Source organism: Aliirhizobium wenxiniae, from assembly GCF_019511445.1.
GTDB lineage: Bacteria > Pseudomonadota > Alphaproteobacteria > Rhizobiales > Rhizobiaceae > Neorhizobium > Neorhizobium wenxiniae_A.
This window is the reverse complement of sequence record NZ_JAEUAN010000001.1, coordinates 167,831-278,742: the sequence shown is the minus strand read 5'-3', so window position 1 is coordinate 278,742 and position 110,912 is coordinate 167,831. Positions and strand designations below refer to the sequence as shown.

Annotated in this window: 117 protein-coding genes, 1 tRNA gene and 1 pseudogene (2 of these 119 running past the window's edge); 67 read left to right on the top strand and 52 right to left on the bottom strand. The window is 59.9% G+C overall.

All coding sequences use genetic code 11. From position 1 onward, the window contains the following. Together JNB91_RS01455 and JNB91_RS01450 are read right to left on the bottom strand one after the other, a co-directional pair. Window positions 1-78: the start of an inorganic phosphate transporter gene (locus JNB91_RS01455; RefSeq protein WP_220323733.1), read on the bottom strand. 927 nt of this gene lie to the left of the window's left edge; only the first 78 of its 1,005 coding nucleotides appear in the window; it begins with the start codon at window positions 76-78; the stop codon falls past the left edge of the window. Then, window positions 78-722, bottom strand: a complete 645-nt coding sequence (locus tag JNB91_RS01450) for a DUF47 domain-containing protein (protein ID WP_220323732.1) — start codon at window positions 720-722, stop codon at window positions 78-80. The genes JNB91_RS01455 and JNB91_RS01450 overlap by 1 nt, the downstream gene beginning before the upstream one ends. 104 nt (window positions 723-826) lie before the next feature. Here JNB91_RS01450 and JNB91_RS01445 point away from each other — a divergent pair, with 104 nt between their 5' ends. Beyond that, window positions 827-1,354 carry an NUDIX hydrolase gene (locus JNB91_RS01445; protein ID WP_220323731.1) on the top strand — a complete coding sequence of 176 codons (528 nt, stop codon included), beginning with the start codon at window positions 827-829 and terminating at the stop codon, window positions 1,352-1,354. Here the strand turns inward: JNB91_RS01445 and JNB91_RS01440 are convergent. After that, a complete protein-coding gene (locus JNB91_RS01440; RefSeq protein ID WP_220323730.1) occupies window positions 1,335-1,889 on the bottom strand; it encodes an AAA family ATPase in 555 nt (184 codons plus the stop codon). The two genes, JNB91_RS01445 and JNB91_RS01440, sit on opposite strands and share 20 nt — an antisense overlap. Before the next feature lie 125 nt (window positions 1,890-2,014). Here JNB91_RS01440 and JNB91_RS01435 point away from each other — a divergent pair, with 125 nt between their 5' ends. Then, complete coding sequence (locus JNB91_RS01435; protein ID WP_220323729.1) at window positions 2,015-3,046, top strand: trans-3-hydroxy-L-proline dehydratase; 1,032 nt, start codon at window positions 2,015-2,017, stop codon at window positions 3,044-3,046. Here JNB91_RS01435 and JNB91_RS01430 read toward each other — a convergent pair. Both JNB91_RS01430 and JNB91_RS01425 read right to left on the bottom strand, forming a co-directional pair. Then, complete coding sequence (locus tag JNB91_RS01430) at window positions 3,039-3,401, bottom strand: YciI family protein (protein ID WP_220323728.1); 363 nt, start codon at window positions 3,399-3,401, stop codon at window positions 3,039-3,041. The genes JNB91_RS01435 and JNB91_RS01430 overlap by 8 nt on opposite strands. 101 nt (window positions 3,402-3,502) lie before the next feature. Beyond that, the gene (locus JNB91_RS01425) at window positions 3,503-4,216 is read right to left on the bottom strand and encodes a L,D-transpeptidase (RefSeq protein ID WP_220323727.1); all 714 of its coding nucleotides are present in this window, start codon (window positions 4,214-4,216) and stop codon (window positions 3,503-3,505) included. Window positions 4,217-4,483: 267 nt separating this feature from the next. On the opposite strand from JNB91_RS01425, the gene JNB91_RS01420 reads away from it, so the two are divergent. The 6 genes from JNB91_RS01420 to JNB91_RS01395 all read left to right on the top strand — a co-directional run bounded on the left by JNB91_RS01420 (window position 4,484) and on the right by JNB91_RS01395 (window position 10,404). Then, window positions 4,484-5,437 (top strand): choline ABC transporter substrate-binding protein, encoded by a 954-nt coding sequence (locus JNB91_RS01420; protein ID WP_220323726.1) that lies wholly within the window; start codon window positions 4,484-4,486, stop codon window positions 5,435-5,437. An 87-nt stretch (window positions 5,438-5,524) separates the two neighbouring features. Beyond that, the gene (gene choW, locus JNB91_RS01415) at window positions 5,525-6,385 is read left to right on the top strand and encodes a choline ABC transporter permease subunit (protein ID WP_220323725.1); all 861 of its coding nucleotides are present in this window, start codon (window positions 5,525-5,527) and stop codon (window positions 6,383-6,385) included. Beyond that, a complete protein-coding gene (gene choV, locus JNB91_RS01410; protein WP_220323724.1) occupies window positions 6,382-7,467 on the top strand; it encodes a choline ABC transporter ATP-binding protein in 1,086 nt (361 codons plus the stop codon). Before choW ends, choV begins: the two co-directional genes overlap by 4 nt. A 122-nt stretch (window positions 7,468-7,589) precedes the next feature. After that, complete coding sequence (locus JNB91_RS01405; RefSeq protein WP_220323723.1) at window positions 7,590-8,306, top strand: HugZ family pyridoxamine 5'-phosphate oxidase; 717 nt, start codon at window positions 7,590-7,592, stop codon at window positions 8,304-8,306. A 128-nt stretch (window positions 8,307-8,434) separates the two neighbouring features. Beyond that, window positions 8,435-8,755 (top strand): ArsR/SmtB family transcription factor, encoded by a 321-nt coding sequence (locus JNB91_RS01400; RefSeq protein WP_112456745.1) that lies wholly within the window; start codon window positions 8,435-8,437, stop codon window positions 8,753-8,755. A gap of 533 nt (window positions 8,756-9,288) precedes the next feature. After that, complete coding sequence (locus JNB91_RS01395) at window positions 9,289-10,404, top strand: branched-chain amino acid ABC transporter substrate-binding protein (protein ID WP_220323722.1); 1,116 nt, start codon at window positions 9,289-9,291, stop codon at window positions 10,402-10,404. A 61-nt stretch (window positions 10,405-10,465) separates the two neighbouring features. Here the strand turns inward: JNB91_RS01395 and JNB91_RS01390 are convergent, their stop codons facing one another. The 3 genes from JNB91_RS01390 to JNB91_RS01380 all read right to left on the bottom strand — a co-directional run bounded on the left by JNB91_RS01390 (window position 10,466) and on the right by JNB91_RS01380 (window position 13,029). Next, window positions 10,466-12,088: a saccharopine dehydrogenase family protein gene (locus tag JNB91_RS01390; RefSeq protein WP_220323721.1), complete on the bottom strand. Its 1,623-nt coding sequence runs from the start codon at window positions 12,086-12,088 to the stop codon at window positions 10,466-10,468. Beyond that, window positions 12,085-12,495 carry a thiol-disulfide oxidoreductase DCC family protein gene (locus tag JNB91_RS01385; RefSeq protein WP_220323720.1) on the bottom strand — a complete coding sequence of 137 codons (411 nt, stop codon included), beginning with the start codon at window positions 12,493-12,495 and terminating at the stop codon, window positions 12,085-12,087. Before JNB91_RS01385 ends, JNB91_RS01390 begins: the two co-directional genes overlap by 4 nt. Before the next feature lie 72 nt (window positions 12,496-12,567). Continuing rightward, window positions 12,568-13,029, bottom strand: coding sequence for an Lrp/AsnC family transcriptional regulator (locus JNB91_RS01380; protein WP_220323719.1), 462 nt, complete (start codon window positions 13,027-13,029; stop codon window positions 12,568-12,570). A 98-nt stretch (window positions 13,030-13,127) separates the two neighbouring features. On the opposite strand from JNB91_RS01380, the gene JNB91_RS01375 reads away from it, so the two are divergent. The 8 genes from JNB91_RS01375 (at window position 13,128) to JNB91_RS01340 (ending at window position 20,100) form a co-directional block, all read left to right on the top strand. After that, window positions 13,128-14,087, top strand: coding sequence for a threonine ammonia-lyase (locus tag JNB91_RS01375; RefSeq protein ID WP_220323718.1), 960 nt, complete (start codon window positions 13,128-13,130; stop codon window positions 14,085-14,087). Window positions 14,088-14,170: 83 nt separating this feature from the next. Then, on the top strand, window positions 14,171-15,868 hold the full coding sequence (gene ade / locus JNB91_RS01370) for an adenine deaminase (RefSeq protein WP_220323717.1): 1,698 nt from the start codon (window positions 14,171-14,173) through the stop codon (window positions 15,866-15,868). 82 nt (window positions 15,869-15,950) lie between these two features. Then, window positions 15,951-16,196: a DUF4160 domain-containing protein gene (locus JNB91_RS01365; RefSeq protein ID WP_220323716.1), complete on the top strand. Its 246-nt coding sequence runs from the start codon at window positions 15,951-15,953 to the stop codon at window positions 16,194-16,196. Then, window positions 16,177-16,422, top strand: a complete 246-nt coding sequence (locus JNB91_RS01360; RefSeq protein WP_220323715.1) for a DUF2442 domain-containing protein — start codon at window positions 16,177-16,179, stop codon at window positions 16,420-16,422. The genes JNB91_RS01365 and JNB91_RS01360 overlap by 20 nt, the downstream gene beginning before the upstream one ends. A gap of 173 nt (window positions 16,423-16,595) precedes the next feature. After that, a complete protein-coding gene (locus JNB91_RS01355; RefSeq protein ID WP_220323714.1) occupies window positions 16,596-16,988 on the top strand; it encodes an ArsR/SmtB family transcription factor in 393 nt (130 codons plus the stop codon). 21 nt (window positions 16,989-17,009) lie between these two features. Continuing rightward, window positions 17,010-17,543, top strand: coding sequence for an SRPBCC family protein (locus JNB91_RS01350; protein ID WP_220323713.1), 534 nt, complete (start codon window positions 17,010-17,012; stop codon window positions 17,541-17,543). A 151-nt stretch (window positions 17,544-17,694) separates the two neighbouring features. Beyond that, window positions 17,695-18,792 (top strand): carboxynorspermidine decarboxylase, encoded by a 1,098-nt coding sequence (locus JNB91_RS01345; protein WP_220323712.1) that lies wholly within the window; start codon window positions 17,695-17,697, stop codon window positions 18,790-18,792. A gap of 66 nt (window positions 18,793-18,858) precedes the next feature. Further along, entirely contained in the window at window positions 18,859-20,100 is a 1,242-nt protein-coding gene (locus tag JNB91_RS01340; protein WP_220323711.1) for a saccharopine dehydrogenase family protein, read from the top strand. A 165-nt stretch (window positions 20,101-20,265) separates the two neighbouring features. Here the strand turns inward: JNB91_RS01340 and bglA are convergent, their stop codons facing one another. Further along, complete coding sequence (bglA, locus tag JNB91_RS01335; RefSeq protein ID WP_220323710.1) at window positions 20,266-21,924, bottom strand: beta-galactosidase BglA; 1,659 nt, start codon at window positions 21,922-21,924, stop codon at window positions 20,266-20,268. 159 nt (window positions 21,925-22,083) lie between these two features. On the opposite strand from bglA, the gene JNB91_RS01330 reads away from it, so the two are divergent. After that, window positions 22,084-22,998 carry a sugar kinase gene (locus JNB91_RS01330; protein ID WP_220323709.1) on the top strand — a complete coding sequence of 305 codons (915 nt, stop codon included), beginning with the start codon at window positions 22,084-22,086 and terminating at the stop codon, window positions 22,996-22,998. A gap of 14 nt (window positions 22,999-23,012) precedes the next feature. Here the strand turns inward: JNB91_RS01330 and JNB91_RS01325 are convergent, their stop codons facing one another. The 3 genes from JNB91_RS01325 to JNB91_RS01315 all read right to left on the bottom strand — a co-directional run bounded on the left by JNB91_RS01325 (window position 23,013) and on the right by JNB91_RS01315 (window position 24,503). Beyond that, entirely contained in the window at window positions 23,013-23,399 is a 387-nt protein-coding gene (locus JNB91_RS01325; protein ID WP_220323708.1) for a hypothetical protein, read from the bottom strand. After that, the gene (locus tag JNB91_RS01320; protein ID WP_220323707.1) at window positions 23,396-23,857 is read right to left on the bottom strand and encodes a hypothetical protein; all 462 of its coding nucleotides are present in this window, start codon (window positions 23,855-23,857) and stop codon (window positions 23,396-23,398) included. Before JNB91_RS01320 ends, JNB91_RS01325 begins: the two co-directional genes overlap by 4 nt. Before the next feature lie 91 nt (window positions 23,858-23,948). Continuing rightward, window positions 23,949-24,503 (bottom strand): dual specificity protein phosphatase family protein, encoded by a 555-nt coding sequence (locus JNB91_RS01315; protein WP_346269239.1) that lies wholly within the window; start codon window positions 24,501-24,503, stop codon window positions 23,949-23,951. Between the two features lie 237 nt (window positions 24,504-24,740). On the opposite strand from JNB91_RS01315, the gene JNB91_RS01310 reads away from it, so the two are divergent. Continuing rightward, window positions 24,741-25,793: a glycosyltransferase family 4 protein gene (locus JNB91_RS01310; RefSeq protein WP_220323706.1), complete on the top strand. Its 1,053-nt coding sequence runs from the start codon at window positions 24,741-24,743 to the stop codon at window positions 25,791-25,793. Window positions 25,794-26,119: 326 nt separating this feature from the next. On the opposite strand, the gene der is transcribed toward JNB91_RS01310, so the two are convergent. Next, window positions 26,120-27,547: a ribosome biogenesis GTPase Der gene (gene der, locus JNB91_RS01305; protein WP_220323705.1), complete on the bottom strand. Its 1,428-nt coding sequence runs from the start codon at window positions 27,545-27,547 to the stop codon at window positions 26,120-26,122. 35 nt (window positions 27,548-27,582) lie between these two features. After that, the gene (locus JNB91_RS01300) at window positions 27,583-28,254 is read right to left on the bottom strand and encodes a tetratricopeptide repeat protein (RefSeq protein WP_220323704.1); all 672 of its coding nucleotides are present in this window, start codon (window positions 28,252-28,254) and stop codon (window positions 27,583-27,585) included. Between the two features lie 373 nt (window positions 28,255-28,627). Here JNB91_RS01300 and JNB91_RS01295 point away from each other — a divergent pair, with 373 nt between their 5' ends. The 3 genes from JNB91_RS01295 to JNB91_RS01285 all read left to right on the top strand — a co-directional run bounded on the left by JNB91_RS01295 (window position 28,628) and on the right by JNB91_RS01285 (window position 30,893). Beyond that, window positions 28,628-29,278, top strand: a complete 651-nt coding sequence (locus JNB91_RS01295; RefSeq protein ID WP_220323703.1) for a hypothetical protein — start codon at window positions 28,628-28,630, stop codon at window positions 29,276-29,278. 123 nt (window positions 29,279-29,401) lie between these two features. Next, window positions 29,402-30,406 (top strand): polysaccharide deacetylase family protein, encoded by a 1,005-nt coding sequence (locus JNB91_RS01290; RefSeq protein WP_220323702.1) that lies wholly within the window; start codon window positions 29,402-29,404, stop codon window positions 30,404-30,406. 115 nt (window positions 30,407-30,521) lie between these two features. Further along, window positions 30,522-30,893, top strand: a complete 372-nt coding sequence (locus JNB91_RS01285; RefSeq protein ID WP_223218002.1) for a VanZ family protein — start codon at window positions 30,522-30,524, stop codon at window positions 30,891-30,893. 391 nt (window positions 30,894-31,284) lie between these two features. On the opposite strand, the gene sbmA is transcribed toward JNB91_RS01285, so the two are convergent. Beyond that, a complete protein-coding gene (sbmA, locus tag JNB91_RS01280; protein WP_220323701.1) occupies window positions 31,285-32,562 on the bottom strand; it encodes a peptide antibiotic transporter SbmA in 1,278 nt (425 codons plus the stop codon). A gap of 123 nt (window positions 32,563-32,685) precedes the next feature. Then, entirely contained in the window at window positions 32,686-33,858 is a 1,173-nt protein-coding gene (locus JNB91_RS01275) for a YbfB/YjiJ family MFS transporter (RefSeq protein ID WP_223218001.1), read from the bottom strand. A gap of 201 nt (window positions 33,859-34,059) precedes the next feature. Here JNB91_RS01275 and JNB91_RS01270 point away from each other — a divergent pair, with 201 nt between their 5' ends. Next, window positions 34,060-34,284: a hypothetical protein gene (locus JNB91_RS01270; RefSeq protein ID WP_220323699.1), complete on the top strand. Its 225-nt coding sequence runs from the start codon at window positions 34,060-34,062 to the stop codon at window positions 34,282-34,284. Window positions 34,285-34,329: 45 nt separating this feature from the next. Here the strand turns inward: JNB91_RS01270 and map are convergent, their stop codons facing one another. The 6 genes from map to JNB91_RS01240 all read right to left on the bottom strand — a co-directional run bounded on the left by map (window position 34,330) and on the right by JNB91_RS01240 (window position 39,772). Further along, complete coding sequence (gene map, locus JNB91_RS01265; RefSeq protein ID WP_220323698.1) at window positions 34,330-35,085, bottom strand: type I methionyl aminopeptidase; 756 nt, start codon at window positions 35,083-35,085, stop codon at window positions 34,330-34,332. A 26-nt stretch (window positions 35,086-35,111) separates the two neighbouring features. After that, on the bottom strand, window positions 35,112-36,185 hold the full coding sequence (locus JNB91_RS01260) for an LLM class flavin-dependent oxidoreductase (protein ID WP_220323697.1): 1,074 nt from the start codon (window positions 36,183-36,185) through the stop codon (window positions 35,112-35,114). Between the two features lie 183 nt (window positions 36,186-36,368). After that, window positions 36,369-36,833 (bottom strand): SRPBCC family protein, encoded by a 465-nt coding sequence (locus JNB91_RS01255; RefSeq protein ID WP_220323696.1) that lies wholly within the window; start codon window positions 36,831-36,833, stop codon window positions 36,369-36,371. A gap of 106 nt (window positions 36,834-36,939) precedes the next feature. Then, complete coding sequence (locus JNB91_RS01250) at window positions 36,940-37,701, bottom strand: ABC transporter ATP-binding protein (RefSeq protein ID WP_220323695.1); 762 nt, start codon at window positions 37,699-37,701, stop codon at window positions 36,940-36,942. Next, the gene (locus JNB91_RS01245) at window positions 37,698-38,741 is read right to left on the bottom strand and encodes a FecCD family ABC transporter permease (protein ID WP_220323694.1); all 1,044 of its coding nucleotides are present in this window, start codon (window positions 38,739-38,741) and stop codon (window positions 37,698-37,700) included. Before JNB91_RS01245 ends, JNB91_RS01250 begins: the two co-directional genes overlap by 4 nt. Window positions 38,742-38,746: 5 nt before the next feature. Next, window positions 38,747-39,772, bottom strand: coding sequence for an ABC transporter substrate-binding protein (locus JNB91_RS01240; RefSeq protein ID WP_220323693.1), 1,026 nt, complete (start codon window positions 39,770-39,772; stop codon window positions 38,747-38,749). A 215-nt stretch (window positions 39,773-39,987) separates the two neighbouring features. Between JNB91_RS01240 and mqo the strand changes: the two genes are divergently transcribed. From mqo to JNB91_RS01225, 3 genes are all read left to right on the top strand, one after another. Further along, window positions 39,988-41,697, top strand: a complete 1,710-nt coding sequence (gene mqo, locus JNB91_RS01235; protein ID WP_220323692.1) for a malate dehydrogenase (quinone) — start codon at window positions 39,988-39,990, stop codon at window positions 41,695-41,697. Between the two features lie 111 nt (window positions 41,698-41,808). Further along, window positions 41,809-42,108, top strand: coding sequence for a DUF1905 domain-containing protein (locus JNB91_RS01230; protein ID WP_220323691.1), 300 nt, complete (start codon window positions 41,809-41,811; stop codon window positions 42,106-42,108). Between the two features lie 103 nt (window positions 42,109-42,211). Continuing rightward, a complete protein-coding gene (locus tag JNB91_RS01225) occupies window positions 42,212-44,059 on the top strand; it encodes an ABC transporter ATP-binding protein (RefSeq protein ID WP_220323690.1) in 1,848 nt (615 codons plus the stop codon). On the opposite strand, the gene JNB91_RS01220 is transcribed toward JNB91_RS01225, so the two are convergent. Continuing rightward, window positions 44,056-45,309, bottom strand: coding sequence for an RNA polymerase sigma factor (locus JNB91_RS01220; RefSeq protein ID WP_220323689.1), 1,254 nt, complete (start codon window positions 45,307-45,309; stop codon window positions 44,056-44,058). The two genes, JNB91_RS01225 and JNB91_RS01220, sit on opposite strands and share 4 nt — an antisense overlap. Beyond that, a complete protein-coding gene (locus JNB91_RS01215; protein ID WP_220323688.1) occupies window positions 45,306-45,698 on the bottom strand; it encodes a YciI family protein in 393 nt (130 codons plus the stop codon). Before JNB91_RS01215 ends, JNB91_RS01220 begins: the two co-directional genes overlap by 4 nt. A gap of 126 nt (window positions 45,699-45,824) precedes the next feature. On the opposite strand from JNB91_RS01215, the gene JNB91_RS01210 reads away from it, so the two are divergent. From JNB91_RS01210 to JNB91_RS01175, 8 genes are all read left to right on the top strand, one after another. Beyond that, on the top strand, window positions 45,825-45,995 hold the full coding sequence (locus JNB91_RS01210; protein ID WP_220323687.1) for a hypothetical protein: 171 nt from the start codon (window positions 45,825-45,827) through the stop codon (window positions 45,993-45,995). A 117-nt stretch (window positions 45,996-46,112) separates the two neighbouring features. Continuing rightward, the gene (locus JNB91_RS01205) at window positions 46,113-46,820 is read left to right on the top strand and encodes a glutathione S-transferase N-terminal domain-containing protein (RefSeq protein ID WP_220323686.1); all 708 of its coding nucleotides are present in this window, start codon (window positions 46,113-46,115) and stop codon (window positions 46,818-46,820) included. A 71-nt stretch (window positions 46,821-46,891) separates the two neighbouring features. Continuing rightward, on the top strand, window positions 46,892-47,374 hold the full coding sequence (locus JNB91_RS01200; RefSeq protein WP_220323685.1) for a GFA family protein: 483 nt from the start codon (window positions 46,892-46,894) through the stop codon (window positions 47,372-47,374). A 199-nt stretch (window positions 47,375-47,573) separates the two neighbouring features. Further along, on the top strand, window positions 47,574-48,827 hold the full coding sequence (locus JNB91_RS01195; protein WP_220323684.1) for a TadE/TadG family type IV pilus assembly protein: 1,254 nt from the start codon (window positions 47,574-47,576) through the stop codon (window positions 48,825-48,827). Window positions 48,828-48,850: 23 nt separating this feature from the next. Beyond that, window positions 48,851-49,342, top strand: coding sequence for a TadE/TadG family type IV pilus assembly protein (locus JNB91_RS01190; RefSeq protein WP_220323683.1), 492 nt, complete (start codon window positions 48,851-48,853; stop codon window positions 49,340-49,342). Continuing rightward, window positions 49,339-49,869 (top strand): hypothetical protein, encoded by a 531-nt coding sequence (locus JNB91_RS01185; protein WP_220323682.1) that lies wholly within the window; start codon window positions 49,339-49,341, stop codon window positions 49,867-49,869. The genes JNB91_RS01190 and JNB91_RS01185 overlap by 4 nt, the downstream gene beginning before the upstream one ends. A 247-nt stretch (window positions 49,870-50,116) precedes the next feature. Further along, a complete protein-coding gene (locus JNB91_RS01180; RefSeq protein ID WP_220323681.1) occupies window positions 50,117-50,611 on the top strand; it encodes an invasion associated locus B family protein in 495 nt (164 codons plus the stop codon). A gap of 43 nt (window positions 50,612-50,654) precedes the next feature. Then, on the top strand, window positions 50,655-51,248 hold the full coding sequence (locus JNB91_RS01175; protein WP_220323680.1) for an SH3 domain-containing protein: 594 nt from the start codon (window positions 50,655-50,657) through the stop codon (window positions 51,246-51,248). A 3-nt stretch (window positions 51,249-51,251) separates the two neighbouring features. Here JNB91_RS01175 and JNB91_RS01170 read toward each other — a convergent pair whose 3' ends face one another. Then, complete coding sequence (locus JNB91_RS01170; protein ID WP_220323679.1) at window positions 51,252-52,493, bottom strand: D-alanyl-D-alanine carboxypeptidase; 1,242 nt, start codon at window positions 52,491-52,493, stop codon at window positions 51,252-51,254. Window positions 52,494-52,762: 269 nt separating this feature from the next. On the opposite strand from JNB91_RS01170, the gene JNB91_RS01165 reads away from it, so the two are divergent. The 5 genes from JNB91_RS01165 (at window position 52,763) to JNB91_RS01145 (ending at window position 59,237) form a co-directional block, all read left to right on the top strand. After that, on the top strand, window positions 52,763-53,704 hold the full coding sequence (locus JNB91_RS01165; protein ID WP_223217999.1) for a GGDEF domain-containing protein: 942 nt from the start codon (window positions 52,763-52,765) through the stop codon (window positions 53,702-53,704). 110 nt (window positions 53,705-53,814) lie between these two features. After that, window positions 53,815-54,591 carry a 3-hydroxybutyrate dehydrogenase gene (locus JNB91_RS01160; protein ID WP_220323677.1) on the top strand — a complete coding sequence of 259 codons (777 nt, stop codon included), beginning with the start codon at window positions 53,815-53,817 and terminating at the stop codon, window positions 54,589-54,591. Window positions 54,592-54,672: 81 nt separating this feature from the next. After that, a complete protein-coding gene (xdhA, locus tag JNB91_RS01155) occupies window positions 54,673-56,145 on the top strand; it encodes a xanthine dehydrogenase small subunit (protein ID WP_220323676.1) in 1,473 nt (490 codons plus the stop codon). A gap of 178 nt (window positions 56,146-56,323) precedes the next feature. Beyond that, window positions 56,324-58,660: a xanthine dehydrogenase molybdopterin binding subunit gene (gene xdhB / locus JNB91_RS01150; protein ID WP_220323675.1), complete on the top strand. Its 2,337-nt coding sequence runs from the start codon at window positions 56,324-56,326 to the stop codon at window positions 58,658-58,660. A 70-nt stretch (window positions 58,661-58,730) separates the two neighbouring features. Continuing rightward, window positions 58,731-59,237 carry a GNAT family N-acetyltransferase gene (locus tag JNB91_RS01145; protein ID WP_220323674.1) on the top strand — a complete coding sequence of 169 codons (507 nt, stop codon included), beginning with the start codon at window positions 58,731-58,733 and terminating at the stop codon, window positions 59,235-59,237. A gap of 8 nt (window positions 59,238-59,245) precedes the next feature. Here JNB91_RS01145 and JNB91_RS01140 read toward each other — a convergent pair whose 3' ends face one another. After that, window positions 59,246-60,193, bottom strand: a complete 948-nt coding sequence (locus JNB91_RS01140; protein ID WP_220323673.1) for a sensor domain-containing diguanylate cyclase — start codon at window positions 60,191-60,193, stop codon at window positions 59,246-59,248. Between the two features lie 191 nt (window positions 60,194-60,384). Between JNB91_RS01140 and xdhC the strand changes: the two genes are divergently transcribed. Beyond that, on the top strand, window positions 60,385-61,242 hold the full coding sequence (gene xdhC / locus JNB91_RS01135) for a xanthine dehydrogenase accessory protein XdhC (protein WP_220323672.1): 858 nt from the start codon (window positions 60,385-60,387) through the stop codon (window positions 61,240-61,242). On the opposite strand, the gene JNB91_RS01130 is transcribed toward xdhC, so the two are convergent. Continuing rightward, window positions 61,216-61,470 (bottom strand): hypothetical protein, encoded by a 255-nt coding sequence (locus JNB91_RS01130; protein ID WP_220323671.1) that lies wholly within the window; start codon window positions 61,468-61,470, stop codon window positions 61,216-61,218. The genes xdhC and JNB91_RS01130 overlap by 27 nt on opposite strands. Window positions 61,471-61,595: 125 nt before the next feature. Here JNB91_RS01130 and JNB91_RS01125 point away from each other — a divergent pair, with 125 nt between their 5' ends. Then, complete coding sequence (locus JNB91_RS01125; protein WP_220323670.1) at window positions 61,596-62,540, top strand: LysR substrate-binding domain-containing protein; 945 nt, start codon at window positions 61,596-61,598, stop codon at window positions 62,538-62,540. A 10-nt stretch (window positions 62,541-62,550) separates the two neighbouring features. On the opposite strand, the gene JNB91_RS01120 is transcribed toward JNB91_RS01125, so the two are convergent. Continuing rightward, window positions 62,551-62,859: a hypothetical protein gene (locus tag JNB91_RS01120; RefSeq protein WP_220323669.1), complete on the bottom strand. Its 309-nt coding sequence runs from the start codon at window positions 62,857-62,859 to the stop codon at window positions 62,551-62,553. A gap of 19 nt (window positions 62,860-62,878) precedes the next feature. Between JNB91_RS01120 and JNB91_RS01115 the strand changes: the two genes are divergently transcribed. Next, window positions 62,879-63,775, top strand: a complete 897-nt coding sequence (locus JNB91_RS01115; RefSeq protein WP_220323668.1) for a LysR substrate-binding domain-containing protein — start codon at window positions 62,879-62,881, stop codon at window positions 63,773-63,775. A gap of 17 nt (window positions 63,776-63,792) precedes the next feature. Here the strand turns inward: JNB91_RS01115 and JNB91_RS01110 are convergent, their stop codons facing one another. Then, window positions 63,793-64,128: a hypothetical protein gene (locus tag JNB91_RS01110; protein WP_220323667.1), complete on the bottom strand. Its 336-nt coding sequence runs from the start codon at window positions 64,126-64,128 to the stop codon at window positions 63,793-63,795. Window positions 64,129-64,533: 405 nt separating this feature from the next. Between JNB91_RS01110 and JNB91_RS01105 the strand changes: the two are divergent. From JNB91_RS01105 to JNB91_RS01080, 6 genes and pseudogenes are all read left to right on the top strand, one after another. Beyond that, window positions 64,534-66,050: pseudogene (locus JNB91_RS01105) on the top strand (S10 family peptidase). 117 nt (window positions 66,051-66,167) lie between these two features. Beyond that, entirely contained in the window at window positions 66,168-67,397 is a 1,230-nt protein-coding gene (gene puuD, locus JNB91_RS01100; protein ID WP_220323665.1) for a urate hydroxylase PuuD, read from the top strand. A gap of 38 nt (window positions 67,398-67,435) precedes the next feature. Continuing rightward, a complete protein-coding gene (guaD, locus tag JNB91_RS01095) occupies window positions 67,436-68,746 on the top strand; it encodes a guanine deaminase (RefSeq protein WP_220323664.1) in 1,311 nt (436 codons plus the stop codon). Between the two features lie 347 nt (window positions 68,747-69,093). Beyond that, a complete protein-coding gene (locus JNB91_RS01090) occupies window positions 69,094-71,088 on the top strand; it encodes a methyl-accepting chemotaxis protein (protein WP_220323663.1) in 1,995 nt (664 codons plus the stop codon). 208 nt (window positions 71,089-71,296) lie between these two features. After that, a complete protein-coding gene (locus JNB91_RS01085; protein WP_220323662.1) occupies window positions 71,297-72,442 on the top strand; it encodes an alpha-hydroxy acid oxidase in 1,146 nt (381 codons plus the stop codon). 55 nt (window positions 72,443-72,497) lie between these two features. Further along, on the top strand, window positions 72,498-73,430 hold the full coding sequence (locus tag JNB91_RS01080; RefSeq protein ID WP_220323661.1) for a lytic transglycosylase domain-containing protein: 933 nt from the start codon (window positions 72,498-72,500) through the stop codon (window positions 73,428-73,430). Window positions 73,431-73,436: 6 nt separating this feature from the next. Here the strand turns inward: JNB91_RS01080 and JNB91_RS01075 are convergent, their stop codons facing one another. After that, window positions 73,437-74,114: a hypothetical protein gene (locus JNB91_RS01075; RefSeq protein ID WP_220323660.1), complete on the bottom strand. Its 678-nt coding sequence runs from the start codon at window positions 74,112-74,114 to the stop codon at window positions 73,437-73,439. Between the two features lie 200 nt (window positions 74,115-74,314). On the opposite strand from JNB91_RS01075, the gene JNB91_RS01070 reads away from it, so the two are divergent. Both JNB91_RS01070 and JNB91_RS01065 read left to right on the top strand, forming a co-directional pair. Next, entirely contained in the window at window positions 74,315-74,503 is a 189-nt protein-coding gene (locus JNB91_RS01070) for a type II toxin-antitoxin system HicA family toxin (RefSeq protein WP_220323659.1), read from the top strand. Window positions 74,504-74,509: 6 nt separating this feature from the next. Further along, the gene (locus JNB91_RS01065) at window positions 74,510-74,914 is read left to right on the top strand and encodes a type II toxin-antitoxin system HicB family antitoxin (protein ID WP_220323658.1); all 405 of its coding nucleotides are present in this window, start codon (window positions 74,510-74,512) and stop codon (window positions 74,912-74,914) included. A gap of 13 nt (window positions 74,915-74,927) precedes the next feature. Here the strand turns inward: JNB91_RS01065 and JNB91_RS01060 are convergent, their stop codons facing one another. The 9 genes from JNB91_RS01060 to JNB91_RS01020 all read right to left on the bottom strand — a co-directional run bounded on the left by JNB91_RS01060 (window position 74,928) and on the right by JNB91_RS01020 (window position 79,951). Then, a complete protein-coding gene (locus JNB91_RS01060; protein ID WP_220323657.1) occupies window positions 74,928-75,677 on the bottom strand; it encodes a metallophosphoesterase family protein in 750 nt (249 codons plus the stop codon). Beyond that, complete coding sequence (uraH, locus tag JNB91_RS01055; protein ID WP_220323656.1) at window positions 75,677-76,033, bottom strand: hydroxyisourate hydrolase; 357 nt, start codon at window positions 76,031-76,033, stop codon at window positions 75,677-75,679. The genes JNB91_RS01060 and uraH overlap by 1 nt, the downstream gene beginning before the upstream one ends. Beyond that, window positions 76,030-76,548 carry an ureidoglycolate lyase gene (locus JNB91_RS01050; RefSeq protein ID WP_430736228.1) on the bottom strand — a complete coding sequence of 173 codons (519 nt, stop codon included), beginning with the start codon at window positions 76,546-76,548 and terminating at the stop codon, window positions 76,030-76,032. Before JNB91_RS01050 ends, uraH begins: the two co-directional genes overlap by 4 nt. Further along, window positions 76,532-76,894 carry a HepT-like ribonuclease domain-containing protein gene (locus JNB91_RS01045; RefSeq protein WP_220323655.1) on the bottom strand — a complete coding sequence of 121 codons (363 nt, stop codon included), beginning with the start codon at window positions 76,892-76,894 and terminating at the stop codon, window positions 76,532-76,534. The genes JNB91_RS01050 and JNB91_RS01045 overlap by 17 nt, the downstream gene beginning before the upstream one ends. Beyond that, on the bottom strand, window positions 76,891-77,184 hold the full coding sequence (locus JNB91_RS01040) for a nucleotidyltransferase family protein (protein WP_220323654.1): 294 nt from the start codon (window positions 77,182-77,184) through the stop codon (window positions 76,891-76,893). The genes JNB91_RS01045 and JNB91_RS01040 overlap by 4 nt, the downstream gene beginning before the upstream one ends. Window positions 77,185-77,269: 85 nt before the next feature. Further along, window positions 77,270-77,767: a 2-oxo-4-hydroxy-4-carboxy-5-ureidoimidazoline decarboxylase gene (uraD, locus tag JNB91_RS01035; protein ID WP_220323653.1), complete on the bottom strand. Its 498-nt coding sequence runs from the start codon at window positions 77,765-77,767 to the stop codon at window positions 77,270-77,272. Then, window positions 77,764-78,696: an allantoinase PuuE gene (puuE, locus tag JNB91_RS01030; RefSeq protein WP_222857415.1), complete on the bottom strand. Its 933-nt coding sequence runs from the start codon at window positions 78,694-78,696 to the stop codon at window positions 77,764-77,766. Before puuE ends, uraD begins: the two co-directional genes overlap by 4 nt. A 75-nt stretch (window positions 78,697-78,771) precedes the next feature. After that, window positions 78,772-78,984, bottom strand: a complete 213-nt coding sequence (locus JNB91_RS01025; protein WP_220323652.1) for a hypothetical protein — start codon at window positions 78,982-78,984, stop codon at window positions 78,772-78,774. 13 nt (window positions 78,985-78,997) lie between these two features. After that, window positions 78,998-79,951, bottom strand: a complete 954-nt coding sequence (locus JNB91_RS01020) for a homocysteine S-methyltransferase family protein (RefSeq protein ID WP_220323651.1) — start codon at window positions 79,949-79,951, stop codon at window positions 78,998-79,000. Window positions 79,952-80,143: 192 nt separating this feature from the next. Between JNB91_RS01020 and JNB91_RS01015 the strand changes: the two genes are divergently transcribed. Next, window positions 80,144-80,824 (top strand): TetR/AcrR family transcriptional regulator, encoded by a 681-nt coding sequence (locus JNB91_RS01015; RefSeq protein WP_220323894.1) that lies wholly within the window; start codon window positions 80,144-80,146, stop codon window positions 80,822-80,824. Window positions 80,825-80,832: 8 nt separating this feature from the next. On the opposite strand, the gene JNB91_RS01010 is transcribed toward JNB91_RS01015, so the two are convergent. Continuing rightward, window positions 80,833-81,540, bottom strand: coding sequence for a DUF1045 domain-containing protein (locus JNB91_RS01010; RefSeq protein ID WP_220323650.1), 708 nt, complete (start codon window positions 81,538-81,540; stop codon window positions 80,833-80,835). Window positions 81,541-81,665: 125 nt separating this feature from the next. Then, a complete protein-coding gene (locus JNB91_RS01005; protein WP_220323649.1) occupies window positions 81,666-82,889 on the bottom strand; it encodes an NAD(P)/FAD-dependent oxidoreductase in 1,224 nt (407 codons plus the stop codon). Between JNB91_RS01005 and mnmC2 the strand changes: the two genes are divergently transcribed. Both mnmC2 and JNB91_RS00995 read left to right on the top strand, forming a co-directional pair. Beyond that, a complete protein-coding gene (gene mnmC2 / locus JNB91_RS01000; RefSeq protein WP_220323648.1) occupies window positions 82,888-83,646 on the top strand; it encodes a tRNA (5-methylaminomethyl-2-thiouridine)(34)-methyltransferase MnmC2 in 759 nt (252 codons plus the stop codon). The genes JNB91_RS01005 and mnmC2 overlap by 2 nt on opposite strands. Window positions 83,647-83,672: 26 nt before the next feature. Then, window positions 83,673-84,071 carry a hypothetical protein gene (locus tag JNB91_RS00995; RefSeq protein WP_220323647.1) on the top strand — a complete coding sequence of 133 codons (399 nt, stop codon included), beginning with the start codon at window positions 83,673-83,675 and terminating at the stop codon, window positions 84,069-84,071. A 520-nt stretch (window positions 84,072-84,591) separates the two neighbouring features. On the opposite strand, the gene JNB91_RS00990 is transcribed toward JNB91_RS00995, so the two are convergent. Together JNB91_RS00990 and JNB91_RS00985 are read right to left on the bottom strand one after the other, a co-directional pair. Further along, window positions 84,592-85,338: an SDR family oxidoreductase gene (locus tag JNB91_RS00990; RefSeq protein ID WP_220323646.1), complete on the bottom strand. Its 747-nt coding sequence runs from the start codon at window positions 85,336-85,338 to the stop codon at window positions 84,592-84,594. 52 nt (window positions 85,339-85,390) lie between these two features. Next, on the bottom strand, window positions 85,391-85,825 hold the full coding sequence (locus JNB91_RS00985; RefSeq protein WP_220323645.1) for a MarR family winged helix-turn-helix transcriptional regulator: 435 nt from the start codon (window positions 85,823-85,825) through the stop codon (window positions 85,391-85,393). A 272-nt stretch (window positions 85,826-86,097) separates the two neighbouring features. On the opposite strand from JNB91_RS00985, the gene JNB91_RS00980 reads away from it, so the two are divergent. Both JNB91_RS00980 and JNB91_RS00975 read left to right on the top strand, forming a co-directional pair. Then, window positions 86,098-86,667 (top strand): NADPH-dependent FMN reductase, encoded by a 570-nt coding sequence (locus JNB91_RS00980; protein WP_220323644.1) that lies wholly within the window; start codon window positions 86,098-86,100, stop codon window positions 86,665-86,667. A 195-nt stretch (window positions 86,668-86,862) separates the two neighbouring features. Then, window positions 86,863-87,999 (top strand): acyltransferase family protein, encoded by a 1,137-nt coding sequence (locus JNB91_RS00975; protein WP_220323643.1) that lies wholly within the window; start codon window positions 86,863-86,865, stop codon window positions 87,997-87,999. A gap of 7 nt (window positions 88,000-88,006) precedes the next feature. On the opposite strand, the gene JNB91_RS00970 is transcribed toward JNB91_RS00975, so the two are convergent. Beyond that, window positions 88,007-91,633 (bottom strand): response regulator, encoded by a 3,627-nt coding sequence (locus tag JNB91_RS00970; RefSeq protein ID WP_220323893.1) that lies wholly within the window; start codon window positions 91,631-91,633, stop codon window positions 88,007-88,009. 264 nt (window positions 91,634-91,897) lie between these two features. On the opposite strand from JNB91_RS00970, the gene JNB91_RS00965 reads away from it, so the two are divergent. Both JNB91_RS00965 and JNB91_RS00960 read left to right on the top strand, forming a co-directional pair. Then, the gene (locus JNB91_RS00965) at window positions 91,898-93,487 is read left to right on the top strand and encodes a trimethylamine methyltransferase family protein (protein WP_220323642.1); all 1,590 of its coding nucleotides are present in this window, start codon (window positions 91,898-91,900) and stop codon (window positions 93,485-93,487) included. 205 nt (window positions 93,488-93,692) lie between these two features. Further along, on the top strand, window positions 93,693-94,046 hold the full coding sequence (locus tag JNB91_RS00960) for a hypothetical protein (protein ID WP_223217998.1): 354 nt from the start codon (window positions 93,693-93,695) through the stop codon (window positions 94,044-94,046). A gap of 72 nt (window positions 94,047-94,118) precedes the next feature. On the opposite strand, the gene JNB91_RS00955 is transcribed toward JNB91_RS00960, so the two are convergent. After that, window positions 94,119-94,409, bottom strand: a complete 291-nt coding sequence (locus JNB91_RS00955) for a PepSY domain-containing protein (RefSeq protein WP_220323641.1) — start codon at window positions 94,407-94,409, stop codon at window positions 94,119-94,121. Window positions 94,410-94,553: 144 nt separating this feature from the next. Here JNB91_RS00955 and JNB91_RS00950 point away from each other — a divergent pair, with 144 nt between their 5' ends. The 6 genes from JNB91_RS00950 (at window position 94,554) to JNB91_RS00925 (ending at window position 101,135) form a co-directional block, all read left to right on the top strand. Then, window positions 94,554-94,871 carry a PepSY domain-containing protein gene (locus JNB91_RS00950; protein WP_220323640.1) on the top strand — a complete coding sequence of 106 codons (318 nt, stop codon included), beginning with the start codon at window positions 94,554-94,556 and terminating at the stop codon, window positions 94,869-94,871. Beyond that, the gene (locus JNB91_RS00945; protein WP_220323639.1) at window positions 94,871-95,530 is read left to right on the top strand and encodes a response regulator transcription factor; all 660 of its coding nucleotides are present in this window, start codon (window positions 94,871-94,873) and stop codon (window positions 95,528-95,530) included. The genes JNB91_RS00950 and JNB91_RS00945 overlap by 1 nt, the downstream gene beginning before the upstream one ends. Beyond that, a complete protein-coding gene (locus JNB91_RS00940) occupies window positions 95,527-96,897 on the top strand; it encodes a sensor histidine kinase (protein ID WP_220323638.1) in 1,371 nt (456 codons plus the stop codon). The genes JNB91_RS00945 and JNB91_RS00940 overlap by 4 nt, the downstream gene beginning before the upstream one ends. 72 nt (window positions 96,898-96,969) lie before the next feature. Continuing rightward, window positions 96,970-97,443 carry an L-alanine exporter AlaE gene (alaE, locus tag JNB91_RS00935; protein ID WP_220323637.1) on the top strand — a complete coding sequence of 158 codons (474 nt, stop codon included), beginning with the start codon at window positions 96,970-96,972 and terminating at the stop codon, window positions 97,441-97,443. Between the two features lie 259 nt (window positions 97,444-97,702). Next, entirely contained in the window at window positions 97,703-99,037 is a 1,335-nt protein-coding gene (locus JNB91_RS00930; RefSeq protein ID WP_220323636.1) for a solute carrier family 23 protein, read from the top strand. Window positions 99,038-99,368: 331 nt separating this feature from the next. After that, window positions 99,369-101,135, top strand: coding sequence for a DEAD/DEAH box helicase (locus JNB91_RS00925; protein ID WP_220323635.1), 1,767 nt, complete (start codon window positions 99,369-99,371; stop codon window positions 101,133-101,135). Between the two features lie 74 nt (window positions 101,136-101,209). Here JNB91_RS00925 and JNB91_RS00920 read toward each other — a convergent pair whose 3' ends face one another. The 3 genes from JNB91_RS00920 to JNB91_RS00910 are packed head-to-tail and all read right to left on the bottom strand — an operon-like array spanning window position 101,210 to window position 103,044. Then, a complete protein-coding gene (locus JNB91_RS00920) occupies window positions 101,210-101,830 on the bottom strand; it encodes a nucleotidyltransferase domain-containing protein (protein ID WP_220323634.1) in 621 nt (206 codons plus the stop codon). Window positions 101,831-101,844: 14 nt separating this feature from the next. Next, window positions 101,845-102,732 (bottom strand): DMT family transporter, encoded by an 888-nt coding sequence (locus JNB91_RS00915; protein ID WP_220323891.1) that lies wholly within the window; start codon window positions 102,730-102,732, stop codon window positions 101,845-101,847. Between the two features lie 27 nt (window positions 102,733-102,759). Beyond that, window positions 102,760-103,044 carry a hypothetical protein gene (locus tag JNB91_RS00910; protein ID WP_220323633.1) on the bottom strand — a complete coding sequence of 95 codons (285 nt, stop codon included), beginning with the start codon at window positions 103,042-103,044 and terminating at the stop codon, window positions 102,760-102,762. Here JNB91_RS00910 and JNB91_RS00905 point away from each other — a divergent pair. From JNB91_RS00905 to JNB91_RS00890, 4 genes are all read left to right on the top strand, one after another. Further along, window positions 103,038-104,447: a circularly permuted type 2 ATP-grasp protein gene (locus JNB91_RS00905; protein ID WP_220323632.1), complete on the top strand. Its 1,410-nt coding sequence runs from the start codon at window positions 103,038-103,040 to the stop codon at window positions 104,445-104,447. The genes JNB91_RS00910 and JNB91_RS00905 overlap by 7 nt on opposite strands. 12 nt (window positions 104,448-104,459) lie before the next feature. Continuing rightward, window positions 104,460-105,404 carry an alpha-E domain-containing protein gene (locus tag JNB91_RS00900; RefSeq protein ID WP_220323631.1) on the top strand — a complete coding sequence of 315 codons (945 nt, stop codon included), beginning with the start codon at window positions 104,460-104,462 and terminating at the stop codon, window positions 105,402-105,404. 34 nt (window positions 105,405-105,438) lie between these two features. Next, window positions 105,439-106,266 (top strand): transglutaminase family protein, encoded by an 828-nt coding sequence (locus JNB91_RS00895; RefSeq protein ID WP_220323630.1) that lies wholly within the window; start codon window positions 105,439-105,441, stop codon window positions 106,264-106,266. A gap of 66 nt (window positions 106,267-106,332) precedes the next feature. Next, window positions 106,333-106,839 (top strand): hypothetical protein, encoded by a 507-nt coding sequence (locus JNB91_RS00890; RefSeq protein ID WP_220323629.1) that lies wholly within the window; start codon window positions 106,333-106,335, stop codon window positions 106,837-106,839. 16 nt (window positions 106,840-106,855) lie between these two features. On the opposite strand, the gene JNB91_RS00885 is transcribed toward JNB91_RS00890, so the two are convergent. Then, a complete protein-coding gene (locus JNB91_RS00885) occupies window positions 106,856-107,068 on the bottom strand; it encodes a DUF3329 domain-containing protein (protein ID WP_220323628.1) in 213 nt (70 codons plus the stop codon). 265 nt (window positions 107,069-107,333) lie between these two features. On the opposite strand from JNB91_RS00885, the gene JNB91_RS00880 reads away from it, so the two are divergent. Beyond that, window positions 107,334-107,410: transfer RNA gene (locus tag JNB91_RS00880), tRNA-Arg, on the top strand. A gap of 176 nt (window positions 107,411-107,586) precedes the next feature. On the opposite strand, the gene JNB91_RS00875 is transcribed toward JNB91_RS00880, so the two are convergent. From JNB91_RS00875 to JNB91_RS00865, 3 genes are all read right to left on the bottom strand, one after another. After that, window positions 107,587-108,669, bottom strand: a complete 1,083-nt coding sequence (locus tag JNB91_RS00875) for a porin (RefSeq protein ID WP_220323627.1) — start codon at window positions 108,667-108,669, stop codon at window positions 107,587-107,589. A gap of 549 nt (window positions 108,670-109,218) precedes the next feature. Beyond that, window positions 109,219-110,586: an ATP-binding protein gene (locus JNB91_RS00870; protein WP_220323626.1), complete on the bottom strand. Its 1,368-nt coding sequence runs from the start codon at window positions 110,584-110,586 to the stop codon at window positions 109,219-109,221. A 3-nt stretch (window positions 110,587-110,589) separates the two neighbouring features. Then, a protein-coding gene (locus tag JNB91_RS00865; RefSeq protein WP_220323625.1) for a response regulator crosses the window boundary here: on the bottom strand, window positions 110,590-110,912 show its final stretch. 400 nt of this gene lie beyond the right edge of the window; 323 of the gene's 723 nt are visible here — the last part of the coding sequence; the start codon falls outside the window, past its right edge; it ends in the stop codon at window positions 110,590-110,592.

The following is a 110,912-nucleotide window of genomic DNA, read 5'->3' as shown; positions in this document are numbered from 1 at the left end:
CAGGCCGTTGAGAAAATCGAAAAACAGCGCAATGCCGATCAGTCCGACCAGCAGCGGAAAGGCGAGAGTCAGGTCCATCAGACGTTCTCGATCACGATACCACTGATTTCATTGGCAACGTCCTCGAAGCGGTCGACGACCTTTTCCAGTTCGCCATAGATCTTGGCTCCGATCATGTAGGCCATTGCATCGCCGGAAGTGCCGTGCCGCAGAAAAAGATCCTTGAGACCCTGATCATGCAGATCGTCGGACCGGCCCTCGACACGCATCACCTCTTCAGCAATGGCGCTGAGACGCTGCGCATTGGCGCCGAGCTTGTCGAGCAGCGGAATGGCTTCCGCAACGAGATGCGCCGCCTTGACGACCTCCTCGCCCATCTGCCGCATCAGCGGATCGAAATTCGACTGTTCGAAAAGGCGGATGGTTTTCACCGTCTTGTGCATCATGTCGATCGCATCATCCATCGACTGGATCAGATCCTTGATGTCACCGCGATCAAAAGGCGTGATGAAACTGCGGCGCACAGCAAGCAGGACATCGCGGGTAATATCGTCCGCGCGATCCTCGAGTGTGACGATGCGCTCGCAATTGGCATCGACATCCTTGCCATTCAGAAGCTCGCCCAGCGCTTCGGCCGCCTCGACGACGGTCCGCGAATGTTCGGAGAACATGTCGAAGAACTTGTCTTCGCGCGGCATCAACTTCCTGAAAATACTCATCATAACAATAATCCCTGCTGCGGCGCCAACTTCAGGCCCGTCACAAAACTGTCATAAAAGCCATCAGACCGCTGGAATCAACCGCAAAAATCGGCATGTAAACGGGTATGAAACCTTCCACGAAAGACAAAAAGCCTCAGGCAGGCACACTGCGCACGAAGCCGCGCACGCTGTTGCAGCAGCTTGCGCAGATGCCGGAGAAGCTTTTCAACGACGAATTTCGCCAGCAATACGGCGCTCTCTGTTTTCGCCGAAATCCCGATGACGATGCCTTGCAGATCCTGCTGGTGACCTCCCGCGACAGCGGTCGCTGGATCATTCCCAAGGGCTGGCCGATGAAGAAAAAACAGCCGCACGAAGCAGCCGAAATCGAAGCGTGGCAGGAGGCAGGCGTCCGCGGACGTGCCAAAAAGAAGCCGGTCGGCCGCTACACCTATCTCAAATGGCTGGACAATGGCGATGTCGCCCCCTGTATCGTCGACGTCTTTCAGGTCGAGGTGACGGAGATCGAAAAGAACTACAAGGAACGCGGCCAGCGCGAACTCGCCTGGCTCTCACCGGAAGAAGCCGCATACCGCGTCCGCGAAGTCGAACTCAAATCGCTGATCATCGATTTCAGGCCGAAGAAGAAATAGCCCTTGCTGCGCCAAGAGTGCTGAGAACGAAATCCGCACGCTCGGCAACGGAAACCTTCGGCAGGACGACCACTTGATAGCCGAGCGCCGGATAGGCGGCGGCAAGCCGTTCATATTCCGCGACGGCATCGCTTAGCGAGTGGCGGCGCTCGGCATCCCCCTCATAGATTTCCGGCCATGGCGGTGTCATGAACACCAACCGATGATAGGGCTGATCCGCGTTCAACCGCTGTGCCACCGTCTCTCCGGTGGCAAGCTCCAAAGCCACGGCTGCGTCGATCAGGCCGCGATCGAAAAACGTCCATGCGTCATTCATTACAGCAGCCTGCCTGTCCGCAATCGCCACCTCGATTGCCAGCCGCGCGAAGGCCGCCAGATCCACCCAGGGCAGTGCCTTCCCCTCACCCGCCAACTCTTGGGCGACAATACGCCTTCCGGGCTCTTCCACCGTGGCAAAACCACGAGCGCCAAGTTCAGCCAAAAGCGTCGACTTGCCCCCGCCGGAACATCCCGAAATTACGACAAACCGGTTCATCTCGTCCCCCTTTCACATGTTGCCGCACCAGCAAATGCTGGTTAGCATATTTTCAAATGCAGAAAGCCCTGAGCTTTCAGCTTCGGCTCCTGCGAACGACACCCCAATCTCTCCGGGAAAAAGCAATGCGCTCATCCAAGATCATCCACGTCGTCACCTGCCATGCGGAAGGCGAGGTCGGGGATGTCATTGTCGGTGGCGTCGCACCGCCTCCGGGCGAGACGATCTGGGAACAGTCCCGCTTTATCGCTAAGGACCAGACCTTGCGGAATTTCGTTCTCAACGAACCGCGCGGCGGCGTCTTTCGCCACGTCAACCTTCTCGTGCCGCCGAAGAACCCGAAAGCCCAGATGGGCTGGATCATCATGGAGCCGGAGGACACGCCGCCCATGTCAGGTTCCAACTCGATCTGCGTCTCCACCGTCCTGCTCGACAGCGGCATCATCCCGATGACCGAACCCGTGACTAAAATGGTGCTGGAAGCGCCGGCCGGACTGGTCGAGGTCGAGGCGGAATGCAGGGAAGGCAAGGCCGAGCGGATCACCGTCACCAATGTCAAAAGCTTCGCCCAGAAGCTCGGCGCATCGCTAGATGTCCCCGGCCTCGGAACCATTACCGTCGATACCGCCTATGGCGGCGACAGTTTCGTCGTGGTCGATCCGGATGAGATCGGCATCGACCTCATCCCCGAAAATGCCCGCCTGATCGCCGAAACCGGCATCAGGATCACCAATGAGGCGAACCGGCAGCTGGGCTTTTCGCATCCGGAAGAGACCGGCTGGAACCATATCTCCTTCTGCCTTTTCGCCGGCAAGCCCTATCACGAAGACGGCGAGCTGATGGCAAAATCCGTTGTCGCCATCCAGCCCGGCAAGATCGACCGTTCGCCGACAGGAACCGCCGTTTCGGCGCGCATGGCGCTGCTGCATGCCCGCGGTCAGTTCAAGCAAGGCGACAGCCTGACCGGTATCTCCATCATCGGTACACGCTTCGTCGGCAGGATCGTTGAGGAAACGCAGATAGCCGGACAAAAGGCCATCATTCCGTCGATCACCGGCCGGGCCTGGATCAGCGGCACCTCGCAACTGATGCTCGACCCCTCTGACCCGTTCCCCGGCGGCTACAAGCTTTCCGACACCTGGCCAATGCTCAAGTAGACGGCCTCCGATATTCCAGGAACGGCCGCACCTCGACCGGCGTCCGGCAGGCGATTGCGGCTTTGCGGCCCCATTCGAGCGCTTCATTCATGTCTGCGGCCTCTAGCACCCAGAAGCCACCGACATGCTCGCTTGTCTTCAGATATGGGCCGTCGGTAACCTCCACCTCCCCGCCAGGCCCGGCCTTCAGCGATTTCGCGGCCGCAACCGGAGCAAGACCACCAACGAAAAGCCGGATACCGGCGGCGATCATCTCTTCATTGAGTGCGCTGATATCGCGATGCATCGCCTCGTCTTCCTGGACGGCCGGATCGTAATCGTCGGGATGATGAATGGCGACCAGATAAAGGGTCATGATCTTCTCCTCCTGCGGCAGGGAAGGCATTCTGCCTTCCTTTCACGCGAAGGACGAGCGGTCGGACGGAAATCCGACAAGCTGCCCTGAAGTTCCGAACGTCAGGCCGTCCGGAGCGCGCCCTGATGCACGACGATGCGCGCATGGTAGGGAACACGGGTATAAAGGTCGAGAATATCCTGGTTGACGAAGCGCACGCAACCGGAGGACGTCGCCTTGCCGATAGACTGCCAATCCGGCGAGCCATGCAGGCGATAAAGCGTGTCCTGACCATTCTGGAAAATGTAAAGCGCGCGCGCACCGAGCGGGTTCTTGATCCCCGGATCCATGCCGCCGGCCTTGACCGAATAACGTGCAAGCGAGGGCTGGCGGGCGATCATCTCATCCGGCACCTTCCAGCGCGGCCACGGCTGCCGCCATTGAACCACGCCCTCGCCTTCCCAGGCAAAGCCGTCACGTCCGAGACCGACGCCATAACGCATCGCCGTGCCACCGGGTTCGGTGACATAGAGGAACCGGTTCGGTGTATCGACAACCACCGTGCCGGGCTTTTCGCCCGTCGGATCGATAACCCGCTGCCGGTAATATTTCGGATCGATCTGCTGGTATGGGATTGCTGGCAGCTTGTGCCCACCATCTTCCATCGCAGCATATCGTGTCTGCAATTCAGCCTCGCTCGGCGGCCCGATCGGACGCTGTGCAACGGCAGGAACGACGGAAGGCTGGGAGGTCGTGGTGCAGCCGGCCAGCGCCGCCGTCATGGAGACGGAGCCGAGCACGAAGGTGCGCCGCGACAGGGAAAATGATGTGGGCATGAAGGTATTTCCGGAATTGAGCAGATGACGATGCGCCTCTATCTGCCCTGATATGAGTTAGATCAAGTCACAACCAGGGCATCAGGCCTAGCAAGCGCCCCATGGTGACAATTTTGCCGATCCCGAAATTGCCCCAGGGGGCTGCTCTGACTCTGCCCCAGCGCAGAATGTCGCAAACGCCCCGTATCCCGCGACGTAAATGCGCACGCTTGCTTGGCGTAGGAAGTTATTGATAATGACCGGGAACAGATAAGAAAGGGAGCAATCATGCGCATCCATAAATCGCTGGCCTTCACCCTGGCCATTTCCGCCTCCCTTGCCGGCTTTGCCGCCAATGCATCTGCCGCCGAGCCGGCAGCCTGCGGCACCGTCCGGTTCTCTGATGTTGGCTGGACCGACATTACCGCGACCACAGCAACCGCCTCGGTCCTCCTGAAGGCGCTCGGCTATCAGACCGATATCAAGGTCCTTTCCGTCCCCGTCACCTATTCGTCACTGAAGAACAAGGATATCGACGTCTTCCTCGGCAACTGGATGCCCACGCAGGAAGCCGACGTCCGCCCCTTCCTGACCGAAAAGTCGATCGAATCCTTTGGCCCCAATCTGACGGGCGCGAAATACACGCTCGCCACCAATGCCAAGGGTGCTGAACTCGGCATCAAGGATTTCAAGGATATCGCGACGCACGCCGATGCGCTCGGCGGCAAGATCTACGGTATCGAACCGGGCAATGACGGCAACCGCCTGATCCTCGGCATGATCGAGAAAGACACGTTCGGCCTGAAAAAGCTGGAAGTGGTCGAATCCTCCGAACAGGGCATGCTCGCCCAGGTCGCCCGTGCCGACAAGGCCGGCGAGCCGGTCGTCTTCCTCGGCTGGGAACCGCATCCGATGAACGCCAATTTCCAGCTGACCTATCTGACGGGAGGCGATGATGTCTTCGGTCCGAATTTCGGCGGTGCCGAAGTCTATACCAATGTCCGCGCAGGCTTCACCGAGGAGTGCCCGAATGTCGGCGCCTTCATCAAGAACCTGAAATTCTCGCTGCCGATGGAAAACGAGATCATGGGCGGCATTTTGAATGACGGCGAAGAGCCGGAAGTCGCCGCAACCGACTGGCTGAAGGCCAATGCCACCGCAATCGAGCCATGGCTTTCAGGCGTGACGACCAAGGATGGCAAACCCGGTCTCGAAGCCGTCAAATCCGAACTCGGCCTCTAATCCCGACAGTCAAAGGGCCGGTCTTCCGGCTCTTTCTCTCGATCTTTTTGATCCTGACCTTTTTGATATAGTGAGGTGGTACCGGACGTGAACTGGCTACCCGACTGGCTCGTCGATTCGAGTGGAAAACTTCGCCTCGGCAACTGGGCGAAAAACGCCGTCGACTGGCTGACGACCAATGCAAGCTGGTTTTTCGACTGGCTGTCGCATGTCCTGTCCAAGGTCATAGATGCGCTTCTGGCGGTTCTGCAATATCCGAACCCCTTCCTGCTCATTGCGCTCTTCACGGCTCTCGCCTACGGCCTTCGCCGCTCCATCGGCGTCACCGCCTTCACCTGTCTCGGGCTGCTGCTGATCTACAATCTGGGCTACTGGAAAGAGACGACAGAAACGCTGGCGCTCGTGCTGGCGGCTACCGTGGTCAGCATGGCAATCGGCATACCGCTTGGCATCGCGGCGGCAAGGCGCGAATGGATCTATCAGGGCATGCGCCCCGTCCTCGATCTGATGCAGACCATCCCCACCTTCGTCTATCTGATCCCGGCGCTCATCCTGTTCGGCCTCGGCATGGTCCCGGGCCTGATTGCAACCGTGATCTTCGCCATCCCGGCCCCGATCCGCCTCACACGCCTCGGCATCATCTCCACCCCGAGCGCACTCACCGAAGCAGCCGTCGCCTTCGGCGCCACCTCAGCCCAGGTCCTGCGCAAGGTCGAGCTTCCCTATGCAATGCCGCAGATCATGGCCGGTCTGACCCAGACCATCATGTTGTCGCTATCCATGGTCGTCATCTCTGCACTTGTCGGTGCAAACGGCCTTGGCGTGCCGGTGGTCCGGGCACTCAACACCGTCAACATCGCCCGCGGCTTCGAAGCGGGGCTGTGCATCGTCATCCTTGCCATCATCCTCGATCGCCTGTTCAAGAGCCGAAACGGAGATGCGCCATGACCGGCCCCTTCCCCACCGAGCACGAGACCAGGGACTGCGTGACATTCCGCAATGTCGATATCGTTTTCGGCAAGGAGCCGAATGCCGCCCTGCCCTTGCTCGATAACGGCAGAAGCCGCGACGAAATCAGCGCTCAGACCGGCATTGTCGTCGGCGTCTCGAATGCCTCGCTATCGGTCCGCGAAGGCGAGATCCTCGTCCTGATGGGACTGTCCGGCTCGGGAAAATCCACGCTTCTGCGCGCCGTAAACGGTCTTGCGCCGGTGGTCCGCGGCAGCGTCAGCGTCGCCACCCCCGCAGGCCCGGTCGACCCTTACGGAACCAGCGCCAGGACACTGCGCGAATTGCGCATGCACACCGTTTCCATGGTCTTCCAGCAATTCGCCCTCCTCCCCTGGCGGTCGGTGGCAGAAAATGTCGGCTTTGGTCTCGAACTTGCAGGCGTCACTGAAAAGGAACGCCAGAGCCGCATCCGCGAACAACTCGAACTTGTCGGCCTCAGCCAATGGGCGGGCAGGCGCGTCGGCGAGCTTTCGGGCGGCATGCAGCAACGCGTAGGCCTCGCGCGGGCCTTCGCCACCGGCGCGCCCATCCTGTTGATGGACGAACCCTTTTCCGCCCTCGATCCATTGATCCGCACCAAGCTGCAGGATGAACTGCTGGAATTCCAGCACCGGCTGAAAAAGACGATCCTCTTCGTCAGCCACGATCTCGATGAAGCCTTCCGCATCGGCAACCGTATCGCCATCATGGAAGGCGGACAGATTATCCAATGCGGCACGCCGCAGGAAATCGTCCGTGATCCGGCAGATGACTATGTCGCCGATTTCGTCCGCCACATGAACCCGATCAGCATGCTGACAGCGGGCGACATCATGACGAAGGGCATCTCCGCCGCCACGAGCGCAACACCGGTCTCCGCTTCGGCATCACCGGATACACCTCTGGTTGACATCATGGATGGACTTGCCCGCCAGCGCGGCGCCATTGCCATTGTCGACAATGGCAGCATCGTCGGCTCCGTTACGGCGGACGATGTCGTCAAGGGGCTTACGCGCCATCGGCTGCGCGACAGCCGTTGAGCCATTATTTCTTAACCGTTGGTAGATGGTGCGCAAACTTGACGCGGCAAGGTCCCTTTTGCGGCGCGGAATTAAATGATATAAAAATAAAGCAAAATCGAAAAACAACCAGAGAGTGACGGATGGCCGAACAGGCCCAGTTATTGCGACCCACGGACGATGAGGCACGCGAGCTTGCTCGTTCGCTGATCCGTGGCGCACGCTACATGTCACTCGCAGTGCTCGATCCGGCGACAGGCTTTCCTTCCGTCAGCCGAGCTTTGACCGCGATCGACCTCGATGGCGTCCCCGTTGTGCTAGTTTCAGCGCTCTCAGGTCACACAAAGGGTCTCAAAGACGATTCCCGCTGCTCGCTGCTTGCTGGCGAACCGGGAAAAGGCGATCCGCTGGCGCATGCCCGCATCACCGTTTTCTGCGAGGCCGAACTCGTTTCCCGTGATAGCGCGGCGCATCAAAGACTTCGCGCTCGTTTTTTAAGACGCCACTCGAAGGCGCAACTTTACGTAGATTTTCCTGATTTCAGATTTTATCGGCTTGCTCCCGTTCAGGCATCCCTCAACGGAGGCTTCGGGCGTGCCTATGCGTTAGGCGCCGAGGACCTGGTTTTTCCGCTCGCTGCAGACGAATCAGCATGGCTGAAAATACAGAACGAATTGGTCGAAAAGACCTCCGAGGCGGCGCGTTTTGCGCAACGTCTGGGTCTAGGAGACAAGAATTGGAGATTCGGATTGGTCGATCCCGCCGGGATTGACTTGATTTCGGGTGATGTACTCGTCCGGCACGAGTTTCAGCACAGACTAGACTTGCCGGAAGACGTCATACATTATATCTGCAAATAAACTAAAATGTAGCTCGAACTACCCGAAATTTAGGGGATGTACAAATTCCGCCTGCGCCGCCTAACATCACCGGATAACAATATTTGGTGAATTGCGCGGCCACTTTGGAGACGAGGTGAAGAGAACTAATGGATAAGGTTGCACTATCTGAACATTCAAACGCAGCAGCAGGCCTGCTGTCTGCCATGGCCAACCCCAAGCGGCTGATGATTCTCTGCTGCCTGGTAAAGGGAGAGGTCGCAGTGGGGGCACTGGCGACGCGCGTAGGCTTGAGCCAGTCGGCCCTGTCCCAGCATCTTTCCAAGCTTCGCGCACAGAAGCTGGTCAAGACCCGTCGTGACGCTCAGACGATCTATTATTCCAGCTCTTCGGAGTCGGTACTGAAGATCCTCGACAGCCTCGAAGACATCTATATCGCTGCAGAACGGAAAACATCCGCTGCCGCCTGATCTAATTGGATCGGTCTAAAAGATGCCCGGGCAGCCCCCGGGCTCTCTTGTTTCTAAAGCATATCGCACAACGGCTTTGCGCAACTGAGATGCGATAAAAAAACCTGAAGCGCACAAGCGTTCCCGCAGGATCGCGATGCGCCTTGAAGCGCCGATATCTGATGCTTTTCAAGCGAGATTGGCGCCGCCTATTCTCTGACCAAGAGATACCGTTTGCACCGATGTCCTGCCCAACGTGATCGGGCTTTGATCAGCAGAAATGCAGATTCCGCTTCGCATCGTCTTAGGATCAAGCGTTGAAATATCCCCACCGAAATGTCGCAGTTTCGGTTATCTTCTTGCGCGCAACTCACAAGATTTCTACAAAAATTGCCATCCGCTTCACGAACCAAACATGGACGTGTGCAGATCGATGTTTTGCGCTGCCATAGCTGCTCGACAACTTTGTCTTCACAGCGAGGCGCGCCAGGCATCATGACCGGCAGTCCGGGAGGCCTGCCAATGAATTCTGCCGATGCCCCAAGGAGACAGACATGACATTGAAGACAATCACGGCAGCGCTGGCTGCCTCGCTGGCCTTTGCGCCGCTCGCAGCAACGGTTGCCCATGCCGACATCACCATCGGCCTCATCGCACCGCTGACCGGCCCGGTCGCAGCCTATGGTGATCAGGTCAAGAATGGCGCCCAGACGGCCGTTGACGACATCAACAAGGCAGGCGGCATTCTCGGCGAAAAGGTCGTCCTGAAACTGGCCGACGACGCCGGTGAACCGAAGCAGGGCGTTTCCGCCGCCAACCAGATCGTCGGCGAAGGCATTCACTTCGTTGTCGGCCCGGTCACCTCGGGCGTTTCCATTCCCGTTTCCGACGTTCTCGCCGAAAACGGCATCCTCATGGTCACCCCGACCGCGACCGCACCGGACCTCACCAAGCGTGATCTCGCAACCGTCCTGCGCACCTGCGGCCGCGACGACCAGCAGGCAGAAGTCGCCGCCAAATACGTTCTTGAAAAGCTCAAGGACAAGCGCATCGCCATCATCAACGACAAGGGCGCCTACGGTAAGGGCCTCGCAGACGCCTTCAAGGCGACCCTGAATGCCGGCGGCATCACCGAAGTCGTCAACGACGCCATCACCCCCGGCGACAAGGATTTTGGCGCACTCACCGCCCGTCTGAAGTCGGAAAAGGTCGATGTGATCTATTTCGGTGGCTATCACCCGGAAGGCGGCCTGATGGCCCGCCAGCTGCGTGACCTCGCGCTCAACGCCCAGATCATCGGCGGCGACGGCCTGTCGAACTCCGAATACTGGACGATCGGCAGCGAAGCGGCAGCCGGCACGCTGTTCACCAACGCATCCGACGCCCTGAAGAGCCCGGATTCGAAGGCAGCAGCAGATTCGCTCGCCGCCAAGAACATCCCGGCCGAAGCCTTCACGCTGAATGCCTATGCCGCAGTCCAGGTCATCGCGGCCGGCATCGAGAAGGCCAAGACCGCCGAAGACGCAGAAGCCGTGACCGCAGCCCTGAAGGACGGCTCGGCCATCCCGACCGCCATCGGTCAGCTCACCTACGGCGAAACCGGCGACCTCACCTCGCAGAGCTTCTCGCTCTACAAGTGGGAAAACGGCAAGATCGTCGCCGCCGAATAATCGGCTTCGAAACAAACACGTGGCGGGCGCTCGAAAGGCGCCCGTTTTGCTTTCCGGCCGATCAGATACGGCGAAGCCGCCCTCTGTAGTGGATCACGTCACCGATCAATGGCAGGGTGATCGGTACATCGAAACAGAAGTCATCGCCCTCTCCCCATTCCCGTGCCTCGCTGCGTGGCGCCAGAATGAGCGGCATGGGCACGCCGAAGATCGACCATTTACGCATCACCATCGTCAGCCCGGCTTCGTCCGCAGGCAAGTCGAAGAAGAACCGCATTGGCCCGAAGCGTTCGACGAGATTGCGCCCCGTTTGGCGCAAATCGCTCTTAAACACATGCCCGCCAAAATCCCGCGTCCAGCGCTCGATACCGCCCTCCTCCTCGAAGGAAACATGCACATCATGCTCCCCTTCCGGCGGGAACCCCATGATCGCAGCAACCAGCCGCGCCGGCGGCGAATGCCCACGCGTCACCGTTGCCGTTCCTTTGGCCCCCGCATCACCGAACACCGCATGCATCTCACGCACCGGCCGCGGAAGTCTATCAAAAGCCGCCCCCATGACCCGCCAGTATAGCGGCTCGTAGATTTCCGACGTGACCTCTCGATGGATCGAAAGCGCATCAAACTGTGACGCGAAATCATCCAGCAGAAGTTCACCCGCAGCCGGTCTGGATCCGGCCGCTATTTTCCCTTCCGCCAACGCATTCGCCAGCAAGTGTGCAGCCATGGTGGGAATTTCCGGCCCATGCCCGTCCTCCGCGATCAGCGTCCATCGCCGAGCCACAAAAGTTCCGCCTGCCCTGCCCTTGACCTCGATCTTCATCGCGGAACGATCCGTCCCGAACCGCGCGCCAAGCCCCTGCAGGGGCAGAAGCCATTGAGCAAGAGAAGAGAGTGAGCAAAGCCATCCCCACTTCACCGGCCAGCTGAAAAGCCAGAGCGCCAGAAGCTGAAAGGAAAACTCCGGTCCCGCCCGAAAGATGGCAGCCGGGCGCCCTCCTATCCCCTCAGGCACGAGATCGTGGTCCGGCACATCAGCCAATGCCACAAGTCGTGTAATGCTCGGCCTTCCCACGACGTGATACCGCACGCGTTTCAATCTCTGCCACCCGGTCTCATCGACCCAGCGGCGGCCGCGCCACAACCGCACCGGCCTTCCGACATAGCTCAGAATAGCGGCTGCAACCGAAGCTCCCGCCGTCGCACGGCTTGAGGCGCTGATCGACATGGAGACACCGAAAACCTCTTCCATGTCGCGACCGAGTTCGGCAATTACCGCACCGGACATGGCCGGCACGCTGGAAGCCCCGGACAGGACGACAATCCCGTTTGCGCGCGCCCGATCGTCAAGCGCCGCAATACCCGTGACGAAATCCCGCGCATCGGCAAGATCGATGTAATGGATACCGCAAGCGATACAGGCCTCCGCGACATGATAGGAACTACCCTGAAACGGCCCAGCAGCATCGATCAGCAGCAGGGGACGGTTCGCCTCGAGTATCGCGTGAAGGTCGCAGTTGCGATCGGCAACCAGAGGCCTGGCATTCGGCACGCCGGCCGCGAACTGCCTTGCGGCCTCGGCGTTGCGGCCCGCAACCAGCACGCACCAGCCATCCTTGGCCAGACGCCGTGATAGCCTGGCGCCGAACCCGCCATAACCGCCGAGGATGAGAACCGTCTTCACAGCACACGATCTGCATGGTCGGGAGCAGGCACCCAGCACGCCTCCCGTCGCCCGAAGATGCGGTAACGGTTGCGGGCAATAAAGCGATAGAGTGGATCGCGCAGGAAACGCGGCACAAACCGAAACAGGAGAGCGGCCTTCCACGGCCAACCGAGCCCGCCATATATCGCCAGAACCGCATCGCTGTCCTTAAGGACCGCATCACCCTCAACCACGATCATCGTCTCGGGATTGGCCGGATCGATGCCGAGACGCCTGTAAAGTGCGGCACCAACCTCGCCCTGCATCGATGCAAGGTGAAACCGACGTGCATGGTCGTGGGCGAGCACGAACTGCGCATTGGCCGAGCATAAAATACATTCCGCATCGAAGATGATGATCGGACCCGATAACTGTTTCGCGTTCATGCGAAGAAGCATATTCCGCAGTCCCCGAATGAGGCAACGACCATTCGGCCATAGGATTAACGCCGCCGCCCCTCACTCCACCGGCACGACTAGTCCACGTTTCAACGTCTTCAGCACCACGCTTGTCGTGAATTTGCGGATATTCGGATTGAGCTCCATCATCCGGTCGGCCAAGGCATCGAAATGATCGACCGATTGCGCCAGGATCACCAACGTATAATCCCCTCGCCCGGATGTGCCCCAAGCTTCCTGAACCTCCGGTGTTTCCGCCACCCAGCGCTGAAATGGCGGTAAAAGCTCGGGCCGGTCGCGCTCCAGTTCCACCTCGACCAGCATCGAGACCGCGCCGCCGACTTTCTTCGGATGGACAATAGAAACATCGCGCAGGATCACCCTGTCGTCACGCAGCTTCTGCAGCCGCCTTTGTGCCGAGGATGGCGACAGCCCCACCCTCTCGGCAAGCTCGCTCAGCGTAATGGTCGCATCCTGCTGCATCAGCTTGAGTATATTGCGGTCCGCCTTGGTCAGGGTCACGGGTAAATTTCCCATTTGAAATCACTAATCGGGAGATTTTTCCGCATAGTCCGATATATTCAGGAATAACACCAGCTTTTCATTGCCATGCTGTTGAAATGACTCACGAACAGCCCGCCCCATCCGCCGACGGCATTCTGGCCGCCTCCCGCGCCATTGATCCGGTTTTCACCAACAGTCCGCTGATCGAACAGCAGACCACCAATGCCGAACTCGGCCTGCGGCTTTTCGCCAAGGTGGAAACGCTGAACCCGATCCGCTCCTTCAAGGGCCGCGGCACCGATTGGTGGATGCAGAACGAAGAGCCGGGCGATCACCCGGTCGTTTCCGCATCCGCCGGAAATTTCGGCCAGGGCCTCGCCTATGCCGGCCGCGCCCGAGGACGAAAGGTCATGATCTTCTCGGCAACCTCGGCCAATCCCGGCAAGGTGGAGGCGATGCGAAGGCTCGGTGCAGAGGTGCGGCTCGAAGGAGATGATTTCGACGACGCCAAGGCAGCCGCCCGGGCTTATGCCGAGATCAACCACTGCCCCTTTGTCGAAGACGGCGCCCTGCGCGCCATCGCCGAAGGCGCCGGCACGATCGCGCTCGAAATCACCGAGCGCCTGGACAGAGACGGCATCTCCCTTGATGCCATCATCGTTCCTCTCGGCAATGGCGCGCTGCTCACCGGCATCGGCACATGGGTCAGGGCCAAAGCTCCCGACTGCAAAGTGATAGGGGTCGTCGCAGCCAACGCGCCGGCCATGAAACACTCATGGGAAACCGGCCAATTGATCTCCACCGACACCGCAGGCACCGCTGCCGATGGCATCGCCGTACGCGAATGCGTGCCCTATGCACTCGACTGCATGAAGACCACTGTCGATGACGTCTGGGCGGTGAGCGAGGAAGCCATCCGCAAGGCACGCGAGTTCTGCCTCGCCCATTACGGCCTCGTCGTCGAAGAGGCGGGAGTAGCCGGCCTTGCGGGCCTGATCGAGCACGGCAGCGGCCTCAAGGGCAAAACCGTCGCCACGATCCTTTGCGGCGGCAATGTGCGATCGGCTTCAGCATAAAAGTGGGCATTTTCGTTCACCCCTCCCCGTTTTCCCGTTGACGGGCTAAGTAGAGGGGAATCGAAAAATGCCAGGAGCACCCCATGACCACTCGCCTCGAACGCCTCATCGATCAGGGCACCGGCCGCGAGCCAGCGGATATCGTGCTGAAAGGCGGCAAATTCTTCGATCTCGTCACCGGTGAGCTTGTTCAATCCGACATCGCCATCTGCGGCGATCGCATCGTCGGCACCTGTGGCGATTACACCGGCAAGACCGAGATCGACATTTCCGGAAAGATCGTCGTCCCCGGCTTCATCGATACGCATCTGCATATCGAAAGCTCGCTCGTCACCCCCCACGAATTCGACCGCTGTGTCCTGCCTTATGGCGTGACGACCGCGATCTGCGACCCCCACGAGATCGCCAATGTCATCGGCGAGGAAGGCATCCGCTATTTCCTCGACAGTTCGCTCGAAACGATCATGGATATCCGCGTCCAGCTGTCCTCCTGCGTGCCCGCCACGCATCTGGAGACGGCAGGCGCTGATCTGCCGATCGAAAAGCTCCTGCCCTTCCGCGACCACCCCAAGGTCATCGGCCTTGCCGAATTCATGAATTTTCCGGGCGTCATTCACAAGGATCCCGTCTGCCTCGCAAAACTCGACGCCTTCTACGGCCAGCATATCGACGGCCACGCCCCGCTTCTGCGCGGGCTTGACCTCAACGGCTATCTCGCCGCCGGCATCCGCACCGAGCATGAGAGCACCACCGCCGAGGAGGCGCTGGAAAAGATCCGCAAGGGCATGCATGTCCTCGTTCGCGAAGGCTCCGTCTCCAAGGACCTCGAAGCCCTGATGCCGATCATCACCGAGCGCCTGTCGCCCTATCTGGCGCTCTGCACCGATGACCGCAATCCGCTCGATATCGCCGAACAGGGCCATCTCGATTATATGATCCGCACCGCGATTGCGGCCGGCGTCGAACCGCTCGCCATCTATCGCGCAGCCTCGATTTCGGCAGCAAAGGCCTTCGGCCTCACCGACCGCGGCCTCGTCGCCCCCGGCTGGCGCGCCGATCTCGTCATTGTCGACACACTCGAAAACTGCAAGGCCGAGATCGTTTTCTCCGCCGGCCGCCGCGTGACCGATGAACTCTTTACCACCCGCAAGCCGGTCGCCCCGGTCGGCCTCGACAGCGTCAAGGCCCGCCCCGTCCAGGCCATGCAGTTCGGCGTCCCCTATTCGGAAGCCGAAACCCCGGTCATCGGCGTCATGCCCGGAAAGATCATCACCGAACACCGCCGCTACCGCCTGCCCGCCGCCGGCAACCAGGCGGGCGTCGATCTTGACCGCGACATCATCAAGGTCGCCGTCATCGAGCGCCACGGCAAAAACGGCAACCATGCCAACGGCTTCGTCCAGGGTTTTGGCCTGAAGAAGGGCGCAATCGCCTCCACCGTCGGCCATGACAGCCACAATATCTGCGTCGTCGGCGTCAGTGAGGACGACATGGCGCTCGCCGCCAACCGCCTCGGAGAAATCAACGGCGGTTTCGTCGTGGTTGAGGACGGCAAGGTCACCGGCGAGATAGCCCTCCCCATCGCCGGCCTCATGAGCCTTGAACCCTATGAGTGGGTGCGCGACACGCTGCACGACTTGAGAAAACACGCCTATGCCCTTGGAACGGAACTCGAAGAACCCTTCCTGCAGGTGGCATTCCTGCCGCTGCCGGTGATCCCGCATCTGAAGATTTCCGACAAGGGCATGGTGGATGTGGACAAGTTCCAGCTGATTTCCTGATGAGATAAACCGGATAGTCCTTGAGAAATAGGTCGAAACAAACCTACTCTGCCCGCAAGGTCGTTTTGCGGGAGATAAGACCATGCCCGTGGTCTTTCGTTCAGGCAGTCTGAAATTCTACTTCTACTCCAACGAAGGCGATCCCCGCGAGCCGATCCATATTCATGTTCGCGGCCCCGATGCGAATGCCAAGATCTGGCTTGACCCAGCCATTGGTGTGGCAGAAAGCACAGGCTTCAATCGAGGCCAGCTAACTGTTATCATTCGCCTTGTGATCGAGAACCGTTCCCGCATCAGGAAAGCCTGGCATGAGCATTTCGGCAACTGAGATCAAATTCGACGACGACACGATGTGGGTCTCGCTGGATGACGGGCGCACCCTGGGTGTACCGCTTGCCTGGTTTCCCCGACTGCTGCTGGCCAAGCCTGTCGAGCGCGAAAAATTCGAATTGAGCCCCGGGGGCATTCATTGGAATGATCTCGATGAGGATATTTCCATCAAAGGCCTGTTGGAAGGCCGTGGGGACCGGGCCCTTAAACGTCCCGCAGCATGAGCTCAATAGTCCCGACGTCGCGATATTCAGGCTCGAATGCAGATCTTATTCGGCTCTCACACATCACCCCGTGATAACCTAAACTGTTTACGAGCAAGCAAGGGCGATCCTTAGTCGCTCAAATATTAACCAATCGGTTGACAATTAAGCCCAGCAAGCGCACATTCAACCACATGGTTGAATTATCCGCATATCAAGTCGACACCGTCTTCCATGCGCTGAGCGACACCACCCGTCGCCACATGCTGCGGGAATTGGCGCTGGGCGAACGCACCGTCGGGCAGCTAGCCGAGCCCCACGCCATGTCGCTCGCCGCCGCGTCCAAGCATATCAAGGTGCTGGAAGGCGCCGGTCTGGTGCGGCGGGAAATCCAGGGCCGCACCCATCTCTGCCGGCTCGATCCCGGCCCGCTCGCCACCGCCCATCAATGGCTGTCCTTCTACGAACGCTTCTGGACCGGTCGCCTGGATGCGCTGGAGCGCCTGTTGAAGGAAGACGACACCCGCAAGGCCGCCGCCGAACAGAATACCCGATTGCCACCATCGAAACCTGGAAATGACGCTTGAATCAAAACTGGGAGAAGACCGATGAACAGCATGAATTTGTTGGAAAAATACGGGACGGTGACAGCTCCGTCCGAGATCACCATCCAGCGTAAACTGCCCGGCCCGATCGAACGGATCTGGGATTACCTGACTGACAGCGACCTGCGCCGCCAATGGCTTGCCTCCGGCATCATGCCGCAAACACCCGGCGGCTCGTTCGAACTCGTCTGGCGTAATGACGAACTGACCGAGGGCGCGGCGGCGCGCCCGGAAGGTTTTCCTGAAGAACAGCGGATGACCAGCGAGATCCTCCTTTTCGAAGCCCCGCACCGGCTGGCCTTCACCTGGCCGCCGCGCGGTGAAGTGGCGATCGAGCTGAAGGCTATCGGTTCGGACGTCCTTCTCACCCTCGTGCACAAGCGCATTTCCGACCGCAAGAACATGACCATGGTCGGCGCCGGATGGCACATGCATCTCGATATCCTTGCTGCCAAGGCCGCAGGCCGCACACCGGATCCCTTCTGGCAAGGCTGGCTGCGCCTGCGCGAGGAGTACGAACGGCTTATCCCCGAATGATACGCAGAAATTCGAAAACATCGCGCCCCGCAGCCGCGCTGCGGGGCTTTTCTTTACCCCGAAAAGCCATGGGGTCTTGAAGATGTCATCTCTGTCAGGCAATAGGCCCCCTTAAGTTTTAGAACAAACGTAAGAAGGCCACCCGACAAAAATGCTGCAAACACCCTACTACCTCATCGACAAGTCAAAACTGCTCCAGAACATGGAACGGATTGCCACTGTGCGTGAGAAGTCGGGCGCCAAGGCATTGCTGGCGCTGAAATGTTTCGCCACCTGGTCGGTCTTCGATTTCATGCGCGACTATATGGACGGCACGACCTCCTCGTCGCTCAATGAAGTCCGCCTCGGCCACGAACGGTTCGGCAAGGAAACCCACGCCTATTCCGTCGCCTATGCCGATTACGAGATCGACGAGGTCGTGTCGCACGCCGACAAGATCATCTTCAACTCGATCGGCCAGCTGCAGCGTTTCGAGAGCCAGTCGTCGGGCATCACCCGCGGCCTGCGCCTCAACCCCGGCGTTTCGTCCTCGTCCTTCGATCTCGCCGATCCGGCCCGCCCCTTCTCGCGCCTCGGCGAATGGGATCTGGCCAAGGTCGAGCCGGTCATGGACATGATCACCGGCTTCATGATCCACAACAACTGCGAGAACAAGGATTTTGCCCTGTTCGACCGCATGCTCGGCGATATCGAGGAGAAATTTGCACCGCTTCTGAAAAAGGCCGAATGGGTCTCGCTCGGTGGCGGCATTCATTTCACCGGCGACGATTACCCGGTCGACCAGTTTGCCGAGCGCCTCAAGCGCTTCTCCGGCGAATACGGCGTGCAGGTCTATCTCGAGCCGGGCGAAGCCTCGATCACCAAGTCGACGACGCTGGAAACCACCGTCCTCGACACACTTTACAACGGCAAGAACCTTGTCGTGGTGGATTCGTCCATCGAAGCGCACATGCTGGATCTCCTGATCTATCGTGAGAATGCCAAGGTTCACCCCAACCAGGGACCCCATCGTGCGATGGTCTGCGGCAAGTCATGCCTTGCCGGGGACATCTTCGGAGAATTCGATTTTCCGCAGGAAGTAAAGGTCGGCGACCGCATCTCGTTCCAGGATGCTGCCGGCTACACGATGGTCAAGAAAAACTGGTTTAACGGCGTGAAAATGCCGGCAATCGCCATCCGGGAACTGGATGGCAGCCTCAGGACGGTCCGTGAGTTTGACTACACGGACTACGAACAGAGCCTGTCCTGATCAGAGAGGGCCAAAGGCCCACAGGACAGACTTTCTGACGATTGGACGCAAGGAGTGGTCCCCAGAATGAAAAAGAACGTGCTCATCATCGGCGCCGGCGGCGTCGCACAGGTCGTTGCCCACAAGTGTGCGCAGAACAACGATGTCCTCGGTGACATCCATATCGCATCGCGCACCAAGTCGAAATGCGACGCCATCATCGCTTCGGTTCACGAAAAGAAGGCGATGAAGCAGGAAGGCGTGCTCGAAGGTCACGCGCTCGACGCACTCGACATCGAAGCCACCAAGGCTCTCATCACCAAAACCGGCAGCCAGATCGTCATCAATGTCGGCACAGCCTTCTTGAACATGTCGGTGCTGCGCGCCTGCATGGATACCGGCGTCGCCTATATCGACACCGCCATCCACGAAGAGCCGAACAAGATCTGCGAGACCCCGCCGTGGTACGGTAACTACGAGTGGAAGCGTGCCGCCGAATGCGAGGAAAAGGGCATCACCGCCATCCTCGGCGCCGGTTTCGATCCGGGCGTCGTCAACGCCTATGCGCGTCTGGCCAAGGACGAATATCTCGACAAGGTCACCGACGTCGATATCGTCGACATCAATGCCGGCAGCCACGGCAAGTATTTCGCCACCAACTTCGACCCGGAAATCAATTTCCGCGAATTCACGGGCGTCGTTTATTCGTGGCAGGGCGGCGAATGGAACGTCAACAAGATGTTCGAAATCGGCAAGGACTACGACCTGCCGGTCGTCGGCACCCGCCGCGCCTATCTCTGCGGCCATGACGAAGTCCATTCGCTGGCCAAGAACATGGAAGGCGCCGACGTGCGCTTCTGGATGGGCTTTGGCGATCACTACATCAACGTCTTCACCGTCCTGAAAAACATCGGCCTTCTCTCCGAGCAGCCGGTGAAACTCGCCAATGGCGACGAAGTCGTACCGCTCAAGGTCGTAAAGGCCTGCCTTCCCGACCCGTCTTCGCTGGCGCCGGAATACGAAGGCAAGACCTGCATTGGTGACTTCGTGAAGGGCATCAAGGACGGCAAGGAACGCACGGTGTTCATCTACAACGTCGCCGACCACAAGGAAGCCTTCAACGAAGTCGGCTCCCAGGGCATCTCCTACACCGCCGGCGTCCCGCCGGTCGCCGCCGCCATGCTGGTGGCAACGGGCGAATGGGACGTGAAGAAGATGGCCAATGTCGAAGAACTGGCCCCGCGCCCGTTCCTGAACATCCTCAACAAGATCGGCCTGCAGACCTGCATCCGCGACGAACAGGGCGAACGCGAACTGCATTTCGATTGAGATGCAGGCGTTGCCCAATTGCTGAAATGACGAAAGGCCCGCGAGTGATCGCGGGCCTTTCCATTTTCTCCGTCATCCTCGGGCTTGTCCCGAGGATCTAATCACGTCGCGCGCGTGGAAGCGTTGCAGATGCTCGGGACAAGCCCGAGCATGACGGCTAGTTAATCACACCCGTGCGCAGAACACGTCCACCGCATCCAGCACCGCCACGCCGCTTTCCAGCCGCGACACGAACCCCGGCATATCCACCGGCATCACCGAGCCGAACCGCGCCGGAATGGTGAACTTCTGCGCCTCCCGCGTCAGGTTGAATACGAACAGCAACCGCTCGCCGCCCTTCTCGCGCACGAAGGCCAGCACATCCTGGTTGGTCTCGATAAACGTCATATCGCCATCGATCAGCGCCGGATGGCTTTTGCGGAAGGCGAGTGTTGCGCGGTAATGCGCCAGCACGGAATCGGAAAGCGTTTCCTGCGCATCGACAGAGCGGGCCGCATGTTCCTTCGGCACCGGCAGCCATGTCGTCGAACCCTCGGTGAAGCCCGCATGCGGCGCTTTCGCCTCCCACACCATCGGCGTGCGGCATCCGTCGCGGCCCTTGAAGGCCGGCCAGAAGCGAATGCCGTAGGGGTCGCGCAGATCCTCGAAGGAAAGCTCGGCTTCCGTAAGCCCAAGCTCTTCGCCCTGATAGAGGCAGATCGAGCCCCGCAGCGTTGCGATGATCGAGGCCGAAAGCTTCGCCACCCGGTCCTGCTCGCTCGGATCCTCGATGAAGCGGGTCACATGGCGGATCACGTCATGGTTGGAAAACGCCCAGCAGACCCAGCCGTTCACCACCGTATCCAGCACGGTCTGCATCACCTTGCGGATATAGGAGGCGGAAAACGCCGGGCCTAAAAGGTCGAACGTGTAGCACATATGCAGCTTGTCATTGCCGGTCGTATAAAGCGCCAGCGTGTTGAGCGAACGCGGCCCGTCGCCCACCTCGCCCACCGATGCCCGGTCGTCATAACTGTCGAGCAGCGCCCGGAACCGCTTCAGGAAGCCGATGTTTTCCGGCTGGGTCTTGTCGTAGAGATGGTTCTGCATCGAATACGGATTGGTATCCGTCTCCATGCCCGCGCCATCGGTATCATAGACCATCGGCGGGTTATTCCTCAGTTCCTTGTCGTGGAAATAGTAGTTCACCGTATCGAGCCGGAACCCGTCCACTCCGCGATCGAGCCAGAATTTCACCGTGTCCAGCATCGCATCCTGAACTTCCGGATTGTGGAAATTTAGGTCCGGCTGCGAGATCAAGAAATTGTGCATGTAATATTGTTTCCGCACGCCGTCCCATTCCCAGCCCGGCCCACCGAAGATCGAGAGCCAGTTGGTCGGCGCAGTCCCATCCGGCTTCGGGTCGGCCCAGACGAACCAGTCGGCTTTCGGGTTGGTGCGGCTGGTGCGGCTTTCGATAAACCAGGGGTGCCGGTCGGATGTATGGGAAATCACCTGGTCGATGATCACCTTCAGGCCCAGCCGGTGCGCCTCTTCCATCATCTCGTCGAAATCGGCAAGCGTGCCGAACATCGGGTCGACATTGCAGTAGTCGGAAACGTCATAGCCCATATCGGCCATGGGAGAGGTGAAGAAGGGCGACAGCCAGATCGCGTCTACGCCGAGCGAGGCGACATGCGCAAGGCGCTGGGTAATTCCCTTGATGTCGCCCAGTCCGTCGCCGGTCGTATCCTGGAAGGATCGCGGATAGATCTGATAGATCACCGCCCCGCGCCACCAGTCTGCACCCGCGCCAATGGCCTTCTTCTGCACTTCCGTCGCCATGCGATCATGCTCCTTTATGCAAATGTTCCAACACCAATATACCGGCCAACCTAGAGCCCCTGCGACAAAAGACAACGCGCAAACCACCCCCTGCACGGACTTGTCAGGCACGGCTTGAAAGCTTATGCGACGACAGGACTTTACCGGAGGGACGGAATTTTGGCAGGCAGACTTCTTTCGATTGGTGAATGCATGGTGGAACTGTCGCAGGCGGGCGAAGGCCTGCTGCGAAAGGGCTTTGCCGGCGATACGTTGAACACGGCCTGGTACGCCCGCGCCTGCTTCCCCTCAGACTGGTCGATCGACTATTTCACCGCCGTCGGCGACGATCCGATGTCGAATGAAATGCTGGCGATGATGGAAGGTGCAGGCATCGGCACCAGCCAGATTCTGCGCATTCCCGGCAAGACGCCCGGCCTCTACCTCATCACACTGAAGGACGGCGAACGCACCTTCAGCTACTGGCGTGATACGGCTGCGGCAAAAAAGCTCGCCGATGACGCCGATCATCTGCGTGCCGCAATCGATAGCGCCGAGATCATCTATTTCTCCGGCATCACGCTCGGCATCCTTGCCCCGGAAGCGGTCGATACGCTGCTGGCGGAAGCCCGCCGCGCAAAAGCATCCGGCAAGACGGTCGTCTTCGACCCCAACATCCGCCCGCGCCTGTGGCCGAACAAGAACTACATGCTGAAGACGATCGAGGACGGCGCCCGCGCGTCCACTCTCGTGCTGCCGAGCTTCGATGACGAAGCGGTCCATTTCGGCGACAAGGATGTGGCTGGAACGGTTGCGCGCTACAAAGCGCTCGGCGTTGAAAACGTCGTGGTCAAGGACGGCCCCGGTGGCGTTACGCTCGCCTTTGGGGATGAGCCGGTCGTTCACGTGCCCTCGGTCAAGGTCGACAAGGTCGTCGATACGACCAGCGCCGGCGACAGTTTCAATGGCGGCTTCCTTGCCAAACTCGCCAAAGGCGGCACACCATCAGAAGCAGCCGCCCATGGCGCAGCAGTGGCCTCCACCGTCATCTGCCATCACGGCGCACTCATCAGCCCCGATCTGCTGCCGAAGTGAGCCTTCTTAAGTCATTATGCAGAGAGTACCGCCTCGATGAGGCGGTCAACATTCGCAGCTGATCTTGATGCACTTTCGAAGAGATCGTGTGTACCCGTTACATCCCGAAAACTGTACAAAACTCTGTGGCGTGCATCCATGATATCGATGACGTCCCCATAGATAGTTATGGTTCGTGAGTTTTCATTGTCTAACGAAAAGCTGCTGAAAATCGAACTCGGTGAGGCGGGCACCTGTCTTGCAAACGTATAGACCCGGATCGGTTGTCCGCCTACTTCGGTGATAAAAGATGTCGAAGAAAACTCATCCGGCGCATCGGACGGTTTCCATTCGAGCTCTCCCTTTTGGCTTAACTCGACGAGCTTGGAAACGAACTTAACATTCTTTTCGAATTCGTTCATTGCGCGGCTCCAATCCTGTCACGTTCGGATTCGTGCTTGAGCTTTTCCAAAAGTCCGTTGAGTGATCCGTAAAACACCCAAACCTGATCAGATTTTTCTTTCGGTGTCATCGCGGCATATCGATATGTGCCAATCGAGCGTTTTGTCTCAACGATAATATCATTGATATCGGTTCTCAATTGGCCCGTGACAAGTGTTTTAAGAATATCGAGCTGAGCTTTTGCGACGGCTATCTGAGTGTTGATTGCCTGTTCGTTCGCCAGGAAATCACCGCCCAAAAGCCGGGGAAACGACCCTGAACTGGACCTCAGATCGGCGATAAGCTGCGGCAATCGGACTTTGGAAAAAATGCGGCGTTTAATTCTTCTCAGTTCGAATGCCACGTAGCCCGAAATGAAAAATGAAAAGATGGAAAGCCAGTCGGCTATCGAAGAAATATCACTAAACCACTCACTCATCATCGCGTGAACACTAAACTACCAAATCTACCCAGAGTGGCAGATACTGCCAGGGAAACACTCCATGTCAAGTATTTGGAAAGACAGTTGGTCAGAAACCGATCGTCTCTTCGAACTCGTCCCACGACTCGTACATCGCATAACGGCCAATGCCGCGGATCGGGATATGCCCATAATAGGGCGAAAGCTGCAGTTCGGAGAAAAGCTCGCTGCGCTTGGCCACCGCACCGACATAGATCGCCGAGGCGAGCCCCGTGCGGTTGGCGCCATGTTCGCAATGGATCAGGATCGGCTTTTCAGCCGTCCGCATGATTTCGGCCAACCGCGCGCTTTCTTCGACCGGCACGAATCGTCCGGAGCTCAAAGGAAAATCGATCAGCGTCACGCCATTCTCTTCGGCCGACGCCTTCTCTTCCGCATACCAGTCGCCGCGACGCTCGTTGCGCAGGTTGATGATCGTCTTGACCCCGTATCGCGCCGCCGCCTTGTCGATCTGCGCATCACCCGGTTGGCCCGAGCGATAAAGCTCGCCGGGAATGACCTCATGGAAATTGCCGATCATCTGGTTCACCCCCATATGGACGCCGATGGCGGCAATCGGGGCGATAAGAACGGCAGCGGCAATTTTGATAAAACGCGGGGTCACTGACGGTACTCACAACATCATCTTCGCTCAGATAGGACTTATCGGGACACACTGCAAATACGAAATGGCAAGCCGGATCGTTTCGTTTCGATGCCGCAGCGACCGTGAACGGCCCCATGAAACCGCTGCTTCATCCGCCTGTCATGAACTTTGTCGATAGAGGGCAGGAAGACGCATCCTTCGGCGCCGAGTCGCTGATGGCGCGAAACCGGATCGGCAACGAGGCTTTGGCCACGCATGACCAGAATTACCATCGTCACGGATGCCTGGTACCCTCAGGTGAACGGCGTCGTCCGCTCGATCGAGAACACCAACCGCGAACTGACCCGCATGGGTGTCGAGGTGGTCATGGTCACGCCGCAGGATTTTCACAACATCCCCTGCCCCACCTATCCCGAGATCCGGCTTTCGGTGACGACCTTTGCGCAGGTGGCCGGCGCAATCGAAAAGACGCTGCCGACCGCCGTCCATATCGCCACCGAGGGCCCGCTCGGCCTGATGGCAAGGCGCTGGTGCCTGAAGAACGCAATGCCCTTCTCCACCAGTTATCACACCCGGTTCCCGGAATATGTAGCAGCCCGCTTTCCCGTACCTATCCGCTGGATGCAGGCCTTCGTCCGATGGTTCCACAATGCCGGCAACGGCTGCATGGTCGCCACAGCCAGCCTTGAGCGCGAACTGTCGAAGATCGGCATCCATCACCTCCTGCGTTGGAGCCGCGGCATAGACCAGACCACCTTCCATCCGATGCATCTTGAGGAACGCCCATTCGACCTGCCGCGCCCGATCTTCATGACGGTCGGCCGTGTCGCGGTGGAAAAGAACCTGCCCGCCTTCCTCGATCTGGACCTGCCCGGCTCGAAAGTCGTGGTCGGTGACGGCCCGGCGCTCGCGGACCTGAAGAGACGCTATCCAAGTGTCCTTTTCACCGGCATGAAGACCGGCGAGGATCTGGCCCGCGCCTATGCCCAGGCCGATGTCTTCGTCTTTCCGTCGAAGACCGACACATTCGGCAACACCATTCTCGAAGCGCTTGCCAGCGGCGTGCCCGTCGCCGCCTATCCGGTCATGGGACCGGTGGACATCATCGAGGAAGGTTCAGGTGCCGGCGCTCTGGACGACGATCTGAAGGCAGCCTGCCTGAGAGCACTCGGCTGTCGGCGCGAAGACGCAAGTCGCCTTGCCCGCAGCTACACCTGGGAAGCCGCCTCGCAACAGTTTCTCGGAAATGTCCTGAAAGCCCAGGCCGGGCGTCAACCGAACGGCCACGCCTTGCCCGCCGCAGAGTGATCTGCGCCTGCCACCAATCAGGGATTATGGAAACTGGAGTGGATCAGCCACTGCTGCCGTCACGTTGACGAAAATATAAAACGCTGCCGACACCAAGACAGATAGCCGCGACGAAACCCACTGCAATCATGATGATCCTCCCGATCATGAACTGGCGCTGCCAAGGCAGTTCCGCCGAAAACCGGCTTGCGGGTCCTCCAACCACACAAGCCGACGCCTTAGTGCATCATGTTTTGCTAATGAGTGCAAGTTGGCACGAAGTCAGGCTGCCGACGAGACGCGCCGGCAGGGCCTGGATCTGTTCAATGATGCAGGGATGAAAAGGCTCAGCGCCTCTTCTTGCGGTTCTCGAACGGGTTGTCGCTTGCCTTGAAATGGATGCGGACCGGCACGCCGGGCATCTGGAAATCGTTGCGCAAGCCGTTGATCATGTAACGGATATAGCTTTCCGGAACAGCCTCGGGCCGCGTGCAGGACACCATGAAGGCCGGCGGGCGCGCCTTCACCTGGGTCATGTATTTCAGCTTCAGGCGACGGCCGGATACGGCCGGTGGCGGATGCTGGACCTGCGTTCCTTCCAGCCACTTGTTAAGCTTGGCCGTCGAGATGCGCTTGTTCCACACACGGTCGGTGGCGATGATTTCCTGCATCAGCTTGTCGAGCCCGTAGCCCGTCTGGCCGGAAATCGGCACGGCGCGAATGCCACGCGCCTGTGGCAGCAACCGCTCGGTCTTTTCGCGTAAGTCCGCCAGAAACGCCTGCGTATCCTCGATCAGGTCCCACTTGTTGAAGGCGAGAACAGCAGCGCGGCCTTCGCGCAAAACCAGGTCTGCCAACTGCAGGTCCTGCTTTTCGAACGGGATCGTCGCATCGAAAACGATGACGACCGTCTCGGCAAACCGGATGGAGCGCAGCGAATCGGCAACCGAGAGCTTTTCGAGCTTCTCGGTTACGCGCGCCTTGCGGCGCATGCCGGCCGTGTCGAACATCTTGATCGTGCGGCCGCGCCAGTCCCATTCGACCGAAATCGAGTCCCGCGTGATGCCCGCTTCCGGCCCGGTCAAAAGCCGGTCTTCGCCGAGAAAACGATTGATCAGCGTCGACTTGCCGGCATTAGGTCGGCCGATGATGGCGACGCGCAGCGGCTTGGTTTCATCATATTCCGCGTCGTCGTCCGCATCGTCACCGAGAACAGAATCGCGGACGTCGACATCCGTGATCGCCTCGTAATCGTCGCTGTCTTCCGGGAACGCCCGTTCCTTGCCGATCGCCTCGACGATTGCGTCGCGCAGATCGATCATCCCCTGGCCGTGTTCGGCCGAGATCGGAACCGGCTCGCCCAGGCCCAGCGTGAAGGCGTCGTAGAAGCCGCCGTCGGACCCCTTGGCTTCCGACTTGTTGGCAACCAGCACAACAGGCTTGCCGCTGCGGCGCAGAAGCTCGCCAAAAGTCTTGTCGAGCGGCGTCAGGCCGGATTTGGCATCGACGACGAACAGCGTCAGATCCGCCTCGTCGATTGCCGCTTCCGTCTGGGCGCGCATGCGGCCTTCCAGCGTATCGGCGCCGGCCTCTTCCAGACCGGCCGTGTCGATGATGGTGAAACGCAGGTCCACAAGCTTCGCATCGCCCGGACGACGGTCGCGGGTGACCCCCGGCGTGTCATCGACAAGCGCCAGTTTCTTGCCAACCAGACGGTTGAAAAGCGTGGACTTGCCGACATTCGGACGTCCGACGATGGCAACGGTGAAGCTCATAATGTGTTCCTCAAGCCCTTGGTCCCCGCAGGGAGTTAGGGCGCCTTGCCGGTAGCGGCGATATTGTCGAGCAGGATTTGCGCGCGGTTTACGATGTTGCGCGGTGCGGAAGCATCGTTGACGATCTGCTGGAACCATTGCTTGGCCTGCGGCATGTTTCCGGCCTTGTAGGCGGAAAGGCCGAGCGCCTCGCGAGCGGAATTGGCCAGAACATGGCCCTGCGCCGAAAGGATTTCCGCTTCCGCAGCAACCTGCTCGTAAGAACCGGTATCGACCAGGATGAACGCAGCGCGCATCTTGGCCAGATCGCGCACGGCCTGCGGTGCCTTACTGTCGTTTCCGACCTGCCTGTAGGCTTCGACAGCGGCTGCTGCATCGCCCTTGGCCTGCTGCACGGAAGCGGCACGCATCTTCGCCAGAACCGGATAGGCGCCCGTGGCGTCCTTCTCGATTGCGCCAAGAGCGGCAAGCGCTTCGTCGTTCTTGCCTTCAGAGGCAAGCGTCAGCGCCGCGATAAAACGATCGCCGGATTGCGACGAGTTGTGGTTGTCCCAGTATTCATAACCGCGCCAGCCGGCCGTGCCGACAACGATCGCCACGGCCAGGCCGATCGCGATCTTGCCATAACGCGCCCAGGCGTTCTTGAGCTGGTCTGAGCGAAGCTCTTCGTTCACTTCACGGAAAAAACTGTCGTCGTTATGCGCCATCGAAGTCTCCGGCCCGCTTTGGGCCAATCCTGGGTCGGTCGTCCGTTCACAATCGGGCAATGCCTTACCATCACGGCAATGCACACGGCCTGAAAAGCGCCTTCTAGCCTATTTTCCAAAGGATGTAAGGCCCCCCACGCAAAACTGACCGGCAACACCCGAATTCGGCTCGAAGCCCACATGCCGGAGCCGACACCGCCCACGCCTTGAAGCTGCAAATATTTGGCGTATGCTTCTCAAGGTGGAATTTCCCGTGACGATTTGCGTCTCTTCGCATGGGGGGCTCCAGCATCAGGCCCTCATTGCCCCCTTTGTCGGGAGACGGCATCTCGCCCTTGTGATCACGCCGCGAGTGGATTGGGAGGTCGGCTCGATGCGAAGACTTCACGCAGCTCTGGCTTTTGCCGCACTGATTTTAATGTTTTGTCCCCTGCCGGCCGCGGCCGAAGATTGGCTGGACTGGCGGTGGTATGGCCTCACCGGCCCTTGTGATGACAAATGCGCAGTGATGATTTTCGGCGGAAAATTCGTCGAAACGCCGATGGAGGATATTTTCCTTCACGGTGACCTTTCCCCTTTCGGCTGGGACTATGGCGACAGCGGCTTTATCGGTTTTTCCGCCTCCCGCGAGGTCGCAAGCTTCTGGAGGGAGCGTTTTGCCATCGAAACCGAACTGGGTGTCGGCAAGCGCTTTGGCAGCATGCACGAAGCCGAAGCCTGGGCCGCCCTCTTCCTCCGCTACCGTGATTTCCCCTGGAACGATCATCTTTATACGACGGTCGCCGTTTCCACCGGCCTCAATTATGCCAGCGGCATTTCGGACGAGGAAAGGGCCCGCGCGGGCAATGATCGCGGTGACCGGGTCCTGCACTATCTCGCACCGGAAATCACCTTTGCCTTGCCGGAAAACAAGTCGCGGGAACTGGTTATCCGGTTTCACCACCGGTCCGGCGCCTATGGCCTGATCAGCGATGCGGACGGCGGCATCCAATATCTGACTGTAGGGCTTCGTTTGCGTTTTTAGCTGGAAAGACGCCGGTTACAGACATGCAGCAGCCTCATTGTTCCAGAAATCAAAGCTTTGCCTTATTCCGGGGCCAAGAGCACCGGCTATTGCATAATTTGTTACGAGAATCAGGAATCGATAATGCGCTTTGCTCCATTGGCCACCCTCCTTGCTGCCCTGAGCGTTTCGACAGGCGCAATGGCTGAGGATGTGGCGCAAAGGCCGAAGCAACTGCTGATGATCTCCTTCGACGGCGCGGGCTCGAACGCGCTGTGGCAGCGCAGCCGCACCTTCGCCCGCAACAACAATGCGCATTTCACTTACTTCCTGTCCTGCACGCTGGTCATTCCGCGCGCCGACAAGGCCCGCTATCAGGGACCGGAGAAGAAGGCGGGCCGCTCCAATATCGGCTTCGCGCAGGATATTCCCGAAGCAAAGGAACGCCTCGGCCATATCTGGCAGGCGCATCAGGAAGGCCATGACATATCGAGCCATACCTGCGGCCATTTCGACGGCAAGGACTGGTCGGAAGCTGAATGGCGACGGGAGATGACGAGCTTTCACGACGTGATGACCGATGCCTGGAAGGCGATCGGCGCCTCCGCCGACGAGCCTCAGGGCTGGCGCGACTTCATCGACAACGACATTCGCGGTTTTCGCGCGCCCTATTTCTCCACCAGCGCCGGCATGACCGAAGCGGAAAAGAAGGCCGGATTCCAGTATGACGCCAGCCTCGTCACCAAGGGACCGTTGATGCCGGATACGAAAGATGGCCTCATTCGCTTCGGCCTTCCGCTTATTCCGGAAGGACCACAGCAGCGGCCGATCATCGCCATGGACTACAATCTCTTCATCCGCCATTCCGGCGGCATCGACAATCCCAGCCGCTCGGCCGAGTTCGAGGAACGCGCCTATTCCGCCTTCCGCGCCGCCTTCGACAAGCAGTATGACGGTGACCGGATCCCCATGCAGATCGGCCTGCATTTCGTCGAGATGAATGCAGGCGCCTATTGGCGGGCGATGGAGCGCCTCGCCTCGGAAGTCTGCAACAAGGCCGACGTCGCCTGCGTCAGCTATACGCAAGCCATCCGCATGCTCGACGAACGCCGCACCTCGGCCGCAAGCAATACCAGTTCCGCCGGATAAGCCTCACGCGCCGCCCATCGCTCACGGGATGTTTATCTCTTTGCATTAGACCCGTTGGCTTATGCAGCTTCCGGCCTTTTCCAGCTCACGATATGAAAGCTCCATGACAGGATTGATGACCAAATTGATGACGTCACGCCTTTTCAAACTTCTTCCCTGGCTGGCGCTTGCCACCATCATCTTCGTGACGGTCTCGCCGATCCGCCTGCGGCCGCAGGATTTTGCCCCCGTGGATATCGATCGCGCCGGCGCTTTTGCCGTCATGGCGCTGCTGTTCGTGCTCGCCTATCCACGGCAATGGCTGCTTTGCGCCATCCTGCTGATCGTCGGAGCAGGCAGTATCGAACTCCTGCAGTTCCTCTCTCCCACCCGCCACGCCCATCTCGACGATGCCGCGGTAAAGGCTGCGGGAGCAATTGTGGGCTGTCTTGTCGGACTGATTGCCAACCGCATGATCGCCCGCTTCCGCCAGCCGGTCGCAGCCTGAGCGAATACGCACCAAACATTTCAACCACTTCCATCTTTTTCGTCCCCACCTCGTCCCCGCCCCCAAAATACGCGCCATAATCGGCGCGTCATCGGATGGGAAACCGGGTTCGCGAACCGGCATCCTCAGCGGGTTCGAAGAGCTTGGTTCCGGTGATGATCGTAGACGAGGCGAATGGAGGGCCTGACAAAACCTCCTTCATGCATCGAAAGCGGTCGGGGCAGGCAAAACCTGACCACCCAATACACTCGAATATCCGCCTGCCCTGTTCCCTCCGGGTAGATCGAACGGCCATCACCCTCATGCGGCCGAAGAGATCCCCCAAACGCAGAACCGCGCCGGATCGACAAATCCGGCGCGGCCAAAACTGCATGCAAATTTCAGATGACGATCAGGTCGGCTTGTTCGCCGCCATCTCGCCGCCTTCGGCCTCGCGGATCAGGTAGTTCTGGTCGATCTGCGGCAGCGGCCCACCGTCGATCGTCGCTTCGAAAGCCTTAAGACGCTTGTAGATCGACATCAGCTCAACGATCGTCGTCCAGGAATTGATGAGATACTGGAACGATCCCCTCACCTGATCGAACACGTTACCGACCTGCGTGAACACCCCAAGCGTGATCTTGCCGGCAGCGATAGAGGGGATGAGGACGATCAGGCTGTAGAGGTTGTCGGCCTGTAGATAGAAAATCCGGGCGATGTTGAAATACAGGTAGTGGAAATAGAGGCGGAAATAGTTCTTCCGGACATTTCCGAACAGCTCCTGCACGGTCACAGGCTGAGCGCGATCTTCGTGATCTTCGCCGTAGACCAGTTCCTTGCGGTAAGCCGCTTCTACGCGCTGATTGCGAAATTCCAGGCCCGGCAGTTTTATGCCGACAAGGGCAAGGAAACCGGTGCCGAATACCGACCAGACGATCGCGGCCCAGACGAGCGCATGCGGAATCTCACCGACGATCGGCAACTCGCTGATCGTCTCGGAAAAGGTGAAGAGAACAGGCATGAAGGCAATCAGCGTCATGACGGCGCGTACAAGCCCGACACCGAGGCTTTCAACCGTGCTGGAAAACCGCATCGTGTCTTCCTGCACACGCTGCGAGGCGCCTTCAATATGCCGAAGCCTGTCCCAGTTGGCCATGTAGAACTCGTTCATCGCCGTGCGCCACCGGAAGATATAATGGCTGACGAAGAAGAGGTTCAGAACGCTCACGGTGATGGAAACGAAGGCAATGCCGGTAATGCCGAGCAGGCCCGAATAAAGCTGCTCCACCGTAACCGGCGCGGTCTTGGCCAGCGCCTGCTGGATCAGGTCATAATAGGGACCGTACCATGCATTGAACGCGACACTCACCTGAACGGAAAAATAGGTCGCAAAGATGATGAGAGAAGTGCCGAGGATCGACCACAACTGCCACCGATGCGGAGCAAACCAGAACCAGAAGGCGGCAAATATCAGTGTCGCCGCGAGATAGTAGGCATAAAACCAGAGATATGCGGAGTTCCAGAACAGCGAGACCCCAATCGATGCGGCGTCGCTCGCAGGAGCGGGAGCCAGCCCGATCAGTGATCCCATCTGACTGCCGCCTGAATACCAGGAGCCTATGACCAGAATGCACCAGAGTAACGCGGATGGAAAAAACAGTTTCGGGCGAGGAAAGAAGGAATGGAACACGGAGCGGGTGCTTTCCTGAGTTCGATGCTGCGGGGTGCGGTGTTAGGCCGCGAAATTATGGCAATCGCGTGGATGCGGCAATGGCCGCATCACTTTGTTACGCATTTGTAACCACGTTGATCTTCAGCCAATACGTCTGGCCACGATCGCGGCGAGCACGACGCAGACGACGAGCACGGCTGTCGCGATCAGTGTCGGCAGCGCGAAACTGCCGCTTTTCTCCGCCGCCCAACCGGCCACGAGCGGGCCGATGATCTGGCCGGTGCCGAAAGCTGCCGTCAACGAGGCAAGCGCCCTGCGTGGACTTTCCGGAGCCAGCTTGCCGCCGAGCTGAAGCCCGTAGGCGGTGACCACCATGAAGGTCGCGCCGAGCAGGAGGCCGCCCAGAAGCGCACCGGCCGTCGGCGGCAGAAGTACAGAACAGAGAACGCCTAAGGCGAGCACTGTCATCGCCACCATATAGGATCTGGAAAGTCCGATGCGGATCGCCAGCGGATGCCAGGCGAGAAGCGAAACGGCGGCCGCACAGCCGGTGACGAACCATGCTAGGAATTCGATGGTTGCTCCCGCATCGCCCTGCCGGGCGATCGTCACGAGAAATGTTGCGGTAATCACGTAACCGAAGCCGAACAGCCCGTAGGATGTGGTCAACAGCACGAGCGGCAGTTTCCATTCGAGCTTCGGCTCCACCTTTCGTTCCGTCACACCATGCGGCCGTGGCAGCATCCATTTCACCAGAAGCACAGCCGCAAGCGTGATCGCCGCACCGGCCAGCCAGTTGATGCGCCAGCCATGCGCCGCATCGCCTGCAGACGTATTGACGATCAGCGCCAGCGCCGACGACAGCGCTATCCCCACGCCCACGCCGCCAAAATGCAGGAAATTGACGACATGCCCTTGGCTGCCGCAATTTCGCGCATAGGGAAGAACGATGGAGGATGTCAGGATCATCGCCAGCGCACTGGCAAGCCCTGCAAGGAAGCGGATCACAACGAAGGCCGGCACAGATGTGGTGAGCGCCATGGCCGCCAGAAGCACCGCGGTGGCCAGAAGCGAGGAAAGCGCGATCATCCTTTCGCGGCCGGCGGCCCAGCCCTGCCCTGCAAGGATTGCCCCTGCCAGATATCCGGCAAAATTGCCGGCTGCGATATAACCTGCACCCGCCGACGAGATCGGAATGCCGGCAATCATGCCCGGCAATACCGGTGTATAGAAGAAACGGCCAAAGCCCATGGCGGCTGCCATGGCGATCGCCCCGGAAAGGCCGACAAGGGGAAGATTTACGCGAGAGGTCATGTCCATGCTCTGCTTATGTCAGGGCGACATCCGCCGCACAAATCAGCAAAATTCATCGCAACGGGAATAATTTGAATGTTTCCATCGGGAAAGCGGGTGCAGTAACGAATTGGTGCGTTGCAGGGCGTCATTTGTCTTGTTGTTGACACGAATGCCCGTCATGGTCTGTCCCGTGCCAAATCAACAGACGGGAGGCGCAAAATGGATCGTGACCTGACCGTATCGGAAGTGCTGGTGGACCCGCTGATCGCGCAGCTGCGCAAGGCGGACCTGATCGGCAATGCCGCATTCGCTCAACTGATGGAAAGTGCCGCCCGCGTGCACGCACGCAAGGCGATCGACCATCTCGGAGAAGAACGCGCCGACGCATTTTATTGCGCCATCGAGGCCGCCAACCGCGCGGCGGCGGAGACCTGCGTCCGCTGACGCCATCCCGGTCGCAGCTTGTGCCGCGACCGAAGCCAATCCCTATCAGTTTACAAGTGTGAGAATCAGCGGACCGTTCTTGGTCGCAACGATCGTGTGCTCGTATTGCACCGTCGGTGCGCTCGGGTCGCTGTAAAGCGTCCACGGATCGTCGTTGTCGCCGTCTTCCGCCCAGGTGCCACCCATCGACAGGAACGGCTCGACGGTGAAGACCAGCCCCTCTTCCATGATGCGGCGCTCACCCTTTTCCGGCCAGGTCGGAATTTCCTTCGGCTCGTCATGCAGCGTCAGGCCGATGCCGTGGCTCGAAAGATTGGTGATCAGCGTGTAGCGGTTCTTCTTGGCGAATGCGCCGATCGCGTTGCCGATACCGGCGATCTTGTTGCCGGCCTTGACCTGCTGCAACCCGGTCCAGAGCGCGCGCTTGCCGTCGCGGCAGAGCTTTTCGATTTCGCGTTTGACCGGCGGCACCGCGTAGGATGCGCCGCAATCGCCGAAAAAACCGTCCTTCACAGCAGAAACGTCGATATTCACGAGATCGCCCGCCTTGATCACCCGGCCGCCCGGAATGCCATGCGCCACTTCCTCGTTGACGCTGATACAGGTCGCGCCTGGAAACTGGTAGCAGGTCTCCGGCGCCGATTGCGCGCCGTTATCCTCAAGCAGCTTGCGACCGATATCGTCCAGTTCCTTGGTGGTGATCCCCGGCTCCAGCGACTTTGCCATCGTCTCCATCGCCTGGGCGCAGAGCCGGCCGATCGCTTTCAGCTTGTCGAGTTCGTCTTCACTGGAGATTACCATTGCGGGTCGTTTCCTCGTCTGTGTTCTTAATTTGCCTGCGATGTGACCCGCTCAGCCGATCCGGTCAATTCCTTTCTGACGATCGGCGCCACCTTGGTGCCGTAAAGCTCGATACCGCGCATGATCTGATCATGCGGCATAAGGCCTATCGCCATCTGCAGCAGGAACCGGTCCATCTTGAACACCCTGTGGGCCGTAATGATCTTTTCCGCCACCAGTTCCGGCTCGCCGACGAAGAGATTGCCCAGAGGCCCACGTGCCTGATCGAAATGCGCCCGGCTCGTCGGCCCCCAACCGCGCTCGCGGCCGATACGGTTCATCACTTCTGACTGCGGCCCATAGAACTGGTCCGCCGCAACCTCTGTCGTATCGGCGATGAAACCATGTACGTTGATGCTGGTCTTGAGCTTTTCGGGATCATGCCCCGCATTTTCGCCCGCTTCACGATAGAGATCGGCAAACGGCTTGAAACGCGGATATTCGCCGCCGATGATGGCGATCGCCAGCGGCAGGCCGAGCGACCCGGCGCGAATGACCGACTGCGGCGTTCCGCCGACCGCGATCCAGAGAGGCAGCGGATCCTGCAGCGGCCGCGGATAGACGCCTCGCCCGTTGATCGAGGGCCGTATCTTACCCTGCCCCCGTGCCTGCCATGTCACCACCTCCTCATCGCGAAGCTTGAGAAGCAGGTCGAGCTTTTCGGAAAACAGCTCATCATAATCACCGAGATCCTGCCCGAACAGCGGGAAGGATTCGATGAACGACCCGCGCCCCGCCATGATCTCCGCGCGTCCGCCGGAAATCAGGTCGAGCGTCGAAAACTGCTGGAACACCCGCACAGGATCGTCCGAGCTCAGCACGGTCACCGCGCTTGTCAGCCTGATCCTCTTCGTCCGCGACGCCGCCGCGGAAAGCACCATGGCGGGCGAGGAAATGACGTAATCCGGCCGGTGATGCTCGCCGAGCCCGAAAACGTCGAGCCCCACCTGATCGGCAAGCTCGATCTCCTCCAGGAGGTTCTTCAGTCGCCTTGCGCCTTCCGCTCCCTTGTCGGGAGCGTTTGCATCCATGTCGCCGAATGTATGAAGCCCGAGTTCCATCGCATGGGTTCCTGTGATCCTTGACCATGAGATAGAGAGCCTGCGCCCCGAGCGCAAACCGCAAACGATCGAACTGATCGTTCGATAAAATCGATGACCACGGAAGAGTTGATGCGCCGCGTCAGCAAGATGAATCGGATCATCAACCCGCCACCGCAACCCCTTGCGAAGACTCAGGAAAACTCAGAACGTCTTCGCCACACCGGCCATCTGCTCGGCAACGATGCCCCAGCCTTCCTCGAAGCCCATCTCCTGATGCGCCTTCATGTATTCCTCGTTCCAGTGAACCGCCGTCGCCGTGTAGCGCGAGCGCCCGCCACCGAGATCCTCGAATTCGAGGATGCCGGTCATGAACGGCTTTTCCGACGGCACCCATCCCACGGTAAAGGCGTCGGTGAACACCAGCTTCCTGCCCGGAACGATTTCCAGATAGACACCCGGATTGGGGATCTTTTCACCGTTCGGGCCTTCCATCAGGACAAAGCTCTCGCCGCCGGGACGCAGATCGGAGCGTGCCTCGGTGACCTTCCACGGCAGCGGGCAGAACCATTCGCCGAACCGTTCCGGCGTCGTCCACACCTTGAACAGCTTTTCTGCGGATACGTCGAATTCACGGATGATCTGCAGCTTGTAGGTGGCGTCGCTCATGTCCTGTCTCCCGTTTTCGTCAGCATCGCATTGGATGGTGAACCTAGGACGAAAGACGAAACGGAAAACCGACAAGGCCGGCAAATTTTCTCGCCGGCCTTGAGGATTATCGCAGATAATGGATGTGCGGCCGCGCGTGATGCGGCGAGGTCTCCACCCGGGCCTCGACCGAAAACACGTCCCGCAGCAAGTCCTCGGTGACAATCTCCTCCGGCGCGCCGGCGGCGACGATCTGTCCCTTCTGCATCACGATCAGCCGGTCGCAGAACATGGCTGCATGATTGAGGTCATGAAGCGCAATGATACTGGTCACCGGCAAGCCCGAGACGAGCCGCATCAGGCTGATCTGATGCTGGATGTCGAGATGGTTGGTCGGTTCGTCGAGGATCAGTTCCTTCGGCGATTGCGCAAGCGCTCGGGCAATATGCGCCCGCTGTTTCTCGCCGCCCGACAGGCTCTGCCAGCGCTCGTTGCGCTTTTCCACCATCCCGGCGCGTTCCAGCGCCTCGGCAACAGCATCGTCATCCGTCTTGGACCAGCCGGAGAACATCGAGCGATGCGGAAACCGCCCGAGCTTGACGACATCGATGACGCGCAGGTTGGAATTGGTCGTCGCATGCTGTTCGACGAAGGCGACACGCTGCGCCATCGTGCGCCGGCCGATAGACCGGATATCCGCATTGTCCAGCGTCACCCGGCCCGAATGTGGCTTTTTCAGTCCCGCGAGCAAACGCAGAAGCGACGTCTTGCCGGAGCCGTTCGGCCCAAGCAGCCCAAGCATCTGCCCCGGCTCGGCGACAAAGGACACACCGTCAAGAATGGTCTTGCGGCCTATCTTCCAGGTGAGGTTTTCAGCCCTGATGCTCATGACGCCCTCTGGAACCGGTAGAGGATGACGGAGAAGAACGGCACGCCGACAAGCGCGGTCACCACCCCGATCGGCAAAACCTGCTGCGGGATCAGCGCCCGCGAGGCAATATCGGCAAGCACCATGAAGATCGCCCCGACGATGGCACAAGCCGGCAAGAGTCTCACGTGCAACGGCCCGACGATGAACCGCGCCGCATGAGGCACGACAAGCCCGACGAAACCGATCGTTCCGACCATGCTGACCACGGTCGCGGTCATCACGGCCGTCAGCGCAAACAGTGCGATCCGCGCGGCCCCGACATTGACGCCGAGCGAGGCCGCCGCCTCGTCGCCGAAGGCAAAGGCGTCCAGCACCCGCGCATAACAGAGACAGATGACCAGCCCGAAGCCGACCACGACAGACACCAGCATGAATTCCGGCCAGCGCACGCCGCCAAAGCTGCCGAGCAGCCAGAACATCACGTCACGCGCCTGCTGCGCATTGCCGGATGTGGTGACGATATAGGAGGTCGCGGCATTGAACAGCTGCGAGGCGGCAACGCCGGCAAGGATGGTGCGATCCGCCCCCCCTCGTGTTCCGTTGGACAGAAGCGCCACGAAGAAGAAGGCCGCAAAGGCGCCGGCAAAGGCACCTGCAGAGAGCGATACCGTCCCTGCCCCAAGCCCGAGGATGACGATTGCCACAGCCCCTGTCGAAGCCCCCGCAGAAATGCCGAGCACATAGGGCTCGGCCAGCGGGTTGCGCAACAGCGATTGCATGATCGCGCCCGACAACGCCAGCCCCGCACCGCAGAAGGCGGCGACCAGCGCACGGCTCAAACGGTAATCCCAGATCACCGTCTCATGGATGCGGTTGAGCTCGATCGCCGTCCAGCCCAGCCGGTTGCTGATCGCCGCATAGGTGGTCGATAGCGGGATCGGCAGATCGCCGATCCCAACGCTCACGCCGACGACGAGCGCGATGGCGGCAAGCGACGCAGCGAGCAGGCCGATAAAGACCGCAAGCTGCCGGCTCCGCGACCAAGTCGGATGGGCCATGCCGCTCACTTCAGGAGACCGAGTGCCTTGAGCTGTTCGCCCACCTGCTCGGCGCCGTAGATGGTGCGCACGGTCGGGTTCATCGCCTGCCCGTCCATGACGACCAGCGCCTTGTTCTTGACGGCCGTGATCTGGCTGACGGCCGGATCGGTGGTCAGGAACTTGATCTTGGCTTCCGGCTTGTCGAGTTCCCAGCGGTTGCGGTCAAGATTGGCGACGACGATGACGTCGGGATTGGTAGCAATGATGCTTTCCCATCCGAGCGTCGGCCATTCCGCTTCGGTCTTGATCGCGCTTTCGCCGCCGAGCACGTCGGCGATGAAACCGGAGGCACCGTTCTTGCCGCCGAGATAGGCGTCAGCAGTCGGCGACGGGCTGGAGAACCAGAATACGTAGGAGAGTTTCTTGCCGTCAGCGGAAACGCTGGCACGCAGCGCCGCCTCACGCTTCTTGAAATCGTCGATCAGCGACTGACCGCGATCGGCAACGTCAAAAATCTGCGAAAGCTCGGAGATCTCCTTGTAGAGCAGGTCCATGTTCCACAGCTGCTCGCGACTGCCATATTCGTTCTTCACCTTTTCGGTGGAAAGGCAGGTGCTGGGCGAAATGTAGGACGGCACGCCGACCTTGTCGAAATCCTCGCGCTTGGCGACCTTGCTGGTCGGGCCGATCAGGCTCGGCAGGGCGGCTGCGACGAAATCCGGGTTCTGCGCCAGAATGCTCTCGAAAGTCGGGAACTCGACGGTGAGCAGCTTCACCTTGGCATTGGCGGCTTCCAGCTGCGGCAGAACCTTGCTCGGCCAGAAGGCCGTGCCGACCATCTTGTCTTCAAGGCCGAGCAGCAGCAGGATTTCCGCGCTGTTCTGGCCGAGGCCGACTGCTCGCTCCGGAGCCTTTTCGAAGGTGACGGATGCGCCGCAATTGTCGATCGTCAGCGGATATTTCGTTGCGGCATGCGCCGGGTTCGCAGCAAGAAGGGCAAGGGCCGTGCACAGGCCGGAAGCGGCCAGGATAGTCTTGAAGGCGGTCACGAGGGTGTTTCCTGATTTGGTGGCGCGAGACTGCGCCAGCGCCCTATATCCACGCGTCGAAATCAAAACAAGATTTTTTTAGTCATGTTTTTCGGCATTTTGTGCCGCGACACGCTGTCATCCTGACAAAATGCCGCAAGAGGGACTTGTCGCTAAAACATATTTCGCTTAATCACCGCGGCGGGAGGAGCAACAAACAGTTTTTGAGGTTTCCGTTGCCTTCCAGCAAGAACACCCCTTCCACGTCCTCCGCAAGCGGCCTTAACCTGAGCCGCCGTCAGCTTCTCGGTTCCGCAGCCGGTGGCGCGGCCGTCGTCGGCACGACAGCGATCCCGGCATGGGCACAGACCACCTCCAGCGACACGGTTGACGTCCTTCTCGTCGGTGGCGGCATCATGAGCGCCACGCTCGGTGTCCTGCTGTCCGAGCTTGAGCCGACCTGGAAGATCGAGATGATCGAGCGTCTGGATGACGTCGCGATGGAAAGCTCCAACGGCTGGAACAATGCCGGCACCGGCCACTCGGCTCTCGCCGAACTGAACTACACGCCGGAAGATTCGAACGGCAATGTTGCGATCGCGCGCGCCGTCGGCATCAACGAGCAGTTCCAGATCACCCGCCAGTTCCTGGCCCACCAGATCGACACGGGCGTCTTGAAGGACCCGCGCTCCTTCATCAACTCCACCCCGCATATGAGCTTCGTCTGGGGTGACAAGAACATCGAGTTCCTGACCAAGCGCTTCGAGGCGCTGAAGGCATCCCCGATGTTCGCCGGCATGGAATTCTCGACCGATCAGGCCGAGATCGCCAAGTGGGTTCCGCTGATGATCGAAGGCCGCGACCCGGCCCAGAAGATCGCCGCCACCTGGAGCCCGCTCGGCACCGACGTCAATTTCGGCGAGATCACCACCCAGTATGTCGCCTCGCTGAAGAGCCGCAACACGTTCAAGCTGCACACCAATTCAGAAGTCACCGCGATCGAGAAGAATGAAGACGGCACCTGGACCGTCTCCTTCGACGATACCAAGAGCGGTTCTGCCGGTTCGATCAAGGCGAAGTTCGTCTTCCTCGGCGCCGGCGGCGGCGCTCTGCCGCTTCTGCAGATGTCCGGCATTCCGGAAGGCGACGATTACGCGGGCTTCCCGGTCGGCGGTTCCTTCCTCGTCTGCGACAACCCGGAGATCGTCAACCAGCACCTCGCCAAGGCCTACGGTCAGGCGGATGTCGGCGCACCGCCGATGTCGGTTCCGCATCTCGACACCCGCGTCTTCGACGGCAAGCGCCACATCCTGTTCGGACCTTTCGCCACCTTCTCGACGAAGTTCCTGAAAGACGGTTCGCTCTTCGACCTGCCCTCGACAGTCACGCTCGACAACATCTGGCCGATGGCCAAGGTCGGCACCGACGAGTTCGCCCTCGTCCAGTATCTCGCCGGCCAGCTGATGATGTCCGACGACGACCGTCTGGCAGAACTGAAGCGCTACTATCCGAATGCCAAGGCCGAAGACTGGCGCTTCTGGCAGGCCGGCCAGCGCGTGCAGATCATCAAGAAGGACGCCGAAAAGGGCGGCGTGCTGAAGCTCGGCACCGAGATCGTTGCGGCTGAAGACGGCACGATCGCCGCTCTCCTCGGCGCGTCTCCGGGCGCTTCGACCGCAGCGCCGATCATGCTCGACGTCCTGAAGAAGGTCTTTGCCGAAAAGCTGAAGACCCCGGAATGGCAGGAAAAGATCCACACGATCGTTCCGAGCTACGGCAAGAAGCTCAACGAGAACCCGGACATGCTGGCCCGCGAATGGGTCGCGACCGAAGAGCGCCTGCAGCTCGCGATCAAGGCCCCGACGATCGACCCGGCATCCTACGGCCAGCCGGCCGCAGCCGTTCCAGCCGGCGAGATCAAGAAGGTTCCGGATATCGCCCTCTAAGCTGGCGATGATCTGAGATACGGAAACGGCTCCGCTTTGCGGGGCCGTTTTGCTTTCTGGCTCGATGGCACTAATTTTCACGGTTCGAGGGGGAGTGACGGAGGGCAGTCCATGAATGCGATCCATTTCGAAGCCGAGGTCATCCACTGGCGCGGCCCCGCGCCTTTCTTCTTCGCGCCACTGCCGAAGGATGAAGCCGAAGAAATCGCCCGCCTGTCAAAGCTCGTGACCTATGGCTGGGGCATGATCCCGGTGGACGTCAATATCTCCGGCACCGAATTCTACACGGCGCTCTTTGCCAAGGACGGTACCTATTTCCTGCCCCTGAAGGATGCCGTGCGCAAGAAGACCGGCATTACCGCCGGCGACATCATCTCGGTTGCGATGACGCTGCGTCCGCCGAAACACTGACTGCACCCTCTGATTTCGGGGTGCCCTCGCGAAACGATCCGTGGTTGAATGGCGCCATTGCAGGCAATCCGATATGTCCATCGAAATCGAGCGCCAAGCCACCATGACCTTTTCAGATCGCATATTCCGCCCCTTCGAGACCTTGATTCGGCCGCTGGATATCCCCTACAGGCCGCTTCCCGCCAAAGGCCCTTTCACTCTGCTCTGGCACTTCATCCGCATGTTCGGACCGATCCTCATCCCGATCGCGATCCTTGCCATGCTGGTGGAGGCGATCAACCTCTTCCTGATCTGGAGCCTCGGCACGATTGTCGATGGCGTAACCGCCAGAGGTGCTGCCGATTTCGTCCGTGAAGACTGGCCTCTGCTCGTCACCATGGCCGTGCTTCTCTTCCCCACCATTCCGCTCTTCGCCTTCATCGCCAACACACTCGCCTCCCAGATCGCCGGTGTCTGCCTTCCGGCAGCCATTCAATGGCAGGGGCACAAGGCGGTGGAGCGGCAGGACATCGCCTTCTTTCACGACCTGTTTGCCGGACAGGTCGCGACACGCCTGTCGCAGGTGGCATCCGCAGTCCAGCAACAACTCGGCATCGCCTTCCAGACCATCCCGCCCTTCATCGTCCAGTTCATCGGCACGCTTGTTCTGCTCGGCACGCTCGGCTGGCAGCTGGCGCTGATGGCGATCATCTGGATGGCCGCGATCACGCTTATCACCGTCAAAGCCGTGCCGCATTTCGCCGAGCGCTCAAAAAAGACCGCGCGCCAGCGAAGCCTCGTCGTCGGGGCCATGACCGACCTCTATGCCAATATCCAGATGGTCAAGCATTTTGCCGCCGAAGACAGCGAAGCCGGGGCGCTACGCAAGGTCTTCACCGAAACGATCGACAGCCAGCAGAAGGAACGGCGCGTCTATCTCATCACCCGCACGACGATGATTTCCGTCAATTCACTGTTCTGGATCGCCATGCTGGCAACCGGTTTCTGGAACATGATGAGCGGCGGCATCACGCTTGGCCAGTTCATCGCCGCACTTTATCTCGGCAATCGGCTGCAGGCCAATGGCGGCTCCTTTCTCGACATGTGCCACCAAGTTTTTCAAGCGGTCGGCACGCTGCGCGACGCCATGCCGGTGATGACTACCCCGCCGACTATCGTCGATGCCCCGGATGCACCGAGACTTGCGGTGAAGGACGGCGAAATCCGCCTCGACGGGCTCGGCTTCGCCTATCACAAGGACAAGCCGGTGATCGAAGGTTTGAGCCTTGATATAGGGGCCGGAGAAAAGGTCGGGCTGGTGGGCCTTTCCGGCGCGGGCAAGACGACACTGGTCAACCTGCTCTTGCGCCTCTACGACGTGAAAGCCGGCGCGATCCGCATCGACGGACAGGATATCAGGCAGGTCACGCAGTCCAGTCTGCGCGAAAATATCGGCGTCATCTCGCAGGATGTCTCGCTGCTGCATCGCTCTGTCGGCGACAACATCCGTTACGGCCGCCCGGACGCGACGGCTGAAGAGATCGAACAGGCAACCGCCGCCGCCCATGCGCATGATTTCATCGCCGACCTGAAAGACAAGGAAGGCCGCACCGGTTACGACGCCTATGTCGGCGATCGCGGCGTCAAACTGTCCGGCGGCCAACGCCAGCGCATCGCTATCGCCCGCGTGCTCTTGAAGAACGCCCCAATCCTCGTGCTCGACGAAGCGACATCGGCGCTCGACAGCGAATCCGAAGCCGCGATCCAGGAAAACCTCACACAGGTGATGCAGGACAAGACGGTGATCGCCATTGCTCATCGGCTATCCACCATTGCCAGCATGGATCGCATCGTCGTTCTGGACAAAGGCCGGATTGTCGAAACCGGCACGCCGGACGAGCTGCTGGCCGCGAACGGGCTTTATGCGCGGCTCTGGAAACGCCAGACCGGCGGTTATATCGGCACTGACTAGACGGTCTGAGCCATCGGCATGTTCAGCTTGTCCAGTTGCTGGCGGATATGAGCGCATTCGGCGGGCGAATTGGCGAGCGTGATCGCCCGGTCGAAGGCGATCTTCGCCTCCCCGCGCCTGCCGGTCTGCATCAGCAATGCGCCGCGCACGCCGTGGAAATAGAAGTAGCCGTCAAGCTTCTCCGCAAGCGGTGCGATCAGGTCCAGCGCCGCATCCGGCCCCTTGAGCTTGGATAGGGCAACGGCCCGGTTGAGCGTGACGACGGGTGATGGCGCAAGCTTTTCCAGAAGTTCGTAAAGCAGCGTGATCTCGCCCCAGTCGGTCTCGTCCGGGTGGCTTGCGCGCGCATGCAGAGCAGAAATTGCCGCCTGCACCTGATAGGGTCCGGGCTTGCGATGGCGGATCGCCTTGTCGAGCATGGCGAGCGCTTCAGAGATCAGCCGCCTGTCCCACAGGCTGCGGTCTTGATCTTCGAGAAGAACTATCTGGCCTACCTTGTCGAACCGCGCCCCCGCCCGCGAATGCTGCAGCAGCATCAGCGCCGTAAGCCCCATGATCTCCGGTTCTGCCGGAAAGATGCGCAGCAGCAGCCGGACAAGCCTTATCGCCTCATCGCAAAAGGCGGCACTGTCCGGATTGGCAATGCCGGCAGAATATCCCTCGTTGAAGACGAGATAGATCATCGCAGTGACGGTCTTGAGCCGCTCGGCGCGTTCATGGACATCCGGGGTTTCGAAAGCGACACCGGCCTTGGCGACACGCCCCTTGGCGCGGGTAATCCGCTGTTCCATCGCGCTGTCGGAGACGAGAAAGGCGCGGGCGATCTGCTGCACGGTCAGCCCCGAGACGATCCGGAGCGCAAGCGCGATCTGCTGCGTATTGGGCAAGTCAGGATGGCAACAGATGAACATAAGCCGCAGGATGTCGTCGCGGTAATGCGCATTGTCGAGCCGGTCGGCGATATCCTCTTCGGCATCGGAGAGATCGGAAAACGCCGCCTCTTCCGGCAGCGGCTCGTTCCTCGCCCGCTTGCGGATCTGGTCGACACCGCTATTGCGCCCGACAAAGATCAGCCATGCGGCGGGATCGCGCGGCGGCCCCTTGTCGGGCCATGTGCGGATCGCGCGAAGGCAGGCTTCCTGAAACGCTTCCTCCGCCGTATCGAGATCACGGAAATAGCGCAAAAGCGCACCCAGCGCCTGCGGCCGCGCCGCCGTCAGTGCCAGTTCGATATAGGCAAGATCCGTCATGACGATCCGCCTTCCGCCGCTTTGATCTCGTTGGGATGGAAGACGTAGAAGGGCCGAATCTCATAGGAACTCGAGCCGGGATTGACCGCGGACAATTCTTTCGAAAAGGCCACCGCCTCATCGAGACTGTCGAACTCTGCCGTGTAAAAGCCGAGCAGCACTTCCTTCGTTTCGGCAAACGGACCGTCGAGCACCAATGGCTCGTCCTTGCCCTTCCGGACAGTGGTTGCAGCCGTCGTCGGCATCAGTCGCCCGACCGGGCCGAGCTTTCCGGCCTTGGCCAGCGGCTCCTGCACAGCGTGAAGCCTCTCCATGACGGCAGCCTCCTCTTCCTTCGACCAGGCAAAGACGGTTTCCTCATGGGCATAACACAGGATGGCATACAGCATGTTTCTCTCCTTCTCCCTTTAAAGACGAGAAGGTAACCGCCGATCCGACAGCGTGCATCAGAAAAACTTGGCGTCGCATTTATTGGCAATATCTGAGAGGATAATGCCAGCAAGGAAGCGATCATCATGACGCAACGAAATGACAAGATCGAGATTTCGCCCGAGCAGAGCCGGGTGTTGCTTCAGCAGCTGAGGGCCGGCCTGACTGCCGATGAAAAAGAGTTCGTCGTGGTTTCTGCAGAAGACGTCATTCGCCGCAACAAGCGCGGTGGCAACGCCATCAGCCCCTCACCCTAACCCTCTTCCAGCGAGCGGGGAGAAGGTGCCGGCAGGCGGATGAGGGGCAGACTGGGCTTGCGCCGCCAATCCGAATAGGAACAGACTGGCCTCCTGAAAAATCCAAACGAGGCTTCCATGACCGATCTTTCCGCCTTTCCGATCACCAGCAAATGGCCGCCGAAGGATAAGGGCGTCCTGCAGCTCTATTCGACGCCCACGCCGAACGGCGTGAAAGTGTCGATCATGCTGGAGGAAACCGGCCTCCCCTACGAGCCGCATTTCATCAATATCGGTGCCGACGAGACTTGGGGGCCAGAATATCTGTCGCTCAATCCCAACGGCAAGATCCCGGCCATCCTCGATCCGAATGGCCCAGGCGACAAACCTCTCGCGCTTTTCGAAAGCGGCGCGATCCTGATCTATCTGGCGGAAAAGACCGGCAAGCTTCTGCCTGCAGATCCGGCAAAACGCTACGAGACGATCCAGTGGGTGATGTTCCAGATGGGCGGCATCGGCCCGATGTTCGGCCAGCTCGGCTTCTTCCACAAATTCGCCGGCAAGGATTTTGAGGACAAGCGCCCGCGCGACCGTTACGCCAAGGAGAGCGCCCGCCTGATCCGCGTGCTGGAAACCAGGCTTCAAGGCCGTGACTGGATCATGGGCGACGAACACACGATCGCCGACATTTCCATGCTCGGCTGGGTGCGCAACCTGATCGGCTTTTATGGCGCAGGCGAACTCATCGCTTATGACGAACTGAAGAACGTGCCGAAATGGCTGGAACGCGGCCTTTCCCGCCCGGCCGTGCAGCGTGGCCTGGAAATCCCGAAACGCCCCGCCTGACATCCTCTGAGAATACCTGACTTGGCGACCGCAATGCGCTATCTCCTTCATCGATGATGGAGGAGATAGCAATGCCACAGATGAAACTGCCCGCCGAAGGCTCCTGCCGCTGCGGTGAGGTGCGTGTAAAAGTCAGCGCACCGCCGATGATCACCATGGCCTGTCACTGCAAGGGCTGCCAGAAGATGAGCGCCAGCGCCTTCTCCTGCTCGGCCGCCATTCCCACCGCCGGCTTCGAAGTGACCTCCGGCGAACCGGTGATCGGTGGCATCCATGGCGATGATATCCACCACTACCACTGCCCGCGCTGCAAGAGCTGGATCTTCACCCGCATGGTCGGCATGGACTTCTTCGTCAACCTGCGCCCGACAATGCTTGACGATGCCTCATGGTTTGCCCCCTTCGTCGAAACCTATACGTCGACGAAATTCCCCTGGGCGCAAACCGGCGCGGTGCACTTCTATCCGGAATTTCCCCCGCTCGATGCCTTCGAGGGGCTGATGAAGGAGTTTGCACAATGGAACAGCGCAAGGAGCGGCAACACAGAAATATGACACTGATTGCGGATATATATTAAGACTAATATTCAGTAACGCACCGGAAACCACGCCTCGATATTTGGCTGTGCAGCTGAGACGCTATTCATGAGATCGTAAATTATCGGACGCGAATATCCCCCAAGATTTATTGGGGGCATTCATGATATTGGGGCGGTTAAAGGCTTTCCGTGCGGATACGCGTGGAAACGTGGGCATGCTGTTCGGCCTGGCCATGGTGCCGCTGATCGCACTGGGCGGCGCAGGTGTTGATGTCGCCCGCTATGAGACGATCCGCGTCGAGCTTCAGGACGGTCTCGACCGGGGTGTGCTCGCAGCCGCCTCGCTGACCCAGACCCGTGAGGCCAAGGCCGTCCTCCAGGACTACTTGAAGAACCTGAGCTACGCCAATGATGTGACTCTCAATTTCGAGCGGCAGAACAGTGTCAATCAGCGCATCGTCAAAGCCTCGGCCAGCTACACGATCGACACGTCCTTTATCAAGCTTGTCGGCGTCGAGAAGCTGACGATCAACGCCGTTTCGACCGCGCAGGAAGCCAAGCAGAATATCGAGATGTCCCTAATGCTCGATATGTCCGGCTCGATGATCAACAACAACCGCATCAAGAACCTGAGAACGGCGGCAAAGACCTTCATCGACCAGATGGTGACCGACGAAACCAAGGACTACACGACGGTCAGCATCGTCCCCTATGCCGGCCATGTGAATGTCGGCGCGGCGGTATTCGACAAGCTGGGCGGTAAACGCGACCACTCCAATTCCTCCTGCTTCGAACTGGGGGAGACGAATGCGGCCTATGGCGCCGATCCGATGGTCTTCAAGAATGCCGCTCAGGTGCCGCATTTTACCCACTGGAATTTCGGCAGAACCGATATGCGCCCCTGGTGGTGCCCGATGGAAAGCACCTCGATCACCTACCTTTCCAACGATGCAAAGGCATTGAAGGAGAAGATCGACGCGCTGGAAATGCATGACGGCACCGGCACGCAGAACGCCATGCAATGGGGCTATACGCTGCTCAATCCTGCAGCCAAGACCGTCTTTTCAGCGGCTCTTGCGGCAGGCAAGATGGACAGCAAGTTTGCCGATCGTCCCGCAGCCTTCAACGATGCGGATACGATGAAGGTCATCGTGCTGATGACGGACGGGGCGATTACCGAACAGTTTCGCCCGAAGGACTATAGCCGCCCAGTAACACAGAAACCGGACAACAAGGAAATATCCTCCTCTTCGACCAACGCCACGCGTCTCGCCAATGTCTGCACCATGGCCAAGTCGAAAGGCATCATGATCTTCACCATCGGCTTTGAAGTGAGCGGCAATGCAACGACGCAGATGACCAACTGCGCCACCAGCCCCGCCCATTATTATCCGACCTCCGGCTCGAACATCACCGATGCCTTCAGGTCGATCTCCATCTCGATCAAGAAGCTGAGGCTGACCCAGTGATCAGCAGTCTTCGCCATCATCGAATGGATCAAAGCGGTAGCGCCGCCGTCGAGTTTGCACTGCTCGCCCCGCTGGTCCTCGCCCTCTTGTTTTCCGTGCTTGAGGCCGGATGGATCATGACGCAATCGATCATGCTCGACCGTGGCCTGAGCCGCGCCTCGCGCGCCGTGCAGATAGGCTCGACATCGATGACCTACACCCAGTACAAGCAGAAGGTCTGCGCGGAATCCTTCATCCTGGCCAATTGTGAAAAAGCGCTGCGGCTCGAACTGACGCCGATCGACACCGCGTCGGACTTCCCGGCCACGGATACGCCTTGTGTCGATCGAAGTGTGGCGATCGATCCCGTCACCACCTACCAGTCCGGCAAGGCCTCGCAACTCGTCTTCGCGCGTGCCTGCTTTGTCGTCGATCCGATGACACCCGGCATCGGTTATGGTCTTTCTGTCCCGAAGGACAATACCGGCGCCATGCGCCTCACTTCCAGCTTCGCATTCGTCAACGAGCCGACATGACCAGACAGTCTCCCGCCAAGCGTCTCCTGTCGAACACGGCCGGCACATCCGGCATCGAATTCGCCCTGACCGTTCCGATCATCGTGCTTCTGTTTCTCGGTGGCGCCACACTTTACGATTTGCTGCGCTCCTATAACCGCATCGTCGAGGCCAATGGCATCGTGGCCGATATCGTCGCGCGCCAGATGACGATGGATGACGCCCTTTTCGGCAAGACCTATGGCGCCTTTGCCGCGCTGCAGGCAGACAAGTCCATGCCCAACGCCCTGCGCGTGACAAGCGTCATCTGGAAAGATGGAAAATACACGGTCGATTGGACCAAAAAGGCGGGAACCACGGCTTTGCTCGCGGAGCAGAAGCTGGATGCGACGTCTTTGCCGACAATCCCTTCCGGCGACTCCGTGATCTTCGTCGAGGGCGTAACGCAATATACCGCGCTCGCGGCACTTTTCGGTTTTGGCACCGTTACCTATTCGGAAAACGCATTCACCCGTCCGCGTTTCACGGCCTATGTCAAAGGCTCCTGATTGCCATCACAATGGCTGGAGCCTGCAGCTTGGGAAATTCCTGCCTCAATCTGGATATCGTCAATTTCTCTATTAAAAACAGGATATTGCAGCCATCCACTCAAACCGCAGTCACCCCTTTGTGACTGTCGCCATCATCGAATTGACACACAAATTAACCTCTCGCTAACTGTGCCGGCCTTCTATGGCCTTTCAGTTTGCTCAAGGCCCATCTCCCGGGTCTGTTCGCGTTTTTTGTGGAGATATCATGCGCACCAAATCTGCAGCTCTTGCACTCGCCCTCACCCTCGTCTCGGCTGCCGCCGCCACAGCACAGCAGCCCACCCGGATCAAGCAGTTCGAAGCGTGGGGCGTTTATTCCTACAGCAATAATGGCCAAAAGAGCTGCTATGCCCTTTCCGTTCCAACCAGCTCCGCGCCTGCAAGCGTCAATCACGGCGATAATTTCTTCCTGATCTCGCCGCAGGGCCAGGCCTATATGCCCCAGGCGATCATGGGTTACGCCTTGAGGCAGGGCTCCGATGTCAAGGTTGCCGTCGATAATCAGCAGTTCGATCTTGCACCGCGCGAAAACACCGCCTGGGTGCGTGACCAGAGCCGCGAGCCGGCGCTGGTAAGCGCAATGCGCGGCGGCAGCCGGATGACGGTACAGGCGACCTCCGGCCGTGGCACGAACACCAACTACACCTATTCGCTGAGCGGAGTGACTGCCGCGCTGCAGGAAGTGAGCAAGTGCCGCTGATCTCAGCAGCCTGAGCAGCAGCGAAACGGAGCCGCATCCTGAGATGACACGGACAAGAACTCGGCAACGCTTCGTCGCCGTCATGCTCGCGGCTGCGCTCGGCCTGCCGCTCGCAGCCCGGATAGAAGCCAGCGAAGACCAGTCGGCTAAAATCCAGTCGGCAAGCGCCGCCGCCAGCCTTGGCGCCGGCTTCAGGACCGGCAGGGTGACGGGGTATCCTGTCCCCCGCTTTGTTTCCATCAAGTCCGCCAACGCCCATATGCGCGTCGGCCCATCGACCGACTATGCGACGAACTGGGTCTATTCGGCGCGTGGATTGCCACTCGAAATCATCGAGGAATTCGGCAACTGGCGACAGGTCAGGGATGCGGACGGAACCAGCGGCTGGATGTTCGCCCCTCTCCTGTCCGGTCGGCGCACGGCAGTCGTCGGCCCCTGGATGGCAAAGTCGGTCAGGCTGCACAACGAACCCCGCTCATCGGCAGCGGTCATTGCAAAACTCGCTCCGTCGGTGCGGCTGAATATCAGCAACTGCGATGGCTCCTGGTGCAACGTGTCCCTGCAGACCCGCCGCCTGTCAGGTTACGTCTCCCAAGCGGATCTATGGGGCGTCTACCCGCACGAACGCGTGGAATGACGTTTAGCGCACGACGAAGCAGTCGATCGATCGCGTCTGCAACAAAGAGCATGCCTTCGTCGCACTGTCACGATCGGCAAACCCCGTCAAACGTGCGCGAAAGATTTCACGGCCACCCGAGCTTGATCCCTGAACGCTCGGGGCGATCTGGCCGAAATCGGCAAGCAGCGGCAGGGCGGAATTAAGCGCACCCGTGGCCGCCGCCTGGCTTCCTGCGGCAGCGATCTGAATATCCCAAAGCGGCCCACCCTGCTGGATCATATTCTGCACCGGTGCAGCCTGCGGAACAGTTGCATAAGGCGTCACGCTCGCAACGCTCGCCCTTGTTCCGCCGATAATGGTCTCCGTTCGCGGCCGCGGGATCGGTGCATTGGATGCGAATGCGGCAACGCCCTCGCCCGGGCGTTTCTGCTGGCCCGAAGTTGCAACAGCCACGCCGGACAGACCGCTACCCGGAACGGCCTGATCGAGCAGTTCGGCCATGCGGTTATCGCGCTGGCGCGCCGTCTTGCCGCCGAGCACGACACCGATATAACGCCGCCCGTTGATCACCACCGCACTGGCAAGATTATATCCCGAAGCGTTGACGAAGCCCGTCTTGATCCCATCCATGCCCGGATAGCGATACATCAGGTTGTTATGCCCCTTGATCGTGCGCCCGCGAAAGCTGAAGGAGCGCTGCGAAAAGATCTTGTATTCCCGAGGATAGTCGCGGATCAGCGACATCGCCATCACCGCCATGTCGCGCGCAGTCGTGATCTGCGCCTTGTCGGGAAGACCGGATGCATTGCGGAACACGGTGTTGCGCATGCCGAGCTGGCGCGCCTTTTTCGTCATCAGCACGCCGAAACGCTGTTCGGAACCGCCAAGATGATCGCCCATGGCGGCGGCAGCGTCATTGGCGGAGCGGATCGCCATGCCATAAACCGCCTCGCGCACGGTGATCGTCTGGCCCGCAGGCACGCCGAGCTTGAAGGGAATTTTCGACGCCGCATTGCGGGTCATCACGATCTTGTCGTCCCAGCGAATGCGGCCGGTGCGCAATGCCTCGAAGGTGAGGTAGAGCGTCATCATCTTGGTCAGCGAAGCCGGGTGATTGAGGGTCTCGGCATTCTGGGACGCCAGAACCTTTCCGCTCTGCACATCGTAGATGTAATGCGCATAGCCGGCCTCTGCCGTGCGGCCGATTGAAAGAAAGGCGCCTGCCATGAACACGAACGCCATGATCCGCCGGATTAGAAGCATCTGCTCCCCCTCGTTACTGCGGCCCATGAATACTGACCCAACATGGTGCGAAAATGACCTGATACGAAATTAAATCAAGTTCTTGACCTATGGTTAATCCGCCGGCCCACAGTTCCTTTCATTTACAGAAATGCCGATCATGTATCACAATAAAACAAGGACTGTGAATGATTGCATTTTAACGATTTGGTTAACTTGAACTTCAAAGGCGGGTTTCTAGCTTGCACTCGAATCCAATTTCCAGAGGAGGAAAGCTCGGAATGATTCCGATGTCTTCGAGGCTGACCCGGATGGTGCAAACCTCCCTTACCATCAAGGTCTTCGCAATCTGCTTCGTATCCGTCCATGTGCCGCTCCTGGTATTCATCGTCTATCTGGCGGGAGGATACGCGGCCAAGGCCGAGCCTGTCCTGCTTCTGCTTCTTGGCGCAACCGTGGCCGGAACGACCATATGTCTCTTGAGCCTTTGGTGGATGATTCGCCCCTTACGCCAGTTGGCATATGCCATTAAGAATTACCGTGCGAACGGCACACCGGTGCGCATCCAGGTGACCAGCAAGGATGAGATCGGCCTTCTGGCAGCGACTGTGACGGATATGGTCGCAGAAACAGAAGCCCTGATGACCAAGCTGCGCCATCAGGCCATGACCGACCTCTTAACCGGCCTCGGAAACCGTCGCTGGCTTAACGAACGCGCGGCCGAAGAGCTGGCGCGCGCCGAACGGCAGGGAGAGCCGTTGTCGATCATCGTGCTGGACCTCGACCGGTTCAAGGGCATCAATGACGGACACGGTCACGAGACCGGCGACCGGGTTCTGGTGGCAACAGGGGAAATCGTCAGAACCTGCCTGCGCTCCTATGATCTGGCAGCCCGTATCGGCGGCGAGGAATTCTGTATCCTTCTGCCCCGTACCTCCCTCGACGAGGCGGAAGCAATCGCTGAACGGTTGCGCACGACCTTGGCTGCGACCACCGTGCCGCCGCTGCGACAAGGGCGGATGACGGCGAGCTTCGGCATCTGCGCCGCCGGCTCCGGAGACCGCCTGCCCGACATGCTGCTGCGCGCAGACTTCGCCCTCTACGAAGCCAAGCGTGATGGCCGCAACTGTATCAGGCGCGCCCATGACAGTAATACCGACGAGGCAATTGCATCCGCAACACTCGCGCCCGTCAAGACCCCATCCCCGGTCAACGGCACGCATATCCTCTGAAGCCCTCCCCGTCTGGCAACTGACCGTTGCCAGATTAGCAACTTTGCGCATAACGTTCACGCTGCGGTGAGGGAGAACACTGCGCCATAAGCGTTCTTGGGAGGAACAGCATGAACAGATCCGTGGTCGTTACCGGCTCCACCAGCGGGATCGGCCTCGGCATCGCGAAGGCATTCGCGGCCGAGGGGGACAATGTGATCATCAACGGTTTCGGTGATAGGCAAGAGATCGAGGCGATCCGCGCCTCGCTTGATGCCGCCGGCTCCGGCACGGTACTTTATCATCCGGCCGACATGACGAAACCGTCCGATATCGAAGACCTCATCGCGACCGCCCGCGACAGGTTCGGCACGGTCGATATTCTCATCAACAATGCCGGCATCCAGCATGTGGCAAGGGTCGAGGAATTCCCGCCGGAAAAATGGGATCAGCTGATCGCCATCCTCCTGACATCGGCCTTCCACACGATGCGCCACGCAATCCCGCTGATGAGGGCCGCTGGCAAAGGCCGGATCATCAATGTCGCCTCAGCCCACGGCCTCGTCGCCTCTCCCTTCAAGTCGGCCTATGTCGCGGCCAAGCACGGCATCATGGGCCTGACCAAGACGGCAGCGCTGGAGCTTGCGCAGGAGAACATCACCGTCAACGCGATCTGCCCCGGCTTCGTGCTGACGCCGCTGGTCGAAAGGCAGATCCCCGATCAGGCGCGCGAAAAGGGCATCAGCGTCGAAAAGGTCAAGGACGAGGTCATGCTGCGCCTGCAGGCCACCAAGGAGTTCGTCGGCATAGACGAAGTGGCCGCCGCCGCGATCTATCTCGCCAGCGATGCGGCACGCAGCATCACCGGCACGCATATCTCCATCGACGGCGGCTGGACGGCGCAGTAAGGTATACGGCCCGCGACAAGCCAAAATGGCGGCCGGGTGATTCTTTGACTGGGAGCCGGCAACGGCGGACGAAGGAGACCGATGAATTCAGCCATCCGCTTCATCCTCAACGGCGAGGACGTGACCCTTGGAGATTTTTCACCGACGGGCACGCTTCTGGATCATCTCCGCCTGACGCGGCGGTTGACGGGGACGAAGGAGGGATGCGCCGAAGGCGACTGCGGTGCCTGCACGGTGCTTGTCGGCCGGCTGACGGAAACCGGTCTGCGCTACGAAAGCGTCAATGCCTGTATCCGGCTCTTGGGCTCCATGCACGGCACCCATATCGTGACGATCGAGCATCTGGCGGCATCGGACGGAACGCTGCATCCGGTACAGCAGGCGATGGTGGACTGTCATGGCTCGCAATGCGGCTTCTGCACGCCGGGCTTCGTCATGTCGCTTTACGGCCTGTGGCTTTCCAACGAAAATCCGAGCCGGGCCGAAATCGAAAGCGCGCTGCAGGGCAATCTCTGTCGCTGCACCGGCTATGAGCCGATCGTCAAAGCCGCCGAACAGGTGGCGAAGGCGCGGCCGAGTTCGCTCTTCGACCCTCTGGAACGTGACCGCACCGAAATCATGGCAAAGCTCTGGTCGATCCGATCGGCCATGGAAACCGTCGTCATCGAAAAGGACGGCGCGCGCTCGATCGTCCCGGCATCGCTCGAGGCTTTTGCCGAATCTCTCGCAGACGAACCACAGGCAACCATCGTCGCCGGCGCGACCGATGTCGGCCTGTGGGTGACGAAGCAGATGCGCAAGCTCGACCCCGTCATCTTCATCAATCATCTTCCCGAGCTGCAGACCATCACCATCGAGCCAAGCGGCATCACCATCGGTGCCGGCGTGAGCTATTCCGAGGCGCATGGTTTCCTCGAAGCCGTCATCCCGGCTTTCGGCGGGCTGATCGACCGCATCGGCGGCCAGCAGGTGAGGAATGCCGGCACGATCGGCGGCAATATCGCCAACGGCTCGCCGATCGGCGACACGCCGCCGCCGCTGATCGCGCTGGGCGCAACGCTGACGCTGCGCTCCCATTCCGGCCGCCGCACCATGCCGCTCGAAAACTACTTTCTGGCCTATGGAAAGCAGGACCGAATGGCCGGAGAATTCGTCGAAAAGATCTTCGTACCGAAGCCGCCGGAGGACAGCCACTTCGCCGTCTACAAGATTTCCAAACGCCGCGACGAGGATATTTCAGCCCTCTGCGGCGCCTTCAACCTGACGCTCGACATGGACGGCCATGTGGAAACTATCCGCATCGCCTTCGGCGGCATGGCTGCAACCCCGAAACGTGCGGCGAATGTCGAACAGGCGCTGATCGGCAAACCCTGGCGATGGGAGACGATCGCCGCCGCTCGCGAGGCTTTCGATCAGGATTACCAGCCGCTGACCGACTGGCGGGCAAGTGCCCAGTATCGCAGCCTGACGGCCAAAAACCTGCTCATCCGCTTCTTCCTGGAGACGGCTGGTGCGCCGGCGCAATTGCAGCGGTTCGAGATGGAGGAAGTGTGATGAGAAGCCTCTGCAACACCCCCTCTGGCCTGCCGGCCATCTCCCCCACAAGGGGGGAGAAAACATGCTGTCCCCGCTTGCCTCGATTGAAGCTCGGCGGACGGGCTTGGTTAAGCCCTCCCCCTTGTGGGGAGGGTTTGGGAGGGGACTTTCTCTTCTCGATAGGAGGCAGCCTCTGATGGACAAGACCTCCTTCGAGATGAAACCCGTCATCGACGGCCCGATGCATGTGTCGCTGAGACATGATTCAGCGCATAAGCACGTCACCGGAACTGCCGAATATATCGATGATATTCCCGAACCCGCAGGCACCCTGCATGGCGGGCTTGGCCTAGCCGACCGGGCGCATGCGAAAATCCTCTCAGTCGATCTCGATGCCGTGCGCGCCGCCCCCGGCGTCGTCTGGGTAATGACGGCGGAGGACATTCCGGGTGCAAACGACATCGCCTCCACCGGCAAGCATGACGAACCGCTGCTGGCGACAGATCTCGTCCAGTTCCACGGCCAGCCGATCTTTGCCGTGTTTGCGCAGACGCGTGATGAAGCTCGCCGTGCGGCAAGGCTTGCCAAGATCGAATACGCGGACCTGCCGCACTGGACCGATATCGACGGCGCACGGGAAAACGGTGCGCCGCTCGTCACCGAACCGATGACGCTCAGGCGCGGCGAACCGGAAACCGAGATCGAGAAACCGCCGCTTCGCATTCAGGCCTCGATGAATATCGGCGGCCAGGAACATTTCTATCTCGAAAGTCACATCGCATTCGCCATCCCAGGTGAGGACGAGGACGTCACCGTGTGGTCCTCCACCCAGCATCCGAGCGAGGTGCAGCACATGGTGGCGCATGTGCTGGGTATTCCCAATCACGCGGTGGAAGTCAAAACCCGGCGCATGGGCGGCGGTTTCGGCGGCAAGGAAACCCAGAGCAACCAGTTTGCAGCGCTCGCCGCCGTCGCTGCGAAGAAGCTGAAACGGGCGGTAAAATTCCGCCCCGACCGCGACGAGGATATGGTCGTAACCGGCAAGCGGCACGATTTTCGCGTCGACTACGATGTCGCCTTCGACGAAAAAGGCAGGATCCACGCGGTCGATGCGACCTATGCCGCGCGTTGCGGTTATTCCGCCGATCTCTCCGGTCCGGTCACCGACCGCGCCCTCTTCCATGCCGACAGTAGCTATTATTATCCGCATGTGCGCCTGACCTCGCAACCTTTGAAGACCCACACCGTCTCCAACACCGCTTTCCGCGGTTTCGGCGGGCCGCAGGGCCTGCTCGGGGCTGAACGCATCATCGAGGAAATCGCCTATGCCGTGGGAAAAGATCCGCTCGATGTGCGAAAACTGAACTTTTACGGCCAGCGCGGATCGGGCCGCACGGTGACGCCCTATCATCAGGATATCCATGACAATGTGATTGCCCGCATCGTCGATGAGCTTGTAGCCTCGTCCGACTACAAGAAGCGGCGCAAGGCGATCCTCAAATTCAACGAGACGAGCCCGGTCATCCGCAAGGGCATCGCGCTGACGCCGGTCAAATTCGGCATCTCCTTCACCATGACCGCCTATAATCAGGCAGGTGCGCTGGTGCATGTCTATTCGGACGGTTCGATCCATCTGAACCACGGCGGCACAGAAATGGGTCAGGGTCTTTATACCAAGGTGGCGCAGGTCGTAGCCGATTGTTTCCAGGTCGATATCGACCGGGTGAAGATCACCGCGACGACGACCGGCAAGGTGCCGAACACGTCGGCAACAGCCGCTTCCTCCGGCTCGGACCTGAACGGCATGGCCGCCTATGACGCCTGCCGCCAGATCAAGGAAAGACTGATCGAGTTTGCCGCCCGCCAGTGGCAGGTCAATCGCGACAGGATCGAGTTCCTGCCGAACCGGATAAGGATCGGCAGCGAGATCGTGCCCTTCGACACCTTCATCAAGGCCGCCTATTTCGACCGGGTGCAACTCTCTGCCGCCGGCTTCTACAAGACGCCGAAAATCCACTGGGACCGCAAAGCCGGTCGCGGCCATCCCTTCTATTATTTCGCCTATGGCGCTGCCGTCTCGGAAGTCTCGATCGACACGCTGACCGGCGAATATATCGTCGAGCGCACCGATATCCTGCACGACGTCGGAAAGTCGCTCAACCCGGCGCTGGACATCGGCCAGATCGAAGGCGCCTTCGTGCAGGGCATGGGCTGGCTGACGACGGAAGAACTGTGGTGGGACGCGAAGGGACGCCTGCGCACCCATGCGCCCTCCACCTACAAGATCCCCCTCGCCTCCGACCGGCCGAAAATTTTCAATGTGAAGCTCGCCGAATGGTCGGAAAACGCCGAACCGACGATCGGCCGCTCAAAGGCAGTCGGTGAACCGCCCTTCATGCTGGCGATTTCGGTTCTCGAAGCGATCTCCATGGCGGTCGCAAGCGTCGCCGATTACGCCGTCTGCCCACGCCTCGATGCGCCTGCGACACCGGAGCGGGTTCTGATGGCGGTGGAGCGGATGAAGGCTCTATAAAAACGCTTCGATATTTCGCTGCCGGGGCCTATTTTCATGGTTGAGGAGCGAAATACCGAGGAGGCAGAAAATGACAGTCACCATCCGTGCCGAACGCCCGGGCGACGAAGACATCATCCACGAACTGACCCAGGCGGCTTTCGCGCCCATGTCATACAGTTCAGGGACGGAAGGCGCGATCATTCGCGCGCTTCGTGCCAATGGCGAGCTTGCCTTGTCGCTGGTGGCGGAAGAGGATGGCGAGATCATCGGTCATGTCGCCTTTTCGCCCGTCACCATCGGCGGCCATTACGATGACTGGTTCGGGCTTGGACCGATTTCGGTAAGGGCAGACAGGCAGAGACAGGGTATCGGCCACGCGCTCATCCGCGAAGGCATCCATCGGTTGAAAGCGCTCGGCGCCAAAGGTTGCGCCCTGGTCGGCGATCAGGCGGTCTACAAGGGCGTTGGCTTCGTCAGCGACGGAGAACTGACCTATGAAGGTGTGCCGGATATCTATGTACAGCACCTGACCCTTTCGGGCCATGCGCCGCATGGGGCGCTCACGTTTTCATCCGCTTTCGCAGTGAAGGCGTAAAACACCGTTCAGGATGCAAGCGCTTCCTGTTCCTCAATCTCGGTGGAAACCAACCGGTCACGGCCTCCGCGCTTGGCATCATAAAGCGCCTTGTCGGCCGATGCGATCATGTCGGAAAAATCCGCGAGACCCGGCGGGGCGACAGCAAGCCCGGCGCTGACGGTAAAAATGGCGGACGGAAACCCGTCCCACTTGAAGTCCCTGGCGGTGAAATTGGCCCTGATCCGCTCGACGATCGCGACGGCGGCCGTGTGTTTCAGGTTCGGCAGGAACAACACGAATTCTTCACCGCCCCAACGCCCGGCAATATCCGTCGCGCGGATGGAGTTGCGCAGCACATCGGAAAAGCTGGTGATGACCTCGTCTCCCGCATCATGCCCGAAGCGATCATTGACCGCCTTGAAGCCATCCAGATCGAAGATCACCATCGAGGAGTAATTGGCAAGGTTTGCGCCGACACTCTGAAGCACATTGGCGCGAAACGCGCGCCGATTGAAAAGGCCGCTCAGACTGTCGGTTTCCGCCAGACGCTTGAGATCGTTCTGGTAACGGACATGGTCGGAAATATCGCGGATGACCGCAACCATCATCGGCGCACCGGCAGCGGCTGTCCTTAAAATGGTGATACCGAGATTGATCTCGGTTCCGTCCTTGCGGCAACCCGCAATGCTGGCGCTTCTCTGGCCCATATATCGGGCATCGGTATTACCCGATTGGAAACTGGCCACGAGCTTCTGATGAAAACCATGAACTCGTTCAGGCAACAGGACTTCCAGAGGTTTATCCAGTAGTTCTCCAGATTGCCAGCCGAAGATGCTTTCGGTCGCAGGATTACACAGCCGAATAATCCCATGGTCATCTATACCGATAATACCATCGGCGATTTCAAAGACGATCTTGCGGTAAAGGTCCTGGGAGGCTGGTATCAGCGAGGCAATCGATGCTCTCTTGGTCATAGTATCCCGTCGCTTACTGCGAAAACCGCAAAATCTTATCAAAAGTCAATCTGACAAGGTGCAACAAGTAGGCCTAAATTACTTATATATTTTTAATAGATTTGCGTCCTGCCTCGAAGAAGATCACAAGCTTCGTCGACACAATAAAAAACCTGTGATGCAGCCATGGCGAAGATGCTATGAAGCATTGCATGAGCGCCCCATCTCTCTCGGCTTTTGTCACAGGCAACAGAACGGTTCTCGTTGAGGTGATCGAGACCAGAGGCTCGACGCCACGCGAAGCGGGAACCTATATGCTTGTCGCAAATGAGGCGATCTGGGGCACGATCGGCGGCGGCCAGTTCGAATACATGGCCATAGACAATGCACGCGCGATGCTGAAGGGCGCGGGCGAACCTCTAATGGATATTCCGCTCGGCCCAGAAATCGGCCAATGCTGCGGCGGCCGCACGAAACTCCGTTTCACCGTCGTGACACCACCTGTCGCGGCGTTGCTGGAGCGTCGATTGCTACGGGAGAGCGATGAGCGCCCTGCGATCTTCCTGTTCGGTGCTGGCCATGTCGGGCTGGCACTCACACAAGCACTCCTCCCCCTGCCCCTTGCAGTAACCGTCATCGAGACACGCAAGGAAGCACTCGAAACGCTGCCCACGGGTGTTAAATCACGTCTTGCTGCCATACCGGAAACCTGCGTGGGCGACATCCCGCCCGGCGGCGCAGCCGTCATCCTCACCCACGACCATGCACTGGATTTCCTCATCGCCGAACGCGCCTTGGCAAGGCACGACCTCAGCTATGTCGGCATGATCGGCTCCGCCACCAAACGCGCCACCTTCTCGCATTGGCTGACCAGGCAGCAGGATGAGATCGACTGTCGCGACGGCACCGTGAAGGCCATGATGTCGAGGCTGGTTCTGCCGATCGGTGGCGGGCTGGTTCGAGATAAACGGCCCGAAGTCATCGCCGCACTGGTTGCGGCCGAACTGCTGCAACGGGTACCGCTCACCGCCACCGGTGTCTCGTCAGATCGGCAGATCGCGGCCGATTGACCGACGCTTCGCCTGCCAGAAATCGTCAACCCGCCCCTCCCTCCGCGCATCAATGGCGAGATCGGCACGCAGGTCCTCGGGCAGGCCGGGAATAGCCGTCTTTCCTGCGCGCCCGAAACGGCGAAGGAACTTCCCGACAAGGCTAGAAATACGCGCCTGGATCGAGCCACGCCCCAGTGGCGGGGATGGCGGGAAAACAGGCATGGGATGGGCGTTTGCGGGCAGCATGTCTTGCTCCACATTGATTGTTGGCACTGTTCTGATGCCGCCAGGAATGCCGCCGATTGCGGGAAAATTCCAATTCGAATATGGTCTGCAGCGATAAAGAGACCTTATCGCTCAAGGGCATTCCGATGAAGCTTTCGCGCCAGTTGCCGCTTAATGCGCTCAGGGTTTTCGAAGCCGTCGCGCGGCTGAGGAATTTCACCCGGGCAGCGGAAGAACTCGGCATGACGCAGACCGCCGTCAGCTACCAGATCAGGCTTCTGGAAGAGCATCTGGCAACCGCGGTCTTCATCCGCAAACCACGCGCCCTGCAACTGACCGAAACCGGCGAGCAGCTGCTGCCAAAAGTGTCGGAAGCCTTTTCCCTGCTCTCCGACGCAATGGGAGAGGCAAGGCAATCGGTTGGCGAGACGCTGGAGATCCAGTCACCCCCGACCTTCGCCTCCCACTGGCTGTCTCGGCATCTCGGTGATTTTCAGCGCAAGGCGCCGCACTTGAGCCTGCGCCTGATCCGCAACATGGCGCCCGACGACTGCGATCGTATTCCCAACGACATCGCGATCCGCATCGACTCCAAACCTTGGGACGGGCTGGTCTGCCACGAGCTGCTGCAATTGCAGTATACGCCGATGCTGCATCCGAAACTGGCAGAGAGCATCCGCGAAATCCGCCAGCCTGCCGATCTCCTGCGCCTTCCATGGATTTCAGACACCAATGACATCTGGACCGGCTGGTTCGACACGCTGGGGCTCGATCCGAGCCTTATCCGGCATGCCAAGCTCGACACGTTCGGTGCGCTCGACCTGAAAGCCAATGCGGCGATTGCCGGCCATGGCGTCGCGATGCTCAGTCCCTTCTTTTGCGCCGAGGAACTGGCCTCCGGCCGCCTCATCCAGCCCTTCGACTGCTGCGTCGGAGACGGCAATAGCTATTGGCTGGTCTATCCGCAGGCCCGACGCAACGCCCCGAAAGTCCGTGCCTTCCGGGAATGGATCGAGACGACGCTCGCCCGCGACCTCGCCGCTCGCGGGCTTGAAGCCTTTGCGTCAACCAGCACACCTACCCCGGCCTGAACCTCGCCCATTACAGGGAGTGCGGCGGCTGGTCGATCAGGTCCCAGGCGGCAGATCGCGCGCGCCGCTCCACAGTGCTTGGCGACACCCGCCCGTCAAGCATGCCGAGGTCGCGCCGCTCATGGTCGCTCAGTGCGCTGTCATCAATAGGGTTGACCACGTGGGATCTTTGTTCGGTGGTGATTTTCAGGCGCAGAAGGCCTGCCAGCAAACCATGGGTCATGGCTGCATCTCCTTTTCTGACCATCGCTGAATTGATGTCTATAATTGGAAGATGCGCCGGATTATATATGATTTCCAACGAAACGTCCGTCTGCATGCATCAAGAGAACTGATCCATGAAAATGTCGAAGCAATTCCCGCTGAACAGCCTCAGGGTTTTCGAGGCGGCGGCGCGGCGCTTGAGTTTCACCAAGGCAGGCGAGGAACTGGGCCTGACCCAGACGGCGGTCAGCTATCAGATCAAGCTTCTGGAAGACACGCTTGGCGAACAGCTCTTTTTGCGCCGCCCGCGACAGGTGACGCTGACGGATGCGGGAGCTCGGCTGGCGCCAAGAATATCCGAGGCCTTCGGCCTGATGGATGAAGCCCTTTCCGGCATGAAGGACCATTCCGACAGCACGCTCATCATCCACACGACGGCTACCTTCGCCTCACGCTGGCTGGCCTCGCATCTCGGCACATTTCAACTGGAAAATCCGGGCATTGCGGTGAGGCTCGAAACCTCGCAGGAAATCGTCGATTTCAGCCGTATAGAAGCCGACGTGGCGATCCGCAGCGGCAACGGGCACTGGTCGGGCCTGAAGGCGCATTTCCTGATGAAGAGCGATTTCACCCCGATGATGAGCCCGGCGCTAGCCGATACGATCGGCGGCGTGAAAGAGCCGGCGGATCTCCTGAAACTCAGGATCATCGATCCGGGCGACATCTGGTGGCCGCTCTGGTTCAAGGCGGCAGGGCTTGACCCGGCCGATCTCGAAGGTAGGCCGCTCAGCCGGTTCGGCGCGCAGACATTCGAAGCCGCCGCTGCAGTCGCCGGTCAGGGTGTGGCGATCCTGAAACCGGAATTTTATGCCGACGACGTGGCACTCGGCCGCCTGATCCAGCCCTTCGACCTGAGGGCGACGGATGGCAGCGACTATTGGTTCGCCTATCCCGAGGCGCGCAGGCATTCAAGAAAGATCACCGCTTTCCGCGACTTCCTGCGTAAGACGATGCCGACATTCAGGGATTGAAACAGGCGAGAGCCTGATCAGAAGCCCATGTCAGGTGCATAAAAACAGCGCAGCGTATCCTCGGTCGGATAGAGGCAGAGGTGATATTCCTCATCCTTAGAGCGGCGCGCCTCGCTTTGCGGCATTGTGAAGTGATGCGGCCGCGTGATCAGCCGGTGGTCGCCGGGTCCAAGCGAAATCTCGTAGCCCTGGCTGGTGATCTTGACATTGCGTGTCGAGATCATCTGGCAGTCACCGCTCTTGGCATCGCCGTTGCAGCAGTAACCGTCATATTTCCATTTCACACCCATGGGACTATGGGCCTCGTGCGCACCGGCGGGAAGGATCCCGGCGCCAGAGAAAAACGCAATCATCGCACCTGTCAGAATGCATCGCCTGTGTTTGGGCATCAGCCTGTTCTCCGTTGATGGATGCCATCACCGGCGGCGTGTCGGACGCAATACCCGGCACCGCCGGTTAAATTTGCATCTGCTACAATACCCGAGTCGCCTTAGCTGGCTAAGTCCATAATGGTGCAACGCACAATTTATATTTTAGAAAACGCGCAAGTTCAGATGCGGCCCATGAACGCCGCGAGGCGCTTCAGGGTTCCGATGCTGGAACAAAACCTGCAGCGCATGGTCCTTCAGGCAGGTGCAAATGCACAAGGCCTCGAAGTCCGTCCGCCCCGATCCATCGGCGAACTGAGCAAGAGTTGAGTTCCGGTGATCGCCAAGATCGCCTATCCTTGGAAACCTGTGCGACAGGGAGGAATTGGAATGCCAGCCAAACGCGATGCGATCCTGAGCACGGTCCTCTTAACTTTCCTCGCAATCGCCTCCTACGGTCAGATAGCAAGCGCTCAGGAGGCTGGCCGGAGCGAGCAAGGGCGGTCGATATTCGACCTTCTTCCGGCAGATGCGGTCACCGAGCAAATCCTGCCGACACCGGATGGCGATATCCGTTACACCGCCACAGCCGGCACGATGGACCTTTTCGGCCAGACCGGCGCGCGAAATGCGAAAATATTCTACACCGCTTACACCCTGCCCGATGCAAAGACCCCGCGCCCTGTCACATTCGTCTTCAATGGCGGACCAGGGGCAGCCTCGGCCTATCTTCATCTTGGAATGATGGGCCCGAAGGTTGCCAATCTTGGTGGCGGAAGGGACGACGGTACTACGCCGGCACTCGAAAACAACCCGGACAGCTGGATCGGCTTCACCGATCTGGTTTTCATCGATCCGGTCGGTACGGGCTGGAGCCGGGCAACATCCGATGCGAGGGAGGCCTTTTACGGCGTCCGCCAGGATGCCGAGAGCCTGGCAAAATTCATCGCCCTTTATACCCAGAAGAACGATCGCCTCTCCTCGCCCAAATATCTCGTGGGCGAAAGTTATGGCGGCTTCCGCTCCGCCAAAGTGGCCAAGGCGCTGAAGGACAGTCAGGGCATTCTGGTTTCCGGCATCGTCATGGTCTCGCCGATGATCGATGGCCGCTTCCTGATGACCGCCGACTCAGATCCGCTGACGGCGGCCCTCCTCCTGCCGTCGCTCGCCGCATCCGAACTGGAGCGGACGGACAGCTTCTCACCGGAAAAGGTTGCAGAGGCGGAAGACTTCGCGATGAGCACCTATCTCGTGTCTCTGGCCGGTGCGGCTCCGGGTGGTGCGGAAGCTGAGGCGCTTTATGCACGCGTGTCGGCGCTGACGGGTTTACCCGGCCAAGCCGTTGCACGCACCCGCGGCTTCGTCGGCTCCATCTACAGGCAGCAATCCGCCGGTGACGGCCAGGTGGTCAGCATCTATGACGGGGCGGAAATGGCAGCCGACGCCTACCCCGAGCGCGCTCATGTAACCAACGACGATGCGGTGCTGGACGGCTACACGCGTGCCTACGGCGCACTGTTTGCCGCCTATGCCAGAAATGAGCTGCGTTTCGAGACCGAGATGACCTACACGCTTTTGAGCACCGAGGTGAACCGGCAATGGGACTGGGACGGCCGCCGCTCGAATGCCTCGGCATCGGACGACCTGAGAGATCTCCTCTCCGTCATCCCCTCCTTCCGCCTGTCAATTCTGCACGGTTACAGCGACATCCTGACACCCTACGGTGTTTCGAAATTCGTCTGAACCACCTGCCAGAACAGTTGGCGAAGGGGCGGACCGACCTGAAACTCTATCGCGGCGGGCATATGTTCTACAGCGATCCCACTTCGCGGCGACAGGCAAACGAGGATATGCGGAGCTTTTACGAAGCCAAACCACCGGCACAGACCGAACGCCCCCGCGGCTGAGCTGTTGCCCGTTGAAAGCAATAGGCTTCTTTCACCCTGCGTCTCCTTGCCCCTTCCCTCGCCCCCGATTTTTCCCCACACTCACGAGTCGGGAACAAAAAGAACGGGAACAACCCAATGTATGAATATGCCATAGCCTGGGAATGGCTGAGCTTTGCCCTGCGCTGGTTTCATGTGATTACCGCGATCGCCTGGATCGGCTCATCCTTCTATTTCATCGCGCTCGATCTCGGGCTGGTAAAGCGGCCGCACCTGCCGCCCGGCGCCTATGGCGAGGAATGGCAAGTGCATGGCGGCGGTTTTTACCATATCCAGAAATATCTGGTCGCCCCGGCACAGATGCCCGAACACCTGACCTGGTTCAAATACGAGAGCTATTTCACCTGGCTCTCCGGCTTCCTGCTGCTCTGCGTCGTTTATTACGGTGGCGCCGACCTCTTCCTCGTCGACCGCACGGTGATGGAGTTGGAAAACTGGCAGGCGATCTGTCTGTCGCTCGCCTCATTGTCCATCGGCTGGATCATCTATGACCAGCTCTGCAAATCGCCGCTCGGCAACAATACCTGGGGTCTGATGATCCTGCTCTATGTCGTGCTCGTCGCCATGGCCTGGGGTTACACGCAGGTCTTTACCGGCCGCGCCGCCTTCCTGCATCTGGGCGCGTTTACCGCGACCATCATGTCGGCCAACGTCTTCTTCATCATCATCCCGAACCAGAAGATCGTCGTCGCCGACCTGATCGCCGGCCGCACGCCGGATGCCAAATACGGCCGTATCGCCAAGCAGCGCTCGCTGCATAACAACTACCTGACGCTGCCCGTCATCTTCTTCATGCTGTCGAATCATTATCCACTGGCATTCGCCACGGAGTTCAACTGGGTGATCGCCGCACTCGTCTTCCTGATGGGCGTGACGATCCGGCACTGGTTCAACACCACCCATGCCAGAAAAGGCAAGCCGACCTGGACATGGCTGGTGACGGTGATCCTGTTCATCCTGATCATGTGGCTGTCGACCGTGCCGAAGGTTCTGACTGGCGAAACGGAAACCGCCCTCTCTCCGGTCGGCCAGAAATTCGCCGCGAACGCCCATTTTGAGGCCGCGCGCGATGTGGTGATGGCGCGCTGCTCCATGTGCCATGCGGCCGAACCCGTCTGGGACGGCGTGACCTTCACGCCGAAATCGGTGAAGCTGGAAACCGACGCAGAGATTGCCAGCCACGCACGGGAAATCTATATCCAGGCAGGACGCAGCCATGCCATGCCGCCCGGCAATGTGACCGATCTCACGCCGGAGGAGAGGAAACTCCTTGTCGCATGGTATGAAAGCGCCATCGCCCCTGATTAGACTTCGCTGACAAACAGCAATCACCGACGAAAGCCCACATGACCGACACCCTCATCCGTGGACGCCTCCTCTCCTTCAAGCGCGCGCCTCAGTCCCTGACCGATAGCGACAGCTATCTCTACGAGCATGACGGCGGCCTGCTTGTCGGCGCCGATGGCAGGATCGTTGCGGTCGGAGACTATGCGACGGTGAAGGCGGAAGCGTCGGAAGATGCGGTCGAGATCGATCATCGTCCACATCTGATCCTGCCGGGTTTCATCGACACCCATGTGCATTTTCCGCAGATGCAGGTGATCGCCTCCTATGCAGCAAACCTGCTCGAATGGCTGAACACCTATACCTTTCACGAGGAATGCCGCTTTGTCGAAAGCGAGCACGCGACCCGCATCGCCACACATTTCTACGACGAGTTTTTACGTCAGGGCACGACGACGGCGGTCGCCTATTGCTCCGTCCACAAGACCTCCGCCGACGCCTTTTTCGCTGAAGCATTGAAGCGCAACATGTGCATGGTCGGCGGCAAGGTGATGATGGACCGCAACGCCCCGCAGGGCCTGCTCGACACGCCGGAAATGGGCTATGACGAGACACGCGCCGTCATTGAACAATGGCACGGCAAGGGCCGCAACCACGTCGCCATCACGCCCCGTTTCGCCATCACCTCGACACCGGAACAGATGTCGGCGACACAGGCGCTGGCAGAGGAGTTTCCCGACCTCTTCATCCAGACGCATCTTTCGGAAAACCGCGAGGAAATCCGCTACACCTGCGAGCTTTATCCGGAAGCAAAGGACTATACGGATATCTATGCCCGCTACGGCCTGCTCGGAAAGAAGACCCTGCTCGGCCACGCGATCCATCTGTCGGAGCGGGAAATGGATGTGCTCTCGGAAACCGGCAGTATCGCCGTTCATTGCCCGACTTCCAATCTCTTCATCGGCTCAGGCCTGTTTCCGCTGCGGCCAATGACACGCCGGGAAAAGCCGGTGCGTGTCGCAGTCGCCACAGATATCGGCGGCGGCTCCAGCTATTCGATGCTGAAGACCATGGATGAGGCCTACAAGATCCAGCAGATCCTCGGCGAGCGCCTCAACCCGCTCGAAAGTTTTCACATGATGACCAGAGGCAATGCCGAGGCGCTGTCGATGGAGGCCGATATCGGCACGCTGGATGTTGGCTCGGTAGCCGACCTTGTTGTGCTGAATGCCGCCGCCACGCCATCGATGAAGCTGCGCCTGGAAACGATCAACACGCTGCCGGAAGAACTCTTCCTGCTGCAAACCATGGGCGACGATAGAAGCGTCGTCGAAACCTATGTGGCGGGCAAGGCGATGAAGCCTTCCTTTTGACGATAGAGACAACGTAACGCCATATCCGAATGACGAACTGTAAGCCTTTTGTCGCAGGCTGCAGCCATGGCCTCGCCTCGTTCTTTGAAAGAACGCTCCGCAACGTTTTTTTTGACACAGACCCCCTCTGATTTTCCTGGGAGTTTTGGACTGACTTGACGAAGATCAGGCTGCGAGCATTTTGACACACATGCCCGCCAAAGTAGTCTCAAAATTAATCAGCAGTTAAATTTCGCGGACCTATTCTCGCCTCCAGGCCCATGAAGCGGCATCCAGGTTAGTGCCTGAAATTAAATGATTTTCCTCAATTTCGCGATAGTCGAAAAAGGCATCTTGGAGGCCCTGTGATGCAATTCCTATCTCTCATGAAAATCCGAACGAAAATCCTGCTCCTGATCATCCCTCTGTGCCTTATCGGCATTGGCGGCATCGGATTTGTATCCAATAACTACAAACATTCCGACACCAGATACAATCGGTTCATCGCAGCAGATAATGCAGCGGCTGTGGAAGTCTCGCGTGCAACGACGTCGGTCATGTCCGCGTCCTACAGCATTTATCAGTTGCTCTCCTATACGGCCTACTCACCGCAGTTGGCGGAGATCAAGAAAGACTACGAAGGCAGAAAGAAAGGTGCGATCGAGCGCCTCGAAGTTGCCAAAGGTCTGCTGCCAGAACAGGCGGACACTTTTAATGGCTTCGAAGACCGCATTCGCGCAATCTTTGCTGAAACGGATCATGCCGCAGAGCTGATCTCCGCCAACCAGGTCGCCAAGGCTCAGGGAGTGCTGAGCAAGATCGATCCGCAGATCACCAAGTTCCGCGACGACATGCGCGACTGGAATGTCGAAAACGCCAAATTGGTTCAGGCCCAGAGTAACGCCATCTCGCAGGAAACGAGCAGAACCATCATCTCCTCGCTGGTCGCTCTCGGCGTCCTTTTTGCGGCAATGATCGGCATTGCCCTTCTGGTCGCGTCGAAGGGCATCACCACCCCGATCGAAAAACTGCGCGCCAGAATGGCCTCCCTCGCCAACGGTGAAAGCGACGCTGAAATTCCCGGCATCCAGCGCAAGGATGAAGTGGGCCAGATGGCGGAAGCCGTTGCCGTCTTCCGCGACAACGCCATCGAGCGTATCCGTCTCGAACAGGAGGCAAACAGCAACCGCTCGCTTTCCGAACGTGAGCGGATGGAGCGGGAAGCCCAGAAGGCGCAGGAAGCGGCAGATACCCAGTTTGCCGTCACCCAGCTTGCCACCGCTCTCGATCATCTCGCAAATGGCGACATCGACTATCGCATCGATACCACCTTCGTCGGTCAGCTGGATGTGCTGCGCACCAACTTCAACAGTTCGGCTGCCAACCTGAACGATGCGCTCTCCGCAGTTGGCGACAATGCCCGCGGTATCGACGCCGGCGCCAACGAGATCCGGCAGTCCGCCGATCAGCTTGCCAAACGCACAGAGCAGCAGGCGGCCTCTGTCGAGGAAACGGCAGCAGCGCTTGAAGAGATCACCACCACGGTCAAGGATGCAAGCCGACGCGCGGAAGAGGTCGGCAAGCTCGTCGGCAAGACCCGTGAAGGCGCCGAACGCTCCGGTGATATCGTCGAAAGCGCCGTCACCGCGATGCACGAGATCGAGCGGTCTTCCGCCGAGATCACCAGCATTATCGGCGTCATCGATGACATCGCATTCCAGACCAACCTTCTGGCGCTCAATGCCGGTGTCGAAGCTGCGCGTGCCGGTGAAGCCGGCAAGGGCTTTGCCGTCGTTGCTCAGGAAGTCCGTGAACTGGCTCAACGTTCTGCCAATGCCGCCAAGGAAATCAAGGCGCTGATCACCACCTCGGGCGAACACGTCCGCTCCGGCGTCAATCTGGTCGGAGAAACGGGAGCAGCCCTGAAGGTCATCGTTGCCGAGGTGCAGGACATCAATCGCCACGTCAGCGCAATCGTCGAATCCTCCCGTGAACAGTCTGTCGGTCTCCAGGAAATCAATCTGGCGGTCAACACGATGGACCAGGGCACACAGCAAAATGCCGCCATGGTCGAAGAATCGACAGCAGCAAGCCACCGCCTTGCACAGGAGGCCGCCGCATTGAACCGCCTTCTTGCACGGTTCAATCTGGGCAAGGAAACGGCGACGGCCCGGCCTGCTCCCGCAGTTCCGGTCGCAGCAACTGCCGTATCGGCACCCGCCGTTTCGACACTTCAGCCCGCATCCACCGGCTCACGACCGGCAGCATCTCCGGCGCGGGCGCTCGGCAAGCGTCTCGCCGGTGTATTCGGTGGAGGCGCTGCAGCCGCAGCGGTCCAGGAGACGAGCTGGGAAGAATTCTGACCGGCTCAGCCTTCACGAATGAGCCACGACGGGCGGCCAATGGCCGCCCGTTTTCGTATCTGGCAACTCAGCATCGCCCACACGGCATGCTTACCTTCATTGACGCATGAAATTGGCGATGTCCCGTTGAAAATCGTCAACATTCTGCTGGTAGCACCGGCTGGATATGCTACCTCTCTGACATTGATTTCAGGAGGAAACGATTATCATGTCCAAGCCGCTTACCATCGCCGATCTGAAGACCATGGCCCGCCGCCGGGTGCCAAAGATGTTCTTCGATTATGCCGATAGCGGCGCATGGACCGAGGGCACCTACCGCGCCAACGAGGATGATTTTTCCAAGATCAAGCTGCGCCAGCGCGTGCTGGTCGACATGACCAACCGCTCGCTGGCGACGACCATGGTCGGCCAGGATGTTTCGATGCCGGTGGCGCTCGCACCGACGGGCCTCACGGGCATGCAGCATGCCGATGGAGAGATGCTGGCGGCGAAGGCTGCAGAGGAATTCGGTGTGCCCTTCACGCTCTCGACCATGAGCATATGCTCGATCGAGGATGTGAAGTCGGTCACCTCGAAGCCTTTCTGGTTCCAGCTTTACGTGATGAAGGATCGCGATTTCATCGAGCGCCTGATCGGCCGCGCCAAGGCCGCCGGCTGCGGCGCGCTGGTTGTTACCGCCGACCTGCAGATTTTGGGCCAGCGCCATAAGGATCTGCGCAACGGCCTCTCGGCCCCGCCGAAATGGACGCTCAACAGCGCCTTCCAGCTGGCAACCAAACCTTTCTGGTGCCTGGACATGCTGCAGACCAAGCGCCGCGGCTTCGGCAATATCGTCGGCCATGCCAGCAACGTTTCCGACCTTTCCTCCCTGTCTGCCTGGACGGCGGAGCAGTTCGACCCTCGCCTCTCCTGGGATGATATCCGCTGGATCAAGGACCTATGGGGCGGTAAGCTGATCATCAAGGGCATCCTGGACGAAGAAGATGCGCGCGCGGCCGCCGATACCGGCGCCGATGCGCTGATCGTCTCCAACCATGGCGGCCGTCAGCTCGACGGTGCTCCGTCCTCCATTTCCATGCTGCCGAAGATCGTCGAAGCAGTCGGCGACCGGCTCGAAGTGCATATCGACGGCGGCATCCGCTCCGGCCAGGATGTGCTGAAAGCCGTCGCTCTCGGCGCCAAGGGCACCTATATCGGCCGCCCCTTCCTCTACGGCCTCGGCGCCATGGGCAAGCCGGGCGTGACGACGGCACTCGAGATCATCCGCAAGGAGATGGACATCACCATGGCGCTGTGCGGCAAGCGCGACATCAAGGATTGCGGCACAAACATCATCGCCTCCTCTCCCTTCTGATTTGGGATACCGCCCGAAACCGGCTATAATGCTCCCCCAATGAAGCGGGGGCGGAATGGTCGGTCTTGGGCGGTGTCTGGCAACGGCGGCAATCACCGTCGCGCTCTTCGGCGCGGCAGGCGTCCCGGCCTCCAGAACGGCCGAAACCACGATAGCTGAGGAGCCAGCCTGCCTCTATGAGCGATCTGTCGGCGGCAAGCCGATCTGCATCCGCAAGGACTTCTTCAACATCGATCTCTGCCGCGCGATCGAGATTTCAGCCGATACCCACGCCATTCCGCCCGATTTCTTCGCCCGGTTGATCTGGCGAGAAAGCCTGTTCCGTCCTGAAGCGGTAAGCCACAAGGGCGCGGAAGGCATTGCGCAGTTCATGCCATCGACGGCAAAAATGCGTGGTCTCGACAACAGCTTTCACGTCCTCGACGCTCTGGACGCTTCCGCCGCCTATCTGAAGGAAATGAGCATCCGTTTCGGCAATCTCGGCTTTGCGGCTGCCGCCTATAACGCAGGCGAGAACGGCTTTTCCCGCTTTCTCGCCTCCGAAAGACTGCCGATCGAAACCCGCGACTACGTCTTTGCCATCACCGGCACCCTGATCGAGACATGGCGTGACGCCCCGCCGGAAATCGCGGCACCGCCTCTCGACAAGGAGCAATCCTTTCAGGACGCCTGTACGACGCTGGCAAACACCCGCCGCATGACCGAACCGGTGCTGACCAGCTCAGTCGACTGGGCGCCCTGGGGTGTCCAGCTGGCAGCACACTATCGTCCCACCGTCGTCGACCGCCTCTTCACCCGCGCGATCCTTGACCTGCCTGCACCGCTGAACGAGGAACGGGCCTTGATCGTCAGGCAACGCGGCGGCAATTTCGGATACCGTCCGCGTTATGCCGCAAGGATCGGACGCGAGACGCGGCAGGAAGCGACAAAGCTCTGCAGCGCCATCAAGGCTGCAGGCGGTGCCTGTACAGTCTTTCGCAATCGCTGAGACGTATCAGCCGCACCAGCCGCTGCGGCCTGCCCCCGGACGCTTGGCCAATCCCTCACTGACCAGCACATCGGCAAGCGAGCGGCCGTTGCGGGTCACGTCGCGCAATTGATGGCCATCGACCAGCGCGTTATTGCCCTGCCAGGTAACGATTTCGAATGGCCCCGAATCGAGGAAGGCTCGCACGCGCAGCTTCGCATCGCTGGCCTTGATCCGTTCCGCCTCGCAACGCGGCTTCTTGATATCCGGCACTTCGATGCCGACAAGCCGGATTTTCTGGCCGTGAAACACGAAGCGATCGGCAGTCACCACGCAGTCATCCTGCTTGGCCGTGCCGCAAAGAAAGAACTTTCCCTGATAGGCGCCGGCCAGCGCCTCGCCCGATTTCGGCGCGACAGCAGAAAGCGCGGCGACCTCCTGCCCCGGTTTGCCGATCGGTGCGGGCGGAATGATCGCAGCCGTTTGGGTCTTATCCGGCGGCCTGACGGGCCGCGGCGGAACGGGCGTGACGCCGCGATGGGATGGCGCGGCTTGCGGCTTGGCGACGGCAACCTTTTCCCGCGGCTCTTCCCGTGAAGTCGTGCGGGCCGGCTTCTCTGCAGTCAAACTGGCAACGAAATTCCGGGCCGGGGCAAAATTATCATAGAGTGCAATACCGCCTCCAACCGCGACAAGTGCGGCCATCCACGGCCAGAACGAGGATCCGGACCGCGCTGGCGCACGCCTGCTGCTCTTGCGTTTTGAGCCTGTTTTTGCGCGCGCCGGGGCCATGGAATCATCTCCTGTCGAATCGGAGAGGAGTATCGGCAGGAAGCCTTGCCGAATGGTTTCCATATCGAAACGGATTATTTGACGGTGTGTATCAATACATATAATCTACCCCAATGAGGAGCGCCGACTTAATCGCATTGTTGCGCAAGGATGGATGGTCTGAGGTTGCCCAGAAGGGAAGCCACATCCAGTTCAAACATCCGACGAAAGCCGGGCGCGTGACAGTGCCTCATCCGAAAAGGGATATCCCGATCGGAACGCTTCGCAGCATTGAAAAACAAGCCGGACTAAAGCTGAGGTGATTTCCCATGAGTAACTATATCGGCCTCATTCATAAGCAAGCCGAGAGCGACTACGGGGTATCCTTCCCGGATTTCCCGGGTGTCGTAACTGCCGGAGAAACACTTGATGAGGCTCGGACCATGGCCGAGGAAGCGCTTGCCTTTCATGTCGACGGCATGATCGAGGATGGCGATGCCATACCGGAGCCATCCAGCCTGGAACTCATCATGGCAGAGCCTGAAAACCGCGATGGTGTCGCTATCCTCGTGACGCTCAGGAGCCAATCGCCGAAATCGGTGCGCATCAACATCACGCTGCCGGAGGATGTGCTGCAGACGATCGATAGCTTTGCCGAAGCGAATGGCATGTCGCGCTCCGGTTTTCTGGCCCGTGCGGCAAGGCACGAGATAAAACGAAATAACGCCGCCTGACTTCAGGCGCTCCTCAGGCGACCCGTCCCGTCGCGAGCGCGCTTGCCCATTCGGCCCGGCCATTGGCGGCGGCAAGTCTCGACATGGCCATGTGGTCATAAGCGACATTGCGGAAACTCGGCGCCCAACCGTCTTCCGTCTTCTCGATCACCGCATAGGAAGCCATGGCATGGCCGGTTTCGACCTTGTGGTAGAAAGGCAGATCATCGTCATAGGCGGGGCAACCGACGCTGCCTGGATTGACGATCAGCCGCCCGTCGTTGAGCGACACCATCCGCGGAATGTGGCTGTGGCCACATAGGATTAGCGACTGTTCTATACCCTCGGCCAGCGCTTCGATCTCGTCATGATGACGAAGCGTTACATGCCCCTGCGGAGAAACGGTCTCCAGCCAATAAAGATTGTCATTCTTCGGCGTCGCGTGACAGAGGAATATTTCGTCCCGCCAGACCATGCTGAACGGCAGTTTGCGCAGCCAGTCGAAATGGCGGGTCGACATTAGGCGATGCGCATGCGCGTCCGATGCCTCGAGTTGGTCGGGCGTCGTCTCGATAAGATAGCGATCGTGGTTGCCCCGCACCGTCCGCTCAGCCTTGAGGTCGAGCAATAACAGAAGGTCACCCGTCTGATCTGCCTCAAGCGGCCCACTGAAACAGTCACCGAGATTGACGATATCGCGAATTCCGAGCGCGGCGATATCCTCGAGCACCGCTTTTAGCGCCGCATGGTTCCCGTGAATGTCGGCGATCACGGCAAAGCGCATCAGCTGCCCCGATAGGTAGAATAACCGTAGGGCGAGATGAGCAGCGGCACATGATAATGCGCAGTGACATCCGAAATGCCGAAACGGATTGGGATGACATCGAGAAACGCAGGCTCCGTGAGGACAACCCCGCAGCCGCGCAGATAATCACCCGCGTGAAAAACCAGTTCGTAGGTTCCGACGACAAAACTCTCGCCGACCAGGATCGGCCCGCCATCGACGCGTCCATCGGCATTGGTCGCCACCGACTTGACCTTGGTTCGCGTGCTGCCCTCGATCCGATAAAGTTCGATCACAAGCCCTGCCGCGGGCTTGCCGCTTGCCGTATCGAGCACATGGGTCGTGAGGCCGGTCATCGTATTGGCTCCGAAATCTGGTAGGGCGTATCGAAGACGAACTCTTCGAGATTGGCGGCGGTATTGTCGCGGTCAACGACGAGGAAATCGCTGACCTCATCGAGCGCCATCAGCGGATGATGCCATGTGTTGGGGAAATAATTCACCCCCTGATGCGCCTCCGCCAGAAATATCCTCGGCCGTCCCGGCCGGCCATCCTCATCATCCGACACGCCGACCAGAAACGGTCGCCCGGACAGGGAAACAAAGCTCTGGCTGCCATAGGGATGCCGCTCCATCATCCCCACTTCGTAGGGAAAATGCCTTGGCTGTCCGCGGAAGATATTGAAGATCAACCGCTCCGGCGCTCCGACGACGACGGGTTCTGCCAGCGCATGATAACGCTCCGTCGTGCCGTTATTGATCAGCCGCATCTTCGACGGATCAGCCTCGATGACATCGCCATAGGGCGCGAAGGCGGCTTTGGTGAGAGGCAGGATTTTCAGAATTTCGGTCAATTCATTCGCCTTGCGCATGCCGGTTGCGGAGGTTGTCCAGTTGGAAGATAAGATCGGGAAGTGAAGTCCGTACTGTCTCGAGCACGACAGGCAGTTCCAGTTCGTAGTAATCATGAACGACGAAATTGCGCATACCCTTCATCTTCGCCCAGGGTATTTCAGGATGCTCGCTCGGAAATTCCGGGTATCGCGCCATGATCCGCGCAGCACTTTCACCGATCAGCACCAGCGCCATGCCGACTGCCATCTGCGTTGGCGTATCGAGAAGAAAATCATCCCGCGTCATGCCATCGACAAATGCACAAGCCTGCAGCGCCGCCGCATGCATCTGTCCGAGGTAAGCCGTCAACCGATCGCTGCTCATATGGCGGTGGCTTCCGCGAGCACTCGGCTCCTGATCGTTTCAGGCAGCCCACCCGGTGTGAGCAGATCCACCTTGATCCCGCCGAACATTTGCTCCAACTCGTATTGGAGCCCGCCAAGGCTGAAAAGCGTGCTTCCCGGCAAGGCATCGACAAGAATATCGATATCGCTGTCCGGCCCGTCCTCGCCGCGGGCGACAGAGCCGAAGACGCGCGGGTTTGCCGCGTTGAAGCGTTTCGTCGCCTCGCGGATCGCCTCACGGTTTTTCTCAAGCACTTCCGACGGTCGCATCGGCATGTCTCCTGACATCATCACTATAGGCGACGGCGCGGGCGAGGAAAAGCACATGCCTCCCCCCTTTGGCCTCCCCCTGGCCTCACCCTTCCGGCAGCAGCGCCTGCAGTCGCAAGAGCGCGATCCGCTCGACCTGCGCACAGGCAGTCGAAAATTCCTCCGCCTCGCTATTGCCGATACGTGTTTCGAAGGCCGAAAGAATATCTTCTCTGTCCAGCCCCTTGACGGCAATGATGAAGGGAAAGCCGAATTTTGCCATATAGGCGGCATTTAGCGCGGTGAAACGGGCGTGCTCTTCCGCGCTTAGACGATCAAGACCGGCACCGGCCTGTTCCTGCTTGCTGTCCTCGGTCAGTTCGCCTGATATCGCCAGCTTTCCTGCAAGGTCGGGATGGGCGCGCAGCACGCCGAGCCGCTCGTCACCACTCGATTTGCGAAACTCCGTAACCATCGCCGCATGTACGCCCTTCGCCGTCAGAGGCACGAAGATCATGCCGGCATCATAGGCGCGCTCGGCAATGAACGGCGAATGCTCGAACACACCGCCAAAGCTCGCAATGAAATCCTCCCGCGCAGTCATGCGGCACCTGTCGGCTTATGCTGCTCGTGCCAGTGTTTTGCGATCTCGATGCGCTGCGGCACCCAGACCTTCTCATGACTAGCCACATATTCCATGAACCGGCGCAGCGCAGCGATACGGCCCGGACGGCCGACGAGGCGGCAATGCAGGCCGACCGACATCATCTTCGGGCTGCCCTCCTCGCCTTCGCGATAAAGCGTGTCGAAGGCGTCTTTCAGATAGGTGAAAAACTGGTCGCCGGAATTGAAACCCTGCGGCGTGACGAACCGCATGTCGTTGGTCTCCAGCGTATAGGGAATGACGAGGAACGGTTTTCCGTCTATGCCCGGCACCCAATAGGGCAGATCGTCCGCATAACTGTCCGACGAATAGAGAAAGCCGCCCTCTTCCATGACGAGCTTCAGCGTATTATCGGAAGGCTTGCCCTGGTACATGCCGTAGGGCCGCTCGCCGACAAGTTCGGTATGCAGGCGCACGGCTTCGAAAATATGCTCGCGCTCCTTGTCGATCGGAAAATCCTTGTATTCGAGCCAGCGATATCCGTGGCTGGCGATCTCCCATCCGGCCTCCTTCATCGCCGCAACCGCCTCCGGGTTGCGCGCCATGGCAAGCGTCACACCATAGACGGTGCATTGCATCTTCAGTTCGGTAAACAGCCGGAACAGCCGCCAGAAGCCGGCACGGGAACCGTATTCATAGATCGATTCCATGTTGAGATTGCGCTGTCCCGGCCATGCCGCCGCGCCGACGATCTCGGACAACAGGTTCTCGGAAGCAGCATCGCCATCGAGGATCGAGCTCTCACCACCCTCTTCGTAATTGATGACGAACTGCACCGCGATATTGGCCCCGCCCGGCCATTTCGGATCGGGACTGTTGCGGCCGTAGCCGACGAGATCGCGCGGATAGTCTTTTATGGTTATGGGCATGTTCCACCTCGATTATTTGCGGCAACGGTAGCGCACCGCTTCCGCAAATGTCGAGATGGAAACTTGTCCCCGTTATCAGGCGAAACGATCGTCTTCCCATTCACGATAGGCGACGTCGCCAAGACCTATGTCGCGCAGCATGTATTCGTTGAATTCCAGCTTGGACGCGAATGGCGGCCGCTCGCCGGGATGAATGGCTGCCTCTGTTCTTTCCCGTTCCCGCCAGTGGCCAACGGAGAGCGCCGAGAATGCGCCGAATAGAGTTGTCGGCAGTGCAAATATGGACATGTCATTCTCCTCCCTATTCTGCTGCAGCGCGTGGCATGCAGGCTTCGCAGATTGCCGCCAGATGGCGATGGTCGGTGCCGCAGCAGCCGCCCAGCACCCGCATGGACGGGTAACGTGCCCTCAGGCTGCGGTAGTGCAGGCCAAGCTCCTGCGGGTCGCCGATATCGAGTTCCGTCGCCTCGTCCAGCTCCGCATGGCTTTTCGACGAGGCATTGGCGCGCACACCACCGATCCTCTCCAGCCAGCCGCCCTCACCGGCCAGAGACTGGTGGAAATGAACCGGATGGGCGCAGTTGACCATGTAATAGGCCGGGCCATTGGCGGTCATCCCGTCGGTGATCTCGATCGCCTCCCGCAACGACATGCCGCCGGCGAGCAGCCCGTCCGTCTCGACCGTGAACGAGATGACCACCGGCAGTCCCGCAGCTTTCGCCGCACGGACGATGCCGATAGCCTCCTCCGTCGTGTTGAGCGTCATCGCGCTCAGCATGTCGACGGGCGTTTCGGCAAAGGCGCCGATCTGGTGGGAATGATAATCCTCCGCCTCGGCCGCAGACATGCGGCCCTGCTGATAGGCATCACCTCGTGGTCCGATGATCCCATTGAGCAGGATGGGCGTCGCCGGCCTCTGCCACTTGTCCCGCAGTCCGGCAACGTAATCGACGGAGCGGATATTGAGTGCGCGAAGCGCCGCAAGGTCATAACCCAGCCTTGCCGCCCAATCCGGGTTGGCCCGCCATGTCGGCGTATCGAGCACGAAGCCACGCCCGTGGTCGCGAGCGATCGAAAGATAGGCCTCGTAATAGGCATCCAGTTCGGCGCGTCCCTTCGCATCGTCGAGCAGCGGAAAGGATGCAAAATGCGGCAATTCCAGGCCACGGTGGAAAATCAAGGTGGTCTCCAGCCCGCCATCGGTCAGAAATATCTCATGGCCCAGATGCGGCAGGCGCTGGCGATCGTTTTTCATCGTCATCTCCTGTGATACTATCGCCCCGGCGAAAACAGGCTGTCCCGAGGCTGCGGCTTGCACGATTGTTTTGCGCCTGACGGAGACTTCGATCTACGCGGCTTGCGGTACAGCTCGGCAAGATATCGAAAAGGTGAGATCGTTCAGGGGGATAGCATGTCCCGGAGAACCGAGGAATTGGCCACGCAAGGCATGGCCGGGATCAAAACCATACCGCCGGTACCGTTTTCGCACGACCGGAGCCCAAGCAAGGGCGAGGCGACCCGCGAGCGAATACTCGAAGTCGCCCAGATTTCCGTGCTGTCAAAAGGCTTCGCCGCAACCTCGATCGAGGAAGTCATCGCCGAGGCGGGCATAACCAAGAGCGGCTTCTTCTATCACTTCCGGGACAAAAACGAGCTCGCCCGCGAGATGCTGCGCCGTTACGTGGCCGAGAATGACCGCCTCTTCGACGAGATATTCGATCGCGGGCGCGAACTGGCGGATGACCCGCTGCAGGCTTTCCTGATCGGCCTGAAACTCCTGTCGGAACTGGCGCGCAACCTGCCGGGCGTGCATCCCGGCTGCGTCATCGCCTCGATCTGCTATCAGGAGAGGCTGTTCGACCGGGAGATCCATATGCTGAACGCCAGTTCCGTCGCATCCTGGAACCAGCGTTTCCTCGGTTATCTGGAAAAGATTGCAGCCGTGCATGCGCCGCAGGAGCAGATCGACCTCAAGGACCTCGCCAACATGCTGTCCTGCACCTTCGATGGCGCCATCATCATGTCGAAGGTACTGAACGATCCGACCCATCTGGAGCGGCAGATCCTCGGCTATCGCACCTTTATCAAGCTGCTGTTCAGCCAGCCTCAGCAGGATCGGACGACCTGACCTTTGCCTCAGGCGATCTTGCGGGCAGCAACGCGCCCCATCGGGTGCAGCGAATGGACCTGCAGCGGAGCGCCCGGCTCCTCTTCGACGAACAGCGCCAGATTGGCAACCTCGACCGGCCTCGTCAGATAGGGCGAAAAATAGCTCCTCAGCGTCGGCTCGATAAAGACGCTGTCCTTCGGCAGCAGCGGTCCGGTCAGCGCCATGTGGAAACGGAACTCATCCATCACGTAAGGATGCCCCCAGCGATAGAGATTGGCGAATTGCGGAGCCGACAGATCGCCGGGATCGCTGCGCTCTAGTTCCGCATCAGACAATGGCGCACGAAACACATCGAACTCCTGCACCACGGCGCAGGCAAACAGCCGCATCCGCTCGCAGGGGATTTCCGGCACGAGGCCAAAGAAATTGCCGAGCCTTGCCACCTCAAGTGGTGGAAGCTGGAATGGTTCGTGAGAACCGGCGAAGCGCATCAGATGGCGAAGCAGCATCGGCTCGCTGATTTCCGGCGCCAGCCGGAACGGAGCCTTCAGCGCCGCATGAAAACCGCTGCGGCGCGGAATGGCGGTATGAAACGAAATCTCGTGCAGACCGACACCGCGAATGGCCGGCGGCTCGACTGCGTCTCCGGAAAAGGCGTTTCGCCCCAGCCACTGCGACGCGGCAAGCGTCAGCGGGTCATGTGCCGGCGGTGTAAAAAATATGGCATAGCGCATGCGTCACCTTCTCGTGCATCCCTGTCAAACGCTCTGTTTAATTGCGCATTTGCTTATTCAGTCCGTGATCAGGGACTAAGTGATTTGCGTGACAGATTAACGACGGAGACGCACGGGTTTCGCGTTTAGCGCGAGGCGACCGAAAGGTGATTTTCCAGGAGGAACGATGCGGGAACCGGCATTATCCGACCGGAAACGGCATCAAGGGCTGCCTCGGCAAGCAGATGCGCCACCCCGAAACTGACCTTGAAGCCGCCGGTCAGCGCGATCACGTTCGCGTGGTCCGGATGCGGCCCGACCATCGGATCACGGTCGATCGCCTTGGGGCGCAGGCCGGCCCAGCGCTCCACAACCGGAGCATTGGCAAGCGAAGGCACAAGCGCCCTTGCTCTTTCCACGAGATCCTCAAGCTGTTGATCGGTGGAGAAGGGTTCGTCAAACGTCTCCTCGCTGGTGCTGCCGAGCGCGACATCGCCGTTGTCATGCGGCACCAGATAGAGACCATTGAGGTAAAGAAGCGGCAGGTCGGGATCGGCCCCTGCCCGCAGCAATGCCGCCTGGCCCTTGACCGGCTGGCCGATCGGTTGCCGCAACGAGGAAGACAGGTCTTCGATCAGCGGAAAGGCATGATGACCGGCGGAAACGATGCAGGTGCCGAAAGCAATACTCGTCCCGTCGGCAAACTGCACCTTGCTCAGTTCGCCGTCGATGCGCGACGCGGCAAGCCCTTCGACCACGGTGACATGGCGCCCGGCATTGAGGGTCGTGGACAACGCCTCGGTCAGCTTTCGCGGCGAAACCCTGGCGGCAAACGTGTCGTGCACGATGCCCGCCTCGCAGAAGGAAGCATCCGGCCAGCCGACATGCGGCGTCTGGTCGGCGACATGCCAATGAAAACGGCGACCGCCCTGATCCCAGTGGGTCGCGGCGTCTTCGGAATGGCGAAACGCAATTGCCCGCAGATGCGATTTCGGCAGCGGGATCAGCCGGCCTGTGCGGCGATAACCGCAGGAAAGCCCGGTTTCGGCCTCGATCTGCGCCACCTCGTCTTCAAGCGACAGAAGCGCGTCGAACTGAAACTGCTTCTTGTCGTTCCACTTGTCCGGCATATGCGGCATCAGCGCACCGAGCAGCCCGCCGCTCGTGCCGCGCCCAAGCTTTCCGGAATCGACGAGCACAGTGCGGATACCGAGCCTTTCCGCCTTCACCGCCGCCCAAAGCCCCATGATGCCGCCGCCGAGGATGACCAGATCGGCAGAGGCCGGCAGGATTGCGCGTCCGCGCAAGGCGGCTGATGCCGGCGCTTCAGATTGACCGCCGGCGCTTGCCGGATTATCCGCATGTCTCATGACTGATCGTGACCCCGTTTCGACCCCGCAGGGCGATAGCCCCATATCCCAGACGCTCGACTGGCATGACGGCGATATGCCGTATTCCCAGGAATTTGGCGATCACTTTTATTGCCGCACCGACGGGCGGCTGGAATGCGGTCACGTCTTCCTGGCCGGTAACCGACTGCCGGATCGCTGGCGCGAGATGGCAGCGGATGGCAGGTTTCGCATCGGCGAACTGGGCTTCGGCACCGGCCTGAATTTCTGCGAAACCTTTCGGCAATGGAAGCTCACGCGCAAGCCGGGCACGCATCTGCATTTCACCTCCTTCGAACTCTACCCGATGAAACGCGACGAGATCGATCGTGCACTCGCCCGCTGGCCGGAAATCGATGCGGAACGGCAGGCTCTGGCCGCGGCATGGCCGGATAAGCCGACCGGGCATGTGACGATCGCACTCGACGAACAGACCCGGATTACCGTCGTCTGCGGCGCAGCACTCGATGGCGTCACGGCAGCGGAACCCGATTTCGACGCATGGTTCCTCGATGGTTTTGCCCCATCACGCAACCCGGCCATGTGGTCGCCCGAACTGATGCAGGCGCTGTTCGACCGCACCAGACCGGGCGGCAGCTTCGCCACCTATGCCGCCGCCGGTTTTGTCCGGCGTAATCTCGGCGCAGCAGGCTTCACCGTCGAGCGTCGCCCAGGCTTTGCCGGCAAGCGCGAGATGCTCTGCGGCACCCGCCCCGATCTTTTGCCTGCGGGCGACTGATCACGGAAACTGACAAAGGAACGAAAATGTCGATCACCGTACAGAAAACAATCCCCGCCGAGCGCATGCGTCAGTTCCACCAGATGGTTGACCGTTGGCTTCAGGAAGGTCCGATCAAGCTCGCGACCAACGCCACGATAACTGCGATGGACAATGCCGAAATCCCGAAGGAGGAGCAGGCTGCGATCATCGAGGATCGGGATATCATCATGAAGCACAATATGCGCCTTGGCCTGGTCAGCGAAGTTTTTGCACCGGCCATCGAAAAGGCCGTGAAATCGTCCCGGTCGGGAAGCGAAGCGCAGGACGAGATCGCGAGGCTGATCGTCACTGCAGTCGGCATCCGTCAGGACGATGAAAGTGAACTGGTCACATTCAACTTCGCCACCCAGAGTGAGGCAGATGTATTCGATGCATCGATCTGACGACATCGCCGCAGGCAATCTCAAGCCAGTGCGCATTTCACTAAAGTTTGTACGGTAGCGGCAAATGGACAAACGCCGCTTTCCGTGACTTCATATCGCCAAGGCGTTATTGGCGCGCCTTTGACTGTTAAGTCATTTTTGCCCCTCGGTTAATCCCGAGGGGCTTTTTGCAGGAGCGCGATCTCAACATACCGCCTTGAGTTGGTACGGTAACGCCTGATGGACAACCTTGATTAGCTGTGGCTAAATATCTCCGGGCTGCAAATGCGCAGCTTTGACCTCCAGTCAAGATGCCAGGCCCCTCGGAGCCACACGAGGGGCCTCCCTCTGTACGGTCGCGGGCCTTTTCTCGTTCAAACTGCCAGCTATATCCGAAACCGGGGTGCGGGACAGGCTCGTCTGTCTCCTCAGTAGTGGCTTTACAGCTGCGTCAACCGAAGCGACGCAGGCACCCCACCGAGGTGAGACGGTGTGTTTGGGAACACATTTCCGCTCCGGTCCTGAGCATTGTATCGTGTCGTCACCAATTCTTCCGAACCAACTCGCCCTGTGTCGAGCATGCAAAGAGGCCACCGGAGGGACCGAAGGCATGCATCATCGCCAGGGCGACTGCCGGGCGAGCTCCCATTTCAGGAGAGTGGCCGGGACCGTTCCCCGTCATGTCGGTGGACGTCAGGCCCGGGTCGACAGCATTCACCTTGATACCCTCGCGATCCAGTTCCTTTGCCAGCTTGACGGTGAGCATGTTGAGCGCCGTCTTCGACGCGCAGTAGCCGCCGAAGCCCACGTCCCATGTCTCGCTACGCATGTCGAGCGCATCCTCAAGCGAACTGAGACCGCTACTCATCATCACGATCCGGGCGCCCTTTGATCTGCGCAGCAACGGCAGGAAGGCCTGCGTCACGCGCAACGCTCCAAACACATTGGTCTCGAACATCTGCCTGATCTCGTTTATGGATTCCTCCGAAATCGAAGGCGGCGGTGCATGCATCAGGCCCGCATTGTTCACCAGCACGTCAAGGCCGCCATTGTCTTGACCGACGGTCCTGGCGGCGGCAGCAACGCTCATCTCGTCCGTAACATCGAGCTGGACGGCGCGGGCATCGATCCCCTCGCCTTGCAAGCGTTGAACCGCCGTGTCCGCGCGCGATACATCTCGGCATCCCAGCCAGATGATGTAACCATGTTTGCCGAGCTGGCGGGCGATGGCGAGGCCGATACCCTTATTAGCACCTGTGATGAGCACAGAGGTCCGCGTGTCAGTCATCTTGTATCTCTTCAATTTCGCTGGTAGAGAGATACTACGAAATTCGTATTATTCAATATTCGTATCTTGCAATTTTTTCCGTCAGATTCAGAAATGCGATCCTGTCGTCGCTATCGAGCGCCTCCAGCATTGCGCGACATGAAGCCCGATAACCATCCATGTAACCAGAAACCGCCGCTACGCCGTTCGGTGTGAGCGTCAGAGACACCGATCGGCGGTTGGCCTTCGGCCGCTCCCGCTCGATCATTTTCCGGCGAACCAGACGGTCGGCCGAGGACGACATGGTTGTGAGCGCGACTTGAAGATGTCGGGCAACCTCACCAAGGCTGCATTCGGGATGTTCGCAGATGAACAGGAGAGCCTGTATGTCCAGCGCATTGAGCGCGTTCTGCATGGCCGCCGATGCCTCTGCGACCTTGAAGCGGCGGGTAAAACGCTCGAATGCGATAGCGAGTTGTTCGGTCTGATCGGACGTGGGCTCTGTCATTCCCGGTATTAAGCATGTCCCCGCGTCGAACAAAAGCCGGGTGTAAGGGGCTGCGTGACAACTCACCTCGAACCCATGGCGAAAAATCAGGCCAGTTCCAAACATGGCCAGTCATGCGCGGGTTAATGCAGTCGCTCGCCGCGCGCTACCGCCAACCGCGCGCCCTCCACACAGCCCCTCCCCCCACACATGGCAGCCATTCCAAATGAACACCTGCATCCTTCTGCCGCAGGGGCCAAACAGGTGCCTGTGTTCAACATAGGAATTTCAGCATGTCATTGAAGCTTAACGTGATCATCGGCAGCACCCGGCCGGGGCGCGCAGGTCCTGCCATTGGCAAATGGGCTGCCGAGCACGCCGCGAAACACGGCAAGTTCGAGGTCGAACTGGTCGATCTCGCCGATTTCAATCTGCCGCTTCTCGACGAACCGCACCATCCGCGCATGCAGAAATACGAGCATGAGCACACGAAGCGCTGGTCGACCAGCGTCGCTTCCGCCGATGCCTATCTCTTCCTGACGCCGGAATATGACTATTACCCCAATGCAGCGCTGATCAACGCGCTGCAGGTCCTGTCGCTCGAATGGTCGTTCAAGCCTGCTGGCGTTCTGAGCTACGCCCATGTGTCCGGCGGCCTGCGTGCCGCCCAGGAACTGCGCATGCTGATTTCCAACCTCAACATGATGCCGATCCCGCAGACGGTTCCGATCCCCTTCTTCACCAACTTCATCGACGAGCAAAAGGTGTTCAACCCCACCGCCCCGATGAACGAAGGCCTGAACGCGGCGCTCGACCAGCTGGCGACCTGGGCAACCGCTCTGAAGGCCGGCCGTCAGGGCTGATCCCTCGACAAATTGCAGAGAGACCCGGAGGGGGCCGTCAGATGCGGCTCCCTTTTTTTCGTCATCCCGCCTTCTTTTGCCGTCCGGGGCCATATTGAGGCCACATCCCTTTCCTTTTTGTCGCACTGCAGCATTTTTCGAGCAGCAAGACCGTGTGCGGGGTTGGGGATAGCCGACGCAACGGGAGACGACCATATGGCGAAAGCCGAACAGGGATATCGCATCGCATGCCTGGATGGCCTACGCGGACTGGCCGCGCTTTGGGTCCTCATCGGCCACGCGCACATCCTCACCGGTTTCCGTGTGCCGATCATCGGCGACCCGGATCTCGGCGTCGATCTGTTCGTCATGCTATCCGGCTTCCTGATGGTCTTCCACTACCAGCTGCGGCGAAAGAAGGAGCCTTGGGAAGCCCCGAGTACCTGGACCGCCTTCTGGATCCGGCGCTTTTTCCGCATCGCGCCGCTTTATTACGTCATGCTTTTCGCCGCATTGGCGCTCGGCCCGATCATCTATGATGCCCGCTCGGCAATCGACGCCTTCAACGCCGTCCCGCCCCAGCCCGCATCCCGCTATGTCGATGACAGCCTGAAGAACTATCTGCTGCACCTGAGCTTCCTCTTTGGCCTGAGCCCGACCTACGGCTATCGCACCGCCCTGCCAGACTGGAGCATCGGGCTGGAAATGCAGTTCTATGCGGCGCTGCCCTTCATCATGCTCATCGTCGGCCGGCTTGGATGGATAAAAACCATGATCGGCACCGTCGCGGCCGGTATAGTCACCGTCTATGTCGTGACGAAAATCGGCTATCATTTTCCGATGCCGACCTTCCTGCCGCTCAAGATGCATGTATTTGCAGCCGGCATGCTGCTTGCCGCAGCACTGGACTTGAGCAACCGCCGAGCCTTCGCCTATGCGGCGCTCGCCTGCCTGCTCGTGCTCATTCCGGTTGGCGGTGTGATGAACCCGATGCACGAGGCTGTGCGTTTGTCGCTGGTGGTCGTCTTCTTCACCTTTGTCCATGCACATCGCCTGCCGGTGGCCATTTCCGGCATGGCGGAGAGGATTTCCAATCATCTCGGCAACAGGTTCTTCCACACACTGGGGGAACTGTCCTTCGGCGCCTATCTCGCACACCTTCTGATCATGCAGCCGGTCGTGGCCTATCTGATCCGCAATGTCGAGATGAGCGATCCGGCGCGATGGCTGGTGACGCTCGTCATCACCCTGCCCCTCACCTATGCGGTGGCGGCGATCGGCTACAACCTGATCGAGATGCAGGGACAAAAGATCGGCCGAAGCCTCACCAGACCGCGGACAGTTGCGGCCTGATTGGTCCTTAGAACGACTGCGTCGTCGTCAGTCGCGCGCCGCCGATCCAGGTGCGGATCTTGTCTTCCAGCGCTTCGGGGCTGATCGGCTTCGACAGGTAATCGTCCATGCCTGCCTGGAAGCAGAGATCCCGGTCGCTTTCGAGCGCATGGGCCGTCACGCCGATGATCGGCGTATGGGTGCCGGTCCGCTGTTCCAGTTCGCGGATCTTCTGCGTCGCTTGATGACCGTTCATCACCGGCATGGACACGTCCATCAGGATGATCGCCGGGTCATGCGCCTGCCAGGCATCCACTGCTTCCGCGCCGTTCTTGACGATCTGGAACAGCCATCCCGTCGTCTGCAGGATCTGGGTGAAGACGATCTGGTTGACCTCGTTATCTTCGGCGACGAGCACATCAAGCGAAGCAGCCGCTGCTACCGGCGCCCTGGACGGCACCTCAGTCACCGCACGGGGACTTTCTGCCGGTGTAAGAGCTTCGGTCACGATGGTTGTTTCCATCCGGCGCTTGCTTCTGACGGATCGAACCACATCGATGACTGTGCTGCGAAGAAGGTTGGCCCGCGCCGGTTTCATCAGATGGGCGTGGATCTTCAATTCGGCGAACATCGCCTCATCGCTCGCCATGTCCATCGAGGTCAGGAAGATCACGCCCGTATTGTCGAACCGGATGTCACCACGCATTGACCTGACGAAGTCGAGGCCGTTCATCTCGGGCATGTGATAGTCGAGCACGATCGCATCGACAGTAACGCCCAGCCGCGCCGCTTCCTGGAGAACGGCAAGCCCTTCCGCACCGCTCTCGGCGGCCACCGTATCGAAACCCCACATGGAAAGCTGTTCGGTGAGGATGCGGCGGTTGACGACATTGTCGTCAACGATCAGTACGCGCGCACCGCTCGTATTGATCGGCAGCGGCACCTCCATCTTGCGCTCGGCAACCGTCGGGAAAGGCAGATGCACGGTAAAGACAGAGCCGCGCCCGAGTTCGCTCTCGACCTCTACATGGCCGCCAAAAAGTTCGACGAGACCCGAAGTGATGGCAAGCCCAAGCCCCGTCCCTTCGTGGCGACGGGTGGAGGACGTATCGACCTGCGAGAATTTTTCGAACACGGAGGCAAGCTTTTCCTTGGGAATTCCAAGGCCCGTATCCTCGATCCGGATCGACAGCATCAGCTCACCATCGCGGATCGGCGCGGATTTGAGGTCGATGAACACATGCCCCTTTTCGGTGAATTTCACCGCATTGCCGACAAGGTTGGTGACGATCTGCCGGAACCGCCCGGCATCGCCCAGCACCGTCTCATGAACGGCGGCGTCGCCTCTGACGATCAGCTCGATATCCTTTTCCGACGCTGCGGATGAAAGCAGTGTCGCCACGTCCTCGATCGCCTCGACCGGATCGAAGGGCGCTTTCCGCAGCTTCATCTGGCCGGCATCAATCTTGGAGAAATCGAGAATATCGTTGATGATCGTCAGAAGCGCATTGCCGGATTTGACGATGATGTCGATGAAGGTCTTCTGCCGCGTATCGAGGCTCGATTTTGCCAGCAGTTCGGCCATGCCGAGCACACCGTTCATCGGCGTGCGGATTTCATGGCTCATATTGGCGAGGAATTCCGACTTGGCCCGATCGGCCGCTTCTGCCCGCTGCAACAGGCGTGTCAAATCCTCTTCGCGTGCCTTCACCTCGGTCACATCGGTGAACACGGCAAGCCAGTGTTCGCTGTCGGTCTGGCGTGCCTCGACCTGAACCCATTTGCGGTTTTCGATCTTGAAGGATGTGACGAACGGCCTGCCGGAAGCGATATTGGCCTCCAGCATCCGGAAGGTGCCGAGCGCCTCGCCGCCTTCGCCCAGATCGCCGCGGCGCACGCAATGGCGAAACAGGTCGCGCCACTGCGCGCCGGCCGCCCCCATCCCGGCGGGGATTTCCAGCATGGCGGGAAGCGCATCGTTGGAGAGTTCCACCTTCCCGTCGCGGAAAATCAGCAACCCTTGCGACATGGCGCTGGTGGCGTCGCGCATCAGCGCGCCATGGCGTTCCAATGCGGCCCTTGCTTCCTGGATCTCCGCATCACGACGGCGCATCGCGGTTATATCGGTGTAGCTGAGCAGCAGACGCCCATCACTCAGGCGCGTTGTCGAGATCAGGATCTGCCGCCCGGTCGACGAGCGCAATTCGAGCGGTGGATGGCCATCTTCCGTCAACGCCGCAATGCGCTGCCGATAGATATCCTCGAAATCGAGGTTGAAATCGGCAAACACGCCATCGTCGAATACGAAGCGGATAAAATCGCGATAGGAACGCCCGTCGAGGTCGAAGCGCTTTCCGGCATCCCACAACTCGTGGAAGGAAGGATTGGCATATTCGAAATTCAGCTGTTCGGTCAGGATGGCGATCCCGACCGGCAACGCATCGAGGATCGTCTGCAGGTCCCGGCTGATCTTCTCCGCCTTCGCCTGCGCCTTTTTGATCGGCGAGACATCCGTTCTCGAACAGACGAGATAGTTGCTGCCATCCTCCGTGCTGATGGCTCTCAGGCGTGTCAACACCGGAATGACCGATCCGTCCGGAAAGGTCATGTCCTCGGTCTTGTCTATCTTCTCGCCCTTGAGCACGCGGGCGTTTTCATCCCAGAACCGCTCGGCCGCCCAGGGAAACATCTCCGCTTCCGTCTGGCCGATATAATTGTCGCGGGCGCTGCCCAGCATTTGCTCGTAGGCATTGTTGGCATAGGTCAGTTCGTGCCTCTCATTGCGCACGAAAACCGGTGCCGGAAGGTCTTCCAGAATGGCGCGGAACAGTTCGGTTTCGGCCACCTGATTGCGGAGCAGCATTTCCTGCTCCTTGAAATCGGTCACCTCCTGCCGGACGGTAATCAGAATACCGTTCTCCATCCGCTTGTTGACGGAACGAAGCCAGCGGCCATCGACCAGCTGGTCGATGCTTTCATAATAGGGCTGGCGATACGGCGCCATCTCCTGCTCGATCCACGCGTCTCGACCGAGCGGATTGGCCGTGCGGTCAGAAAGACCACGCATGTGCTGGCGATCGAAAGTCTGGCCGAGAATTTCCGGAAGAGTGAAGCCCGGTTTTATGTCGATATCCGTGGATGCGAAATAATCGATCAACTGGGAGTTGCTGTAGAGCAGCGCATCGTTCCGGTCATAGATGCCGATCCCCATCTCGAACATGTCGAGCGCATCATCGAGGAGGTTGTTGTTGAAGACCGATCCCGTGGCAGCCGCAAGCGGAATGATCTGCGCCGTCGCGGCAGCGGGCTGCGCGATCCTGTCGATCGTGCCGAAAAGATAGGTATGGTCGTTTTCGGTCAGAAACCGTTCGATATGGACTTCGTAAGCAAGCGAACCGGCCGCATCGAACAGCCTTGCAACCTCGTCGCTGCCGAAAACGATGGCGCGGCTTTCCTTTTCCTTGCGCTCGCCGGCATCAACAGTCCCGATAAGACCTCGGCTCCCGCCATCGACGAAATCGGCCGGATGCGCGTGAAACAGCGTCGCATAGGCAGCGTTGACCGCGACATAACGCAGAGCGCTGTCCTTGATGTAAGCCGGCTGCGCCAGATCCTGAATCCGCGCGCAGGCTTTGTCGAGCAAGTCGCTGTGCATATCCACGCGCTGCCGTCCCCCAAATTTTATGCCAGGCGTTTTTGGGCCGACTCTTACGGCCATGATGGCGACGATAACACCATGACGAGTGTTAACAACGCGTTTTTACCACAAGTCGTCTCGTGAATTTTCGTATCAGGAACGACCACTTGCCGGTCTGGCAGTGGCGATGTTCTGGATAAGGCGGCCCGTGGTCGCAAATGACAGCGCAACCTTTCCGCCGATTTGTCACATTTGCCTTGAAACGGCGCGGACGGGACAGCCATGAGCGAGATCACGACACCAGCATTCGTCGAAACGGGAAGCACCTCGCCGGCAGCGGAACGGCGCCGAAGGACCGGTGGCCGTGGCGGCGAGCGCAGCCGCGGCACAACAGCCGGGACAAAATACCGCGGGCTCGTCAATACGATCACAAGGACCGAGATCCTTACCGCCGAAGCGCTGGAGGATATTCACGACGCCTCGCTGACCGTGCTTGAGGAAATCGGCATGGATATCATCCTGCCGGAAGCACGCGAGCGGATGAAGGCGGCCGGTGCAGATGTCACACCCGGCTCCGAGCGGGTCCGTTTCGACCGCGGGCTGATCGAGGAGCTGATTGCATCCGTTCCATCGACTTTCACCATGCACGCACGAAACCCGGCCCGCAACGTCAGGATCGGCGGCAACAATCTCGTCTTCGCGCAGGTCGCCTCCGCCCCCTTCGTCGCCGACCGCGATGGCGGTCGCCGCGCTGGCAATCAACAAGACTTCCGCAAGCTGATAAAACTCGCCCAGCATTACGACATCATCCATACGACCGGCGGTTATCCGGTCGAGCCTGTCGATATCCACGCCTCTGTGCGCCATCTCGACTGCCTGTCCGACCTGGTGAAACTGACCGACAAAGTGTTCCACTGTTACTCGCTGGGCAGACAGCGCAATCTCGACGCGCTGGAGATCGCCCGGATCGGCCGGGGCATATCGATGGAGCAGATGGAGGCCGAACCATCACTTTTCACCGTTATCAACTCCTCCTCGCCGCTGCGTCTCGACGGACCGATGCTGCAGGGGATCATCGAGATGTCGTCGCGCGGACAGGTCGTCATCATGACGCCCTTCACGCTGGCGGGCGCCATGGCGCCGGTGACGATTGCCGGCGCGCTGGTGCAGCAGAATGCCGAGGCGCTGTGCGGCATCGCTTTCACCCAGATGGTGAGAATAGGCGCGCCGGTCATGTATGGCGGGTTTACCTCCAATGTCGACATGAAGACGGGCGCACCCGCCTTCGGAACGCCGGAATATATGAAGGCTGTCATCGCTGGCGGCCAGCTGGCACGCCGCTACGGCATCCCCTATCGCACCTCCAACACCAATGCCGCCAATACGCTCGATGCACAGGCGGCCTATGAGAGTGCCATGTCGCTCTGGGCGCTGACGCAGGGCGGCGGCAACTTCGTTCTCCATTCGGCCGGCTGGACCGAAGGCGGGCTGACGGCCTCCTTCGAAAAGTTCATCCTCGATGTCGACATGCTGCAGATGGTGGCGGAGTTCCTCACTCCGCTCGATGTTTCGGCCGATGCGCTGGCGCTCGATGCGGTGCGCGATGTCGGCCCCGGCGGACATTATTTCGGTACTGCCCATACTCTGGCACGCTATGAGAACGCCTTCTATTCACCGATCCTCTCCGACTGGCGCAATTTCGAGACATGGACGGAAGCGGGAAGACCGACCACTTACGACCACGCCAACCGGATTTATAAGGAGGCCCTGGCCGCCTACCAGCAGCCCGCACTCGACCCAGCGATAGAGGAGGAACTCGATTCCTTTGTGGCCAGGCGCAAGGCAGAAGGCGGCGTCGCAACGGATTTCTGACCGCTATTAATCCGACGCGAAACAGCCACAGTCACGCCACAAAACAAGGCGCGGGTTGCGCACTTGCGGCAAAAATCAACTCCCGGATGATCGAGTGTGAACAGCCGTTCAGACTACTTCCGGTTTCCGTCCATCAATCCGCCGAGATTGAGCATCACCTTATGAACGTACCCTTGGAACGAACCAGAGGGAAAGGACCACGATCATGACGTTCATGAAGAAAACAGTTTCCGCGGGCCTCGCAGCGCTCTCAATCGCAGGCGCGCTTGCCGCGACAGCACCGGCCGCCGAAGCACGCGACCGCCATCATCACGGCGATGACGTATTGATCGGTGCTGCCGCAGGTCTTGCCGGCGGCCTGATCGGAGGCGCGATCGTTTCCGGTTCGCAGCGCCCGGTCTATGTCGAGCCGGAATATGATTACGCCCCGCCGCCACCGCCGCCACGGGTTGTCTATCGCCCGGCCTATTACGAACCGGCCCCGCCACCGCCGCGTTGCCATTTCGAGTGGGTGGAAAACGAATATGGCGAAGCCTATCGCGCCCGCGTCTGCTACTGAATTCTGATGTCTGAACTGAAAAAGGCGGCGGTGTAAAACACCGCCGCCTTTGTCGTTTGCCGCTCAGGGCGATCAGTCGTCACCGTCGATCCAGACCTGCTCGCCCGACTGCGGGTGGAACTTGATTTCCATCCTGCGGCCATCCTTGTTGCGGGCTTCGACCTCGTAGCAGCCGTCATCGATATCGATGTCGCGGATTTCCAGCCCGAGCGGCGCGATCCTGTTGCGCAGATCCGCCTCACTCATCCAGTCGGCAACCGGCACGTTTCCGCAACGGCGGCGATCGTCGTCATCCGCATGGGCCGCAGAGGCGAAGCCGCCCATGATACCGAGGGCGGCGGTGGCGATGATGATGTTCTTCATGACAGGTTCCTTTTTGAACAATCGTTTCGGTCCGGCCGGGACACCATTGCCTGACCGATGGACAGACCTTACGAAAGTCGCGCTGAGCGATAACTGACAGGCCATGTCAGCTAAATTTCAGCTTGGCCCTGTTAGAAGAAGCGCATGTTGAAACGTCTCCTTCCAATCGCAATTCTCTCCGCGCTGGCTCTGGCGGCACCGCAGGCGCGCGCCGATGACGATGATCTCGACCGCCTGCGCGATGCGGTGAGCCGCGGCGAGGTCATGCCGCTTTCGGCCTTGCAGGACGAGGTGCGCCGCGCCTTTCCCGGAGAAATCATCAGGGTCGAACTCGACGAGGACGACGGCCGCTTCATCTACGAATTCAAGGTACTGCAAACCAATGGGCGTTTGATCGAGATCGAGATGGATGCCAAGGATGGCCGGGTTCTCGATGTCGACAAGGATGATGACGACGACTGATGCGTATTCTGCTTGTTGAAGACGACCCGCTGATTGCCCGCGATGTCGCCCGACATCTGGAACATGCCGGCTATGTGGTCGAGCACGAGCGCGATGGCGAAAGCGGCTGGTTCCGCGGCGATGGTGAGGAGTTTTCCGCCGTCATCCTCGATCTCGGCCTGCCGGAACTCGATGGCCTCTCCGTGCTGAAGCGCTGGCGCGCCACCGAACGCGATCTCCCGGTTCTCATCCTCACCGCCCGCGGCAACTGGGAGGAACGCGTCGAGGGCATCGATGCCGGCGCCGACGATTATCTGGCAAAACCCTTCCAGATGCCGGAGCTTCTCGCCCGTCTTCGCGCCATCATCCGCCGTTCGCAAGGCAAGGCTGCCCCGGTGATGCAGGCCGGACGCCTGAAACTCGACCCGCGCGCGAAAAGCGCGTCGGTCGATGGCCTGCCGGTGGAACTGACCCCGCTCGAATATCGCTGCCTGCATTACTTGATGGCCAATGGCGAGCGGCATGTCTCGCAGATGGAGCTGACCGAACAGCTTTATGCGCAGGATTTCGAGAGAGAGAGCAATTCGGTCGAGGTTTTGGTCGGGCGCTTGCGCAAGAAATTTGGCAAGGACCTCATCGCCACCCGTCGCGGCTACGGCTACCGGATCGGCACCGCATGAACGGGGACATTCAAACCGAGCGCCCCGGACGCCGTCCGCTTTCGATCCGCGCCCGCTTCCTGATCATCTCGCTCGTGGCCGTACCCTCGGCACTGGCGCTTGCCGCCCTTTTCATGGTCTCGGTCTTTTCCGCCAATCTGGAACGACGGCTCAACGCAGAGCTCACCGGCCATATCAATAATATTGCAGCCTCCCTGCGCTTTGCCCCAGATGGCAGTCCGGAACGTCCTGCGGGCTTTTTCGACAAGCGTTTCGGCGATGCCTATGGCGGCCTCTACTGGCAGATCGGAGACGACACCTCCCCCGCCCGCCTGCGCTCGCCCTCGCTGTGGGATTTCACCCTTGCCCCGCCTGCCGACCAGCCGAGCGATGGTCGCGTTCTGCACTACGACACGGCCGGACCGGACGGCACGACACTGACGGCCCAGCAGCGGCAGATCATGGTGCCGACGCCCGCTGGCCTGAAAACCCTACGGATCACCGTCGCGGCCGACCGCAAGCCCCTGCAGGATGCCGATTATCGTTTCGCCTTCGACATCCTGCCCTATCTCGCGGGGCTGGCGCTGTTTCTGATCGGCGCCTCGCTGATCCAGGTCGTATTCGGCCTGAAACCGCTCGCGGCCCTGACAAGTGGTCTCGACCGTATTCGCGAACGCCGTGGAGGAAGGCTGGACGGCGTGCTGCCGAAGGAGTTCGAGCCTGTCGAAAATTCGGTCAACCGCCTGCTCGACGCACAGGCCCAGGCAATCGCCAAGGCCCGCGCCCGCGCCGGTGATCTGGCGCACGGGCTGAAGACGCCGCTGACGATCCTCTCCAACGATGCCCTGACCCTGCGCCAGAAGGGCGAGGCGGAAATGGCAGACGAGATCGACAGGCTGGTGGCGATGATGCGCGCCCATGTCGAGGCCGAACTGGCCAGAAGCCGGATCGTTGCCAATGCCGAACTGCGCCAGTCCGATGCCGATATGGACAAGATTGTGGGCCAGATCGTCCGCACGCTGAAGCGCACGCCCGAAGGCGAAGCGCTCATCTGGCAGGTAGAGACCGGAGAGCCGGCGGATGTACCGCTCGACCCGCATGATCTTCGCGAACTGATCGGCAATATCGTCGAAAACGCCGTCAAGTGGGCTTCGAGCGAGGTGACCATCACTTGGAAGAACCGTCGCCTGACCGTCACCGACAATGGCCCCGGCGTCGATCCGGAAAAGATCCGCAGCATGACCGAACGTGGTGTCAGGCTCGACGAACAGGTTCCCGGCACAGGACTGGGGCTTTCGATCGTCAAGGAAATCTGCACCGTCTACGGATTGACCCTGTCGATCGAGAACCGGCAGCAGGCCGGGTTGCAGGTCGCGATCGCGTTCTGAGCTTGGCCGGAACGACGAGGCAACGAACCGGGAAACAAAGCGTTTGCACGAAGGTAGATGACCTTTGGCAGGATGGCGAAATTGTCCCTCACCCTCGAAGATCGACAGATACGCAGGCGCTCCTTCATCGCCGACACGACGGCACTCATCCTCTTCTTCACCACGACCGGCATCATCAACGAGCGCTTCATCGCGCAGATGAGCTGGGAAGAAGTGCTGAATGCCCGCCTTCTCGGCGCCCTGCTGATGATCCCGGTCGGCAGGCCTTACGGATTGTGGCGGGACTGGGTGATGCAACGGGCGACCGACAGCCGGATCTCCCGGCTGTTCTGGGACAGCGTGGCACTGCTCAGTTTTCAGGTACCGATCTACGCGGTCATCATTGCCGTCAGCGGAGCCTCCGGCTCTGGCCTTTTCTACGGCATTCTCGGAGCAGCGGTCATGATGCTGGCGCTCGGACGTCCCTATGGGTGGTTTCTCAACCGTGTGAGACGCCTGTTCGGCCTGCCGCCGGGCGGCGAAAAGCCGATGTCTCTTAACAGCTGAGACACGATAGATGCGTCCTTTTTGCGCACGGTTCTCGACTGAACTGTTGTGGGAAACCTTGCCCGCCCGATGACAGCGGCCATCAATGGCGATAACGAGGCTTTTTGCGAGCCGGCACGATGTATCGAAGCATCCGCGGCGATCCCGTGCCCGCGCGACAGGCAAAAATTCAATCCCGCCTTGATACTCAAAATCAAAAAACGACGACATCACACGGCATGTCGGTCGACTGGCGGGATGCAACAGGACAGGGCGAACGATGAGCGAGACAGGTGGGTATTTTCCGCGTTGGCGGCTGAAGACGGAAGGGCGCATCCTGCCCGACGAACGGCTTCCGGCCGGACCGACGGTGGTGCTGGGCTTCCAGCATGTGGTGGCAATGTTCGGCTCGACCGTTCTTGCCCCTATGATCATGGGTTTCGACCCGAACGTCTCGATCCTGTTTTCCGGCATCTCGACACTGATCTTCTTCATCGCCGTCGGCGGCCGCGTGCCGAGCTATCTCGGCTCGTCCTTCGCCTTCATCGGCCCGGTTCTGGTGGCAACGGCCGCTGCAGCCGGCGCGCCTAACCCGAATATCGCGCTTGCTCTCGGCGGCATCATCGCAGCCGGCGCGCTTTACGCGCTGATCGGCGTCATCGTCATGATGGCCGGCCATCGCTGGATCGAGCGGCTGATGCCGCCGGTACTGACCGGCGCGATCGTTGCCGCCATCGGCCTCGTGCTGGCGCCGATCGCGATCGCCAGCGCCTCCGGCACCGGCGCGGCCACGCCTGACGGCAGCCAGCTGTCGCGCTGGGTGGCCATTGCTACTGTCGCAGCCGTCGGCCTCGTTGCCGTCTATGCCCCCGGCATGACCCGCCGCCTGCCGATCCTTCTCGGCGGCGCTTTCGCCTATCTCCTCTATCTCGTGCTGGCGAACGGTATGGGCTACGGCACGCCGATCGACTTCTCGGGCGTTTCCGCCGCCGCATGGTTCGGCATGCCGACCTTCACCGCACCGGTCTTCTCGGCCTCAGCGATCACCCTGATTGCCCCGGTCGTCGTCATTCTGGTTGCCGAAAACCTCGGGCATATCAAGGCGATCGGCGCCATGACCGGCCGCAATCTCGACCCCTATCTCGGTCGCGCCTTCATCGGTGACGGTGTGGCAACGATGTTCTCCGGCTTCTTCGGCGGCACCGGCATGACGACCTATGCCGAAAACATGGGCGTCATGGCCGTCACCCGCATCTTCTCGACGCTGGTCTTCCTCGTCGCCGCCTTCGTCGCCATCCTGCTCGGCTTCTCGCCGAAATTCGGCGCGCTGATCCAGACCATTCCCGGCCCGGTTCTCGGCGGCCTCTCGATCGTCGTCTTCGGCCTGATCGCCGCAACAGCCGGTCGCATCTGGGTGGAAAACAAGGTCGATTTCGCCGAACCGCGCAACCTGATCACCGTTGGCGTGGCGCTGGTTCTGGGCGCCGGCAACTTCAAGCTCGACGTCGCAGGCTTCACGCTCGACGGCATCGGCACGGCCACGATCGGCGCGATCGTGCTGTACCACGCACTCGGCCTGACCAAGGCAGCGCACAAGCCCGATCAGCAGGCCTGACCTGCATTAAATAGACCGAAGCGCAGGCCGCATGGCTGGCCTGCGCTTCGCATCTGCGAAACATCCTTGACTTTTCCCGTAAAATCCACCACATGCGGCTCATGCTTTCACCTTCCGGCCGCCGCGTGAGTTGGCCCTGCGACAACAAAGTTCGCAAAGAAGGAACAAGGCGCACAGATAGATCGCCCTGACACTCAGGGTTCAAGCGCTGGGAAGCAATTTCCAACACACAAGTTCCCACTTCACGCGGGGTTCTTGACGCCAGAGACAGCCGACACGGCATGGTGCCGAGCCGGCATAAATGTTTTTGGCGCCCCGAAAGGTATTCGCTTTGACGAATTTTGAATCTCTTGGTGTCTCCAAGCAGATCGTCGCCACGCTGACCGCGCTTGGCATTGAAACCCCGACGCCGATCCAGGCGCAGGCTATCCCGCTTCTCCTCGAAGGCCGCGACCTGATCGGCCTTGCCCAGACCGGCACCGGCAAGACCGCCGCTTTCGGCCTGCCGCTGATCGAGCGTCTGCTCGCTGAAAACATCCGCCCCGACAACCGTACGACCCGTTCGCTGATCCTCGCACCGACGCGCGAACTGGTGAACCAGATCGCTGCCAACCTGAAGACCTTCGTCAAGGGCCGCCCGCTGAAGATCAATCTCGTCGTCGGCGGCGTGTCGATCAACAAGCAGCAGCTGCAGCTGGAAAAGGGCACCGACATCCTCGTCGCCACTCCCGGCCGCCTGCTTGACCTGGTTGCCCGCCGCGCCATCGGCCTGACGACCGTCCGCTTCCTCATCCTAGATGAAGCCGATCAGATGCTCGATCTCGGCTTCGTCCATGACCTGCGCAAGATCTCGAAAATGGTGCCTAAGAAGCGCCAGACGATGCTGTTCTCGGCCACCATGCCGAAGGCGATCGCTGATCTGGCTGCCGATTTCCTGACGGATCCGGTGAAGGTCGAAGTCACGCCTCCGGGCAAGGCTGCCGACAAGGTGGAGCAGTATGTCCACTTCGTTGCCGGCAAGGGTGACAAGACCGAAATCCTGCGCAAGTCGCTGCTCGAAAATCCGGACGGCCGCTCGATCGTCTTCATGCGCACCAAGCACACTGCCGAGAAGCTGATGAAGCATCTCGACAATATCGGCTTCTCGGTTGCCTCCATCCACGGCAACAAGAGCCAGGGCCAGCGCGAGCGCGCCTTGAAGGGTTTCCGCGACGGTGAGATCAAGACGCTGATCGCAACCGACGTCGCCGCCCGCGGCATCGACATCCCGGCCGTCAGCCACGTCTATAACTACGACCTGCCGGAAGTACCGGACGCCTATGTTCACCGCATCGGCCGTACCGCCCGCGCCGGCCGCGACGGCATCGCGATTGCCTTCTGCGCACCGGATGAAACGCTGCTGCTGCGCGACATCGAAAAACTGATGGGCATCGAAATCAAGGCCGCATCCGGCGAGCGCCCGGAAGCGCTGAACCGTCCGGTTCGCGGCAATGGCAACAACAACCGCAGCGGCAACAAGGCCCGTGGAAACAACGGTGGGGGTAACGGCGAAGGCGGCAAGTCCAAGCGCCGCGAACGCCCCGCCCGCAAGCCGTTCTTCGCCGAAGGCGCAGAAGGTGCTTCGGAAGAACGTCAGGAACGCCGTGGCGGCTCCAACAACCGCCCGCAGCGCGACAACCGCCGCAACGAAGAGTTCCGCGGCCAGCGCCGCAACGAGGAAGCTCCGCGTTCGGAAGGCGACAACGATCTGGCCACGACCTCGGATTTCCGTCCGAACCGTGGCGAGCAGCAGAAGCGCAACGGCGGTCCGAACCGTGGTCATCAGGGCCAGGGTCAGCGTCAGGCGAACAATGGCGGCAATCGTGACCGCGCCGCCCACGGCGCCCATGAAGCCGGCAAGCAGCGCCAGCAGCATCAGGCCGGTGCGACCGATGGTGCGCAGGCTCCGGCAAAGACCGGCGGCCAGAACCGCCACGCCCCACAGAAGACCAATCAGAGCGAAGGCCGCGGCCCCGTCCGCTTCGGCAATCCCGGCCCGGCTCGCGGCGACGAACAGCGCGGCGGCGGCTTTCAGGGCCGCAAGCGCCGTCCGGCTTAAGGGCTGAGATAGGATGAATTGCAGACGGCCGGGTTCATCCCGGCCGTTTTGCTTTTAGCGATGCATGGCGAAATTCACGAAAGGCTGGAAATCCAGACATGGCCTGGGTGAAGGATTTCGAGCAGAGACCTCAGCCAAGCCCGATCCTCTTGCGTCAGCTTCGGCAAGGCATGCTCGAAATCCGCCTCGTCCTTCGGGCGCAGATACTTCGCCTTGAACAGCAGGACGGCTGCCGGCTTCAGATAAGGAATGCCATCGGCCGTGCGAGCGACCATCTCTTTGCGCGGAGCACTGATCGAAGGCTCCCTTTTATAAACCCATCGATCCAGCGTGCCCGGCTCGATCATCATATCGGCCCGCCATGTCCGGCTTGCGATCTCCTCGCACCAGATCTGAAAAACATCAGGCTCCGGCTGCTCGTCCGGCGCAAGGTATTCGATCTGGCCGTCCTGAACAGAATAGAACCGCATATCCGCGAGACAAGCACGAAAAGCAGCGAAATCATCCCTCAGGATCGTAAACTCGATATCCTCGTGATCCCTAAGCTGGTGGCCGTGCCACAGATCGAGCGCCCATCCGCCCACCACGCACCATGGCAGCGATAAATCCTTCAGGCGGGCAGCCAGTTCGTAAGGGTTCCAGGCCGACCACGCGGCCTCATCGGGAGACTCGAATTCATCACCTTTATTACTCACCGATAAGCCTCTTTTTAAGCTACCTTAGGCGTCTTCCGGTTCACCAGATACACGCCCGCCACCACGATCACCGTCCCCACCACCACCGGCAGGGTCAGCGGTTCGCCGAACAGGATTGCCGCCTCGATCGCCACCATCGGCGGCATCAGATAGATCAGCGAGGCGGCGCGCGAGACCTGTCCGTGGCGAATGAGCCGCAAGAGCAGGAACACCGCTCCCATCGAAATGCCGATCACCGACCATGCCATCGATGCCATTGCCTGCCATGTCCAGTCAAACCGCATGTCCTCTGTCAGAAGCGCGATCGGCAGGGTGACGATCAATGCGCCGATAAACTGCAGCGTCGCGGTCGCCATCAGGTCGGCCTGCTGCAGATGCTGTTTCTGGTAGATGGTCCCGTAGGTCACCGAGGTCATGGCGACGAGATTGATGATCAACGGAATGCCGAGTCCCGTCAGCCCGGCGGCAAGGCTGGCCAGAAGCTGCGGTGAAATCGCAATCAAAATGCCGGCAAAGCCGAGCCCGAGGCCGATCCGCTGAAGAACCGACAGCCGCTCGCCAAGCAGGAAGGTCGCAGCCAGCGCCGTCAAAAGCGGCTGCAGCCCGGCGATGATGCCGGACAGGCCCGAGGGCACCCCCTGCCCGATCGCATACCAGACGCCGACGAGATAAAGCCCATGCAGAAACACGCCCGAGAGAATGGCCCTGCCGAACGCGACCCCGCTCTTCGGCCACTTAGCCCCGATCAGCAGACAGAGGCCGGCAAAGGCACACGCCGCGAGAGCATGCCGCACCGCGAGAAAGGTGATCGGGTCGGCATGCATGGCCGCGTATTTCGCCACGATCCAGCCCGTGGACCATAGAAAAGCAAAGATTGCCGGTGCAAGGCGGTCAAGCATGATTGGCTTCCGTCAAAGAGGTCAATGTCCTTAGGCGGAGAGCATTTCCCGGTCAAAGCAGAAAATCTGACGGCAATCGTCAATGACGTTGATCATCCATTGAGCACTTGGCGCATTAACGGGCAACACATTGATTTGACGAATGTTAGCATATCCTGACGGATCAAGTTCAGCACTGGCAGGCAGGCTTGAATACCCTATTTCTTGGAGGCCAAGTGGAGTTGCGATTTTATCTTCGGCAACTGCGCATGGTTCTTGCATTGCCCTCAACGTTGTATTCTTATGGCCAAAAAAAGGGGAACGCTTCTTTGGCATTTGATGAAATGTTAACTGCGGAGAACCTTCCGCGCCCACCATATAAAGACTACCACGAGTGGTATGCGGCACAGGATACTGCACATCTGATCCGCAAGACCCAGGATGCGGAAAACATATTCAGAAAGACCGGCATCACCTTTGCGGTCTACGGCCACGCGGACAGTTCCGAAAAGCTCATCCCCTTCGACATCATTCCCCGCATCATCTCCGCTCGCGAATGGCGAAAGCTGGCGCAAGGCATCGAGCAGCGGGTTCTGGCCCTCAATGCCTTTCTCGACGACATCTACCACAAGCAGGAAATCATAAAGGCCGGCCGCATTCCGCGCGAACTGATCGAGAAGAATTCCGCCTTCCTGCCCGAAATGATCGGCTTCAAGCCGCCCGGCGGCGTCTATACCCATATCGTCGGCACCGATATCGTACGCACCGGCGAAGACCAGTTCTACGTTCTGGAAGACAATGCCCGCACGCCCTCCGGCGTCTCCTACATGCTGGAGAACCGTGAGACGATGATGCAGATGTTCCCCGAACTCTTCACGCTGAACAAGGTGCAGCGGGTGGAAGACTATCCGCGGCTGCTGCGCCAGTCGCTTGCGGCCGTCGCCCCTCCCGGCTGCAAGGGCAAGCCGCGCGTCGCCGTGCTCACCCCCGGCATCTACAATTCCGCCTATTACGAACATTCCTTCCTCGCCGACCAGATGGGCGTCGAGCTGGTGGAAGGGTCTGATCTGCGCGTCCTCGACGGCAAGGTGCAGATGCGCACCACCCGCGGCTATGAGGCGATCGACGTTCTCTATCGCCGCGTCGACGACGACTTCCTCGATCCCCTCACCTTCCGCGCAGACTCGGCGCTCGGCGTTCCCGGCATCATGGATGTCTACCGCGCCGGCAACATCACCATCGCCAACGCCCCCGGCACCGGCATTTCCGACGACAAGGCGATCTATTCCTACATGCCGGAAATCGTCGAATTCTATACCGGCCGCAAGGCGCTGCTCGAAAACGTGCCGACATGGCGCTGTTCGGAACCCGACAGCCTGAAATACGTGCTGGAAAACATCGCCGATCTCGTCATCAAGGAAGTCCATGGTTCCGGCGGTTACGGCATGCTGGTCGGCCCGACGGCGACGAAGAAGGAACGCGCCGACTTTGCCGAGAAGCTCGCCGCAAAGCCGGGCAACTACATCGCCCAGCCGACTTTGGCGCTCTCCACCGTGCCGATCTTCGTCAACAAGGGTGTCGCCCCGCGGCATGTCGACCTTCGCCCCTATGTGCTCGTCTCCGACAAGGTGAAGATCATTCCTGGTGGCTTGACCCGTGTGGCGCTGAAGCAGGGCTCGCTGGTGGTCAATTCCAGCCAGGGCGGCGGCACCAAGGACACCTGGGTTCTGGAAGATTGAGGGCGTAAAAGAATGCTGGGAAGAACTGCAAACGGCCTCTACTGGATGTTCCGTTACATCGAGCGCGCCGAAAACATCGCCCGTCTCGTCGATGCCGGCCTGCGCGTGTCGCTGACCCGCGCCGGCTCCTCCGACGAGGACTGGCATGGCGTCCTGGAAAGTGCCGGCGTGCGCGAGGCCTATTCCGAGGTCCATGACAAGATGACCGCTGCCGACGCGGTGGATTATCTGTTGCGCGACCGTGCCAACCTATCGAGCGTCATGTCCTGCATCGAGGCTGGCCGCAACAATGCGCGCATGGTCAGAACCGCACTCACCCGCGAAACCTGGGAGGCGACCAACGAGGCCTGGATCGACCTCAAGGCCCGCATGTCGCGCAAGCTGAAGGCCGCCGACCTGCCGGAACTGATCGGCGTCATAAAACATCGCTGCGGTCTGATCCGCGGTGCCTTCCACGGCTCGATGCTCAGAAACGAGATCTACAATTTCGCCCGCATCGGCACTTTCATCGAACGGGCCGACAACACGGCCCGTATTCTCGACGTCAAATATTACGTCCTCCTGCCCTCGGTCAGCCAGGTCGGTTCGGCGCTCGACAATTTCCAGTGGGAATCGATCCTGCGCTCGGTCTCGGCCCACCGCTCCTATGGTTGGGTCTATGACGGCGAATATCAGGCCTCAAACATCGCCGACATGCTGATCCTGCAGGTGCAGATGCCGCGTTCGCTCGCCTATTGCTATGAGAAGATCGTCAGCAACCTGCGTTATCTCTCGGAAGATTACGCAGGCGAACGGCTGACGGCGCATGACACGGCGGATGCGATCCGCACCATGCTCAAGCGCGGCTCCGTCACCGAGATCATGGATCAGGGCCTGCACGAATTCCTCGAAGACTTCGTCTACCGCAACAACCAGCTCAGCGCCGAGATTTCCGACGGCTACCGCTTTTATCAGTAATCAGCCCAACCGCTCTACTTTGAAGGACGACCCTATGCGGCTGAAGATTTCGCATACGACAGAATATCTCTATGACGAACCCGTTCCCTACCTGCTGCAGCGCCTGCGGCTGACCCCGATCAGCGGACCGACACAAAAGGTGCTGAACTGGAGCGTGAAGGTCGACGGCGCTAAGGTCGAGACGGGTTATCTTGACCAATACGGCAATCACGTCGAGCTCGTATCGGTCGAGGGCGCGGAACATACGATCCGCATCACCGCCACCGGCGAGGTCGAGACACTCGACAAGGCTGGTGTCTTCGGTGCGCATCTCGGCTGCACCCCGCTCTGGCTCTACCTGCGCGACACCGGCCGCACCAAGCCAGGCAAGCTGGTCAAGGAACTGGCGAAGAACGTCAAGGGCGACAGCGAACTGGCACAAATGCACGCGCTGATGGACGCAATCCACGAGACGGTCGCCTACAACCCCGGCACCACTACGACCGAAACGACTGCCGAAGAAGCGCTGGCGGCAAAGACCGGCGTCTGCCAGGATCACGCCCATATCTTCATTTCGGCAGCAAGACTCTCCGGCATGCCGGCCCGATACGTCTCAGGTTATCTGCTGATGGAAGACAGGCCCGACCAGGTGGCGACCCATGCCTGGGCGGAAGCCCATATTCCGGGCCTCGGCTGGGTGGGCTTCGATGCCGCCAACAACCTCTGCCCCGATGACCGTTATGTGCGCATCGCCTCGGGTCTCTGCTACCGAGACTGCGCCCCGGTTTCCGGCATGCGCATCGGCCCTGCGGGTGAAAACCTGAAGGTACATCTGACGGTGAAGCCCGCTCAGGAACAGTCACAGAGCCAGACGCAATCCTGAACCTGCGCAGCGCAAGCCCGGCGCCATGTCCATCTGCCAGAATGATGGTTCTGGACCGGAGGACACATGCTGCTAGGGCAGTCGATATTCCAGTCGGTTCTGACCCGACTGAAGGAAGAGCAAGGGCAAGACGAGGAAACACCAGCCGAGGGATCGGATTATCGCATCCGCGGACTTGGTGCTGGTTTCCTCACGCCTGACGGTCGACCCGAAGCGACTGAAGCGGATGTCGGCAGCTATTTCGACTATCTTTCCGACTGGCCTGCGATGGAAAAGGATGTCGACGCGCACCATGCCGAAAACTCCGCAGATGCAGCAGTCCCGGAGCCGCGCGACGAAGCCCCCGTGATGCCGGCACATCTGGAGCGCCTGACGGAAGAGGAAATTGCGCAGGACCTAAAACTTTCCCCGAAGGACGACGAGGCCACACTCGCCGAGAAACGTCGGCAATTCGCCAAGCTCAATCACCCGGACCGGGTGGAACCGCAATTTCGCGACAACGCGACGGTAAGGATGAAGACGGCCAATCTGTTGATCGACCGAGCAATCTCGTCGCTTCACTGGCGCGGCTGAACGACCCGCGTAAGGCTCAATCGTCCTGACGTTCCGTCGGCTTCCGCGCGTCAGGAGCCTTCCGGTCGAAGAACAGCTTGTAGGTGGCAAACAGGCCGACGATCGCCACAATCCCCGCCCAGACCGCCTCCCCCGCATAAAGCTCTATCCCGACCCAGACGAAGCATACTGCCGGTATCAGCAAACGCCGCCAGAGTGCATCGTAAAATGGATGGTTCGGGTCGATCATTCTCTTGTCTCCTCCGGCCGCAGATGCGCGGCATGGACCGCATATCCGTGCTGGCGAACAAAAATGCAAGATCATCCGGATGAACTTCGCTTTACAAAAGCGACTTCGCCGCGCCCCTCCCCGCATCGATATAAAATTTATCGCCGGGCATTCGGCCCACTTGCAGATTTTTCCGTCATCGGCGACGCGATTGCCATTGAAGCCTTAATCCAGCTAGGCTAAGAACCACTCATCGGACTAAGGCGATTCATCGCCAAAACGGTTAGCACCCGTAGCTCAGCTGGATAGAGTGTTGGATTCCGATTCCAAAGGTCACAGGTTCGAATCCTGTCGGGTGCGCCACTAACACATTGAAATCACAAAAGAAGAACAAGAGACGCAAGACGTGCGCGAACGCTTTCGCGGGCCGGCTTGCGTCGACGCTTTGGCTGCTGTCTCGGGTGCATCACACAGCGTACACCCCAAAACGCAAAAAGCCCGGATTGCTCCGGGCTTTTCGTTAGACGTATGCGGTCGAATTAGAACGAGCGCTGCAGACGCAGGAAGCCGTCCCACTTGTCAGCGGAGTCGGTGCCGTTATCAACGTCGGTGTAGTTGACCGTTGCCTTGGCAGCGAGGTTCTGCGTGATGGCGTAGTCAGCCGTCACACCAACGCGCCATGCATCACCACCGTCGAAGTCGCCATCGGCGTCGAGAGCAACGTTATCCCAGTACTGGGCGCCCGGTGCGATCGAGAACTTGTCGGTGACCTTGATTGCGTATTCAGCACCGATCGTCCACTCGGAAGCGTCGAAGTAGCGGTTTTCGCCGAAAGCGTAGGCCGCGAAGACGCCGAGCGAGCCCGGGCCGAGGTCTGCAGTCAGCGTGGAAGCGAGAGCAGCATTTTCGCGGTCGAAGTCGTAACCAGCGAAGAAGTCGACGGTTACGCCACCGAACTTGCCGGTGACAACGCCGTTGATGCCGATTTCGTCCTGACCACGACCGGTGCCGGCAACGTCGTCCTTCCAGCCATCGGTCGAGTCGAACGCGTCAACCTGACCGTAAACCGAGAAAGCGCCGCCGTCATAGGTGTAACGGATGGAGTTGTTCAGCGTGTCGCCGCCCAGGCCACCATTGTTGAACGGGGATTCGTCAGCCAGAACGGTTTCGCCTGCAAGACCCGTATCGAAATAGTTGTAGAAGTGACCGACGCGGAAGCCGCCCAGTTCGATGTAGGTTTCGTTCAGGGTAAAGTCGCTCGAGCCATCGTTGTTGTTGGCGCGGAGCGTGATGAGCGAGCCGAGCGCACCGAATTCGGTGTCGGTCTTGGCCGAGAGGGAGATCTGCGCGCGGGTGTTGGTGCGGTAGCCGCCGTCGCGATCTTCTGCGTCAACAGCTAGGTCGTTGTCGCTGCGGCCATCGAGCTGAACGCGGACATAACCGCCGATCTTGAGGCAGGTTTCGGTGCCCGGGATGTAGAAGTAGCCGGTGCCGAAGGCGTCACAAACGCGGACATATTCCATCGGCTCGGGCTCTGCCGCGACGATCGCATCGGCAGCCTGCGCGCCGGATACTGCTGCGAGAGCTGCAGCGGAGCCGAGAAGAAGGCTCTTGATGTTCATTATGATCTCCATTCAGACGATGGACCGCGGCCGGGAGCCTCATCCACCAAATTAAAAAACCGAAGGCTTATTCGGTGACCAAGCAATACGAGGGCTCGGCAAGAGGCGAAAGCAGAGCGGCTAGCCTTCATCTGCCGAAGATGCCGCCCTCTGGATTGATGTTGCGCAGGCGCATCGGTTTGTAACCGTACGTAATCTGCCGGTAATCGAACGGTATCAGCGCCGAAGGACGGCAACGCTCCTGCGACAAAGCCGAATATGCAGGGGCCGGTCAAATGAACCGGCTGATTCTGCCGTTGGGAAATGCCCGCCCCCCGCTGCGATGACATGCCAATGAAGAATATCCGAAGCATGTCTCCCGACAGCGATCACCGGGTTCGGGATAAGGACATGCGCGAAACAAAAAGCGAAAGCGCGGCAAGCGCATCTGAAGGATCGCGACGCGCCTTAAAGCAATTCCAGCAAAAATGGGAACCGATTTTGCGTCCGGAATTGCGTCAAAACAAAGAGATAGAGCGATTTCGTGTTTCGAAGAAAGGCGGAAACGCCCTAGGCTGCGCCCGCCTGATCCATCAGGCGCGGCAAGATAATCACCGCGCGGGCTCCGCCTGAATCGGCATCCTCATACCGGATCTTCCCTTGATGCGCATCGATGATCGATTTCGCCAGGGCGAGACCGATACCGCTTCCACCCGTATCCCTGCTGCGCGATTGTTCGAGGCGGAAAAATGGGTTGAAAATGCGGATCCGGTCGGCTTCGGGAACCCCCGGCCCGTCATCGTCGATCAGGACGCAGACATCCGCCATCGCCGGACGCACGAATATTCGCGCCCGATGCCCATACCGCAATGCGTTCTCCACGACATTTCGAAGCGCCCGCTTCAGTGCCGCCCGGCGCCCATAGATGAAGAAGTGATGAGGATTGACGAGAGTGATGTCACCTCCGGCGGCTCTCAGGTCCGTCACCAGTTCGTTCATCAGGTCTTCGAGCTGGAACACGACTTCCGGCTCCGGCGTATCGCTGCCGCGCGACAGGGACAGCGCGGCATCCACCAATTCCTGGATCTCATCCAGGCACTGGCCGAGCTTATCCTTTGGCTCGCCTTCATCGAGCAACTCGATCCTGAGCCGCATGGCCGTGATCGGAGATTTCAGGTCATGCCCGATCGCTGCAAGCATTTTGGCGCGCTCATTCAGCAGCCTGGTCAGTCGCGCTGCCATATCGTTGAATGCGTGGGTCAGTTTGCGCAGTTCGGAAGGCCCCGATGACGAGATCGGCTGCGGGTCTTCGCTTCGGCCCAGACTGTCGGCAGCATTGGAGAGATGCTGGAGCGGCGTCGTAATCTTCGCGACGATGATCCACACGACGGCCACTACGATGGAGACTGTCGCAAGGATCGTCAACATGAGTTGCCAGGCCCATGGCTTTGGCAAGCGTAGAACATCGCGTGCGGTCAGCCATCGCCCGTCGTCCAGGGCAATAGAGGCCAAAAGCACAAGGCTTCGCCCGGCCTTGCTGCCATGCTCTGGCAACTCCGGTCGCGTTCCCGTTTCCGCCGCGGCAAGGATGAAACCATCGCCAAGGGTAAGCCCAAACTTGCTCTTCAGGAATACGGCCAGATCCCCGGATAATTGCAGCTCGTCGCGCACCTGTGGAGCCGTATCGGTGATGGTGAATTGCATGCCCCATTCGGATGGGGTCGCAACAATGGCATCCTCTTCCTCGGCGGGAAGGGTCCTCAGCATTTTTGCGGTACTGAGCAGCCGCTCGACAGCATCGAAGGCCCGATAGTCGAGAAGCTGCCTGTTTTTATCGTGGATGAAGTAGAAAATGCTGAGCATCTGCGCAGCGAGAAGACACCCCAGCAGCAGCAGGATGAGCTGTCCTCGAACGCTTTGAGGGACGCCGATCCTCATCTGCTACGCCTTTGTCACATCGGCGACCAGGCAATAGCCGCCTCCGCGCACGGTAATGATAAGCTCCGGCCGATCTTTGCTCTGCTCGATCTTCCTTCGCAAGCGGCTGACCTGGTTGTCGATCGCGCGATCGAATGGACCGGCGCTGCGCGATGACGTCAGTTCGAGAAGCCGCTCCCTCGACAGGATGACCCGCGGACGCTCCAGAAACGCCATCAGCAATTGAAAATCGGCAACGGTGAGTGGCGTCTCCACGTCATTCTCATCGACCAGGCAGCGGCGATCTATCTGAAGCGACCAGCTGCCGAAACGAAGGACCTGACCGC

Excerpts from the sequence above, each read along its gene's own strand:
- JNB91_RS01450 (WP_220323732.1), bottom strand. The coding sequence starts at position 722 with ATGATGAGTATTTTCAGGAAGTTGATGCCGCGCGAAGACAAGTTCTTC.
- JNB91_RS01445 (WP_220323731.1), top strand. The coding sequence starts at position 827 with ATGAAACCTTCCACGAAAGACAAAAAGCCTCAGGCAGGCACACTGCGC.
- JNB91_RS01440 (WP_220323730.1), bottom strand. The coding sequence starts at position 1,889 with ATGAACCGGTTTGTCGTAATTTCGGGATGTTCCGGCGGGGGCAAGTCG.
- JNB91_RS01435 (WP_220323729.1), top strand. The coding sequence starts at position 2,015 with ATGCGCTCATCCAAGATCATCCACGTCGTCACCTGCCATGCGGAAGGC.
- JNB91_RS01430 (WP_220323728.1), bottom strand. The coding sequence starts at position 3,401 with ATGACCCTTTATCTGGTCGCCATTCATCATCCCGACGATTACGATCCG.
- JNB91_RS01425 (WP_220323727.1), bottom strand. The coding sequence starts at position 4,216 with ATGCCCACATCATTTTCCCTGTCGCGGCGCACCTTCGTGCTCGGCTCC.
- JNB91_RS01420 (WP_220323726.1), top strand. The coding sequence starts at position 4,484 with ATGCGCATCCATAAATCGCTGGCCTTCACCCTGGCCATTTCCGCCTCC.
- choV (WP_220323724.1), top strand. The coding sequence starts at position 6,382 with ATGACCGGCCCCTTCCCCACCGAGCACGAGACCAGGGACTGCGTGACA.
- JNB91_RS01405 (WP_220323723.1), top strand. The coding sequence starts at position 7,590 with ATGGCCGAACAGGCCCAGTTATTGCGACCCACGGACGATGAGGCACGC.
- JNB91_RS01400 (WP_112456745.1), top strand. The coding sequence starts at position 8,435 with ATGGATAAGGTTGCACTATCTGAACATTCAAACGCAGCAGCAGGCCTG.
- JNB91_RS01395 (WP_220323722.1), top strand. The coding sequence starts at position 9,289 with ATGACATTGAAGACAATCACGGCAGCGCTGGCTGCCTCGCTGGCCTTT.
- JNB91_RS01385 (WP_220323720.1), bottom strand. The coding sequence starts at position 12,495 with ATGAACGCGAAACAGTTATCGGGTCCGATCATCATCTTCGATGCGGAA.
- JNB91_RS01375 (WP_220323718.1), top strand. The coding sequence starts at position 13,128 with ATGACTCACGAACAGCCCGCCCCATCCGCCGACGGCATTCTGGCCGCC.
- ade (WP_220323717.1), top strand. The coding sequence starts at position 14,171 with ATGACCACTCGCCTCGAACGCCTCATCGATCAGGGCACCGGCCGCGAG.
- JNB91_RS01365 (WP_220323716.1), top strand. The coding sequence starts at position 15,951 with ATGCCCGTGGTCTTTCGTTCAGGCAGTCTGAAATTCTACTTCTACTCC.
- JNB91_RS01360 (WP_220323715.1), top strand. The coding sequence starts at position 16,177 with ATGAGCATTTCGGCAACTGAGATCAAATTCGACGACGACACGATGTGG.
- JNB91_RS01355 (WP_220323714.1), top strand. The coding sequence starts at position 16,596 with ATGGTTGAATTATCCGCATATCAAGTCGACACCGTCTTCCATGCGCTG.
- JNB91_RS01350 (WP_220323713.1), top strand. The coding sequence starts at position 17,010 with ATGAACAGCATGAATTTGTTGGAAAAATACGGGACGGTGACAGCTCCG.
- JNB91_RS01345 (WP_220323712.1), top strand. The coding sequence starts at position 17,695 with ATGCTGCAAACACCCTACTACCTCATCGACAAGTCAAAACTGCTCCAG.
- JNB91_RS01340 (WP_220323711.1), top strand. The coding sequence starts at position 18,859 with ATGAAAAAGAACGTGCTCATCATCGGCGCCGGCGGCGTCGCACAGGTC.
- bglA (WP_220323710.1), bottom strand. The coding sequence starts at position 21,924 with ATGGCGACGGAAGTGCAGAAGAAGGCCATTGGCGCGGGTGCAGACTGG.
- JNB91_RS01325 (WP_220323708.1), bottom strand. The coding sequence starts at position 23,399 with ATGAACGAATTCGAAAAGAATGTTAAGTTCGTTTCCAAGCTCGTCGAG.
- JNB91_RS01320 (WP_220323707.1), bottom strand. The coding sequence starts at position 23,857 with ATGAGTGAGTGGTTTAGTGATATTTCTTCGATAGCCGACTGGCTTTCC.
- JNB91_RS01310 (WP_220323706.1), top strand. The coding sequence starts at position 24,741 with ATGACCAGAATTACCATCGTCACGGATGCCTGGTACCCTCAGGTGAAC.
- der (WP_220323705.1), bottom strand. The coding sequence starts at position 27,547 with ATGAGCTTCACCGTTGCCATCGTCGGACGTCCGAATGTCGGCAAGTCC.
- JNB91_RS01300 (WP_220323704.1), bottom strand. The coding sequence starts at position 28,254 with ATGGCGCATAACGACGACAGTTTTTTCCGTGAAGTGAACGAAGAGCTT.
- JNB91_RS01295 (WP_220323703.1), top strand. The coding sequence starts at position 28,628 with ATGCGAAGACTTCACGCAGCTCTGGCTTTTGCCGCACTGATTTTAATG.
- JNB91_RS01290 (WP_220323702.1), top strand. The coding sequence starts at position 29,402 with ATGCGCTTTGCTCCATTGGCCACCCTCCTTGCTGCCCTGAGCGTTTCG.
- JNB91_RS01285 (WP_223218002.1), top strand. The coding sequence starts at position 30,522 with ATGACCAAATTGATGACGTCACGCCTTTTCAAACTTCTTCCCTGGCTG.
- JNB91_RS01275 (WP_223218001.1), bottom strand. The coding sequence starts at position 33,858 with ATGACCTCTCGCGTAAATCTTCCCCTTGTCGGCCTTTCCGGGGCGATC.
- JNB91_RS01270 (WP_220323699.1), top strand. The coding sequence starts at position 34,060 with ATGGATCGTGACCTGACCGTATCGGAAGTGCTGGTGGACCCGCTGATC.
- map (WP_220323698.1), bottom strand. The coding sequence starts at position 35,085 with ATGGTAATCTCCAGTGAAGACGAACTCGACAAGCTGAAAGCGATCGGC.
- JNB91_RS01260 (WP_220323697.1), bottom strand. The coding sequence starts at position 36,185 with ATGGAACTCGGGCTTCATACATTCGGCGACATGGATGCAAACGCTCCC.
- JNB91_RS01255 (WP_220323696.1), bottom strand. The coding sequence starts at position 36,833 with ATGAGCGACGCCACCTACAAGCTGCAGATCATCCGTGAATTCGACGTA.
- JNB91_RS01250 (WP_220323695.1), bottom strand. The coding sequence starts at position 37,701 with ATGAGCATCAGGGCTGAAAACCTCACCTGGAAGATAGGCCGCAAGACC.
- JNB91_RS01245 (WP_220323694.1), bottom strand. The coding sequence starts at position 38,741 with ATGGCCCATCCGACTTGGTCGCGGAGCCGGCAGCTTGCGGTCTTTATC.
- JNB91_RS01230 (WP_220323691.1), top strand. The coding sequence starts at position 41,809 with ATGAATGCGATCCATTTCGAAGCCGAGGTCATCCACTGGCGCGGCCCC.
- JNB91_RS01225 (WP_220323690.1), top strand. The coding sequence starts at position 42,212 with ATGACCTTTTCAGATCGCATATTCCGCCCCTTCGAGACCTTGATTCGG.
- JNB91_RS01220 (WP_220323689.1), bottom strand. The coding sequence starts at position 45,309 with ATGACGGATCTTGCCTATATCGAACTGGCACTGACGGCGGCGCGGCCG.
- JNB91_RS01215 (WP_220323688.1), bottom strand. The coding sequence starts at position 45,698 with ATGCTGTATGCCATCCTGTGTTATGCCCATGAGGAAACCGTCTTTGCC.
- JNB91_RS01210 (WP_220323687.1), top strand. The coding sequence starts at position 45,825 with ATGACGCAACGAAATGACAAGATCGAGATTTCGCCCGAGCAGAGCCGG.
- JNB91_RS01205 (WP_220323686.1), top strand. The coding sequence starts at position 46,113 with ATGACCGATCTTTCCGCCTTTCCGATCACCAGCAAATGGCCGCCGAAG.
- JNB91_RS01200 (WP_220323685.1), top strand. The coding sequence starts at position 46,892 with ATGCCACAGATGAAACTGCCCGCCGAAGGCTCCTGCCGCTGCGGTGAG.
- JNB91_RS01195 (WP_220323684.1), top strand. The coding sequence starts at position 47,574 with ATGCTGTTCGGCCTGGCCATGGTGCCGCTGATCGCACTGGGCGGCGCA.
- JNB91_RS01190 (WP_220323683.1), top strand. The coding sequence starts at position 48,851 with ATGGATCAAAGCGGTAGCGCCGCCGTCGAGTTTGCACTGCTCGCCCCG.
- JNB91_RS01185 (WP_220323682.1), top strand. The coding sequence starts at position 49,339 with ATGACCAGACAGTCTCCCGCCAAGCGTCTCCTGTCGAACACGGCCGGC.
- JNB91_RS01180 (WP_220323681.1), top strand. The coding sequence starts at position 50,117 with ATGCGCACCAAATCTGCAGCTCTTGCACTCGCCCTCACCCTCGTCTCG.
- JNB91_RS01175 (WP_220323680.1), top strand. The coding sequence starts at position 50,655 with ATGACACGGACAAGAACTCGGCAACGCTTCGTCGCCGTCATGCTCGCG.
- JNB91_RS01170 (WP_220323679.1), bottom strand. The coding sequence starts at position 52,493 with ATGCTTCTAATCCGGCGGATCATGGCGTTCGTGTTCATGGCAGGCGCC.
- JNB91_RS01165 (WP_223217999.1), top strand. The coding sequence starts at position 52,763 with ATGTCTTCGAGGCTGACCCGGATGGTGCAAACCTCCCTTACCATCAAG.
- JNB91_RS01160 (WP_220323677.1), top strand. The coding sequence starts at position 53,815 with ATGAACAGATCCGTGGTCGTTACCGGCTCCACCAGCGGGATCGGCCTC.
- xdhA (WP_220323676.1), top strand. The coding sequence starts at position 54,673 with ATGAATTCAGCCATCCGCTTCATCCTCAACGGCGAGGACGTGACCCTT.
- xdhB (WP_220323675.1), top strand. The coding sequence starts at position 56,324 with ATGGACAAGACCTCCTTCGAGATGAAACCCGTCATCGACGGCCCGATG.
- JNB91_RS01145 (WP_220323674.1), top strand. The coding sequence starts at position 58,731 with ATGACAGTCACCATCCGTGCCGAACGCCCGGGCGACGAAGACATCATC.
- JNB91_RS01140 (WP_220323673.1), bottom strand. The coding sequence starts at position 60,193 with ATGACCAAGAGAGCATCGATTGCCTCGCTGATACCAGCCTCCCAGGAC.
- xdhC (WP_220323672.1), top strand. The coding sequence starts at position 60,385 with ATGAGCGCCCCATCTCTCTCGGCTTTTGTCACAGGCAACAGAACGGTT.
- JNB91_RS01130 (WP_220323671.1), bottom strand. The coding sequence starts at position 61,470 with ATGCTGCCCGCAAACGCCCATCCCATGCCTGTTTTCCCGCCATCCCCG.
- JNB91_RS01125 (WP_220323670.1), top strand. The coding sequence starts at position 61,596 with ATGAAGCTTTCGCGCCAGTTGCCGCTTAATGCGCTCAGGGTTTTCGAA.
- JNB91_RS01120 (WP_220323669.1), bottom strand. The coding sequence starts at position 62,859 with ATGCAGACGGACGTTTCGTTGGAAATCATATATAATCCGGCGCATCTT.
- JNB91_RS01115 (WP_220323668.1), top strand. The coding sequence starts at position 62,879 with ATGAAAATGTCGAAGCAATTCCCGCTGAACAGCCTCAGGGTTTTCGAG.
- JNB91_RS01110 (WP_220323667.1), bottom strand. The coding sequence starts at position 64,128 with ATGATTGCGTTTTTCTCTGGCGCCGGGATCCTTCCCGCCGGTGCGCAC.
- puuD (WP_220323665.1), top strand. The coding sequence starts at position 66,168 with ATGTATGAATATGCCATAGCCTGGGAATGGCTGAGCTTTGCCCTGCGC.
- guaD (WP_220323664.1), top strand. The coding sequence starts at position 67,436 with ATGACCGACACCCTCATCCGTGGACGCCTCCTCTCCTTCAAGCGCGCG.
- JNB91_RS01090 (WP_220323663.1), top strand. The coding sequence starts at position 69,094 with ATGCAATTCCTATCTCTCATGAAAATCCGAACGAAAATCCTGCTCCTG.
- JNB91_RS01085 (WP_220323662.1), top strand. The coding sequence starts at position 71,297 with ATGTCCAAGCCGCTTACCATCGCCGATCTGAAGACCATGGCCCGCCGC.
- JNB91_RS01080 (WP_220323661.1), top strand. The coding sequence starts at position 72,498 with ATGGTCGGTCTTGGGCGGTGTCTGGCAACGGCGGCAATCACCGTCGCG.
- JNB91_RS01075 (WP_220323660.1), bottom strand. The coding sequence starts at position 74,114 with ATGGCCGCACTTGTCGCGGTTGGAGGCGGTATTGCACTCTATGATAAT.
- JNB91_RS01070 (WP_220323659.1), top strand. The coding sequence starts at position 74,315 with ATGAGGAGCGCCGACTTAATCGCATTGTTGCGCAAGGATGGATGGTCT.
- JNB91_RS01065 (WP_220323658.1), top strand. The coding sequence starts at position 74,510 with ATGAGTAACTATATCGGCCTCATTCATAAGCAAGCCGAGAGCGACTAC.
- JNB91_RS01060 (WP_220323657.1), bottom strand. The coding sequence starts at position 75,677 with ATGCGCTTTGCCGTGATCGCCGACATTCACGGGAACCATGCGGCGCTA.
- uraH (WP_220323656.1), bottom strand. The coding sequence starts at position 76,033 with ATGACCGGCCTCACGACCCATGTGCTCGATACGGCAAGCGGCAAGCCC.
- JNB91_RS01050 (WP_430736228.1), bottom strand. The coding sequence starts at position 76,548 with ATGCGCAAGGCGAATGAATTGACCGAAATTCTGAAAATCCTGCCTCTC.
- JNB91_RS01045 (WP_220323655.1), bottom strand. The coding sequence starts at position 76,894 with ATGAGCAGCGATCGGTTGACGGCTTACCTCGGACAGATGCATGCGGCG.
- JNB91_RS01040 (WP_220323654.1), bottom strand. The coding sequence starts at position 77,184 with ATGCGACCGTCGGAAGTGCTTGAGAAAAACCGTGAGGCGATCCGCGAG.
- uraD (WP_220323653.1), bottom strand. The coding sequence starts at position 77,767 with ATGACTGCGCGGGAGGATTTCATTGCGAGCTTTGGCGGTGTGTTCGAG.
- puuE (WP_222857415.1), bottom strand. The coding sequence starts at position 78,696 with ATGCCCATAACCATAAAAGACTATCCGCGCGATCTCGTCGGCTACGGC.
- JNB91_RS01025 (WP_220323652.1), bottom strand. The coding sequence starts at position 78,984 with ATGTCCATATTTGCACTGCCGACAACTCTATTCGGCGCATTCTCGGCG.
- JNB91_RS01020 (WP_220323651.1), bottom strand. The coding sequence starts at position 79,951 with ATGAAAAACGATCGCCAGCGCCTGCCGCATCTGGGCCATGAGATATTT.
- JNB91_RS01015 (WP_220323894.1), top strand. The coding sequence starts at position 80,144 with ATGGCCGGGATCAAAACCATACCGCCGGTACCGTTTTCGCACGACCGG.
- JNB91_RS01010 (WP_220323650.1), bottom strand. The coding sequence starts at position 81,540 with ATGCGCTATGCCATATTTTTTACACCGCCGGCACATGACCCGCTGACG.
- mnmC2 (WP_220323648.1), top strand. The coding sequence starts at position 82,888 with ATGACTGATCGTGACCCCGTTTCGACCCCGCAGGGCGATAGCCCCATA.
- JNB91_RS01005 (WP_220323649.1), bottom strand. The coding sequence starts at position 82,889 with ATGAGACATGCGGATAATCCGGCAAGCGCCGGCGGTCAATCTGAAGCG.
- JNB91_RS00995 (WP_220323647.1), top strand. The coding sequence starts at position 83,673 with ATGTCGATCACCGTACAGAAAACAATCCCCGCCGAGCGCATGCGTCAG.
- JNB91_RS00990 (WP_220323646.1), bottom strand. The coding sequence starts at position 85,338 with ATGACTGACACGCGGACCTCTGTGCTCATCACAGGTGCTAATAAGGGT.
- JNB91_RS00985 (WP_220323645.1), bottom strand. The coding sequence starts at position 85,825 with ATGACAGAGCCCACGTCCGATCAGACCGAACAACTCGCTATCGCATTC.
- JNB91_RS00980 (WP_220323644.1), top strand. The coding sequence starts at position 86,098 with ATGTCATTGAAGCTTAACGTGATCATCGGCAGCACCCGGCCGGGGCGC.
- JNB91_RS00975 (WP_220323643.1), top strand. The coding sequence starts at position 86,863 with ATGGCGAAAGCCGAACAGGGATATCGCATCGCATGCCTGGATGGCCTA.
- JNB91_RS00970 (WP_220323893.1), bottom strand. The coding sequence starts at position 91,633 with ATGCACAGCGACTTGCTCGACAAAGCCTGCGCGCGGATTCAGGATCTG.
- JNB91_RS00965 (WP_220323642.1), top strand. The coding sequence starts at position 91,898 with ATGAGCGAGATCACGACACCAGCATTCGTCGAAACGGGAAGCACCTCG.
- JNB91_RS00960 (WP_223217998.1), top strand. The coding sequence starts at position 93,693 with ATGACGTTCATGAAGAAAACAGTTTCCGCGGGCCTCGCAGCGCTCTCA.
- JNB91_RS00955 (WP_220323641.1), bottom strand. The coding sequence starts at position 94,409 with ATGAAGAACATCATCATCGCCACCGCCGCCCTCGGTATCATGGGCGGC.
- JNB91_RS00950 (WP_220323640.1), top strand. The coding sequence starts at position 94,554 with ATGTTGAAACGTCTCCTTCCAATCGCAATTCTCTCCGCGCTGGCTCTG.
- JNB91_RS00945 (WP_220323639.1), top strand. The coding sequence starts at position 94,871 with ATGCGTATTCTGCTTGTTGAAGACGACCCGCTGATTGCCCGCGATGTC.
- JNB91_RS00940 (WP_220323638.1), top strand. The coding sequence starts at position 95,527 with ATGAACGGGGACATTCAAACCGAGCGCCCCGGACGCCGTCCGCTTTCG.
- alaE (WP_220323637.1), top strand. The coding sequence starts at position 96,970 with ATGGCGAAATTGTCCCTCACCCTCGAAGATCGACAGATACGCAGGCGC.
- JNB91_RS00930 (WP_220323636.1), top strand. The coding sequence starts at position 97,703 with ATGAGCGAGACAGGTGGGTATTTTCCGCGTTGGCGGCTGAAGACGGAA.
- JNB91_RS00910 (WP_220323633.1), bottom strand. The coding sequence starts at position 103,044 with ATGCCAAAGAAGCGTTCCCCTTTTTTTGGCCATAAGAATACAACGTTG.
- JNB91_RS00900 (WP_220323631.1), top strand. The coding sequence starts at position 104,460 with ATGCTGGGAAGAACTGCAAACGGCCTCTACTGGATGTTCCGTTACATC.
- JNB91_RS00895 (WP_220323630.1), top strand. The coding sequence starts at position 105,439 with ATGCGGCTGAAGATTTCGCATACGACAGAATATCTCTATGACGAACCC.
- JNB91_RS00890 (WP_220323629.1), top strand. The coding sequence starts at position 106,333 with ATGCTGCTAGGGCAGTCGATATTCCAGTCGGTTCTGACCCGACTGAAG.
- JNB91_RS00885 (WP_220323628.1), bottom strand. The coding sequence starts at position 107,068 with ATGATCGACCCGAACCATCCATTTTACGATGCACTCTGGCGGCGTTTG.
- JNB91_RS00875 (WP_220323627.1), bottom strand. The coding sequence starts at position 108,669 with ATGAACATCAAGAGCCTTCTTCTCGGCTCCGCTGCAGCTCTCGCAGCA.
- JNB91_RS00870 (WP_220323626.1), bottom strand. The coding sequence starts at position 110,586 with ATGAGGATCGGCGTCCCTCAAAGCGTTCGAGGACAGCTCATCCTGCTG.